Origin of the sequence: Streptomyces sp. NPDC051173, from assembly GCF_040689515.1 — a bacterium.
GTDB lineage: Bacteria > Actinomycetota > Actinomycetes > Streptomycetales > Streptomycetaceae > Streptomyces.
Window position 1 is genome coordinate 1 of sequence record NZ_JBFBBD010000023.1, and the last position, 93,933, is coordinate 93,933.

76 protein-coding genes, 3 tRNA genes and 1 pseudogene are annotated in these 93,933 nt (G+C 72.3%); 33 read left to right on the forward strand and 47 right to left on the reverse strand.

Annotated elements, in window-relative coordinates:
* Positions 1-145: 145 nt before the first annotated feature.
* A complete protein-coding gene (locus AB0435_RS15105) occupies positions 146-826 on the reverse strand; it encodes a pirin family protein (RefSeq protein ID WP_366427183.1) in 681 nt (226 codons plus the stop codon).
* A 57-nt stretch (positions 827-883) separates the two neighbouring features.
* Here AB0435_RS15105 and AB0435_RS15110 point away from each other — a divergent pair, with 57 nt between their 5' ends.
* The 5 genes from AB0435_RS15110 (at position 884) to fabF (ending at position 5,844) form a co-directional block, all read left to right on the forward strand.
* Entirely contained in the window at positions 884-2,068 is a 1,185-nt protein-coding gene (locus AB0435_RS15110; RefSeq protein WP_366003258.1) for a helix-turn-helix domain-containing protein, read from the forward strand.
* A gap of 89 nt (positions 2,069-2,157) precedes the next feature.
* Complete coding sequence (locus AB0435_RS15115; RefSeq protein WP_366003256.1) at positions 2,158-3,129, forward strand: ACP S-malonyltransferase; 972 nt, start codon at positions 2,158-2,160, stop codon at positions 3,127-3,129.
* Complete coding sequence (locus tag AB0435_RS15120) at positions 3,126-4,172, forward strand: ketoacyl-ACP synthase III (protein ID WP_366003255.1); 1,047 nt, start codon at positions 3,126-3,128, stop codon at positions 4,170-4,172. Before AB0435_RS15115 ends, AB0435_RS15120 begins: the two co-directional genes overlap by 4 nt.
* A 93-nt stretch (positions 4,173-4,265) precedes the next feature.
* The gene (locus AB0435_RS15125; RefSeq protein WP_366003254.1) at positions 4,266-4,514 is read left to right on the forward strand and encodes an acyl carrier protein; all 249 of its coding nucleotides are present in this window, start codon (positions 4,266-4,268) and stop codon (positions 4,512-4,514) included.
* A gap of 67 nt (positions 4,515-4,581) precedes the next feature.
* Positions 4,582-5,844, forward strand: a complete 1,263-nt coding sequence (fabF, locus tag AB0435_RS15130; RefSeq protein ID WP_366003253.1) for a beta-ketoacyl-ACP synthase II — start codon at positions 4,582-4,584, stop codon at positions 5,842-5,844.
* A 93-nt stretch (positions 5,845-5,937) separates the two neighbouring features.
* Here the strand turns inward: fabF and AB0435_RS15135 are convergent, their stop codons facing one another.
* Complete coding sequence (locus AB0435_RS15135) at positions 5,938-6,816, reverse strand: NAD(P)-dependent oxidoreductase (protein WP_366003252.1); 879 nt, start codon at positions 6,814-6,816, stop codon at positions 5,938-5,940.
* 65 nt (positions 6,817-6,881) lie between these two features.
* Positions 6,882-7,376, reverse strand: coding sequence for a DUF3145 domain-containing protein (locus AB0435_RS15140; RefSeq protein WP_361533020.1), 495 nt, complete (start codon positions 7,374-7,376; stop codon positions 6,882-6,884).
* A 322-nt stretch (positions 7,377-7,698) separates the two neighbouring features.
* Here AB0435_RS15140 and AB0435_RS15145 point away from each other — a divergent pair, with 322 nt between their 5' ends.
* Entirely contained in the window at positions 7,699-8,589 is an 891-nt protein-coding gene (locus AB0435_RS15145; protein ID WP_366003251.1) for an SGNH/GDSL hydrolase family protein, read from the forward strand.
* 24 nt (positions 8,590-8,613) lie between these two features.
* Here the strand turns inward: AB0435_RS15145 and AB0435_RS15150 are convergent, their stop codons facing one another.
* Positions 8,614-11,094: a glycoside hydrolase family 3 C-terminal domain-containing protein gene (locus tag AB0435_RS15150; protein ID WP_366427184.1), complete on the reverse strand. Its 2,481-nt coding sequence runs from the start codon at positions 11,092-11,094 to the stop codon at positions 8,614-8,616.
* A gap of 329 nt (positions 11,095-11,423) precedes the next feature.
* A complete protein-coding gene (locus AB0435_RS15155; protein WP_366003249.1) occupies positions 11,424-12,086 on the reverse strand; it encodes a TetR/AcrR family transcriptional regulator in 663 nt (220 codons plus the stop codon).
* A gap of 108 nt (positions 12,087-12,194) precedes the next feature.
* On the opposite strand from AB0435_RS15155, the gene AB0435_RS15160 reads away from it, so the two are divergent.
* Complete coding sequence (locus AB0435_RS15160; RefSeq protein ID WP_366427185.1) at positions 12,195-12,923, forward strand: hypothetical protein; 729 nt, start codon at positions 12,195-12,197, stop codon at positions 12,921-12,923.
* Positions 12,924-13,014: 91 nt separating this feature from the next.
* On the forward strand, positions 13,015-14,568 hold the full coding sequence (locus AB0435_RS15165; RefSeq protein ID WP_366003247.1) for a serine hydrolase domain-containing protein: 1,554 nt from the start codon (positions 13,015-13,017) through the stop codon (positions 14,566-14,568).
* A gap of 114 nt (positions 14,569-14,682) precedes the next feature.
* On the opposite strand, the gene AB0435_RS15170 is transcribed toward AB0435_RS15165, so the two are convergent.
* Positions 14,683-16,098: an MFS transporter gene (locus tag AB0435_RS15170; RefSeq protein WP_366427186.1), complete on the reverse strand. Its 1,416-nt coding sequence runs from the start codon at positions 16,096-16,098 to the stop codon at positions 14,683-14,685.
* Positions 16,099-16,208: 110 nt separating this feature from the next.
* Here AB0435_RS15170 and AB0435_RS15175 point away from each other — a divergent pair, with 110 nt between their 5' ends.
* Both AB0435_RS15175 and AB0435_RS15180 read left to right on the forward strand, forming a co-directional pair.
* On the forward strand, positions 16,209-17,255 hold the full coding sequence (locus AB0435_RS15175) for a helix-turn-helix domain-containing protein (protein WP_366427187.1): 1,047 nt from the start codon (positions 16,209-16,211) through the stop codon (positions 17,253-17,255).
* Between the two features lie 37 nt (positions 17,256-17,292).
* Positions 17,293-17,709 (forward strand): carboxymuconolactone decarboxylase family protein, encoded by a 417-nt coding sequence (locus AB0435_RS15180; RefSeq protein WP_366427188.1) that lies wholly within the window; start codon positions 17,293-17,295, stop codon positions 17,707-17,709.
* Between the two features lie 81 nt (positions 17,710-17,790).
* Here the strand turns inward: AB0435_RS15180 and AB0435_RS15185 are convergent, their stop codons facing one another.
* The 5 genes from AB0435_RS15185 to AB0435_RS15205 form a co-directional block, all read right to left on the reverse strand.
* Positions 17,791-19,755, reverse strand: a complete 1,965-nt coding sequence (locus AB0435_RS15185) for an FAD/NAD(P)-binding protein (RefSeq protein ID WP_366427189.1) — start codon at positions 19,753-19,755, stop codon at positions 17,791-17,793.
* A 96-nt stretch (positions 19,756-19,851) separates the two neighbouring features.
* Complete coding sequence (locus tag AB0435_RS15190; protein WP_366427190.1) at positions 19,852-21,252, reverse strand: methylaspartate mutase; 1,401 nt, start codon at positions 21,250-21,252, stop codon at positions 19,852-19,854.
* Entirely contained in the window at positions 21,249-21,695 is a 447-nt protein-coding gene (locus AB0435_RS15195; RefSeq protein WP_366427191.1) for a cobalamin-dependent protein, read from the reverse strand. Before AB0435_RS15195 ends, AB0435_RS15190 begins: the two co-directional genes overlap by 4 nt.
* Positions 21,696-21,763: 68 nt before the next feature.
* Positions 21,764-22,981 carry a fatty acid desaturase gene (locus tag AB0435_RS15200; RefSeq protein WP_366003240.1) on the reverse strand — a complete coding sequence of 406 codons (1,218 nt, stop codon included), beginning with the start codon at positions 22,979-22,981 and terminating at the stop codon, positions 21,764-21,766.
* Between the two features lie 186 nt (positions 22,982-23,167).
* Positions 23,168-23,461, reverse strand: coding sequence for a LuxR C-terminal-related transcriptional regulator (locus AB0435_RS15205; protein WP_366427192.1), 294 nt, complete (start codon positions 23,459-23,461; stop codon positions 23,168-23,170).
* A gap of 969 nt (positions 23,462-24,430) precedes the next feature.
* Between AB0435_RS15205 and AB0435_RS15210 the strand changes: the two genes are divergently transcribed.
* Positions 24,431-25,114, forward strand: a complete 684-nt coding sequence (locus AB0435_RS15210) for a TetR/AcrR family transcriptional regulator (RefSeq protein ID WP_366427193.1) — start codon at positions 24,431-24,433, stop codon at positions 25,112-25,114.
* A 27-nt stretch (positions 25,115-25,141) separates the two neighbouring features.
* Here the strand turns inward: AB0435_RS15210 and AB0435_RS15215 are convergent, their stop codons facing one another.
* A complete protein-coding gene (locus tag AB0435_RS15215) occupies positions 25,142-25,429 on the reverse strand; it encodes a transcriptional regulator (RefSeq protein ID WP_366003237.1) in 288 nt (95 codons plus the stop codon).
* Positions 25,430-25,616: 187 nt separating this feature from the next.
* Here AB0435_RS15215 and AB0435_RS15220 point away from each other — a divergent pair, with 187 nt between their 5' ends.
* Both AB0435_RS15220 and AB0435_RS15225 read left to right on the forward strand, forming a co-directional pair.
* The gene (locus AB0435_RS15220; RefSeq protein WP_366003235.1) at positions 25,617-27,032 is read left to right on the forward strand and encodes an MFS transporter; all 1,416 of its coding nucleotides are present in this window, start codon (positions 25,617-25,619) and stop codon (positions 27,030-27,032) included.
* 70 nt (positions 27,033-27,102) lie between these two features.
* Positions 27,103-28,074: a quinone oxidoreductase gene (locus tag AB0435_RS15225; RefSeq protein ID WP_366003234.1), complete on the forward strand. Its 972-nt coding sequence runs from the start codon at positions 27,103-27,105 to the stop codon at positions 28,072-28,074.
* Between the two features lie 598 nt (positions 28,075-28,672).
* Here the strand turns inward: AB0435_RS15225 and AB0435_RS15230 are convergent.
* On the reverse strand, positions 28,673-29,944 hold the full coding sequence (locus tag AB0435_RS15230; RefSeq protein ID WP_366003233.1) for a pyroglutamyl peptidase: 1,272 nt from the start codon (positions 29,942-29,944) through the stop codon (positions 28,673-28,675).
* 90 nt (positions 29,945-30,034) lie between these two features.
* On the opposite strand from AB0435_RS15230, the gene AB0435_RS15235 reads away from it, so the two are divergent.
* Entirely contained in the window at positions 30,035-30,802 is a 768-nt protein-coding gene (locus tag AB0435_RS15235; RefSeq protein ID WP_366003232.1) for an MgtC/SapB family protein, read from the forward strand.
* A 52-nt stretch (positions 30,803-30,854) separates the two neighbouring features.
* Here the strand turns inward: AB0435_RS15235 and AB0435_RS15240 are convergent, their stop codons facing one another.
* On the reverse strand, positions 30,855-31,874 hold the full coding sequence (locus tag AB0435_RS15240) for an NADP-dependent oxidoreductase (protein WP_366003231.1): 1,020 nt from the start codon (positions 31,872-31,874) through the stop codon (positions 30,855-30,857).
* An 88-nt stretch (positions 31,875-31,962) separates the two neighbouring features.
* Here AB0435_RS15240 and AB0435_RS15245 point away from each other — a divergent pair, with 88 nt between their 5' ends.
* On the forward strand, positions 31,963-32,394 hold the full coding sequence (locus AB0435_RS15245; protein ID WP_366003230.1) for a MarR family transcriptional regulator: 432 nt from the start codon (positions 31,963-31,965) through the stop codon (positions 32,392-32,394).
* Between the two features lie 639 nt (positions 32,395-33,033).
* Positions 33,034-34,860, forward strand: a complete 1,827-nt coding sequence (locus tag AB0435_RS15250; RefSeq protein ID WP_366003229.1) for an AfsR/SARP family transcriptional regulator — start codon at positions 33,034-33,036, stop codon at positions 34,858-34,860.
* Positions 34,861-35,135: 275 nt separating this feature from the next.
* Here the strand turns inward: AB0435_RS15250 and AB0435_RS15255 are convergent, their stop codons facing one another.
* Positions 35,136-36,575, reverse strand: a complete 1,440-nt coding sequence (locus tag AB0435_RS15255; RefSeq protein WP_366003228.1) for a cytochrome P450 — start codon at positions 36,573-36,575, stop codon at positions 35,136-35,138.
* Positions 36,572-37,489: an SDR family NAD(P)-dependent oxidoreductase gene (locus AB0435_RS15260; RefSeq protein ID WP_366003226.1), complete on the reverse strand. Its 918-nt coding sequence runs from the start codon at positions 37,487-37,489 to the stop codon at positions 36,572-36,574. Before AB0435_RS15260 ends, AB0435_RS15255 begins: the two co-directional genes overlap by 4 nt.
* A 137-nt stretch (positions 37,490-37,626) precedes the next feature.
* On the opposite strand from AB0435_RS15260, the gene AB0435_RS15265 reads away from it, so the two are divergent.
* Entirely contained in the window at positions 37,627-38,106 is a 480-nt protein-coding gene (locus AB0435_RS15265) for a nuclear transport factor 2 family protein (protein ID WP_366003225.1), read from the forward strand.
* Between the two features lie 51 nt (positions 38,107-38,157).
* On the opposite strand, the gene AB0435_RS15270 is transcribed toward AB0435_RS15265, so the two are convergent.
* The 11 genes from AB0435_RS15270 to AB0435_RS15320 all read right to left on the reverse strand — a co-directional run bounded on the left by AB0435_RS15270 (position 38,158) and on the right by AB0435_RS15320 (position 57,136).
* Positions 38,158-38,577: an ester cyclase gene (locus AB0435_RS15270; protein WP_366427194.1), complete on the reverse strand. Its 420-nt coding sequence runs from the start codon at positions 38,575-38,577 to the stop codon at positions 38,158-38,160.
* Between the two features lie 101 nt (positions 38,578-38,678).
* Positions 38,679-41,066 (reverse strand): KR domain-containing protein, encoded by a 2,388-nt coding sequence (locus AB0435_RS15275; protein WP_366003223.1) that lies wholly within the window; start codon positions 41,064-41,066, stop codon positions 38,679-38,681.
* Between the two features lie 2 nt (positions 41,067-41,068).
* Positions 41,069-46,966 carry an SDR family oxidoreductase gene (locus AB0435_RS15280; protein ID WP_366427195.1) on the reverse strand — a complete coding sequence of 1,966 codons (5,898 nt, stop codon included), beginning with the start codon at positions 46,964-46,966 and terminating at the stop codon, positions 41,069-41,071.
* Between the two features lie 56 nt (positions 46,967-47,022).
* On the reverse strand, positions 47,023-48,498 hold the full coding sequence (locus AB0435_RS15285; protein ID WP_366003221.1) for an acyltransferase domain-containing protein: 1,476 nt from the start codon (positions 48,496-48,498) through the stop codon (positions 47,023-47,025).
* Between the two features lie 262 nt (positions 48,499-48,760).
* Positions 48,761-50,125, reverse strand: a complete 1,365-nt coding sequence (locus tag AB0435_RS15290) for an NAD(P)/FAD-dependent oxidoreductase (RefSeq protein WP_366003220.1) — start codon at positions 50,123-50,125, stop codon at positions 48,761-48,763.
* A gap of 73 nt (positions 50,126-50,198) precedes the next feature.
* The gene (locus tag AB0435_RS15295) at positions 50,199-51,656 is read right to left on the reverse strand and encodes an MFS transporter (RefSeq protein ID WP_366003219.1); all 1,458 of its coding nucleotides are present in this window, start codon (positions 51,654-51,656) and stop codon (positions 50,199-50,201) included.
* Positions 51,650-52,975 carry a wax ester/triacylglycerol synthase domain-containing protein gene (locus AB0435_RS15300; protein ID WP_366003218.1) on the reverse strand — a complete coding sequence of 442 codons (1,326 nt, stop codon included), beginning with the start codon at positions 52,973-52,975 and terminating at the stop codon, positions 51,650-51,652. Before AB0435_RS15300 ends, AB0435_RS15295 begins: the two co-directional genes overlap by 7 nt.
* Before the next feature lie 216 nt (positions 52,976-53,191).
* Positions 53,192-53,539, reverse strand: a complete 348-nt coding sequence (locus tag AB0435_RS15305; RefSeq protein WP_366003217.1) for a LuxR C-terminal-related transcriptional regulator — start codon at positions 53,537-53,539, stop codon at positions 53,192-53,194.
* Positions 53,540-53,767: 228 nt separating this feature from the next.
* Positions 53,768-54,544 (reverse strand): IclR family transcriptional regulator C-terminal domain-containing protein, encoded by a 777-nt coding sequence (locus AB0435_RS15310; protein WP_366003216.1) that lies wholly within the window; start codon positions 54,542-54,544, stop codon positions 53,768-53,770.
* Between the two features lie 211 nt (positions 54,545-54,755).
* Positions 54,756-56,435 (reverse strand): hypothetical protein, encoded by a 1,680-nt coding sequence (locus AB0435_RS15315; RefSeq protein WP_366427196.1) that lies wholly within the window; start codon positions 56,433-56,435, stop codon positions 54,756-54,758.
* Positions 56,432-57,136 (reverse strand): ABC transporter ATP-binding protein, encoded by a 705-nt coding sequence (locus tag AB0435_RS15320; RefSeq protein ID WP_366003214.1) that lies wholly within the window; start codon positions 57,134-57,136, stop codon positions 56,432-56,434. Before AB0435_RS15320 ends, AB0435_RS15315 begins: the two co-directional genes overlap by 4 nt.
* A gap of 91 nt (positions 57,137-57,227) precedes the next feature.
* Here AB0435_RS15320 and AB0435_RS15325 point away from each other — a divergent pair, with 91 nt between their 5' ends.
* Together AB0435_RS15325 and AB0435_RS15330 are read left to right on the forward strand one after the other, a co-directional pair.
* Positions 57,228-57,797, forward strand: coding sequence for a hypothetical protein (locus AB0435_RS15325; RefSeq protein ID WP_366427197.1), 570 nt, complete (start codon positions 57,228-57,230; stop codon positions 57,795-57,797).
* Positions 57,798-58,106: 309 nt separating this feature from the next.
* Positions 58,107-58,661 carry a class F sortase gene (locus AB0435_RS15330; RefSeq protein ID WP_366427198.1) on the forward strand — a complete coding sequence of 185 codons (555 nt, stop codon included), beginning with the start codon at positions 58,107-58,109 and terminating at the stop codon, positions 58,659-58,661.
* 39 nt (positions 58,662-58,700) lie between these two features.
* On the opposite strand, the gene AB0435_RS15335 is transcribed toward AB0435_RS15330, so the two are convergent.
* The 3 genes from AB0435_RS15335 to trxA all read right to left on the reverse strand — a co-directional run bounded on the left by AB0435_RS15335 (position 58,701) and on the right by trxA (position 60,259).
* On the reverse strand, positions 58,701-59,126 hold the full coding sequence (locus AB0435_RS15335; RefSeq protein ID WP_366003210.1) for an OsmC family peroxiredoxin: 426 nt from the start codon (positions 59,124-59,126) through the stop codon (positions 58,701-58,703).
* Positions 59,127-59,193: 67 nt separating this feature from the next.
* On the reverse strand, positions 59,194-59,856 hold the full coding sequence (locus tag AB0435_RS15340; protein WP_366003209.1) for a histidine phosphatase family protein: 663 nt from the start codon (positions 59,854-59,856) through the stop codon (positions 59,194-59,196).
* Complete coding sequence (gene trxA, locus AB0435_RS15345; RefSeq protein ID WP_366003208.1) at positions 59,849-60,259, reverse strand: thioredoxin; 411 nt, start codon at positions 60,257-60,259, stop codon at positions 59,849-59,851. Before trxA ends, AB0435_RS15340 begins: the two co-directional genes overlap by 8 nt.
* 330 nt (positions 60,260-60,589) lie before the next feature.
* Here trxA and AB0435_RS15350 point away from each other — a divergent pair, with 330 nt between their 5' ends.
* Together AB0435_RS15350 and AB0435_RS15355 are read left to right on the forward strand one after the other, a co-directional pair.
* Positions 60,590-61,222, forward strand: a complete 633-nt coding sequence (locus tag AB0435_RS15350; RefSeq protein WP_366003207.1) for a DUF4956 domain-containing protein — start codon at positions 60,590-60,592, stop codon at positions 61,220-61,222.
* Positions 61,219-62,013 (forward strand): polyphosphate polymerase domain-containing protein, encoded by a 795-nt coding sequence (locus AB0435_RS15355; protein ID WP_366003206.1) that lies wholly within the window; start codon positions 61,219-61,221, stop codon positions 62,011-62,013. The genes AB0435_RS15350 and AB0435_RS15355 overlap by 4 nt, the downstream gene beginning before the upstream one ends.
* Before the next feature lie 88 nt (positions 62,014-62,101).
* On the opposite strand, the gene AB0435_RS15360 is transcribed toward AB0435_RS15355, so the two are convergent.
* Positions 62,102-62,461, reverse strand: coding sequence for a hypothetical protein (locus tag AB0435_RS15360; RefSeq protein WP_366003205.1), 360 nt, complete (start codon positions 62,459-62,461; stop codon positions 62,102-62,104).
* Positions 62,462-62,675: 214 nt separating this feature from the next.
* Here AB0435_RS15360 and AB0435_RS15365 point away from each other — a divergent pair, with 214 nt between their 5' ends.
* Positions 62,676-63,299, forward strand: coding sequence for a hypothetical protein (locus AB0435_RS15365; RefSeq protein ID WP_366003203.1), 624 nt, complete (start codon positions 62,676-62,678; stop codon positions 63,297-63,299).
* Between the two features lie 37 nt (positions 63,300-63,336).
* Here AB0435_RS15365 and AB0435_RS15370 read toward each other — a convergent pair whose 3' ends face one another.
* A complete protein-coding gene (locus AB0435_RS15370; RefSeq protein ID WP_366427199.1) occupies positions 63,337-63,543 on the reverse strand; it encodes a hypothetical protein in 207 nt (68 codons plus the stop codon).
* A gap of 298 nt (positions 63,544-63,841) precedes the next feature.
* Here AB0435_RS15370 and AB0435_RS15375 point away from each other — a divergent pair, with 298 nt between their 5' ends.
* Entirely contained in the window at positions 63,842-64,324 is a 483-nt protein-coding gene (locus AB0435_RS15375; RefSeq protein ID WP_366003200.1) for a hypothetical protein, read from the forward strand.
* Here AB0435_RS15375 and AB0435_RS15380 read toward each other — a convergent pair.
* From AB0435_RS15380 to AB0435_RS15400, 5 genes are all read right to left on the reverse strand, one after another.
* Positions 64,316-64,939 carry a transposase gene (locus AB0435_RS15380; RefSeq protein WP_366427200.1) on the reverse strand — a complete coding sequence of 208 codons (624 nt, stop codon included), beginning with the start codon at positions 64,937-64,939 and terminating at the stop codon, positions 64,316-64,318. The genes AB0435_RS15375 and AB0435_RS15380 overlap by 9 nt on opposite strands.
* A gap of 58 nt (positions 64,940-64,997) precedes the next feature.
* Positions 64,998-66,197 (reverse strand): IS3 family transposase, encoded by a 1,200-nt coding sequence (locus tag AB0435_RS15385; RefSeq protein ID WP_366427201.1) that lies wholly within the window; start codon positions 66,195-66,197, stop codon positions 64,998-65,000.
* A gap of 153 nt (positions 66,198-66,350) precedes the next feature.
* Positions 66,351-66,424, reverse strand: a tRNA-Ile gene (locus AB0435_RS15390).
* 180 nt (positions 66,425-66,604) lie between these two features.
* Positions 66,605-66,677: transfer RNA gene (locus tag AB0435_RS15395), tRNA-Asn, on the reverse strand.
* 5 nt (positions 66,678-66,682) lie between these two features.
* Positions 66,683-66,755, reverse strand: a tRNA-Asn gene (locus tag AB0435_RS15400).
* A 209-nt stretch (positions 66,756-66,964) separates the two neighbouring features.
* Between AB0435_RS15400 and AB0435_RS15405 the strand changes: the two genes are divergently transcribed.
* Positions 66,965-67,264 carry a YtxH domain-containing protein gene (locus AB0435_RS15405; protein ID WP_366427202.1) on the forward strand — a complete coding sequence of 100 codons (300 nt, stop codon included), beginning with the start codon at positions 66,965-66,967 and terminating at the stop codon, positions 67,262-67,264.
* Positions 67,265-67,306: 42 nt separating this feature from the next.
* Positions 67,307-68,731 carry an FGGY family carbohydrate kinase gene (locus AB0435_RS15410; protein ID WP_366003196.1) on the forward strand — a complete coding sequence of 475 codons (1,425 nt, stop codon included), beginning with the start codon at positions 67,307-67,309 and terminating at the stop codon, positions 68,729-68,731.
* Between the two features lie 63 nt (positions 68,732-68,794).
* Here the strand turns inward: AB0435_RS15410 and AB0435_RS15415 are convergent, their stop codons facing one another.
* From AB0435_RS15415 to AB0435_RS15430, 4 genes are all read right to left on the reverse strand, one after another.
* The gene (locus AB0435_RS15415) at positions 68,795-69,988 is read right to left on the reverse strand and encodes an RNA polymerase sigma factor (RefSeq protein ID WP_366003195.1); all 1,194 of its coding nucleotides are present in this window, start codon (positions 69,986-69,988) and stop codon (positions 68,795-68,797) included.
* Positions 69,989-70,361: 373 nt separating this feature from the next.
* Positions 70,362-72,260 carry a DNA primase gene (dnaG, locus tag AB0435_RS15420; protein WP_366427203.1) on the reverse strand — a complete coding sequence of 633 codons (1,899 nt, stop codon included), beginning with the start codon at positions 72,258-72,260 and terminating at the stop codon, positions 70,362-70,364.
* A 51-nt stretch (positions 72,261-72,311) separates the two neighbouring features.
* Positions 72,312-73,577 carry an FAD-dependent oxidoreductase gene (locus AB0435_RS15425; RefSeq protein WP_366003193.1) on the reverse strand — a complete coding sequence of 422 codons (1,266 nt, stop codon included), beginning with the start codon at positions 73,575-73,577 and terminating at the stop codon, positions 72,312-72,314.
* A gap of 163 nt (positions 73,578-73,740) precedes the next feature.
* The gene (locus tag AB0435_RS15430; RefSeq protein WP_366003192.1) at positions 73,741-75,066 is read right to left on the reverse strand and encodes a deoxyguanosinetriphosphate triphosphohydrolase; all 1,326 of its coding nucleotides are present in this window, start codon (positions 75,064-75,066) and stop codon (positions 73,741-73,743) included.
* A 127-nt stretch (positions 75,067-75,193) separates the two neighbouring features.
* On the opposite strand from AB0435_RS15430, the pseudogene AB0435_RS15435 reads away from it, so the two are divergent.
* Positions 75,194-75,888 (forward strand): annotated as a pseudogene (locus tag AB0435_RS15435) (ElyC/SanA/YdcF family protein).
* On the opposite strand, the gene AB0435_RS15440 reads toward AB0435_RS15435, so the two are convergent.
* Complete coding sequence (locus tag AB0435_RS15440) at positions 75,885-76,832, reverse strand: hypothetical protein (RefSeq protein ID WP_366003191.1); 948 nt, start codon at positions 76,830-76,832, stop codon at positions 75,885-75,887. The pseudogene AB0435_RS15435 and the gene AB0435_RS15440 overlap by 4 nt on opposite strands.
* A 165-nt stretch (positions 76,833-76,997) precedes the next feature.
* Complete coding sequence (locus AB0435_RS15445; protein WP_366003190.1) at positions 76,998-77,786, reverse strand: TSUP family transporter; 789 nt, start codon at positions 77,784-77,786, stop codon at positions 76,998-77,000.
* An 819-nt stretch (positions 77,787-78,605) separates the two neighbouring features.
* On the opposite strand from AB0435_RS15445, the gene AB0435_RS15450 reads away from it, so the two are divergent.
* Positions 78,606-79,511, forward strand: coding sequence for an oxidoreductase (locus tag AB0435_RS15450; RefSeq protein WP_366003189.1), 906 nt, complete (start codon positions 78,606-78,608; stop codon positions 79,509-79,511).
* A 99-nt stretch (positions 79,512-79,610) separates the two neighbouring features.
* Here AB0435_RS15450 and AB0435_RS15455 read toward each other — a convergent pair whose 3' ends face one another.
* Positions 79,611-80,219, reverse strand: a complete 609-nt coding sequence (locus AB0435_RS15455) for a hypothetical protein (protein WP_366427204.1) — start codon at positions 80,217-80,219, stop codon at positions 79,611-79,613.
* A gap of 222 nt (positions 80,220-80,441) precedes the next feature.
* Between AB0435_RS15455 and AB0435_RS15460 the strand changes: the two genes are divergently transcribed.
* From AB0435_RS15460 to AB0435_RS15475, 4 genes are all read left to right on the forward strand, one after another.
* Positions 80,442-82,307 (forward strand): APC family permease, encoded by a 1,866-nt coding sequence (locus tag AB0435_RS15460; RefSeq protein WP_366006089.1) that lies wholly within the window; start codon positions 80,442-80,444, stop codon positions 82,305-82,307.
* Between the two features lie 315 nt (positions 82,308-82,622).
* Complete coding sequence (locus AB0435_RS15465) at positions 82,623-83,870, forward strand: sugar ABC transporter substrate-binding protein (RefSeq protein WP_366427205.1); 1,248 nt, start codon at positions 82,623-82,625, stop codon at positions 83,868-83,870.
* Complete coding sequence (locus AB0435_RS15470; RefSeq protein WP_366006091.1) at positions 83,871-84,812, forward strand: sugar ABC transporter permease; 942 nt, start codon at positions 83,871-83,873, stop codon at positions 84,810-84,812.
* Positions 84,809-85,654 (forward strand): carbohydrate ABC transporter permease, encoded by an 846-nt coding sequence (locus AB0435_RS15475; protein WP_366006092.1) that lies wholly within the window; start codon positions 84,809-84,811, stop codon positions 85,652-85,654. Before AB0435_RS15470 ends, AB0435_RS15475 begins: the two co-directional genes overlap by 4 nt.
* Positions 85,655-85,689: 35 nt before the next feature.
* Here the strand turns inward: AB0435_RS15475 and AB0435_RS15480 are convergent, their stop codons facing one another.
* The 3 genes from AB0435_RS15480 to dusB all read right to left on the reverse strand — a co-directional run bounded on the left by AB0435_RS15480 (position 85,690) and on the right by dusB (position 91,751).
* Positions 85,690-86,739 carry a helix-turn-helix domain-containing protein gene (locus AB0435_RS15480; RefSeq protein WP_366006093.1) on the reverse strand — a complete coding sequence of 350 codons (1,050 nt, stop codon included), beginning with the start codon at positions 86,737-86,739 and terminating at the stop codon, positions 85,690-85,692.
* Positions 86,740-87,432: 693 nt separating this feature from the next.
* Positions 87,433-90,147, reverse strand: a complete 2,715-nt coding sequence (gene ppdK, locus AB0435_RS15485; RefSeq protein ID WP_366006094.1) for a pyruvate, phosphate dikinase — start codon at positions 90,145-90,147, stop codon at positions 87,433-87,435.
* Positions 90,148-90,608: 461 nt separating this feature from the next.
* Positions 90,609-91,751, reverse strand: a complete 1,143-nt coding sequence (gene dusB, locus AB0435_RS15490; protein WP_366427206.1) for a tRNA dihydrouridine synthase DusB — start codon at positions 91,749-91,751, stop codon at positions 90,609-90,611.
* Positions 91,752-91,837: 86 nt separating this feature from the next.
* Between dusB and AB0435_RS15495 the strand changes: the two genes are divergently transcribed.
* Positions 91,838-93,271: an MFS transporter gene (locus AB0435_RS15495; RefSeq protein WP_366427207.1), complete on the forward strand. Its 1,434-nt coding sequence runs from the start codon at positions 91,838-91,840 to the stop codon at positions 93,269-93,271.
* A gap of 7 nt (positions 93,272-93,278) precedes the next feature.
* Positions 93,279-93,710, forward strand: coding sequence for a MarR family transcriptional regulator (locus AB0435_RS15500; protein ID WP_366006097.1), 432 nt, complete (start codon positions 93,279-93,281; stop codon positions 93,708-93,710).
* Positions 93,711-93,933 lie beyond the last annotated feature (223 nt).

A 93,933-nucleotide genomic window follows, 5' to 3' on the forward strand; every position in this document is an offset into this window, starting at 1 on the left:
TGTTTCCCCGGGTCCGCCGGGGGGGGGGGGCATCGGTCCGCACCATCCAGCCCGTCCGGCGTTTGAGGACAACGCGCGAAGCGTGTTGCTGGGGGTCCGGGGTCTCCCCGGTTTCGGGAAGGGGCGGGTAGGGGAAAGACCCCCGTCAGCCGAAGTGCGGCTCCGCGTGCATCGCCCAGATGAGCAACTCCGCCGAGCCCACCGCCTCCGCCGTCACCCCCACCGCCTCGAACAGGCGCATCGCGTCGCCCTCCGACACCACGTCCCCATCCACTCGCACACTCCCCCGCACAACATGCACGTACAGCCACTGCCCGTCCGGCAGGACGGCCCGCTCGCCGGCGCCCAGCCGCCGCACGTGCAGCACCGCCTCCGTCCCCGCCAGGGGGTACGCCCCGTCGGGGACCTGGGGCAGCAGCTCGTAGGACGGTTCCTCGTCGGCCTCCGACGGGGTGAGCCACATCTGTACGAAGCGCAGGGGGGCCGGGCCCTCGTTCCGTTCGGAGTGGCGGGCGCCGGAGCCCGCGCCGAAGCGCTGGAGGTCGCCGGGACGGACGACCGTGCGGTGGCCGGTGGAGTCCTCGTGGGTGAGTTCGCCCTCGACGACCCAGGTCACGATCTCGACATCGCGGTGCGGGTGCGCGGCGAAGCCCGCGCCGGGCGCGAGGTGCTCCTCGTTGCAGGCGGCCAGGGGCCCGAACCGGACGTTGTCTGGGTCGTAGAAGCCGGAGAAGGAGAACGCGTGCCAGGTCTCGATCCCGGCCTCCGGATCGCCGCCGCGGAAGCGTTCACCTGCGCGTTGTACGGCGCGTCGCACATGCGTCATCGGGCTACCGTAGCCCGGCGACCCCGCTCCGCACCCGAATAAGGCAGGCTTGTCCCCGTGCCTGAACCCGCCGCTAACACCCCGCATTCCCACAGCGCCACCCTCCGCCGTCTGGAGAAGTCGTCCGGCACCCTGGCCGCCGCCGCCATCGCGCGGATGGATGCCCAGCTGCCGTGGTACCGGGCGATGCCCCCGGAGAACCGCTCCTGGATCGGCCTGGTCGCGCAGGCCGGCATCGCGGCCTTCACCGAGTGGTTCCGGCATCCCGAGACGCCGCAGGCCATCAGCACGGACGTCTTCGGCACGGCCCCGCGCGAGCTGACGCGGGCGATCACTTTGCGCCAGACCGTGGAGATGGTCCGCACGACCATCGAGGTCATGGAGTCGGCGATCGACGAGGTGGCCGCGCCGGGTGACGAGTCGGTGCTGCGCGAGGCCCTGCTCGTCTACGCGCGGGAGATCGCCTTCGCCACCGCTCAGGTGTACGCACAGGCCGCGGAAGCGCGCGGCGCGTGGGACGCCCGGCTGGAGTCGCTGGTCGTCAACGCGGTGCTCTCGGGCGAGGCCGACGAGGGCGCCCTGTCCCGGGCCGCCGCCCTCGGCTGGAATTCGCCCTCGCACGTGGCGGTGGTGCTGGGGACGGCGCCCGACGGGGACAGCGAGCTGACGGTCGAGGCGATCCGGCGGGCGTCGCGGCACGCGAAGCTCCAGGTGCTGACGGGGGTGCTCGGCGACCGGCTGGTGGTGATCGCGGGCGGCTCGGACAACCCGCTGCAGGCGGCGAAGGCCCTGATCGGGCCGTTCGCGGCGGGCCCTGTGGTGGCCGGCCCCGTGGTGCCGGACCTGCTGGCGGCCACCCGCTCCGCGCAGGCCGCGGCGGCGGGGCTGAAGGCGTGCGCCGCCTGGCCGGACGCCCCCCGGCCCGTACTCGCCGACGATCTCCTCCCGGAGCGCGCGATGGCCGGGGACGCTACCGCGCGTGAGCAGTTGGTGGAGGAGATCTACAGACCGCTGGAGGAAGCGGGCTCGGCCCTGCTGGAGACCCTCAGCGTCTATCTGGAGCAGGCAAGTAGCCTGGAGGGCGCGGCACGGATGCTGTTCGTCCACCCGAACACCGTGAGATACCGCCTCCGACGTGTGACGGACGTCACCGGATGGTCACCCTCCGATGTTCGTTCGGCCTTCACCCTGCGAGTCGCGCTGATCCTGGGGCGCCTGGCAGACGCGGAGTCCCAGCTCTAGGCTTTTGTTGGACATCAACAATTCCCCTGACGGTTCTTGGTCCCTGTCCCCACCGGTGGCCAGGGCCGTCCACGAGAGAGAGTGTGAGGGTGCTCGTACTCGTCGCCCCCGGCCAGGGCGCTCAGACGCCCGGCTTCCTGACCCCCTGGCTCGACCTCCCCGGTGTCGAAGACCGACTCCGTGAGTGGTCGGCCGCCATCGACCTGGACCTGGTCCACTACGGCACGAACGCCGACGCGGACGAGATCCGTGACACCGCCGTGGCCCAGCCGCTGCTGGTCGCCTCCGCGCTGGTCTCGGCCCGGCAGCTGTTCCCGACGGCCGAGGACTTCACCCGCCTGGTGGGCGCCACCGCGGGCCACAGCGTCGGTGAGCTCGCCGCCGCCGCCCTGACCGGGGTCCTCCCCGAGCGGGCCGCGCTGGAGCTCGTACGCAAGCGCGGTCTCGCGATGGCCGAGGCCGCCGCCGTGACCGAGACCGGCATGGCCGCCCTGCTGGGCGGGGACGCCGATGTCGTCCTGCCGCACCTGGAGAAGCTCGGGCTGACGCCCGCCAACGTCAACGGCGCGGGCCAGATCGTCGCCGCCGGCACCGCGGAGCAGCTCGCCGCGCTCGCCGAGGACAAGCCGGAGGGCACGCGCAAGGTCGTCGCGCTGAAGGTCGCCGGCGCCTTCCACACGCAGCACATGGCCCCGGCCGTCGCGGCCCTGGAGGCCGCGGTGACGGAGCTCGACCCCGCCGACCCGCACACGCGGTACGTGTCCAACAAGGACGGCCAGGTCGTCACCTCGGGCTCCGAGGTCGTGCGGCGCCTGGTCGGCCAGGTGGCCAACCCGGTGCGCTGGGACCTGTGCATGGAGACCTTCAAGGAGCTCGGCGTCACCGCGATCGTCGAGCTCGCGCCCGGTGGCACCCTGGTGGGCCTCGCGAAGCGGGCGCTGCCCGGCGTCCGGACCCTCGCGCTCAAGTCCCCGGACAACCTGGACGCGGCGCGCGAGCTGATCGCCGAGTACGCCGCCGACGCCGCGACCCCGGCCGAACAAGGAGCCCCGAGAGCATGACCGCGAAGATCAGGCCCAGCAAGGGCGCCCCCTACGCGCGCATCCTCGGCGTGGGCGGCTACCGCCCGACGCGGGTGGTTCCGAACGAGGAGATCCTCAAGTACATCGACTCCTCGGACGAGTGGATCCGCTCCCGTTCGGGCATCGCCACCCGGCACTGGGCGGGCCCCGAGGAGACGGTGTCCGCGATGTCGGTCGAGGCGGCCGGCAAGGCCATCGCCGCCGCGGGCATCAGCCCCGAGCAGATCGGTGGCGTGATCGTCTCCACCGTCTCGCACTTCAAGCAGACCCCGGCGATCGCCACCGACATCGCGCACAAGGTCGGCGCGGGCAGGCCCGCCGCCTTCGACATCTCCGCGGGCTGTGCCGGCTTCGGCTACGGCCTCACGCTGGCCAAGGGCCTCGTCGTCGAGGGCTCGGCCGAATACGTCCTGGTCATCGGCGTCGAGCGGCTGTCGGACCTCACGGATCTGGAGGACCGCGCGACGGCCTTCCTGTTCGGTGACGGCGCCGGTGCCGTGATCGTGGGCCCCTCCCAGGAGCCGGCGATCGGCCCCACGGTCTGGGGTTCGGAGGGCGACAAGTCGCACACGATCAAGCAGACCGTCGGCTGGGACGAGTACCGCACCACGCCCGTCCCCGGCGGCGACCGCGACGAGGCCCGCCAGGCCCTGGAGGAGATCCGTTTCCCCGCCATCACCCAGGAGGGCCAGGCGGTCTTCCGCTGGGCCGTCTTCGAGATGGCGAAGGTCGCCCAGCAGGCGCTGGACGACGCCGGGATCAGCCCGGAGGACCTGGACGTCTTCATCCCGCACCAGGCCAACATGCGGATCATCGACTCGATGGTGAAGACCCTCAAACTGCCGGAGAGCGTCACGGTCGCCCGTGACGTGGAGACCACGGGCAACACCTCCGCGGCCTCCATCCCGCTGGCCATGGAGCGGCTCCTGGCCACGGGGCAGGCGAAGAGCGGGGACACCGCGCTCGTCATCGGTTTCGGGGCGGGTCTCGTCTACGCCGCCACGGTCGTTACCCTCCCCTAGGCGAGAATCCGCGCGGCCCCGCCGTACGGCCCCTCCCGCATCAGCAGATTTCCATAACGCAGCAGTTACACCGCACATAGAAGGAGCGCCGCAATGGCTCACACCCAGGAGCAGATCCTCGAGGGTCTCGCCGAGATCGTCAACGAGATCGCCGGCATCCCCACCGAGGACGTCCAGCTGGACAAGTCCTTCACCGACGACCTGGACGTCGACTCGCTGTCCATGGTCGAGGTCGTCGTGGCCGCCGAGGAGCGCTTCGACGTCAAGATTCCGGACGAGGACGTCAAGAACCTCAAGACCGTCGGTGACGCTGCCGACTACATCCTGAAGCACCAGGCCTGATCCAAGCGTTCGTCGCCACCCCAGTGGTGGCGGTTCCAGCACCTCTACACGTGGAGACAGAATCCCTGTGAACCCGACCAATCGCACCGTGGTCGTCACCGGTATCGGCGCAACCACACCGCTGGGTGGCGACAGCGCATCGACCTGGGAGGGCCTGCTCGCCGGGCGCTCCGGGGTCAAGCCCCTGGAAGGCGAGCGCTTCGCCGACCTCCCCGTCCGGATCGCGGCCCGCGCGGCCGTCGACCCCGAGGACGTCCTGCCCCGCCCGCTCACCCGCAAGACGGACCGGTCCGCGCAGTTCGCGCTGATCGCCGCCCGTGAGGCGTGGGCCGACGCGGGCTTCACCGCCAAGGCCGGCGAGGACAGCTCGATCGCCCCCGAGCGGCTCGGCACGGTCATCGCCTCCGGCATCGGCGGCGTGACCACGCTCCTCGACCAGTACGACGTGCTCAAGGAGAAGGGCGTCCGCCGCGTCTCCCCGCACACCGTGCCCATGCTGATGCCCAACGGCCCCTCCGCCAACGTCGGCCTGGAGGTGAACGCCCAGGCGGGCGTGCACACCCCGGTCAGCGCCTGCGCGTCCGGCGCCGAGGCCATCGGCTACGCCGTGGAGATGATCCGCACCGGCCGTGCCGACGTGGTCGTCGCCGGCGGCACCGAGGCGGCCATCCACCCGCTGCCCATCGTGGCCTTCGCCAACATGATGGCGATGTCCAAGAACAACGACGAGCCGGAGAAGGCGTCCCGCCCGTACGACAAGGGCCGTGACGGCTTCGTGCTCGGCGAGGGCGCGGGCGTCGTCATCCTGGAGTCGGCCGAGCACGCCGCCGCGCGCGGTGCCCGCGTCTACTGCGAGGTGCTGGGCCAGGGCCTGTCCGCGGACAGCCACCACATCGCGCAGCCCGAGCCGACCGGCCGCGGCATCGCCGCCGCGCTCCAGAACCTGCTCGACAACAGCGACCTCAAGCCTTCGGAGATCGTGCACCTCAACGCGCACGCCACCTCCACCCCGCAGGGTGACGCCGCCGAGATCAAGGCCCTGCGCAAGGTCCTCGGCGACGACCTCGACCACGTCGCGGTGTCCGCCACCAAGTCGATGACCGGCCACCTGCTGGGCGGCGCCGGCGGCATCGAGACGGTCGCGACCGTCCTGGCCCTGCACCACCGGACGGCCCCGCCGACCATCAACATCGACGACCTCGACGAGGACATCGACGCGGACATCGTCCGTGACCGGCCGCGCCCGCTGCCGGAGGGTCCGATCGCGGCGATCAACAACTCGTTCGGCTTCGGCGGCCACAACGTGGTCCTCGCGCTCCGCTCGGTCTGATCCCGCGCCTCTGGTCCCGCGCCCACGACGCGTGAGCGGCCCGCCCCCGGTTCGTCCGGGAGCGGGCCGCTCGTGCTTTCCCCGGCGGGGAGGTCAGCGGTCGAAGCTGGCGAAGTACGAGGCCGCCATGTCCTCGTCGCCGTGGCCCTGTTCGGTGGCCCGGCGGAAGCGCTCGGCGCCCGCGGCCGCCACGTCCAGCCGCACCCCGGCCCGCTCCCCCGCGGCCACGATCAGCCGGGCGTCCTTCTCGGCCGTGGTGGTCGCGAAGCTGGGCGGGGTGAGCCCGCCCCCGAGGATCAGCGCCGCCTTGGCCCGCAGATAACCCATGTCGAGCGGGCCGCCCTCGACGGCGCCGAGGAAGCCGGCCGGGTCCACGCCGAGCCCCTCGGCCAGGGCGAGCGCCTCCGCGGTGCCGTGGGTGACGGCGAGCACCCAGCTGTTGATGACGAGCTTGAGCCGGGTGGCCGCGTCGGCCGGAGCGTCGTCGCCCGCCCAGACCGTGCGGCTGCCGATGGCGTCGAAGACGGGCGCGAGGACCGTACGGGCCTGCGCGGGCCCGGCGGCCAGGACCGTCAGCTGCCCGGCCTCGGCGGGCTGTTTGGTGCCCAGGACAGGGGCGTCGACGAAGACCAGGCCGTGTTCCGCCGCGAAGCCGGTGAGTGCCTCGAAGCCGTCGAGCCCCGCGGTGGTGGACTGGGCCCACACGGTGCCCGGTTCCAGGCCGGGTGCCGCGGCCCGCATCACCTCCAGGGCGGCGGGCCCGTCGTGGAGCATGGTCAGGACGACGCCGGCGCCGCGCACGGCGTCGGCGGGGCTGTCCGCGACGCGCACTCCGTCGGCGGCGAGCGGTTCGGCCTTCTCCCTGCTGCGGTTCCAGGCGCGTACGTCGAGACCGGCGCGGGCGAGGTTGCGGGCCATGGCCGCGCCCATGATTCCCGTGCCGAGGAGGGTGACTGAGGTCGTTTCGGGCATGCGGTGACGCTAGCCCTTGGAGCGGGCTCCACCGCAAGAGCGCGTCGCCGGCGTCCGGGCCCTGGTCAGACCACTTGGTGCAGCCATCTGACCGGCGCGCCCTCGCCGGCGTAGCGGAACGGCTCCAGTTCGTCGTCCCACGGCTTGCCCAGGAGCTTGGCAACCTCGGCGGCGAGGTTGCTCTCGTCCCGGGCGGCGCGCGCGAGCGCCGCCCGCAGCCGGTCCTCGGGGATGAGGATGTCACCGTGGATGCCGGTGACCGCGTGGAAGATGCCCAGTTCGGGCGTGGAGCTGTAGCGCTCGCCCTCGGCGGTCGCGCACGGCTCGGCGGTCACCTCGAAGCGCAGCAGGTGCCAGCCGCGCAGCGCGGAGGCGAGCTTGGAGGCGGTGCCGACCTGCCCCTGCCAGGAGAATTCCGCACGCCAGGTGCCGGGTGAGGCGGGTTGTCGGATCCAGTCGAGCGTGACGCGGACACCGAGCACGCCCGCGACGGCCCATTCGACGTGCGGGCACAGCGCGCGCGGCGCGGAGTGCACGTAGAGAACTCCACGTGTCGTCACCGGGACCTCCAGTGCGGTTCGAGGTTCGCCTTCCCCAGCGGCCTCGCACCTGTACCGGTCCCGCCAGGGACAGCAGCACACATTCTGCCCCACAGGCCACTCCCGCACCAGCTCACGAGGTTACCAACAGTAAACACCATCGGGAGCAATTCTCCTGAAAAGGGACAGGATATGACGTGTTGCCCTAGCGGCGATACCTGAGTGCGAACCCTGCCGGGCCTCGCCCGGCCTCCCCCGGGGAAAAGCTACCGTGCGGTGGCACTCCTCCGGTGACGTACCGTCGGACCCGTACCGATATCACCCGGCCGGAGGGGACGAAGCCATGCGCGACAGCGCGGGACGGAAGGTGCGCGGGGCCGTACGGGCCGCCGCGGCCGTGGTCGCGGCGGCCCTGCTCGTCACCGGCTGTGACGACGGCAAGGGCGACTCCGCCACCGCGAAGCCGAAGGCGCGGCCGAGCGCGAGCCCCGGCCCGGCGTGGAAGACGCGGCCCGAGTCGATCGCCTCCCTCGGCGACTCCATCACCCGCGGCTTCGACGCCTGTTCCCTCCTCGCCGACTGCCCCGAGGTCTCCTGGGCCACCGGCACCCAGGTCGACAGCCTCGCCCACCGCCTGCTGCCCTCCCCGCAGACCAGCAGCTGGAACTTCGCGAAGACCGGCGCCCGGATGTCCGACCTCCCCGACCAGATGCGGGCCGCCGTGGCGAACAGACCGCAGCTGGTCACCGTGCTGCTCGGCGCCAACGACGCGTGCCGCGCCGACGTCGGCGAGATGACGCCGGTGGACACCTTCCGTACGGACCTCGAACGGTCGGTCAAGGAGCTGCGCACCGCCCTGCCCACGTCCCAGCTGTACGTCGCCGCCATCCCGGACCTGAAGCGGCTGTGGTCCCAGGGGCGGGGCAACGGCTATGCGAAGACGGTGTGGAACCTGGGCATCTGCCCCTCGATGCTGCGCGACGCGGGCAACGTGGACGCGGCCTCGGCCGATCGCCGCGAGCAGGTCGACAAGCGGGTCGGGGAGTACAACGCGGTCCTCGCGGACGTCTGCCGCCGGGACGCGCTCTGCCGCTTCGACGGGTCGGTGCACGACTACGACTTCACGGGCGAGGCGCTGAGCAAGTGGGACTGGTTCCACCCGAGCAAGGACGGTCAGCGGCAGCTGGCTGACATGGCGTACCGCACGATCACTTCACCGCGGCCCCCGGCGTGACCCGCGCCTGAGGGGCGAGGCCGGTCAGCCGGCGCCGACCCTTACGGGGGCGGTCAGTCTGCGGTCGGCGATGCCGCGGCCGGCCTCGGCGGTGTACGTGCCGGGGAGGCGCCGCCAGGCGGCCGCGGTCTCGTCCCACACGTCGAAGGCGCGGGGGTCCAGGGCGATGGCCGCCTCCGCAGTCCGCCCCGGCTCCGCCTCCAGCGAGGCGAAACCGGCCAGCCGACGGGCCGGGCGCTCCACCCCGCCGCCCCGAGGAGCGGCGAGGTAGACCTGGACCACCTCCCGGCCGAACCGCGTGCCGGTGTTGCGCACGCGGACCGTGGCCACCGGGGCATCCGTACCCTCGCTCCGGATGTCCAGCGCCTCGTACGACCAGTCGGTGTAGCCCAAGCCATGGCCAAAGGCGTAAGCCGGGACCGCCCGCGCCTTCTCCCAGGCACGGTATCCGATGAACACACCTTCCTCATAAGCAAGTTCACCCTCGCGTGGGTCAACTTCCGTCACCGGGGCGTCCGCGAGGCGGGCCGGCCAGGTGGTGGGGAGCCTGCCGCCCGGTTCGTCGGCGCCCAGGAGCACGTCCGCGAGGGCCGCGCCCGCCTCCTGGCCGGGGAACCAGCCGAGCAGCACGGCGGCGACCTCCTCCCGCCAGGGCAATTCGACCGGGGCGCCGGAATTCACCACGACGACGGTACGGGGGTTGACGGCGGCGACCCTGGCGACGAGCTCGTCCTGGCGGCCGGGCAGGGCGAGGGTGGTGCGGTCGAAGCCCTCGCTCTCGACGCGCTCGGTCGTCGCGACGACCACGACCGCGGCGTCGGCCCCCGCCGCGACGGCCACGGCCTCGTCCAGCAACGCGTCCGGATCGCGCCGGGGTTCGCGGTGCAGGAGGGAGAACGCCACAGCCTCTATGGGGGCGTTCGCGGGTTTTGTCACGGTGTACGCGAGGCTGACGCCGACCGGCTTCCCCTCCTCCAGGGACACCTCGCCCCGCGTGACGGGCGCGCCCAGGAACGCCTCGAAGGGGTCGGCGTCCGGGCCCGCCGCCTCGGTGCCGTCGAAGAGGACCCGCCCGTCCACGGTGAGCCGGAAGCCGCCGGTCCCCCTGGTGCCGAAGGAGTGCGGGCCGCTCGCGCGCGGGGTGAAGGTGCCGGTGGCCTCGACGGTGTGCAGGGCCGCGTACGTCACGCCGTCCGGCAGACCGCCGGCCCACCGCACGGCGCCGTCCGCCATCTCCTCGCGCCCGAGGACCCGGCCGGCGGCGTCCCGGCAGACGGCGGCGAGGCGGAACCCCTCCCCCGCGACCGCGAGTTCGGCGTCGGGCTCGGCGCCCACGGCGTAGGCGAGGACGCCGTCCGGGAGCGCGGCCCGCAGCCCGTCGAGGGGCGACACGACGTGGGCGGGGCAGACCTGCGCCGAACCGCCGCCGAGGATCCGGGCGTCCCGGGCGGCGCCACCGAGGAGGGCGAGACGGCGGGTGCGGGCAGGGTCGATGGGGAGGGCGCGTTCCGTGGGGCTCTTGCCCACGGCCTCGTTGCGTACGAGGACGAAGGAGCCGCGCGCGATCTCCCGGGCGAGGGCCTCGCCGTCGAGGGGCGCGGGTGGCCGGGTGACGGCGGCCGGTGCCCCGTCGAGCACACCGGCGCGCGCCGCGAGCAGCAGCACCCGGCGCGCGGCGGCGTCCACGAGCGCCTCCGGCACCTCGCCCGCCCGCACGGCCGCCGCCAGCGCGGGGCCGTAGACCGTGCGCGGTCCGGGCATGGCGATGTCCAGGCCGCCGCGGATCGCCCCGACGGTGTCGCGGGCGGCGAGCCAGTCGGAGACCGTGCAGCCGTCGAAGCCCCATTCCCCGCGCAGCACTTCGTTCTGGAGGTGGTGGTGTTCGGTCATGGTGACGCCGTTGACCTGGTTGTAGGCGGCCATGACGGCCCAGGGCCGGGCGCGTTCGACGATGGCCTCGAAGGGGGCCAGGTAGAGCTCGCGCAGGGCGCGTTCGGGGACGCGGTTGTCGACGGTGAAGCGCTCGGTCTCGGCGTCGTTGGCGACGAAGTGCTTCAGCGTCGCGCCGACACCGCCGTCCTGCACGCCCCGGACGTAGCCGGTGCCGATCGCCGCCGTCAGGCAGGGGTCCTCGCTGTACGCCTCGAAGTGCCGCCCGCCGAGCGGTGACCGGTGCAGGTTGACGGTGGGCGCGAGAAGCAGGTGCACGCCCTTGCGCCGCGCCTCCTGCGCGAGCACGCGTCCCGCGCGGCGGGCGAGCCCGGGATCCCAGGTGGCGGCGAGCGCGGTGGGGCTGGGCAGCGCGAGCGAGGGATCCGCGGCGCTCCACCGCACGCCGCGCACCCCGACCGGCCCGTCCGACATGACGAGCGCGCGCAGGCCGATGCCCGGCAGCGCGGGGAGCGTCCACATCCCGTCCCCGGCGAGCAGCCGGGCCTTGTCGTCGAGCCCGAGCGCGCGGAGCGCGGCGTCCACGGCGAGCTCACGGTCACGTTCGTCGGACACGGGTCCTCCTGCGGCGCGTGGCGGGACGGTACCGGAGGATCCAGGGTCACCCAGGAAGCGGCCGGGCTCCAGCCCCGCGCTTGAACCTCACGTCGCGTGAGGATGCGATATCACCTCCACCGGGGCTTGTCTGGCGGATCTTGTGGTCGGGTGCGGGTGATTGTCGTGCGCACCACCGCTGCGCGGCGGTGTCCTCGATCTCCCCCAGCCACCTCCCCCCGTCCTCCTGACGGCCCCTTTCCTGTGCGTGCTGGCCACGGCCGGACTGATCCCGTGGGAAACGCTGGTGTCGGTACCGATCGCGGTGGCGGTGCTGGCGGGGCTGACGCTCAGGCGCTTGCGGCGGGGCTCGTCCGGCTGACGTCGGGCTGGGCGATCAGCGTCTCGATGCCCGCGCACAGCATGCGTACGCTGCGGGTGAACTTCTCCTCCTGGTCGTAGGCGGCCGCCGCGGTCACGGTCAGGGGGAAGCGCTCCTGGAGGGCGGCCGCGTCCTCCGGGGTGACGGCGGTGGCGGGGGAATCGCTCTGTTCCTGGAGGACGTAGCCGGTGGTGTGGCTGAGCAGGGTGTCGGCCGCGACGATGAGGTGTTCGCCGGGGACGCCCGCGTCGGCCAGCGTGCGCAGCAGCCGTTCCATCAGTGAGAGCGCTCCGGCGCTGAGCACCTTCGGGCTGTCGGCGAACATGATCGCGCCGCCCGTGTGCCGGCGGAGGCCCTGGCGGAGGGTGACCGCCTGGGCCTCGACCCGGGCCTTCCAGTCGGCCTGTGCGGGCAGTGCGTCGAGCGCTGCGCTGCCCGCGTCGTAGGCCTGCCGGGCCACCCGGTCCGCCATCAGCCGGAGCAGCGCGCTCTTGCTGGGCACGTGGTAGTAGAGGCTTCCGGCGTGTGCGCCGAGGCGCTCCGCCACCTGGCGCATGGACAACCCGTGGTAGCCGGACTCGGCGAACACGGCCATGCCCGCGTCGATGATCCGGTCTGCGGTCAGCTTCATGGGAGCCACCCTAGCGGCAATTTTCAAACAGTGTTTGAATCTTGCCGTGGACCCGGCTACTGTCGTGTCCAGCACAATCCACACGGAGTTCGAGGGGGGCTGGTGGCGATGGGCGCACTGCTGTTCAACGTGACCACGGCGGCACTGATGGTTCTGATGCTCAACGGAGGTCTGGCCCTCGTCGGGCAGGACACCGTGGCCCGGCGCCGGATCCCCTGGACCGCGGTCGGGCTGACCGGGATCGCGCTCGCCGGGGTCGTCACCCAGCTCTGCTGGTCGGGCGCGATGGACACCTTCGACAGCGACCCGGCCAGGTCCGGCTGGTGGCGCGTCGTCACCTCGGTCTTCATGCAGAACGGCGGCCTCCTCGGCGGGGCCTGGAACATCGCCACCCTCGCCGTCATCGCCGCCCTCGCGGAGTGGTTCTGGGGCGGCCCGCTGACGGTAGGCCTGTTCGCCGCCGGCATCCTCCTGCCGGAGCACATCGACGCGCTCTTCGGGCAGACCGGCGGCAGCACCGACCCCCGCAACTTCGCCGGGAGTTCGGGAGCGACGTACTTCCTCGCCGCGACGCTGTCCGCGGCCCTCCTGCTGCGCGGCGGCGAGCGCAAGAACACGCTGCTCGCCATCGGCGCGCCCGTGCTCGGCCTGGGCATGTGGTTCGCCCAGGAGAACGGGCACGGCATGGTGACCGCGTACGGCTTCGTCCTCGGCCTCATCGTCCGCTCCCTGTGCGGCCGCCTGATCCACCCCGACCGCGACCTCCGGCAGCCCCCGCGGACGACCATGGCCTCCCTGGCCGGGCTCGTCGGCAGGCGGCCGCGCCAGGCCGGCTGAGCACCGGCCGCGGCACCGAATCCAGCACCGGGTCCAGCACCGAATCCATCAAACCGAATTCAGCACCGAGTCACCTCTGGGGGGAGACGTCATGCCCGAGAACGTGTACCAGGAAGTGTCGAGGGTCGTGGACGAGGAGGTGAAGAACGTGTACCGGGAGGTGTCGAGGCTCGTCGACGAGGAGGTGGCGAAGCTCATGGACCGGACCAACCGTGAGGTCGACCGCGTCGTGAACCGCGCCCTGGGCGTGGCCGGCCCCGTGGGCTTCGACGCCCGCCACTGGCAGGCCCGGCTCGACGAGCTGCTCGCCACCCACCGCATCCCGGGCGCCGTCCTGGCCGTGCTCGCCGACGGGGAGATCCACGAGCTGGCGAGCGGCATCCTGCACACCGGGACCGGCGTCGAGGCGACCACGGACTCGGTGTTCCAGATCGGCTCGATCAGCAAGGGCTACACCGCCGCGCTCGCGGTGCTGCTCGCCGACACCGGAAGGCTCGACCTGGACGCGCCCGTCGCGGACGTCCTGCCCGGCTTCGCCGTCGCCGACGCGGAGGCGTCCCGTACGGTCACGCCGCGCCAGCTGCTCAACCACACCAGCGGCATCGAGGGCGACTACGTCGACGACACCGGCCGCGCCGACGACTGCCTGGCCCGCTACGTCGAGGGCGCGCGGACCGTCGGCATGACCAACCCGCCCGGCGCCACCATGTCGTACTCCGGCACCGCCTACAACATCCTCGGCCGGATCATCGAGGTCGTCACCGGCAGGACCTGGGACGAAGCGCTCAAGGAGCTGCTCCTCGCCCCGCTCGGACTCGACCGCACGATGACGCTGCCCGAGGAAGTGCTGCGCTTCCGGGCCGCGATGGGGCACATGGGCGACCCCGGCGAGGACCCCGTCCCCACCCCGCAGTGGAACATGCTGCCCCGCTCCGCCGGACCCTACGGCGGGATCAGCGCCACCGCCGCCGACGTGGTGCGGTTCGCCCGGCTGTTCATCGACGGCGGCACGGCGCCGGACGGCACGCGGGTGCTCTCCCCCGCCGCCGTGGCGGCCATGCTCCACCGCGAGGTCGAGATGCCCGACCAGTGGTTCCTCGGCGCTCACTGGGGCCTGGGCTGGGGCCTGTTCGAGTGGGACGGCGCCCGCGGCTTCGGCCACGACGGCAGTACGTTCGGGCAGCTCGCCTATCTGCGGGCCATCCCCGAGAAGGGCCTCGCCGTCGCCCTCCTGACCAACGGCGGCGGCGCCGCGCCCAAGGTCTTCGAGGCGCTCTGCCGCGAGCTGACCGCCGAGTTCGCCGGGGTCACCATGCCGGCCTTCGGCCCGCCCGCGCGGCCGCCGGTGGTGGACACGGCCCCGTTCACCGGCGCGTACAGGCGCGAGGGCTTCCTCATGACCATCACCGACCGCCCCTCCGACGACGGCGTCCTCCAGCTGACGTACGAGGGGGCGGACGGTCTGGCGGGCACGTTCGACCCTCTGGTCTGGAATCTGACACCGGTCTCGGACACACCGTCGAAGACGGTCTTCGCGGGGCGGCGCAGCGCGAAGGACGGGTGGATCCCGGTGGTCTTCTACGCGTTGGAGGACGGCAGCCGGTACGTGCACTTCGGGGTGCGGGCCACGGCGAAGTCGCGCTGAGGCGCGGCCACTTCGACTCCGAGGAGCCACTTCGAGGAGCCACTTCGGGCAGAGGACCGCCCGGTCCGCCTGTCGGGGGAAGCAGGCGGACCGGGCGGGATCCGGGGAGGGCCCTCAGGCCGTGGCGGGAGTGTTCGCGCGGTAGCGGAGGCCGGCCACCGCGGCGAGCAGAGCGGTGACGACCATGAAGGTCCAGCCGTGCCGGAAGGCGTCCATCGTCGGGTGCGCCGAGCTGCCCAGGATCGCGGTGAGCAGGGCGACGCCCAGCGCCGAGCCGATCTGCCGGGACATCATCAGCGTGCCCGAGCCCACCGAGAGCTGCTCGGCAGGGAGCACGCTCGCCGCCCCGAAGAGGGCGGGCTGGATCAGGGCGTTGCCCGCGCCGACGAGGATCGCCCCCGGCAGATAGGCCGCCGCGTAGTGCGGCGAGGGGCCGGCCGCGGCCAGCCACCACACACAGCCCGCGGCGAAGACCACGCCGCCCGCCACCGCCGAGGTCCGGGCGCCGACACGACGGATGATCTTTCCCGAGAGGGCGGAGAGGATCATCACGGTGACCGGGGTGGGCGCGATGCTCAGGCCCGCCCGCAGGACCGAGTAGTGCCACTGCCCGGTCAGGAAGAGGGCGGCCTCGAAGAGCATCGAGGCGAACGCCAGGTAGTAGACGAAGATCCCGATGGCGCCGACCCGGAACAGCCGGCTCGCGAACAGCGTGGGGCTGACGATCGGGTCGGCGGTGCGGCGGATGTGGCGCAGGCAGAGAAGCAGCAGCACCACGGCGGCCGCGAAGCAGCCCAGGGTGCCGGGCGTGGTCCAGCCCCAGTCGGGTGCCTCGACGAAGGCCATCGTCAGGGCGCCGGACGCGAGGAGGATGAGCGCCGATCCGAGCAGGTCCAGGCCCTGTGCCGCCTTGCGGGCCACGTCGGGCAGCAGGCGCGCGCCGGCCAGTACGGCCACGGCGCAGACGGGGACGTTGATGATGAAGATCCACCGCCAGTCGACCTCCACCAGCAGGCCGCCCAGCACCGGTCCGCTGCCCGCGGCGACGGCCGCGACCGCCGTCCAGATGCCGATGGCCGTGGAGCGCTCGTGCTCGGGGAAGGCCGGCAGGGCCAGCCCCAGAGAAGTGGGCACGAGGACGGCGGCGGCGATCGCCTGCACGACGCGGGCGATGACCAGCACGGTCAGGCCGGGGGCGACGGCGCAGCCGACCGAGGACAGCCCGAAAAGGACCATGCCGATAAGGAAGCTGGCCTTCCGGCTCGTCTCGTCCGCGAGCCGCCCGGCGGGCACGAGGAGCGCGGCGAGCACGATCGTGTAGCCGTTGAGCACCCAGGACATGGAGGCGAGCGAGGCCGTGGGGAACGACTTCTCCAGGGCGGGGAAGGCCACGGTGACGGCGAACAGGTCGAGGATCGCGAGGAACTGGGCGGCCGACGCGACGGTCAGCACCAGCCAGCGCCGGGGATCCGCGGGGGCCGGGGCGGGGGCGGCCGCATCCGCCTTCGCCGTCCGGGGGGTTGAGGTCATGGACGTATCCGTCGTCTCTCCGTCGGCCGGAACAGGGTCGCTTCCCACTGTCGGCGCCCACGGCCGCCCCTTCGAGTGGCAGATCTGCCATGAGCCGTTAGATTACTGCCATGACCCAGCAGCCCGGCGGCCCCGGCTCCGTGGCCGTGGCGGTGACCGACGGCATGCCGATCTTCGAACTCGCCGTGCCCTGCGGCGTGTTCGGCACCCCACGCCCCGATCTCCACACTCCTTGGTACGACTTCCGGCTCTGCAACCCCACGGAGACCGCCACGGCCCCCGCGCGGCAGTGGTTCACCACGCACACCCCGTACGGCTACCGGGAGCTCGTCGAGGCGGACACCGTCATCGTGCCCGCCAGCGCCGACGTCCGCGGCGACCCGCCCGCGCGGCTCCTGGACGCGGTCCGGGAGGCCCATGGCCGCGGCGCGCGGATCGTCTCCCTGTGCTCGGGCGCCTTCGTGCTGGCGGCGGCCGGGCTGCTGGACGGGCGGCGGGCCGCCACGCACTGGGACCACGCGCCGCTGCTGGCCGCGCGCTATCCGCGGGTCGAGGTCGACCCCACCGTCCTCTACATCGACGACGGGGACATCCTCACCAGCGCCGGCGGTACCGCGGGCATCGACCTGTGCCTGCACCTGCTGCGCAGGGACCTGGGCTCCCGGGTGGCCGGTTCCGTCGCCCGGCACCTGGTCGTCCCGGCCCACCGGCCGGGCGGGCAGGCGCAGTACATCGAGACGCCGGTGCCGCCCACGGAGACCGACAGCGGACTCGCCCCGCTGCTGCACTGGGCCACCGAGCGCCTCCACGAACCCCTCACCGCGTCCCTCCTGGCCCGGCAGGCCGGCACGAGCGTACGGACGCTGGTGCGGCGCTTCCACCAGGCCACCGGCACCACGCCGCTCCAGTGGCTCCAGGCCCAGCGCGTCGCCCGCGCCAAGGAGTTGCTGGAGACCACCGACCAGCCGATGGACAGGATCGCCGAACAGTGCGGGCTGGGCGGCGCGGGCAACCTCCGCCTCCACTTCGCCCGCAGCGTCGGCATCCCGCCCACCGAATACCGCCGTTCGTACCGCGCCTCGGACGGCGGGACCGACCGCCGCCGCACCGGTTCTTGCACCAAAGTCGGATACCCCTCGCCCCTGCTCCGCGGGTAGAAACGTGGGTGACCGCCCACAGGACAAGGGGATCCGTATGCCCGCCACCTCCGCCGAGACACCCGATCCGTACGCGACGGGCAGCCGCATCCGCAGGGAAGTGCTCGGCGACGAGCACGTGAACTCCGCGCTGAGCAACTGGCCTCCGGCGAAGCCCCTCTTCGACCTGATCACCGCGCACAACTGGGGGTCGGTCTGGGCGCGCGAGGGGCTGGACCGGCGGACGCGCACTCTCCTCAACCTCGCGCTGCTCACCACCTTGAACCGTCCCGAAGAGCTGCGTCTCTACGTCCGCGGGGCGCTGCGCAACGGGTGTTCCGTCGAGGACATGGCCGAGGTCGCCGTGCACTGCGCCGCCTACGCCGGCGGCCCGGCGGGCATCGGGCTGATGAGGGCGGTCCACGAGGCCCACGAGGCCGTGTCGGCCGAAGAGACCGTGTCGGCCGAAGGGTGAACGGCGGTGAGGGGGCGGGCCCGGGAGACATCCCGGGCCCGCCCCCTCGCTTCCGCCGTGCGCGTTCCTTCCGCCGTACGGTCAGCGCGCGGGCGCCGTCAGCTCCGCGTCCCGCCCGGCCGGGGCCGTGGCGCGGCGGCTCATGCCCTGCTTGAGGCAGGACCGGGCGATGGAGTCGCCCTGGAGCAGCGTCCGGGAGTTGACGTGCGGACGGGCGCCGATCGCGGTGACCCACTGCACCGACTCCACCGGGGGGCCGTAGGAGAAGCGGGCCGGGTGGGGTGTGCCGTGGTGGTCGATGACCTGGAAGGTCACATCGGTGACGTCCAGCCCGCCCGTCTCGTAGCCGGGTCCCGTCGCGTCGGGGATGAAGTGGGCCCGGCACCCTCCCGCGGAGAGCAGCGACGCCAGCAGCGGGTCGGTGGCCCGGCGCACGTCGGTCAGGGGCAGATGGGCCTCCACGAGCGCGGTCACCCGCAGCGGCGCGCCCGGCACCTGGGGCGAGTCGACGACGAAGGCGCCCGACTCCTCGTCCGCCCTCACCCGCATGTCCGGGCCCAGCAGCTGGACGACCCCGGCCTCGACCAGGGCACGCAGCTGCCGGACGCGCGTGGCGGGCGGCCCGCTGGCGGCGTAGTTGTTCAGCCCGCTGAACCAGCGGTCGATGTGGTCGCGGTAGGAGGCACCGCTCAGGCCCCGGTGGGAGATCACCTGCCGCACCTCGTCGCGCAGGTCGCGCATGACCGCGGCGGCCGCCTTGACGGCGCTCGTGGCCGGCCCCAGGTCCGAGTGCCGCAGGTCCTCGTCGAGGACGCCGAGTATCCACTCGCGGTAGTCGGCGGAGCCGGTGAACTCCCGTCCGCCCGCGGGGCGGTCGAGCGTCGCCCAGTTCCAGCGCAGCTCCGGATCGGGTACCAGCTCGCTCAGGAGCGCCTCCATCTCCGGGGATCCCCACGCGTGGCGCGGGTACTCGACGAGCAGCCGGGCGTGTCCGGCCGGGTCGCCCTCCCGGAGGAGCACCCGGTAGTAGTTCCAGGCGACCTCCTTCGACACGAGGGGGAACAGGTCACGCATGAAGTCGGTGCGGCCGGTGCCCGCCCCGCCCCTGAGCCGGGCGATCTCCTCGGCCGAGAGGAAGGTCGCCTGGTAGCGGGGCACGATCTCCTGGCGGACCTCCGCCCGCGCGCGGTAGGGCACGCCGCGCCCCGATCCGGCGTGGATGACCGGCTCGTCGCCGCTCGGCACGTACGTCAGCCCGCCGTCGGCGCGCGGGGCGAAGCGGCCGCCCCTGCCTTCGGTGAGCAGGGCCATGTAGTCGTAGAAGTTCAGTCCGAGTCCGCGCAGGACCACGGGGCGGCCGGGGCCGACCGGTGCCAGGTCGGCCTCCGCCGGGCTGCTCGGCGGTACGTAGTGCAGGCCGTGCCGGGAGGCGAACGCGGTGAGCCCGGCCTGCTTCTCCGTCGGCGCGACGTCGTAGTGGCCCTGCGCGAGGACCACGGCGTCGGCCTCCAGCGGGAGGTCCTGGCCGTCCAGCGACACCTGCTGCGTGCCGTCCGGGGTCTCGGTGACCGACGTCGCCCGGGTGCGGTGCACGTGGACGCGGACCCCGGCGGGCGCGTCGCGCGCGATGCGGGCGAACGCCCAGCCGAGGTACTCCCCTTGGAGCGCCCGGGAGGCGTACGACCACGGTTCCATCACCGCGCACTCGGCCTTCGTCACCCCGGTCACCCCGGTCACCTCGCCCTCGGCGACCATGCGGGCCCACTGGTACTGCGTGGGCCCGGACGTCAGCGGGCCCTCGCACGTGACGGTGGCGTCGGGGAAGACGGTCACGTCGCCGGAGACGGTGTTCATCAGCAGCCGGCGTGACTGGCCGGTCTGCCACACCCGGCCGCCGCCGGCCGGGTGGGGGTCGACGACGTGCACCTCGACCGGCGTACCGCCCACGAGTTCCGGGGCGTTGGCGCAGATCCGCTCCAGCGCCACGGTCCCCCTCGGCCCGGCACCGACGATGCAGATGCGCAGGGGTTCTGCTTCCGTTGACATACGAGCTCTCCTAGCTGAAGCAAAAGGTGAAGGCCGGTGGGGTTCGGCGGGGGAAGGTCCGGGTGCCGCCGCCGTGGCGGTCGGGGGCGGGAGCGGTCAATCGGATTCCTCGCCCTTCGCCTCCCGGAAGAGGGCGGGGAAGTAGTTGATGTCCTCGGTGAGGCCGGTCAGCAGGGAGCCGATGACGGGGCCCGCGCTGTCGGCGCCCTTGAGGAGGTCGCTGTTGCGCCGCCGGGTGCGGTCGCCGAACGGGAGGGAGCCCGTGGACAGATAGCGGATGGCTCCCTCGGCGTCGCGCTTGGGGATGATCTCCGACTTGGCGTAGCGGCTGGCGCTGAAGGGGATGTCGAGGCGCCCGGCCGCGAAGGCGTCGACGACCGCGGCCGTCGTGTCGGTGGCGGCGAGCACGGGTTCGACGATGTCGGCGACCTCGGCGAGTATCCAGGCGAGCTCGTCGGCGACGCGTTCCTCGTCGACGGTGATGAAGCCCAGGAGCGGCGAGTTGGCCCGGTCGGCCAGCCGCAGCCCTTCGACGTTCGCGCGGGTGTCGGGGATACCGAAGGCTTCCTGGTAGGTCTTGGTGATGAGCTTGGACGCGCCGCCCAGCCTGGCGACGAGCGCGCCGTAGAAGATCAGGTCCTCCGCGTTGCCGCGCTTCTTGGGGAAGACCCCCATGAACTCGTGGAGCACGGCGTGCACTTCCACCCCGGGGGGCAGGTAGGTGCGGGCGAGCGCGGGGATCGCGCGCAGGGCGGCGACGTCCTGGACGAGGTGTCCGCTCTGGGGGTACGAGACGGAGATGCAGCGCACCCCCGCGCGCGCGGCGAGGACCGCTTCGAGGACGCTGATCGCGAGGCTGATCGAGGGCGGGACGAGCACGGCGGTGAGCGTGCCGAAGAGCTCGCGGTCGATGACCAGGCCGAGGTCCGCGAGTTCGCCGCACACCTCGTCGACGGCCTGCCACGCGGCGAGGGACTCCTCCAGCGGGACGGCCTTGGAGTACGGCAGGTTGTAGGAGACTCCGCCGCCCTCGAAGGAGGTGATGCCCGAGGCGACGGCGACGTCGAAGAGGATGCGGGCGTCGGGCGAGCCGTGGCGGATCTCCAGCGGGGCCGCGACGGACTCGTTCATGTCCCTGCCGCGCTGGTAGCCGTGGCTGACCAGGGGGTAGCCGTTGAGGTCGGCGGGCGCCCGGTTGAGGGAGCGCAGGGCCTGTTCGAAGCGTTTGAGGCGGGTGTGCGAGTCGATGGTGAGGGTGAGGATGTCGGGGGCCGCCTGGTCCTCCAGTTCCCGCAGGAGGGCCTTCATCTCCTCGTGGCCGCCGACGCCGCAGCGCGGCTGGATGGCGACCCGGCCCGCGTCGCGGGCGTCCATGAGGACGCGGGCGGCGGTGGGCTTGCCGAGGGAGGTGATGTAGTCGACGGACTCCGCGAGGGGCGGCAACGCCTCCGCGCCGGGGCTCCCGGAGCGCCCCGGCAGATAGCTGACCTTGGTCATGACGCCACGAGCAGGCGCTGCCGCTCCGCGGCCCGGACCGCGCGCAACTCGTCGAGCGCGGAGAGCAGTTGCCCGGGGTCGCGCAGGATGCGGTCCACACCCAGGGCGTGCAGGCGCTCCAGGTCCTTGGGGTCCTTCTTGCTGCCGACGGAGAGGTTGCCGCCGACGATGACGGGGCAGGTGATGCGGCCCGCCTCGCGCGCGGCGGGCAGGTCGCGGAGATCCTCGTGGACGTGGCCGTTGAGGCTGCCGATGATGACGGCCTCTGCCTCGGGGTGCCGCTCGCACGCCTCGGCGAACTCCTCGACGGGCGTGCACGTCCCGAGGTTCTCGACCTCGAAGCCGAGCCCGCGCAGGGCGTGGGCGATGAGGTGGTTGGCGACGGCGTGACTGTCGCTGGCCGCGACTCCGAGGATGACGAGGCGGCGTTCGCTGTGCGACATGGGGGAGCTGCTCCTTCGGATGCGTGACGGTTCCGTGGGGGTGGGGCGCGCCGGCGGGCCGGGCGGGGTCAGTCGTCGAAGGCGGCGAAGAGCTCGCGCTTGCTGACCGAGCGCAGCCGGGTGACGTCGTACTCCTCGGCGTCGGCGGCCGCGAGGGAGTCGAAGACGTAGCTGATCGCCGGGACCAGGCCCCACACCTCGTGGTAGGCGGGCCAGCCGGGGTGGCCCGCGTCGACGTCCCGCTGCCGGGCGAAGAGGTAGTCCGCCCAGTCGCGGCTGGAGGGGGCGCGGTGGTGGTAGTCGTGGACGACGGTGTCCCCGGTGAGGACCAGATAGCGCGAGGGCGCGTGGACGAACGCCATGCGCAGGGCCCAGCGGACCCAGGCCGCGGCGCGCCGCCCCGCGGGGAGGGCCGGGTCGGGGGCGGGTTCGCCGATGAAGATGGCGTTGGTCAGGGAGGCGAAGTAGTCCCGGCCGCGGCGGACTTCGATGCCGACCGGCGGGAAGGTGTGCTTGACGCACAGGCGCAGGGTGTTGCTGACCTGGAACAGCGGGATCAGCGGGATGAACCAGACGACGAGCAGGGCGTCCCACGTCCCGGTGGCGATCGTGGCGGCGGCGAGGGCGCCGTACAGCACCACCGAGGTGACCTTCTCGCTGGTGGCGGACTTGTTCCAGAAGGAGCGGGTCCGGGAGTACGCGAAGGCGAAGTGGAAGCGCGGCGACACGAGCTTCGCCAGGACACGGCGCCACATCTGCCGCCGCGTCATGCCCGGGTGCAGGTCCAGGCTGACGAGGAACGCCTGCACCGTGGGGTCGCGCAGGGTCATGTGGTGGGCGGCGTGGTGGTCGCTGACGTGCTCACGGCTGTACCGCTCGAAGTTCTGGATGACCAGCAGGCTTGAGGTCGCCCGGCCGATGACGGCGTCGAGCTTGCGCTTGCGGTACATGTTCTTGTGCGAGCACTGGTGGTAGACCATCATGCGCAGGTTGCGCATGCCGTGCAGGGTGACGGCCCAGCCGGGCAGCAGCAGGAACAGGTACCAGGACCCCAGCGCCCACCCGGTCGCGCCGACGGCCGCTCCGACGATCATCGCGGCGACCGCGGCGGCCAGGTGGAAGGTCGGCGACCAGCCGAACGGGGCCTGTCCGGCCAGGGGTTTGCCGGTGAGGACGGTGAGCGGCGACTGGAGGAGCCCTGGCAGGCTCCGCATGGTCTCCCTCGGGTCGGGGACCGCGGCGGCGGCCGGGCCCGCCTGTCGCGGATGGGCATCGGTAACGGACACAGGTTCTCCTGGATCGATCCGGGCCTGTCGTTCCTCGGCTTCCTGGAACGGCTCCCCGGCGCCTTCCGGAGAGCGGACAGGGGCGGCGGCCGCGGGTATCGACGTCGCGGAGCATGGCTGGCACCCCGCCCCCCGTCCTCGCGGCGGGAGCCGGGGCGGAACGTCCGGCCGCCGCCCAGAAGATTTCTATCGGACGGCCTCACCCGCGGCTATTGGTCTTTCGTTGAAGAGCTGATGCGCGTACGAGACCAGGCCGGCCTGGAGCCGGGACTCGACGCGGAGCTTGCCGAGAATCTGCGCGACGTGCGCCTTGACCGTACCTTCGGTCACCCGGAGCCGCCCGGAAATGCTGCGGTTCGAATAACCGGCCCCTAACAGCAGGAACACTTGGGCTTCCCGGTCGGTCAGCAGACCGACGCGCCGACGCTGTTCGGACCACGACTCACGGTCGGCCGTTTCGGCCTCACGTATGCCCTCCACTGGAACACACCCCCCAGTTGTGCGGCGACAGAACACATGCCGACGCTAGAACAATCTTGGACTCGGGTCAGCATTTACCCCTGTCAAGGGTTCGCAAAAAGTGTGCACCATGCATGGAAATTTCCTTCGATCACCGGACAGAGCCCCGCATAACAGACCTCAACCTTCCCTTGGATCCCAGGAGTTGAAGTCTGAACTTGCCCTCGGGTCCATCTTTGCATTCGCTTCGGCAACCAATTCGCCACCGCACAGACGGACACTGCGACCGACATGGACCGCGAGCTCCCGGGCGGAAATGGCCGGCGAATCCAGAGAAGTTCCGGTCGGCAATGCGAATGAGGCGGCCGGGGAGCCGCGGGGCGCGCGACTCCACAGCACAGCGACACCTTCCCCGCCGTTTTCATTCCGGGACCCTCTTCTGCGGAATGCGCCCCGAAGGACCGCAGGGCGGATTCCCGTCAACGCATTCCGATTCAGGCGACACGTGAAGCAAGAAGGAATTCAACGCCCGCCCTTCGACGTCGACCGACGGCCGAATGCGGCGGGGCGATCGAGTCGGATCGGTGCGGATATCCGCGTCACACGAGCGCGACACCCTTCGCCCACCGAGGGGCGTTTTCCAGCCGAATTCCGCGGACCGTCCGGAGGGTCCGCCGACGCCGCCCGCGGCCGCCTTCCGGCACGTCGGCCGGAGCCGGCGCCCACGCCCGCGGGCGGCGAGCCCGGCAGACCCCCGTCCGAGCCCCGGCCGAGCCCCGGCCGAGCCCCGGCCGACCGGACATCAACGGTCCGAAGCGGCACTGTGACGCAGAGTTGGCCTCTGATATAAGTTTTTCCATCCTGGTCCGCCTCGCGGGGTACCCGCGCGTCACCGGCGCCCTATGGTGTGCCCGCGGCCCCGGCCCGCACCGACCACGCGTCCGTGGGGCCATCCAGGGCGGACTCCGCCCTCCTGAACGGAGAATGACGATGGAGAACATCTCCTGCGGACTCGTGCGTCCCCCGGGCCGGCGGGAGCGCAACAAGCAGAAGGTCCGCCAGCGGCTGTACTCCTCGGCGCTCACCCTGTTCGCGGAGCAGGGCTACGACCACACCTCCATCGACGAGATAGCCGAGCTCGCCGACGTGGCCCGCGGGACGTTCTTCAACTACTTCCACCGCAAGGAAGACCTGATCGGCGAGTGGGGCCAGCAGCGCCGCGCCCTGCTCCGGGAGCGCCTGGACGCCTCGACGCCGCCCGGATACGAGCGCACCGAGGAGCGGCTGCGGCGGTGCATGACCGCGCTCGCCGACATCAACGAGGAGGAGCGCGAGACGGCCATCGCCATGCTCATGGCCTGGGCCAAGGCCGGGCGGCCGGTCCTCGAGGAGCCGTACGCGTGCGAGGTCTTCTCCGAGGTCGTCGAGGCCGGGGTCGCGTACGGCGAGCTCGACGCCGCGCTCTCGCCACCGCAGGTGAGCAACGTCGTCCGCGACGCCTATCTGGGTGTGCTCTACCGCTGGGCACAGGCCGGGGGCACGGGGGTGTGCCTGCACGCGGAACTGGAGTCCCTCCTGCAGATCCTGCTGCACGGGGTCCTGCGGACCGGGCGGCATTCCGGGACGTACCCGCACGACGCGTACAGGACCCACGTCCCGCACGGCCTCCCGTAGAGCGGCCGCCCCCGCCCGCCGCGCGACTCACAGGTCGTCGGTGATCCCCTCGCGCAGGACCAGGTCCAGCAGACCGGGGAAGACGACGTCGAACTCCGGCTTGCGCAGCCTGTTCAGGCGGCGCGAGCCCACGTCCCGCTGCTCGACCACGCCCGCCTGACGCAGCACCGCGAAGTGGTGACTGCGCGTCGCCTTGGTGACGGGCAGCTCGAACGTGCCGCAGGCCCGTGACCAGTCGGTCTCACCGGCCAGCTCGCGCACGATGGTGCGCCGCACCGGATCGGCCAGGGCCGCGAGCGCGTCACCGAGGGTCACGTCGGCGGGATCGGCATGCGAGAGATTCCGGGCCCGGCGCGACGCCCCGTACCCCTCGTCCGGTGGCTTGACCCCACCCGGTGTACCGGCCAAGGGGGTTGACGAAGTGTTCGACTCAGGTCTTACATTCACAGTGATCGACCTCCGCCAAACACTTTAGACGTCCCAGGAAGCTCGGTGGTGTGCCATGCCCGGCCGTTCGCTGTCCCCCCAGGACATGGCCACCGGCCACTCACCACCGAAAACCGCGGCCCCTCCCGTCGGCGCGCTCGCCCTCTTCGCCGTCTGCCTGGGCTTCTTCATGGTCCTGATGGACAGCAGCGCCCTCAACGTCGCACTGCCCGCCATCAGGAACGACCTCGCCGGAAGCCTGGCCGGGCTGGAGTGGATCCTCAACGGCTACACCATCACCCTGGCCGCCTTCCTGCTCAGCGGTGGCGCGATCAGCGACCGCTGGGGCGCCCGGCGGGTGTTCGAGGTCTCCTTGCTGGGCTTCGTGGTGACCTCCGCGGCGTGCGCGGTCAGCCCGGGACTCGACTTCCTCGTCGTCGCCCGGGTGCTCCAGGGCGTCACCGCCGGCGGACTCCTGCCCGCCTCCCTCGCGGTGATCGCCCGGATGTACCCCGACCCCGCCCTGCGGGCCAAGGCCCTCACCATCTGGGGCGGGGTCAGCTCCCTCGCCCTCGTCTTCGGCCCCGTGCTCGGCGGAGTGCTGACCACGGCCTTCGGCTGGCGCTGGGTCTTCCTGATCAACGTGCCCGTCGGACTGCTCGCCTGGTGGCTGACCAGGGTTCAGGTGCCGGCCTCCGCCACCCGGGAGGCGGCCCTGGACCCGGCCGGACAGACGCTGGTCGTCGCGGTCGTCGGCTGCGGCATCGGCGCGCTCATCGAGGGCGGCGCCCTGGGCTGGGACAACGCCGTCACCTGGGTGCTGCTGGCGGTCACCCTCTGCGCCGCGGTGGCGTTCGTCGCGGTCGAGCGCCGCGTGAAGGCCCCCGTACTGCCCCTGGACCTGCTCGTCCGGCCGCGGTTCGCCTGCGGCCTGGCCATCGGCGCGATGTTCCAGTTCGGTGCCTACGGCGCGCAGTTCGCGCTCTCCCTGCGACTCCAGAACGCCTGGGGACTCGACGCCCTCGGCGCGGGCCTCGCCTTCGTGCCCTTCGCCACGCTGTGGGCCTTCGCCTCCTTCGTCCTGGCCCGCGCGGTCACCCGCACCGGCCCGCGCCCGCTGCTGATCGGCGGCGCGATCGCCGCCGCGGCCGGCGCCTGCGCGCTGCTGCCCCTCGGCGGGCACCTCAACTGGTGGGTCTTCTTCGGCGGCAGCGCCCTGCTCGGGCTCGGCGCGGGGCTGATGGGGCCGAGCCTGCCCGCCGTGGTCCTCGGCGCGCTGCCCGCCGACCGCTCGGGCCTCGCCTCCGGCGCGCTCAACGCCCTGCGCCAGGTCGGCGGAGCGGTGGCGATCGCCCTCTTCGGCGTCCTGCTCGAAAGCTCGCCCGGGCCGGCGGGGCTACGGATCTGCCTCGGCGTCGTCGCCCTCGGCTTCCTGCTCGCCGTCGTGGCCGTACCCGCGGCCCTGCCCTCCCGCACGGCCGACCGCTCCTGACCTCCCCTGGCCTCCCCTGATCTCCCCCGACCGCCCGCCCCTCGCCTCTCGCCCCACCCGGGAAGGAACCATGCGCGCAATCGTCGTCACCCAGTACGGAGGCCCCGAGGTCCTCAGCGTCGCCACACTGCCCGACCCCGCCCCCGGGCCCGGCGAGGTGGTGGCCCGCCCCTCGGCCATCGGCGTCAACTTCAAGGACATCCACGAGCGCGAGGGCCGCGCGAAGTCCGCCCCGCCCTTCACCCCCGGGTCCGAGGGCGCGGGCACGGTGACGGCCGTGGGCAAAGGCGTGACCTCCCTCGCGCCCGGCGACCGCATCGCCTGGTGCGCGGCCCCCGGCAGCTACGCCGAACAGGTCGTGGTGCCCGCGCGGGCCGCCGTCCCGCTGCCCGTGGACATCACGGACGAGTCCGCGGCCGCGCTGCTGCTCCAGGGCCTGACCGCCCACTACCTCACCACCTCCACCCACCCCGCGCGCGAAGGCGACACCGCGCTGGTGCACGCGGCCGCCGGAGGCGTCGGCCGACTGCTGACCCAAGTGCTCACCCGGCACGGCGTCCGGGTCGTCGCCACCGCCTCCACACCGGAGAAGGCCGCGGCCGCCCGGCGGCTGGGGGCGTGGCAGACCCTGGTCACCGCCGACGGCACCGACATCGCCGCCCGGGTGCGGGAGATGACCGGCGGCCGTGGTGTCGACGTCGTCTACGACGGCGTGGGCCGCGACACGTTCGAAGCGGGCCTGAAGTCCCTCCGGCCTCGGGGCACCTTCGTCCTCTTCGGCGAGTCCTCGGGCGCCGTGCCCGGCTTCGACCCCCGCCTGCTCGCCGCCCACGGCTCGCTCTTCCTCACCCGCCCCACGCTCAACGACCACGCGACGGATCCGGCTGAACTCCTCGCTCGCTCTTCGGAGTTGTTCGCGTGGTTGCGCGACGGGACGGTCGATGTCTCTGTCGGCGGGCGGTACGGGTTGGAGGAGGCGGGGCGGGCCCATGACGATCTACAGGGGCGGCGGTCTACGGGCAAGCTTTTGCTTACGCTGTGAGGGGTGTGTTTTCCGTTGGGTGCGGGTTGTTTGTGGCTGGAGTGGGGTGGCCTCAATCGCCGGCCGGGCTGGGTTTGTGGCTGGACCGGGGGTGTGACCTCCGGGCTGAGGACCTGGAACGCGGTGCGGGCACCCTGATCCGCATTGAGTGCCGTGACAACGCACCGCGTTCCAGAACCCCACCCTCCGGCCCCACCCCCTCCGCCGGAGAGCAAGTTCACGGCCGGTGGCGCCTTCCTCTTCCGCCGGGTGCGCCGTTCCTTTCTTTTCCGCCGGGCGCGCCGTCCTTTTCTTTTCCGCCGGGTGCGCGAAATTCAGCCCGTTGGGGGCACCTCCCAGCGGTAGCTGGGGGAGTTTGAGGACGCGCCCGCAGGGCGCCCCCGCCGCAGGCGGCAACGGACCGGTGGCCGGGGGTCTGGGGCACGCGCCCCAGTTTCGGGAAGGGGCGGGGCTGGGGAACAAGCGCCGCAGGCGCCAACGAACCCGCAGATGAAGGGGCTGGGGCGGAGCCCCCACGCGGCGGAGCCGCAGATCAGACGCAGCCGGGAAGGGGCGGGGCTGGCGAACAAGCCCGCCGCAGGCGCCGCCCGCCCCCCGGCTACCCCGCCGCTCGTCCCACCGCCACCGCCACCAACCCCCGCACCTGCCCCACCATCGCCACCCGGTTCCGCACGAAGACCGGATCGCTCACCCGCCCCGTCGCCGGATCCGTGTTGCCCGGCCCGAACTCCAGGACAGGCGTGTGCAGATGCCCGCCCGGCACCCGCAACCGCAGCGCGTCACGGAGGAGCGTCGCGCGGTAGGCGATCTCGTTGGAGAGGTAGTCGCCTCCGCCGCCCTCGCGGGCCGTCGAGCCGGGGGTCGGGCCGTCGGGGCGGTCGACGGGGGTCGTGCCGCCCGCCGGGATCTCGGTGACGGCGGTGTGGTCGTACACCGGATAGGGGCCGGTCCGGGCCGCCGTGAGCGCCGCGTACGGCAGGGTCGTCGACGTCCACTGCGGCTGCGGGTGAACGGTGGGTACCCCCGGCGGTACGGGCACCGTCTCCGTACGGGAGACATCGGCGTTGTCGGGGGAGCCGCCGCGCCAGGCGCCGTTGGTGCGCTCGACGTCGAAGCGGCCGGGCCTGCCCTGGCTGATGGTGGTGAAGAGGTCCACGCGCCGCGGCCCCGGCCGGAAGTACGGCAGGAGCGTCCGTTCGACCATGCCGTCCGCGAAGTCCGCCCAGCGCACGGGGAAGACGACCGCCTCGACGCGCGCGGGGCCGGCGGCGGTCCGGATCGTCGTGCCATCGAGCGCGAGGGCCGCCGCGCCGGAGGGGTTGGAGCGCCGCGCGTCGTCGTCCAGCCCGAACGGGTCGAAGCCGGTGATCAGTACGCGCTTCACGCCGCGGCCCGGCGGCAGTTCGACCGAGTCCTGGCCGCGCGAGGTCCGCTCCACCGCGGCGATGAGGTCCGTGCGCTGTTTTCCGGACAGTTGGAAGGCGGGCTTCCACTCGCGGAGCGTCCGTGTCATGCCCAGCCGCGCCCAGTACAGCGGCCGGTCGTCGTCCCGGCTCAGCGGGCCCCCGGCCGGGCCCCGGCCCTGCGCCCGGTCCACGGCCCGCCGCCACAGCCGCCGGCCGTCGCGCACCGCCACGCTCCGGGCCTGCGCGGGCGTACGGGCGGCGGCCAGGTCGCGGCCGAAACCGGGGGTCACCTCCGCGAACCCGCTGTCACGCAGGATCTCCCGCGGTACGGGACCGGCGAGCCGCCGCTCCTCGACCGTGGCGCGAGGGGCGGCGGAGGGGGCCGCCAGAGCGGGGGACGTGGCGGCCGCGCACACCAGCAGCGCGGCGAGCGGCAGCGTCCAGGATTTCCCATTGGGTCTCATGGGCCGGAACTCAACCACTGCGCGGGCATGGACGGTAGAAGGGGCGACAACTCCGGGCACTCAACGGCGATTTCAGGCCACAATTGACGGATGCGAATAGCCGAGTACGTCGCCGCACCACCCCTGTTCGATACAGGAAGCGGCCAAGGGGTCCGTCAATTCGTGGAGTTGGGCATAGCCCTGCTCCTCTCCTCGCTCGTGGGACTGGAGCGCGAGTTACAGCAGAAGAGCGCCGGGCTGCGCACCCACACGCTCGTCGGCGTGGGCAGCGCGCTGTTCATGGAGGTCTCGATCCACGGCTTCAACGCCGTGGCCGGGATCCCCGGCGTGGGCCTCGACCCGTCCCGGGTGGCCGCGCAGATCGTCTCCGGGATCGGTTTCATCGGCGGCGGGCTGATCTTCGTCCGCCGCGACGGCGTGCGCGGCCTGACCACGGCGGCCACGATCTGGCTGACCTGCGCGGTCGGCATGGCCTGCGGCGGCGGGCTGCCGCTGCTCGGCGTCGCCGCGACCGTCGTGCACTTCCTCGTCGTGCGGGGCTATCCGGTGATGACGCGGCGGATGTCGGTCGCCGCCGACGTCGGACCTGTCGAGCTGCGCCTCTCGTACCGCACGCGCAGGGGCCTGCTGGGGCATGTGCTGGAGCTGTGCACCCAGCGGGGCTTCCGGGTCACCGACGTCCACATCGAGGCCGAGGCCGAGGAGCGGGGCGACCGCGAGCGGGGCAGGATCAAGGAGGCCGACGTCGTCCTGAGCCTGGAGGGCAAGGGCTCCGCGCTGCCCCTGGTCGAGGAACTCACACACTGGGAAGGCGTCCTGGGGGTGGGCCTGCGCTCGCACCCGGACAGTACGGAGTGAGCCGTACGCGCCCGCCCCGGCGGGGCGGGCGCGACGCCGGGGCGGAAGAGGCTCAGTCCTCGAGGGTGACGATCATCTTGCCGGTGTTCTCGCCGCGCAGCATGCCGAGGAACGCGTCGACGTTGTGCTCGATGCCCTTGACGACCGTCTCGCGGTACTTGAGCTCGCCGGAGCGCACCCAGGCGCCGACCTCCTGGACGAACTGCTGCTGGAGGTGGCGGTGGTCGTTGACCAGCATGCCCTGCATGCGCAGCCGCTTGCCGATGACCAGCGCGAGGTTGCGCGGGGCGGGGGTCGGCTCGGTGGCGTTGTACTGCGCGATCATGCCGCAGACGGTGATCCGGCCGTGCGGGTTGAGGGAGCCGATGGCCGCCTCCAGGTGCTCGCCGCCGACGTTGTCGAAGTAGACGTCGATGCCGTCGGGGGCGGCGGCCTTGAGCTGCTCGGCGACCGGGCCCTTCTTGTAGTTGAAGGCGGCGTCGAAGCCGTACTCCTCGGTCAGGAGCCGGACCTTCTCGTCCGAGCCGGCGCTGCCGATGACGCGCGAGGCGCCCTTGAGCCTGGCGATCTGGCCGACCTCGCCGCCGACCGCGCCCGCGGCGCCGGAGACGAAGACGGCGTCGCCCTCCTTGAAGGAGGCGACCTCCGTCAGGCCCGCGTAGGCGGTCAGGCCCGGCATGCCGAGCACGCCGAGGTAGGTGGAGAGCGGGGCGACCTCGGGGTCGACCTTCACTGCGTGCTCCGCGTCCAGCAGCGCGTACTCGCGCCAGCCGAGGCCGTGCAGGACGTGGTCGCCGGGCGCGAAGGCGTCGGAGCGGGAGGCGACGACCTCACCGACGGCGCCGCCGTCCATGGGGCGGTCCAGCTCGAACGGCGGGACGTAGGACTTCACGTCGTTCATCCGGCCGCGCATGTACGGGTCGACGGAGAGGTGGATGTTGCGCACCAGGATCTGGCCCTCGCCGGGCTCGGTGATCTCGGTCTCGCGCAGCGCGAAGTCCTCGGGCTTCGGCCAGCCGTGCGGGCGGGCGACGAGATGCCATTCACGACCGGTGGCGGGGGATGCGGACATGGGGCACGGCCTCCTAATGTTTCAGTAACTGAAACAACCATGCTCCTCGATATTTCATGTTGTCAAGCAACGGAGTAACCTGGACGCCATGGTCCCCCGTTCTGATGCACTGACCCGTGAAGTGGTCGACCTCATCGCGACCGTCGTGGCGCGCTACCACGCGGAGTACGAGGAGGCCGCCGCCCGGCACTCCCTCACCGGAGCCCAGGCGAAGGTGCTGGCCCTGCTCGCCGGCGAGCCGCAGCCCATGCGGCGGATCGCCCAGCAGCTGCGGTGCGAGCCGTCCAACGTCACCGGGATCGTGGACCGCCTGGAGTCCCGCGGGCTGGCCGAGCGCCGCCCGGACCCGGACGACCGGCGCGTCAAGCTCGCCGCCGCCACCCCCGAGGGCACGGCCACGGCCGCACGGCTCCGCGAGTCGCTGGACTTCGCACGCGAGCCGCTGGCCGGGCTGTCGACGCAGGAGCGCACGGTGCTGCGCGACCTCCTCCAGCGGATGCTGGGTGAGGAAACCGCATAGAGATGTACCCCTGTGAGCCGTGCACGCCTGGGGCGCGGGCGCTAAACTGATGCCCGCCCGGCCGGGAGATCGGCGGGGTGTGCGTGCTCCGGTCCGGTGATTTTTGCTGGCGCACGTACGGTTACAGCCCCCGCCACGGATCGGTCCAATCCACGACGAGGGCCCCGGAAGCAGAAGATTCTGACCGGGCGTCCCTAATGTTTCTAGGGACGGTCGGTCACTTCCGTCGCATCCACCTCACGAATTCACGGATCACCGCGACAATTCGCTCGTGCAGAGGCTTCTTCCGGTGGCGGCCCGTCATCAGGCGCCCCCCTTTCGGTGCGCGGCCATGGACCGGTGACCGCTCCGGAGGAACCCGCTGTCCGGGTCCTCCGCGAACCCGACAACCTCGTCGGCTCCTCCTTGAAGGGGGGCGCCCACGCGGGGGCGCCGTCGAGAACATTAGCGCCTTCGACTCCCAACTCGCCCCATACAGAGGGAAATCACCAATCCGGGTGAGGGAGACGAAGCGGGCCGCCCGCGTACTCACACACAGCGACCGCACACCTCACCGACGGCCACTTACGGTGAACAGTCGTTTGTATAAGACACCCGTCCATTCATCGACCGTTGATCGGCCATGGATATGACCGGTCCATGGTGAATGTCCGAGTGACCCCGACGCATGCGCTTTCCTTCGACGACGGACGCGGCCGTGCCGATCTGCGCATCAGCCTCCTCGGGCCGGTCCGCGCCTGGCGCGGACCGGCGGAGATAGACCTGGGGACGCCGCAGCAGCGCACCGTCCTCGCGCTGCTGGCCACCCAGGGCGGGCCGGTGCCGAGGGACCGGCTCATCGACGGCGTGTACGGCGAACGTCCACCGGGGTGCGCGCCCGGTCTGGTGTCCACCTACGCCAGCAGGCTCCGCAAGGTCTTCGAGCCCGAGCGCACCCCGCGCTCGCACGCCCACGTCCTCACCTCGGGGAGGGGCGGCTACGAACTCCACATCGACAAGGGCGGTGTCGACGTCCACGCCTTCGCCGCCGCCGTCGAGCAGGCGCGGGAGCGGCGCGGCACGGGGGACCTCCACGGGGCGTCCGCCCTCTTCGAACGGGCCCTGTCGCTGTGGCGGGGCGAACCGCTCAGCGGGCTCGCGGGCCCCTGGGCGCAGGAGAACCGCACGGCCCTGGAGGAGCAGCGCATCGGCGTCATGGAGGAGCGCTGGGCCCTGGAGCTGGAGCTGGGCCGGCATGCCGCGCTGACCTCCGAACTCGCGGCCGCCGCCGCGCGGTTCCCGCTGCGCGAGAACCTCCACGCCCTGCTGATGCGGGCGCTGTACCGCTCGGGCCGGCAGGCCGACGCGCTCCGGGCGTTCGCCGAGGCGCGCAGCGCGCTCGTCTCGGAGCTGGGTATCGAGCCCTGCGCGGAGCTGCGGGAGCTGCACCGGCGCATCCTCGACGGCGAGCGCGACGACGACGCGCGCCCCGCCCCCTCGTACGCCCCCGAAGGCAGGACGCGCCCGGCTCAACTGCCGCCCGCCCTGCGGCACCTCACCGGCCGGGACGCGCACGCCGCCGCCATGGCCGCCGCGCTCACCGCGCCCGACCGGCGGAGCGTGCCGGTGTGCCTGGTGTCCGGGACGGCGGGGGTGGGCAAGGCGGCACTGGCCCTGGACGTGGCCCACCGGGTGGCGGAGCACTTCCCCGACGGCCAGCTCCACGCGCGCCTGGAGGGGCCGCTCGCCGAACCGGCCGCGGTGCTCGGGCAGTTCCTCCTCTCGTGCGGGGTGCGTGCCGACGACGTCCCGGACGGGCTGGAGGCGCGGGCCGCCGCGTTCCGTTCGGTGCTGGCCGGCAGGCGGGTCCTGGTGGTCCTGGAGGGGGTGGTCTCGTCGGCGCAGCTGTCGCCCCTGCTGCCGGGGGCGCCCACGGCCGGGGTGATCGCCACGGCCCGGCGGCCGCTGCCGATGCCGCTGGTCACCGACCACGTGCCCCTCGACGTGCTCTCCCCCGCCGACGCCCGGGAGCTGCTCGTCCTGGCCTCGGGCCGGGAGCGGCGGTCGGCGCCCGACGGCGACTGGGCGCGGCTCGCGGAGCTGTGCGGGCGGCTTCCGCTGGCGCTGCGCAGCGCGGCGGCCCGGCTGATGGAGCGGCCCGTGTGGACGGTGGCGCACCTGGCGGACCGGCTGGCCGACGAGCGCCGCCTCTTCACGGAGCTGAGGTGCGGCGGCACGGCGCTGGACTCGGCGTTCGCGGCGGACTGCGACCGGCTCGACGCGGAGCACGCGCGGGCGCTGCGGCTGCTCGCGGGGCCGGACGCGGCCGACATCTCGCCGGCGTCGGCGGCGGCGTGTCTGGGGGTGGGGGTGCGGGAGGCGGAGGAGCTTCTGGAAGGGCTGGTCGATGCGGGAGTGCTGGACGCGCCGGGGCTGGGGGTGTACCGCTTCCCGGGGCTGCTGCGGACGTTTGTGCGGGGCCGTTGACTTTTCCCCAGCCCCGCCCCTTCCCGAAACTGGGGCGCGTGCCCCAGCCCCCGGCCACCGGTCCGTTGCCGCCTGCGGCGGGAGCTCCCCCGGCTACCGCTGGGAGGTGCCCCCAGCGGGCGCGTCCTCAAACGCCGGACAGGCTGAATTCACTGGCTACGGTCCGCACCATCCAGCCCGTCCGGCGTTTGAGGACACCGCGCGAAGCGTGGTCGGGGGTCTGGGGGTCTCCCCCAGTCCGGGAAGGGGCGGGGCTGGGGAACAAAGCCTCCGGCTCAGCCCTCCCCGTGCCTGACCGGGCAGGTCAACGGTCCGGTGGCCGCCGCCGTCGACGGCGAAGCCCGCACGTCGCGTGAGCGCACGTGGACCAGGACGTCGCGCAGCGGGCGCAGGGAGATGACCGGGGAGCCGTACTGGAGGGAGTCGCCCGGGATGCGGCTGATCCGGAAGCGCTGGTTGATCATCGCGACGATGGTGCGCAGTTCGAGCAGGGCCATGAAGTTGCCGACGCACTGCCGCGGCCCCGCCCCGAAGGGGAAGTAGGCCATGCGCGGCCGCTCCTTGACGGCCTGGGGGGTGAAGCGCTGGGGGTCGAAGGCCATCGGGTTGTCCCAGTGGCGGGGGTTGTGGTGCGACACCAGCGGCGAGAGCAGGATCGAGGAGCCCGCCTCGATGCCGTAGCCGTCGAGCGTGTCCGGGCCGACGGCGGCGCGCGGGAAGATCCAGATGGGCGGGTGCATCCGCAGGCTCTCGTCCACCACCATCCTGGTGTACGTCAGCTCCTCGGCGCTCCGGGCGTCCGGGAGCGTGCCGCCGAGTACGCGGCCGATCTCGCCGTCGACCTCTTCCTGGATGTGGGGGTGCTCGGCGATGGCGATCAGGGTCCAGAAGAGCGAGACGGCGGTGGTCTCGTGGCCCGCGAGGTAGACGGTGAGGAGCTCGTCGCGGATCTGCCGGTCCGTCCAGGGCCTGCCGGTGGTGGGGTCCTCGGCCTGCTCCATCAGGGAGATCAGCGGGCCCTCGCCGGTGCGCGCGTAGCCCGCGCGGACGTCGGCGACGATCCGGTCGAAGACCCGGTGGATGCGGGCGATCTTCCGCTGCCGGTCGGTGGGCACCCAGGAGGGCAGCATCTCGGAGGCCGTGCCGCGCCGGAACATGACCTCGACGACGTCGTCGACGATGAGCTTCAGCACGCGGGACGACGGCTTGATGTCGTAGGCGAACAGCGAGCGGCTGAGGGTGACGAGGGTGAGCCTGAGCATCTCGGTCATCAGGTCCACGGGCTCGCCGCGGGCGGCCTTGCCCTCCCACTCGTCGAGCATCTCGGTGGTGGCGCGGGCGATGTTGGGGATGATGTCGGGGACGGCGTTCTTGAGGAACACCGGCTGGACGGCGCGGCGGTGGCCGCGCCAGAACTCGCCGTCGGTGGTGAGCAGTCCCTTGCCCATGACGACGCCGAACTGCTCGTAGAGCGGGCCGCGCACATAGTTGCCGTTGTTCTCCACCAGCACGCGGCGCACCGCTTCGGGGCTCGTGACCTGATGGACCGTCATGGGGCCGAGGCGCATGCGCACGACCTCGCCGTGGTCGCGCTGGAGGCCCAGCAGGAACTCGGCGGTGTTGCGGCGCCAGGAGCCGAGGCTGCCCAGCACGGGCACGCCCTTGGGGCCGGGGGCGGTCGCGGTGACGGTGGGCAAGGCGGTGGTGGCGGTCATCGGGCGTCCTTACGCTTCATGGCGGTCCGTACGGGCCGGGGCGGGATCGGCCGGGTGCTCTTCCTCGGCACGGGGAAGGCGCGCCGCACGAAGAGGTTGTCGAAGACGGCGTCCGGTGCCAGCCGCCGCAGCGCGAGGGTGCTGTGGGCGAGGAGGCCGACGGGGTACCGGGCGCGCGGGCGGCTGCTGCGGACGGCGCGTTCGATCGCGCGGGCCACGTCGTCGGCCTGGATGGTGAAGGTGCCGGCCAGCGTGCGGCGGCTGCCGGTGTAGATGGCGTCGAAGTATTCGGCGGTGCGGCGACGGAAGTCCGCGTAGGCCTCGCTGACGGGACGGAAGTTCGCCACGTACGTCGCGCCGAAGTCGGTGGTGCGGACCGGGCCCGGCTCGATCAGCACCACGCGGACGCCGAAGTCGGCGACCTCCAGGCGCAGGGCGTCGCTGAGCGCCTCGACCGCGTGCTTGGACGCCTGGTAGAGGCCGCCGCCGGGGACCGCGTAACGGCCGAAGATGGACGAGACGTTGACGATGGTGCCGGTGCCCGCCGCGCGCATGCCGGGGAGGACCAGCTGGCTGAGGCGGGCCAGTCCGAAGACGTTGGTCTCGAACTGCCGGCGCATGTCCTCGATGCCGACCTCCTCGACGACCCCGGAGACGGCGAAGCCCGCGCTGTTGATCAGGGCCCCGACCGCGCCGTACTCCGCTTCGACGAGGCCGACGGCGGCGCGCATGCTCTCCTCGTCGGTGACGTCGAGCGCCAGCGTCCGGATGCCCTCGGCGGTGAGCTCGGCCAGGGTCTCGGGCCTGCGGGCGGTGGCGTACACGACCATTCCGGCGCGGTGCAGCCGGCGCGCCGCGGCCCGGCCGATACCCGATGAACAGCCGGTGATCAGCACCGGAATCGGAGACGTCATCACACTCTCCCGCCTTTTCTCGCACCCCACTGCGAGGTGTGTTCCCGCAAGGGTTCTCGTGGTATCAATGAGGGCACCGCAGGGCGGCATTCAGGGTTTCCGAAAACATATTCCGAAGGACCCGGGGAAGGATCCGCATGTATCACCGAATCGTTGCCGCGAAACTACGTAAAGCCTTTGCTCAGATCGACTCCGGGGACTGGCAGTCCATGGTGGACACGCTGGCCCCGGAATTCACTTATGTCTTCTACGGGGAGCACGCGCTGTCCGGCGAGCGGCACACCCGCGAGGCCATGAGCCTGTGGTGGCAGCGGGTCTTCCGGCTCATCCCGGAGGCCCGTTTCGAGCCGCTGGAGATCGTCATCTCCGGCTGGCCCTGGCTGACCAAGGTGGCCACCCGGGTGAAGATCGGCGGCCCGCTCCCGGACGGCACCCGCTACGACAACGTCATGACCCAGTTCCTCTATCTGAAGTGGGGCCGGATCGCCGAGATCCACACCCTGGAGGACACCGTCGTCCTCCAGCGCGCCCTGGACGCCATCGCCGCCTCCGGGAACGCCGAGGCGCACGCCGCGCCCATCACGGACGCGGACGCGCGCGCCGTCCGGCAGGGCTGACGAGCGGGCCCCGCCGGCCCCGGCACCGCGCGGTGCCGGGGCCGGGCGCGGTCAGCCCAGGGCGCCGAGCTGCTTGGCCAGCTCCAGGCCGTCCAGCGAGAACCAGCTCTCCACGATGATCCCGTCGCGGAACTCGTCGATGACGATCCCGCTCACGGAGAACTCCCGGCCGATGGCCGGCACGCCCTCGTAGGGCTCGCCGGTGTGGGTGCCGCCGGCGGTGAACCGGCTGACGACCTTCTCGCCCTCCAGGATCCAGTCGTCCACCACGACCTCGAGGTCGGGGAAGGACGCGCGCTGGAGCCGCACCCACTCCTTGAGGTGCTCGACGCCCTCCTTGCCGTTGGGCGCGGTGCCGTGGCTGATGTGGTCGTCACCGGCGCCCTCGTAGATGACGTCGAGGTTTCCCTTGTTGAGGCACTCCTCGTAGTAGCGCTCCAACACGGCCTTGTTCTGCTGCAACGTCGACATATCAACCGCTCCGATTTCTCTCGACATATTCAGACGGTATTTCATGGGCATACGGCGACGACTCCGCAATGCCATGACGGTGACATCGCCCGGTAATTCTGTCAACCGTTTCCGAGCGGCCCGGGAAAACCCGAGACCGTGAGCACGGGCAGCCCCGACACCACGCTTTTCGCGCGCCACACACCCAGCGCCGGATCGCCCTCGACCACGGAATTCCCCTGCTCCTCGGAATGCAGGGTGACGCGGCCGACGACCAAGGGGTCGACGGCGACGGAAAGGCCCGCCCGCGCCTTCGCGCACAGCCGCACGACGTTCTCCAGGACGGAGACCGCCAGCGCCGTGCGCGGCACGCTGGGCGTCGCCCAGAGGTCGTTGGAGGCGCACGGCCGCACCTCCGCGGACCAGCGGCCGTCGGGGCCGTGGGTCCAGGCGGCGGCCGGGACCACCGACGAGCGCCAGCGCAGCATCGGCGGCCCCGAGCTCCACGTGGTCGTCCGTGCGACGTCCGGCCGCGGTGGCGCGGGCGAGCGCGCGTCCCCCGGCTCGTAGACGACCCGCAGGCTCGCCCGCGGCCCGTCCGGCCCGTCGTCCGGCCGCCGGAAAGACACGTCGACGACCCAGGTGCGCCCCTCGCGGGTGCCGGTGATCTCCCGCTCCCAGACGGTGGTCGGACCGTCCAGGCGCAGCAGCTCCAGTGGCACGACGATCTCTTCAAGGCAGTCGACGCGCAGCGCGGGGAAGTCCTCCGGGACGATCCACTCGGCGCCCCGGACCGCGCTCTCCAGCAGCAGGCTCACCGGCACCGCCTCGACGCCGTCCATGAGGAAGTCCATCAGGACGGGCGCCCGTTCGCGGTCGAAGGTCACGCGCGAGACCATCCGGCTGTGCGGCCGGTAGGTGACGACCTCCCCCAGGTGGTAGATCTTCGGGAAGGTGTCGGTGAAGCCGGGCAGGTCGGGCACGATGGGGTAGCCGATGGCCTGGCCCGGGTCGATCGCCGCGCCCAGCGGGCCCACGAAGGTGACCTCGCCCTCGGACCCGGCGCGCAGCTCCGCCTGCCACTTGGCGAGGCCGTCGGTGACATCGATGGCCGCCATGTAGCGCAGCGTCGCCGAGAAGTTGGCGATCAGGCCGATGCGGTCCCAGGTCGGCCAGGCGAGCGTCATCACGGGGAAGCCGGCCCGGCGACTCGCCCAGCGGCCCAGGCGCGCCAGCCCCTCGTTGGCCGCCGCGTACTCCAGCTGGCCGACCATGCCGCCCAGTCGCCCGGTGAGGGAGCCCACGTTGCAGAAGAACTTCAGCGGGTGGCCGCGGAGTTCGCCGAAGAGGTTGGCGAAGCCCTCGATCTTCGTGCGGACGGTCGCGAGGACCTCGTCGTCCGTCTTCTTGGGCAGCCGCGCCGCGGTGTCCACCCCGGCGTTGTGCACGACACCGGTCAGCGCGGCACCCTCGCGGGCGACGAGCTCGCGGACCTGGTCGCGGTCGGTGAAGTCGCACCGGGCGTAGTCCACGCGCAGCCCGCGCGCACGGGCGCCGGTGACGTTGGCCGCGAGCTCCCACAGGCGGCGGATACGGGCGATGTCCCGACGCGTCCCCGCCGGCGGGCGGCCGCGGTTGTCGGCCCACACCTGCTTCTCGTAGACCTTCAGCTCGGCCTCGTCCATGCCGGACCACGGCTCGTCGCCGGTGGGGAAGGGCTCCCGGCCGGTCACCACGACCCGCAGGCCGTGGCGTTCGGCGAGGGTACGGGCCAGCTCCCAGCCGATGCCCCGGCCGCCGCCGGAGATCAGCACGCTGTCGTCGGGGCCGAGTTCGACGACGGGCTCGCCGGCCGGGCGGGCGGAGGGCGTCAGCGTCAGGCGCTGCCCGTCGCGGTGGCCGACCTCCAGCTCGCCCGGCCTGCCCAGCTCGGCGGCGACGATGCCGGGCAGTTCGTCCGCCGCGGACAGCGCGATGTCGACGACGCGGGCGTTGCAGTTGGGGAACTCCCGGTGCAGCGTCTTCGCCAGGCCCGCCCAGATGCCGCCGAGCGGCTGCGCGAGGTCGTCCTGCGGGTGGTGGCCCATCCCGCCGCCGAGGTAGGTGACGGCGAGGTAGAACAGGCGGCTCGCCGAGGTCTCCTGGGCCCAGTCGTCGTAGTGCTCGCGCAGGGCGCCGACGGTGCGCAGCAGCGGCTCCCGCCATGCCTCCGCGGGCTCTTCGGTGCCGGGGGCGCGGCCCACGGTGAGGTCGACGATCGCGTCCACGGGGCCGCCCGGCGCCCGCCGGCGTACGAGGGCGCCGCGCTCGGTCAGGGCCCGCTCGACTGCGGTGGCTGTCCCTGCTCCCTCCCCCTCTTCGTCCGCGAGGAGCAGCACGCGCATCCCCGTGAGCAGTGCGGGATCGCCGGACGGCTGCGGCAGGTTGGTGAGCTGCCACACCATGCGGGTCATCGGCTGGACCGCCGTGTCACCTGCCGCGGGCCCGGCCGTCGTCTGTGGGGACTCCATGGTCATGTCCCTTTCCGGTCAGGTGCGTCGAGGGCGACGGCCTCGCCCGTGCGGGCGTCGACGTAGCCGATCAAGGTCGCCTGGAGGTCCTTCATCTGGAGGAGCATGCGGCCGTCGGGCCGGGTCGCGACGAAGCGGTTGTCGACGCGGTCGGCGGCCAGGTCGAAGCCGGGCGGTGTGGCGTAGAGGTCGATGCGGTCCTCGCCGGTGGACAGGACGTGGTCGTTGGCCTCTTCGTAGAGGTCGATGCGGCGGATCGCCAGCGGTGCCGCGACGGGCACGAGGTGGCCGTCGACGAGGTCGAGCACCCCGACCCGCGCCAGGCCGTCCAGCAGGACGCACGGGACGGTGAAGCGCGCCCACGCGGGGTCGTCCTCCGGGAGCGCCAGGGCGTAGCGCCCGCGCTTGCCCTGGGGGTGGATGCGGGTGTCGGCGGTGGAGACGAAGGGTCCGGTCAGCTTCACGGGCGAGCCGGGCTGGTGGTACGGGTCGGGCACCGGGGTGTCGTCGGCGGTGTCCCAGTGCTCCCACCGGGGCGCGGCCGGGAAGGCGTCGGCGAGCAGGACGCGGGCCGCGAAGTGCACCCGGTCCGCGATCAGGACGGCACCGGTCGGCGCCACCACGTCCTCGGTCACCAGCACCTGCACGACGGTGGCGTCGCCCTGTTCCCCCATGATCTCGGCCTTGATGCGCTTGGGCCGGGCCGGGAGGTCGCGGTAGACGCGCAGGAAGTGCTCGAACCGCAGGTCCTCGAAGGCGATGACGTGCTTGCCGGGCACCAGGTGCCGGGCGGCCTCCGCCGCGAGCTCGGTGACGAAGGTGCCGGGCAGCGTCGGTTCGCCGCGCACGGTGTGGTGCTCCAGATAGCCGTCGGTCTCCAGGTCGAAGCGGCACTCGAACACCGCGGACTTCGCGTCGGACTCGACCACGCGGCGCAGGAAGAAGCCGGGGTCGCGGCCCGTGAGGTAGCCGGGGTAGAAGGTCTCCACCGTGGCGCGCTCGGCCTCGCCCAGGTGCACGACGGAGGGCCGTCGCACGGGGGCGTGCAGTTCCCGCACGAAGTGGTGGACGCCTTCGGGGACCGGCATGTTGCTGTAGGAGCCGGCCCGTTCGTAGTACGCCTTCGTCAGCTCGTTGGCGCCCATGCCGACGCTGGCCCACAGGGTCCAGCCGATGGTGACCTCGGCGTGGTCCGTGGTGGCCGCCGCGTAGGTGGAGGCGCTGCCCAGGAAGTCGTTGGCCGAGGCGTAGTCCGCCTCCCCGAGCTGCCCGAAGTAGCCGAGCAGGGAACCGAAGTTGCACCACAGGCGGGGCGGTGCGGAGCGCAGCGCGTGCTTCAGGTTGAGGTAGGACTCGACCTTCAGGTCGCGGATGGAGGTGAACTCCGCGAAGTCCTTGTCCCTGATGAGCGCGGAGCGCTGGAGCCCGGCGGCGTTGACGAGCAGGTCGATGCGGCCCTGCTCGGCGAGGACGCGGCCGATCGCCTCGCCGACCTCGGCGCTGTCGCGCATGTCGCAGGTCAGATAGGTGACACGGTCCGCGCCGCTGTGGGCGGCCATCGCGTCGAGGTTCTGCCGGGCGGTGCGGGCGTTGACCATGCGGTCGAATTCCCTGTTGATGCCCGCGACCGTCCGGCCGCCGCGCTTGGCGAGCTCGGCGGAGATGAACGCCTTGCGGCCCGCCGCGAACTCCTCGTCGCTCCCGGCGTAGACCGAGGGCGGGTACGCGTCGAGGGCGTTGCTGCCGAACACATAGATCCGCGGGCGGAACTGCTCCGCGACCGCCTTGAGTACCTCGGCGGTGATGCCCCGGGCGCCGCCCGCGACGACGACCACGGAGTCGCGGCCGAGGACCGCCGGGGTGTCCGCCTCCAGGCCGTCGGGCTCGTCCTTGAGGCGGTACACCTGGCGGACGCCGTCGGCGTCGACCACGACGGGGAAGTCCCGCCGCGCCCGGCTCTCCGCCTCCACGCGCTCCACGGCCTCGCCGGCGTCGGTGACCGAGGTCAGCAGGGCGAAGCCGGTGGCGTCCGGGAGCTCCAGGCCCGCGGTCTTCAGCAGGCCCGTGAACAGGCCGGAGAAGGGGTGCGGGGTGCCGTCCGTCACCGCGCCCTGGAGGAGGACGACGAGGGAGGAGCCGGGTCCCGACAGGTCCTCGTAGGCGTGCTGCACCGCCAGATAGGCGGCGCTGTGCAGGGCGAGGAGCGCCGGGGAGCCCTCGGTGAGCGCCTGTCCGGGGGCCACGGCGCGGCTCAGGTCGCTGAACACCCGCAGCCGGGTGACCGGCTTCCCGGAGCTCGCCAGGGCCTCGCGTACGGCCTCCGGCGTGACCTCCGGCAGGTGGTGCCAGCCGGGGCGCGGGGCGTCGAGCGGGGTGGTCGACAGGACCGTGAGCCCGGTGCCGGGGCCCGCGGCGCGGGCGAGGAGGGCGGGCGCGTCGGTGACGACGGCCGTGCCGTCCGCGAGGAACGGGATCGCCTCCCGTACGGTCACGTGCGGCGCCGCCTCCAGGACGGGCACGTGGCGGCGGACCCGCAGCGGTGTCCCGGCCTCCGTGTGGTCCTGCGAGAGGAAGCCCTCGGGGAGCGTGCCGGTGGCCGTGCCGGTGCCCTCCGCCGGGGCGGAGCCGGTCGCGGCGGCCTCGGCGGGGGCGCCGGGGACGGTCAGCCGGAGCCTGGCCCCGACGCCTCCCTCGGCGTGCTCGCCCTCCTCGCAGGAGAGGACGACGGTGCCCGCGGGACCGTGCAGCGCCTTGAGGACGGCCAGTCCCCCGGCCGCGCCCAGATAGCGGGCGTTCTCGGGCGCGGAGGAGCCGCAGAGCAGGGTGTCGCGGTGCGCCTCGGTGCCGCCGAACGCCTCGTCGACGTACGCGAGGACCGGCAGGCCGGCACGCTCGGCGCGCTCCTCGGTGGTGAGGGCGAACAGGAAGCCGCCTTCGGCCAGTTCGGTCGCGCGCTCCGGCAGGAGCTCGCCGATCAGGGACCGGTATTCGGGCAGGCTGTTGCCGTTGATGCCGCCCGCCAGCGCGAAGTCCAGTTCGCCGGTGCGCAGGTAGCGGCTGGCGGAGGTGATGGACGACAGGGCGGAGGCGAAGCCGGAGTCCATCGTCATGTTGGGGCCGTGGAGGTCGAAGTAGTTCGCCACGCGGGCCGAGATGATGTTGGGCATCTGCCCGGGGAACGAGTCCTCGTTGGACTCCGGGATCATCGAACGCACCTGCTCGCGCAGCCGGTCGAGGATCCGCGGCACGGCGTCCGAGCCGGCCAGCGGCGAGTCGGCCAGCGCCCGCTCGACGTCGTCGAGGTAGCAGCGGTTGGCGTAGAGCATCGCGGCCCGAGTGGGGCCCATGTGCCCGACGAAGACACCGGTCTTGGCGGCCTGCTCACCCCAGAAGCCGGGCATCTGGTCGCGGAGCTGGTGCGCGCACTCCAGGATCATCAGCTGGCAGCGGTCGAGGGCGCGGATCGTCTTCGGGGGGAGGCGGACCTTGCTGAAGGGCGGCGGCGGGTAGTCGGCGCCGAAGCTGTCGAGCGGCCTGCGGCCGCCGGACAGCCAGTTCGCGACCTCGTCGCGCCCGTCGAGGCCGGGCAGGTGGGCCGACCAGCCGACGACGGCGACCCGGCTCTCGGTGTCCGGGGTCCTGGTGACGGGGGTCTCCGCCACCTCGGCGGGCGGCAGGGGTTCGGAGACGATCAGGTGGGCGTTGGTGCCGCCGAAGCCGAAGCCGGAGACGGCCGCGAGCCGGGGCCGCTCGGCGCTCTCCGGCCACTGCCGCGGCTCGGAGGTCACCTCCAGCTCGGTCTCGTCGAGCCGGAAGTCGGCGCGGGGGCTGCTGAAGCGGAACTGCCCGGGGATGGTGTGCTCCTCCAGGCCCTTCAGGTTCTCGATGAGCGACACCACGCCGGCCGCCCAACCGGTGTGCCCGATCAGGGACTTGTTGGAGGTGACGACGGTGGGCCGGGAGGTGCCGAAGTGCTCGCGCAGAGTGGTGAACTCGGCGAGGTCACCGGCGGGCGTGCCGGTCGCGTGCGCGTTGATCCACTGCACGTCGTCGCCCTCGACCTCGCCGTCCTCCAGCGCGCGCAGCACGGCGAGGCTCTGACCGTCGGAGTTCGGGGCGTAGATCGCCTTGCCCTTGCCGTCCGAGGACGAGCCGAAGGCACGCAGCACGCCGAGGACACGGTCGCCGTCGCGGCGCGCCTTGCTCAGCCGCTTGAGGACGACGAGGGCGGCGCCGTCGGCGAAGATGACGCCGTCGGCGCTCTCGTCCAGGGCGTGCACCTTGCCGCTCTTGGAGAGCCCCTGGAGCTTGGAGAAGAGCACCGTGCCGCGCGGCGCGAGGGCGAACGCCCCACCGCAGACGGCGATGTCCTGCTTGCCCATCAGCAGGCCCTTGGCGGCGATGTCGATGGCGTAGAGGGACGACGAGCACGCGGTGTCGACCATGTGGAGCTCGGTGGACGGCGGGAGGATGCCCTCCATGGCCAGCTCGCCGACCCGGTGCGGCAGGAAGCGCGCGGGGTCCTGCCCGCCGCGCCGGTAGCGGCGGGCGAGCGCCTCGTCGATGTCGTCGCGCAGGCCCTCCCGCTCCCCCGCCGGCACGTCGAGGCCGTCGACGATGCCGTGGGTGAGCCGGGTCAGGCTCTGCAGGACGCCGGCCTCCTCCAGGTGCTGGCTGCCGTCGGGGGTGTAGCCGACGACGAAGGAGGCGCTGTCGGTGGGGCTGTGGCTGACCCCGTCGAGCGCCTGCACCAGGCTGTGGCGCAGCCACTGCGTGGTGAGCTCCTGCTGGTCGGCGCCGCCGGGCATGCCGTCCAGGGCGCCCTCGGCGGGGGTGAAGCCGGTGATGAAGACGCAGTGGTCGGCGTAGGCCTTGTCCTCGGCCGCGAGGTCGGGCGAGTGGAAGCTCTCGTGCTGCCAGCGGTCCTGGGGGACCTTGACGAAGAGCTCGTCCCCCGTCATCCGCAGCTTCCAGAACTCCTCGGGGCTGTTGGCCCCGGCGACGGCCATGCCCATGCCGACGATGGCGATCGCGTCGTCACCGTCCTCGGGCTCGGGCTCGGGCTGGGGCTGGGCCACGACCTCTGTCTTGGCCTCGGGCTCGGCCTCCGTCTCCGCGAGTGCGGGCGGGGAGAGCAGGGCCGCGCCGAGGGTGAGGCCGCCGTCGGCCAGGATGACCTGGCCGGTGATCCACCGGGAGTCGTCGGAGGCGAGGAAGGCGACGACGGAGGCGAACTCCTCCGGGGTGCCGAGCCTGCCCAGCGGCGTGGCCCGCGCGATGACCTCCTGCATCTCCGCGGCCCGGGGGAACTTGTCCGCCACCGCGCTGCTCAGCATGGCGGCGGAGGCCGTGTTGACCCGGATGTTCAGCGGCGCCAGCTCGACCGCGAGGTAGCGGGAGGCGGCCTCGGCCGCGGCCTTCGCCGGGGCGCAGGCGAGGTAGTTGGCCATCACCATCTGGGAGCCGCCCAGCGCGGAGACCGTGACGATGGAGCCGCCGCCCGACCGGCCCATCAGCGGTGCCGCGGCCCGCGCGCAGCGCAGTCCGCCCTTGAGATTGGTGTCCAGGGCCTTGTCGAGGTGCGCGTCGGTGGTCTCCTCGGACGGCAGCAGGGCGCCGTCGGCCGCGTTGTTGATCAGGATGTCGAGGCGGCCGTGCAGCCGGTCGATCTCCGCGAACATCCGGTCGACCTGCTCCTGCCGCGCCACCGAGGCACGGACGAGGTCGACCCGGACGCCGTCCGCGGCGAGTTCGTCGCGGGTCTGCTTGGCCTGGTCGTGCGAGTGGAAGTAGTTGAGGACGATGTCGGCACCGCGCGCGGCGAGTTCCCGCGCGATCGCCTTCCCGATCCCCTTCGACCCGCCGGTGACCAGGGCCACCTTGCCGGTGAGGTCTTTCATGGAGCCATGTCCTTCATGTAGCGAGGAAACGAGCGGGGCAGTGGGCCGTGGAGCGGTCAGGCCGCGCCGGCGTGCTCGCGGGCGCCGCTCAGCTCGGCGAGCACGAAGTCGGCGATCGTGTCCATCGTGTTGTAGTTGGAGAGGCGGAAGCCGGACTCGCGCGGCGGCAGGCCGTAGCGCTCGGAGACGCGGGAGAGCAGCTCGACCTGCTTGACGGAGTCGACGCCCAGCTCGGCCTCCAGTTGCACGCCGCCCTCGAAGACCTCTTCCGGGTACTCCAGTGCCTCGGCGTAGAGGGTGCGCAGGGCGGCGAAGACCTCGTCGCGGTCCGGACCGGCGGTCGCGGCGGGCGAGGCGGGGGCGTCTGCCTTGGACGCGGCGCTCGCGGCAGGAGCGGCGGCGGGGGCGTTCTCCCGCTGGAAGGCGGTGAGTTCGTCGCGGACGTAGGCCAGGACGTCGTCTCCGTGGCGGGCCCAGTACGCCTCGAAGACGTCGGAGGGCACCGCGGGGGCCAGCAGCCCGCCGAGGGTGGGGGCTCCGGCGGCGTGCGCGAGGCCCGCCTCCCGCAGGACGTCCAGGGTGGCGTCGAGGGCGAGGCGGCCGCCGCCGTCGAGGGCGAGCGTCGCTAGCGCGCGCACGCCGGAGTCCGGGGTGAGCCGGGTGACGAGCTTGGTCAGCGCGGGGCGGCCGCCCGTCTCCACGAAGGTGGTGACCCCGGACTCCTGGAGGTGGCGCACCGCGGTCGCGAACCGGACCGGCTTGACGAAGTGCTCCGCCAGCAGGTCGGCCAGGGCGTCGTCGGGCTCGTAGTAGCGCTGGAGGATCGGCGAGTAGACCGGGCGGCGCAGCGGGTGCTGGTCCAGCTTGCGGACGTACGCGGCGAACTCCGGGACGGCCGGGGCCAGGGCGGGGGTGTGGAAGGGGAAGGGCGCGTCGATCTCGATGGCGTTGATGCCCAGCTGCCGGGCGATGGCCGTGACACGGTCCAGGACCTTGTCCGGGCCGCTCACCACGGTCTGCTCGTCGTGGTTCTCGGTGGCGACGGCCAGCAGCGGCTCGTCCACCAGGTCCAGCAGCAGGCGGACCCGGTCGGCGCCGGCGGTGAGGGCCACCATGCGGCCGTCTATGCCCTGCTGCCGCTGGATGACCGCCACGCGCTGCGCGACGATGCGCACGCCGTCCTCGACCGAGAACGCGCCCGCGGCCACGAGGGCGGTGATCTCACCGAGGCTGTGGCCCGCGAGGACGTCCGGCTCGACGCCGTGGGCGGCGAGGGTCTCGTACGCGGCGAGGCCGGCGGCGTAGATGGCCACCTGCGAGACCCACGGGTCGTCGGCGAGCAGCTCGCCGAGGTCCGCCTTCTCCTGGCCGAACAGGGTATCCGTGATCCGCCGCGCGAAGAGGTTCTGCGTCTCCGCGTCGATCTGCTCGAATACTCGCCGGATCCGGGGGTAGCTCTCCTTGGCCGAGCGGAGCGCCGCGCTGTCGAAGCCGCCCTGGCCGGGGAAGAGGAGTGCGGTGTTCTGTGCCATGCCGATGTCTCCGTTGCTTGTGTTGGTGCGGGTGGTTCGTCGTCTTTCACGGGGCTTCGCCCCGTACCCCGGGACCGCGCTGCGCGCGGTGTCCTCAGTTGCCGGACGGGCTCGATGTGCTGCACATGGCCGCAGTTCAGTCCGTTGGGGGCGCCTCCGGGCGGAGTCCGGGGGAAGTGGCCGAGGACACGCGGCGTAGCCGCGTCAGGGGGCCCGGGGGCGCGGCCCCCGGTTGCAGGGAACAAGGGAAGAGCCAAGCCACCTACCGCCGCGGCGCAGCCACGAGGTAGTCGCCCATCGGGCCGAGGTTTTCGGCTATCAGGCGGTCGGCGAACCGCACCGCAGGTGGGACGTGCCGCGGCAGGCCGCGGGCCAGCCACTGCACGAACCGCAGCTTCCAGCCGGGGCCGGGGCCCGGTTCCAGGTGGTCCAGGAGGGCGTGGATGTTGCGCGCCGAGTAGAACCGCGCGGGATCGACGACGGTGGCGAACATCCCGACCATGTCGCGCCCGTGTGTGGGGCTGCGGCTCATGGCCCGGATGAAGGCGATCTCCTCCCGCGTGTGGTTGGAGATCACCGCGTGGTCGCAGGTGTAGCGGTAGTGCCCGGTCACCATCTCGTCGCGTTGCCGCTCGTAGCGGGCGAGCGCGTCCGGCAGCGGGGTGCGCCCCGACAGGCCGGAGTCGATGGCCTCGGCGAGGAGTTCGGCGCCGCGCAGCCCGTAGGTGATGCCGGAGGCGGTGATCGGGTCGCGGGTGTACCCGGCGTCGCCGACGAGCGCCCAGCCGGGCCCGTGCGAGCGGCGCAGGAAGTTGGGGACCGCGCCCGTCAGCCACTTGTCGGCCCGCTTGGTCTCGCGCAGCAGCTGGGCCCGCTCGGGGTCGACCTCGGCGAACGCGGAGACGACCGTGCGGTCGCGCTCCTCCTCGCTGCCCGCCTTGAAGTCGCCGACGGGCAGGGCCACTCCGACGATGGTCAGGCCGTCGTGCGTCGGCCAGGTGAAGGTGTGCTTGCCCGCGTGGCGGTAGGTGCGGACCTTCCCGTCGTGCGGGATGCCCTCCCAGTAGGACCAGTGGCTCTTGTTGAGGACGGGCTTGGTGGCGTACTTCTCGGCGCCGACGAGGCGGGCGACGGTGGAGTTGGAGCCGTCGGCGCCCACCACGAGGCGGGCGTGCTCGACCGCCGTGACGCGCTCCCCGGACTCGCCGCGCACGCCGGTGACGGTGCCGTCCTCGTCCTTGAGGAGTTCGCGGAGGGAGAACCCCTCGCGGAACTCCGCACCGGCCGCGATCGCCGCTTCCAGCAGGATGCGGTCGAGTTCGGCGCGGTCCGGGGAGTACGCCTCGCCCACGCCGTCGACGGCGGGCAGGCGGGCCATCAGCTGCGCCGGGCCGCTCTTGAGGCCGTACTCGTGGATGGGCGGGCAGCCGGTGGCGGTCAGTTCGTCGAGCAGGCCCCAGTTCTTCAGTCTGAGGATGCCCGGCGGGTGGACCAGGTTGGTGGCCGCGGCCTTCCCGCCGGGGAAGGTGGCGCGGTCGAGGAGCAGGACCTTGTAGCCGGCTTTCGCGAGCAGCATCGCCGTGGAGGCGCCACCGACCCGCGCACCCACCACAATCACGTCGTACATGTACGTCCCCCAAGTCGTACTGGTTTCCGGCTGGTTGCCGAAGAACCGGTGGTGCTTTTCCGTACTGCCGGTCTCAGCGAGGGCTCTCCAGGAGGTCGCCGTCCCGGGGCTGCCCCGCGTCCTGCGCCCCGCCCGCCGCCGCGACGTGCTTGCCCCGCGAGCGGCGGGGTGCCGCGAGGATCGCGAGGCAGCCCAGTGCCGCGAAGCCCGCTCCCACCCAGGAGGCCGGGACGAGGCCGTCCACGAACCGCTGCGGCGTGCCGTATCCGCCCTGCGCGGTGAAGACCGAGGTGAGGACGGCGACTCCGAAGACACCGCCGAGCTCACGGAAGGTGTTGTTGGCCCCGGAGGCGATGCCCTGGTCGCGCGGGGCGACGATGTTCATCGCCATCTCGGCCACGGGCGCGAAGAACAGCCCGAGGCCGATCCCGCCGAGCACCAGGCCCGGCACCTCGTCGGAGTAGGCGGTGTGCGTGCCGACCACGGAGGCGAGCCAGCCGAGCGCGACGGCCTCGGCCAGCAGGCCCAGGGCGACCACGAGGCGGTTGCCGATCCGCGCGGTGAGCAGGGCGGCGATCGGGGCGACCACGACGGGCATGGCCGTCCAGGGCAGCATCCGCACGCCGGCCCCCAGCGGCGAGAAGCCCTGGATGTTCTGCATGAACTGGGTCAGCAGGAACACGAGGCCGAACATCGCGGCGAACATCATCAGGCTGGCGACGTTGACGGCGCTGAACGCGCGGTTGCGGAACAGCCGCAGCGGCAGCACCGGGTGGCGGGTGCGCGCCTCCCAGAACACGAAGGCGATGAGCAGCACCACCCCGCCGATCAGGGAGACGAGCACCTTGCCGCTGGTCCAGCCGTCGTCGGTGGTGCGCACCAGGGCGAAGACCACGCCGAACATGCCGAGGATCACCAGCACGGTGCCGCCGATGTCCAGGGAGCTCTCGGGGTGGTTGCTCTCGGCGAGCTTCCACGCGCCCAGCAGCAGCACCACGATGCCGATCGGCACATTGATCCAGAAGATCCACTGCCAGGAGATCTTCTCGACGACGGTGCCGCCGATCACCGGGCCGAGGGCGACGGCGAGGCCGCTGAGCGCGCCCCAGATCCCCAGCGCCATGCCGCGCTTGCGCTTGGGCACCGCGGCGGTCAGCAGGGTCAGCGTCAGGGGCATCACGATGGCGGCGCCGAAGCCCTGCACGGCGCGGGCGACGATCAGTTGCCCGGAGGAGTCGGACAGGGCGCAGGCGGCGGATGCCGCGGTGAAGACGACCAGGCCCACCAGGAACATCCGGCGGCGCCCGAAGCGGTCGCCCGCCGCCGCGCCGGCCATGAGGAAGACCGCGAAGGTCAGGGTGTAGGCGTTCACCGTCCATTCGAGGTCCTGGAGGCTCGTGCCGAGGGACTCCCGGATGGCGGGGAGCGCGGTGATCACGACGAGGTTGTCGAGCGCTGCCATGAAGACCGCGAGCCCGGTCACGATCAGGGTCCAGACGGGGTTTCCGCGTGGACCGGACCGACTCAGCATGAGGGACCCTTCTGGTGGGTGGACGGCGGGGAGACGCCGGTTAAGGGAGCGGCGGCCGGGGCCGTGGCCGGCGCGGACAGGGTGTCCAGCGCCTCGCGCCACAGGTCCGCGAGCCGGTCGGCCCCGGGCAGTCTGCGGTCGTAGAGGAAGCTCACCCGGACCCGGGAGCCGCAGGAGAGCAGCGTCACGGAGAGGGCGTTGCCCGGCAGGAGCACACCGAGCGGTATCGCGTCGATCACGGGGTCGCCCTTGAACGACAGGAGGTTCGGCTGGCTGTAGTTGGAGGCGTAGAGCGGGGACGAGCGGGGGCTGAGCAGGCGCCTTACGGTCCATCGGGTCAGGGCCGCGGGCAGCAGGGCGACCAGGGCCCTGCTCGCGGGCCGCAGGCCTCGCGAGCGCATCCGGTGGGTGCCCTCGACGAGCTCCGCGAACGCCGCGTCGGTGCGCAGCCCCTGGCCGGGGAGTGCGACGACCGCCGTGGTGAGGTGGTTGCCGGGGGCCGCCTCCTCGCCCGTGCGGCGGGTGCTCAGCGGCATCCGGACCGGCACGGGCGACGAGCGGAAGACGGACCGCACCCCGCCCTTCTCCCCCGCGGCGCTCCAGGTGGCGAGCGCGCCCCAGAGTGCCATGAGGAAGGCGTCGTTGAAGGTGCCCCCGAACCGCTGCCCCAGCAGGCCGAGTTCGCGCTGCGTCGCGCTCGTGCTGCACACGGCCAGGTGGCCGGGGCGGGGTTCGGGCGCCTGGGGCCAGCGCCGGACGGGAAGCAGTCCGCGCAGGAGACCGGCGCCCACGCTCAGCGTGCCGCGGAGCAGTTCGTCGGGACACGCGCCGAAGAGCGGGCCCTGCTCGTCGCGGCCCGTCCGCTCCGGTTCCCTCCCGTCGCCGAACAGGGCCCCGACGACGTGCACGGCGCCCAGCCCGTCCTCGGTGCTGTGGTGGACGCGATAGCACACCGCGTACTCCTTGGGGGCGTAGCCGTGGACCAGGTGGACGGACCACAGCGGTCCGCCGGCGGGCAGGGGCAGTCGTGCGAGGGCGGTGAGCACCTCGTCCAGCGTGGTTCCCGCGGGGAACTCCTCCTCCCTGAGGTGGTCGCGGATGTCGAAGTGGGAGCTGGGCACGTGATACGCCCGGCCCGATGTGGTGGTCGTCCGGCAGGTCAGCCGTGGCAGGCCGGGCAGCCTGGCCACCAGGTGGTCGCGGAGCTCCGCCAGTGGGGGCGGGCTGCCGCGGAACCTCAGGAACTGGCCGTGGGTCAGGCCGGGTTCCCGGCCCATGGCGAGGAAGACCTCATCGATCGGGTTGAGTGGACGCTTCAATTCCGCTCCCAGTCGAGCACTTCGGGGGACAGGGCACCGGTGCCGCGCGGATGTACGGATGTACGGACACGCACGGACACGCACGGAAGAAAACGGAGCCGCGGAAGTCTGTGACGGCAGCCGGAGTCCTGGAATGCGGATACCCCGCGGAAGGTTTTTCCGGGCCGGTATTCGAGCACTCTCCCCCGTGCTCTCCGAGCCGCCGTGCAAATGACTCTAGCGAGCGGCGATCACCCGGGGGACTGTACCTTGGTACAGGAACCGGTAAGTGTGGGCGACCAGACCTGCCTGCAATCTGGATTCCACGCACAATTTACTGAGCACGCGGGCCACATGAAACTTGACCGTGCGTTCCGTCACATCCAGCCGTTGTGCGATGCCGCGATTCGAGAACCCCTCACCGAGGAGCTCGAACACCTCCGCCTCGCGCTCCGACAGCAGGGCCACCCGCTCCGACTCCCGCTGCCAGGGCGGTGTTTCGACGTGCTCACCGGCCGTGCGGACGGCACAGGGCGCGCTGGGGGCCGCCGGGGCGTACGGACACGCGGCAACGGTGCAGGACACGGGAATTCCCCCTTTTCCACGGAACTCGGGCGCAGGGCCACCGGCTTTCATCGCACCCAGTATCAAAGGGACGCCGCACGGCCTGTCAAGGAATCCCCGGACTCTCCCGCGGGGCGAGAAACAGTCCTGTGCATTCCGTTCTCCCGCCCCGCGAGAAATGGCATTTCAGAAGCACGGTTCCACGTACCCCGTGTGGTTTTCGCAAAGAAACGTTAACCCTGCGGAAACTCAGTACGAGCTGGCGGTCTCCGCCGACCAGGCGCCGCGGTTGCCCGCCTGGCCGAAGCCATCGGCCGCCCGCTTGGTGGCGCGGGCCAGGCCCGGCCAGCACGGGAGGCAGCTCTTGGGCTTGAGCACCGCGACGGCCCCCATGATGAGCCCGTCCCAGCGGATCGGGGCCGCGCAGCCGAGCCACCCGGCCGCGCACTCCTCCACGTCGAGGGCGACGCCCTGGCCCCGTACGTGCTCCAGGGACAGCAGGAGTTCGGCGTCGTCGCGGTAGGCCCCCGGGCCCGCGCCCGCGGGGGCCGGCTCCTCCAGGACGGCCTCCTGGATGATGCCGGGGAGGTGGGCGAGCATGGCCCGGCCCGCGGCGCCCGTGCGCAGCGACTGCGAGACCTCCAGGAAGGCCCGGTGGCCGATGCCCAGTTCGGAGAGGTCGGAGTCGCCGACGGCCATGTCCAGGCACTGCTTCCTGGCCCCGCCGAAGGGCGCCAGCGCGAAGAGGAACACCAGCCCCTCGTCGGTCTCCGCGCGCAGCTCCTCCAGGAGGGCGTGCGCGACCCGGGTGTTGGGGGCGTGGGACAGCGCCTTCAGACCGAGCCGGGCGGCGCCGGAGCCGAGCCGGTAGAGGCCGCGGCCCTCGCGGGCGAACGTGCCGTCGTAGACGCCGGACTGGAGAATGCGATGGACGGTGGAATCATCCAGTCCGGTTATCTCGGCCAGCTCACCCGGGCCGTGCACCTGCCCCTCGATTTCAGTGAAGGCCCGTTGGACCCGGAACACCCTGTCAGCATGGGTACTTCCTCCTATAGCGCCGCTCCTGCCCATGAAGTCCACTACCCCCCTGGTTGTCCTCACACGGTGATCAACCACGGTCAACAGGCTAACCACTTCCGGCCGGAAATCAGGAGCTCACCCCGGCCCGATGAACGGCGCCAGGAACAAGCGGAACGGCAAACGGAATCTTTGCCCAGAGCTGCGGCGATGCCGCGGGTCAGTGCCTCACCAGGCGGTCCGCCGACCGCGCCGCGAGGTACAGCAGACCGGCGCTCAACAGCAGCGCGACCAGGGCCACATCCCCCACCGTCCCCGCGCCGGGGGCGCCCTTCAGCGCCGACCGCAGGGCGAGCGTCAGACCGCCGGCCGACACCAGCGGCCCCGCCAAGTACCAGCCGAGGAAGAGGAACATCCCGGGGTCTCCCACCGGCGTGCTCACCCCGGTGAACATCAGGCTCGTACGGGCCGGGCCGCGGCACGCCGCGAAGACCGCCGCGGCCGCGAACGGCACCGCGCACACCGGCATCAGCAGCAGCGCCCACGGCGCGCCCGCCACGGCGAACGGCACGGCGGCCAGCGCCGCGAGCAGCGCGCCGACGACGGCCGGGACGACCGTGTGCTGGAGCATCAGCACACGGAAGCGGAACGGCGACCAGGCGGCGCGGCGCACATCGTCGGTTTCCAGCCGCGCCGGCTCGGCGAGCGCGCCCACGGCGACGTAGCCGAGCAGCAGGGCCACGACCAGGCACAACGTCCGGTGCTCGCCGCCGAGTCGCGTGCCCAGGGCGGCGGTCGCGGTGGCGCAGACCGTCCACATCAGCGCCTTGGCCAGGCGGGCGGGCGCGCGCAGCAGGGCCTGGAGGTCCCGCCAGACGACCACGAGGTACTTCGAGCGCGGCGGCCGCAACCGGATCCGGAGCGTCCGGCCACCGGCCGTGGCGTCCAGCAGGGCCAGCTTGGCGGCCCTGAGCTCCACCGTCCACATCACGGACGACACCGTCTGTGCCGTCGCGGCACGGCGGCGCAGCTGCGCGGTCGGCACGCGCGCGGCGTCCCGGTGCCCCTGGAAGAGGCCGGCGGCGGTGAGGAGGACGAGCGGAACCAGCGCGTACGGCCAGGCCGGCGCGCCGCCGCCGGTCGCGGCGACCACCGGCTGTGCCGCCCACCCCCACGGCCCCGACCACAGCTCGGCCCGCTCCAGCGGGCCGAGCCGGTGCCCGTACCCCGCCAGCGCCGTCTGGGCGGCCAGCAGCATCAGCACCACGACGGCGAGGGGCGTGCAGCGGCGTACGGAACGGGCGAGCGCCGCCCGCCGCTCCACCGCCATCCCCGCCGACACGGCCAGCAGCGGCAGGCAGACGGCCGCCGGGAGGAGCGCGAGCAGCGCCGTGCCCAGCGACGCCAGGCTCAGCACACGGAGCAGCACGGCCCCGGCGAGCGCGAGCAGCAGGCCGGGGACGGCCGCGAGTCCGGCGGACAGCCAGAACCACGGCCGCAGCACCCTCGCCCGGCGTACGGGCTGCGCGAGCAGCCAGCCCACGGACGGGCCGGGCACGACGACCGGCCCGCGCCACAGGGCGTCCCGGGCGGCGGCCAGGGCGAGCGCGGCGGTCAGCAGGGTGAACAGGGCGGGCAGGGCGCGCTGCACGTCCGCGCCGAGACCGCTGTAGTCGGCGCCCAGCCGGATCTGGCGCAGGAAGTGGTAGGCGTAGCCGCTGCCGTAGCCGAGGAGCGCGAGGACGATCGTGTAGATGACGACGGCGAGGTCGCGGCCCTTCTGCCGGCGGTGCGCGCGCCGCTTCTCCCGCAGCCAGGCCAGCGTCTCGGCGGTGCGGTCGTCGTCCTCCTCGGTCCAGGTGGGCTCGTCGTCGAGCTGTGTGGTCCCCCGCACGCTCATCCCCGCAGCCCCAGCCGCTCCAGCACCTGCGCCGGCGGGCCCTCGGCGATCACCCTGCCGTCCTCCAGCGCGACCATCCGGTCCGCGACCGCCTCGGCCAGCTCCGCCTGGTGCGTGGCCAGCAGCACGGCGACGCCGTCCGCCTTCTCGCCGGCCAGCAGCTCCGCGAGCCGGACGCGCGCGTCGGGGTCCAGCCGCTGTTCGGGCTCGTCCAGGACGAGGAGGTCGCGCGGGCGCACGAGTGCGGCCGCGAGCAGCAGCGACTGGAGCTGGCCGGACGACAGGGAGCCGGGCAGCGCCCGAGCGTGGTCGGACAGCCTGCGGTCCGCGAGCACGTGGTCGATCCACGCCTGCGCGTCGTCCACGGCGTGGGCGACGGCGACGAGTTCGAGGTGCTCCCGCACCGTCAGGTCCGGGTAGGTGGCCACGGTGTCACCGACGACCGCGACCCTGGCCCGCACCTCCGGGTCGTCCTCGCTCACCGGGCGCCCGGCGAAGAAGGCGGTGCCGCGGGTGGGGGTGTCGCGGCCGCTCGCGATGCGCAACAGCGTCGACTTGCCCGAGCCGTTGTGCCCGAAGAGGGCCGTGCAGGTGCCCGGCTCCAGGTCGAGGTCGAGCGGGTGGAGCGCCTGGCGTTCCCCATAGGTGCGGCCGACCCCGCGCAGCCGCAGCAGCGGGGTGCGGTCGGCGTGCTCGGCCATCGGACCTCCGTACGTGGTGGGACTTCCGCACGCGACCTTAACCAAGCGGTCCGGCCGCGCGAGCGGCGGCGGGTGCGCCACGATGGCTCCCATGAGCGATGCGCCCGGTCCCGTCCCCGCCTTCGGCCCTTCGGAGTTCCAGCTGGTCCTGCTGCGGAGGATGGCCGACCACCAGCCCGGCCTGGTCGAGGACGCCCTGCGCGAGCTCGGCACCGACCGGTCCGCGCTGCGGGAGGCCAATCGCCGCTGGCAGGCGATGCTGCGCTCACCACGGCGACGCGGCGCGGGCGCGCGCTACCGCTCGGTGCTCGGCCCGCCGGAGACGGTGGGCGAGCGGCGCGTCGGCGACCTGATCTTCGAGGCGCTGACGTGGCCGGTGCCGCTCTGGCCCGACCTGCGCTTCGAGGTGCTCTCCGCGCCGGGCGGCGCGGTCTGGAACGAATGGCTGATCCGCGCACCGGGGGCGTCCGGGCCGCCGCTGCGCACGGCCCGGGACCTTCTTCCCTGGTCGTGCACGGTGGACGAGGTGGCCCGCGCCTTCGCTCCGGCCCGTCCGATGGAAGGCACGGCTCCTACGCGTTGGCAGCTGGCGTTCTCGACGGAGGACGGCGACCATGTCGCGGAGTTCACGTGGGGGCTGTTCCAGAGACTGATCCGCTAGCGCCGGGGCCGCCTGCGGCGTGTCCTCAATCGCCGGACGGGCTGGATGGTGCGGACCGTAGCCAGCACATTCAGCCCGTCCGGCGTTTGAGGACAACGCGGCGAAGCCGTGTTTCGGGGTCTGGGGCGCAGCCCCCCACGCGGCGGAGCCGCACATCAGACGCAGCCGGGAAGGGGCGGGGCTGGGGAACAAGCCCGCCGCAGGCGCCGAACACACCCGCCCCCACACCCCCGCCTCCTCCTTTAGGCCGACACGGAACTGACCGTTCAACCGAAGCCGCACCCCCCGCCCCCTGCCTAGCGTGGCCCCATGCCACGTATCCGCACCCTCGCCCTGGCAGCCCTGGTCCCCCTCCTCCTCGCCGGCTGCTCCATCGGCGGTGACCGCGCGAAGGAGGCCATCGGCACGCCCGCCGCCGCGGAGGAGCCGTCCCTGGTCTCCATCCCGGACATCGGCGTGCGGAGCCGGCTGCTGCGGCTCGGGCTGAACGGTGACGACACCGTGCAGGTGCCGCCGCCGGAGAAGGGCATGACGGCCGGCTGGTACACAGGCAGCGCCAAGCCCGGCACGCCCGGGGCGGCCGTGATCATCGGGCACAACGACACCCGGGACGGCAAGGCCGTCTTCCACGACCTGGACAAGGTCGGCAAGGGCGCCGCCATCGACGTCGAGCGCGGCGACGGCAAGGTGCTGCGGTTCACGGTGACCGGCACGGAGACCGTCGACAAGAACGCGTTCCCGACGCGGAAGGTCTACGGCAGCACCTCGGACCGGGTGCTGCGGCTGGTGACGTGCGCGGGCGACCTCGACGCGCAGGGGCACCCGGTGCGGAACCTGATCGTCTACGCGTCGCTCCGAACCTGACACCAGGGGCCGGAGGCGGTGCGCCTCCGGCCCCCCGGTTCAGACGAGCTCGGCGGTCAGGGTGATCGTCGTGCCGGTGAGCGCCTGGCTGACCGGGCAGTTCTTCTTGGCGTCCTCGGCGGCCGCGGCGAAGGCGGCGGCGTCCAGGCCCGGCACCTCGGCGCGGACGGTGAGGTGGATGCCGGTGATGCCCTCGCCGGGCTGGAAGGTGACGTCCGCCTTGGTCTCCAGGCGGGTGGGCGGCGTGCCGGCGCCGGTCAGGCCGTGCGACAGGGCCATCGAGTAGCAGCTGGAGTGGGCGCCCGCGATCAGCTCCTCGGGGCTCGTCCTGCCGTTGGCCTGCTCGGCGCGCGACGGCCAGGACACCGGCTGGCTGCCGATGCCGGACGAGTCGAAGGTGACGGTGCCGCTGCCTGTGAGCAGTTCGCCTTCCCAGACGGTGTGCGCGGTGCGGGTCGTAGCCACGATGTCGTTCCTCCACGGAAGCAAATGGGTCATATGAAGATCGGGGGCGGTCCCCCGATCGCACCGATCATCGGCCGGTCGGTGCTCCCGGCCCGGTTCCGACACGCTCCTCGCGCGGCCCCCGGCCGAGGTCCGCGGGCGAGGGCAGGTTCCAGGCGACGAGAGCGGGGCGCCCGTGCTCGGTGCCGATGCGGCTGACAGTAGCGGTGTCCAGCCGGAAGAGGGCACCCGCGGTGGGCGGCAGGCCGAGCCTGCGGGCGGTCAGCACGCGCAGGAAGTGCGCGTGCGCGACCAGCACCACGTCACCGCCGTCCGCGTCGGCCAGCAGCGGGGCGACGCGGGCCAGCACCCGGTCGGCGCGGGCCCCGACCTGTCCGGCCGTCTCCCCCGGGTGCCCGGGGGCGCCGGGCGGGACACCGTCGTCCCAGAGGTACCACTCGGGACGCGTGCGGTGGATCTCGTCGGTGCTGATGCCCTCGTACCCGCCGTAGTCCCATTCGTGCAGGTCGGGGTCGATCTCGGGATCGAGTCCCGCGAGCTCGGCGGTCCGCACGGCCCGCTTGGACGGGCTGGCCAGCACCGTCTGGACGCGCCGCCCGGCCAGCAGCGGACGCAGCGCCTCCGCCTGGCGCTCACCGTGCTCGGTGAGCGGGATGTCCGTCAGCCCGGTGTGCCGCCCGGAGCGGCTCCACTCGGTCTCGCCGTGCCGGACCAGCAGGAGCTCACTCACCGGCCTGCTGCTCCCCGCCCTGCTCGGCCTGCGCCTTGGCCTGTTCTTGGGCCACGGACGCCCGCACCTCGTCCATGTCCAGGGCGCGGGCCTGCCCGATGACGTCCTCCAGGGCTGCCTCGGGCAGCGCGCCGGGCTGGGCGAAGACGGCGATGTTGTCCCGGACGATCATCAGGGTCGGGATCGACTGGATCTCGAACGCGGCGGCCAGCTCGGGCTGGGCCTCGGTGTCGACCTTCGCGAAGACGAGGTCTCCGTGGCGCTCGGCGGCGCCTTCGTAGACCGGGGCGAAGCTCCGGCACGGACCGCACCACTCCGCCCAGAAGTCGATGAGCACGAATCCGTTGCCGGAGACGATCTCGTCGAAGTTGTCCTTGGTCAGCTCCACCGTGCTGCTGCTCATACGTGAACTACCTGCTTCCGGTTCTCGCGGTCGAGTACCCCAGCACCGCCAACCAGGCAGTGCCGGGCGCTATTCCTCCCGTGCCCCGTGAAGTGGCACTAAACCCGGATGAGGGGGTGGGACACATCCCACAAGAACGTCGAACGCGTCACGGCCGGTGGGGTTCCGGACAGTACCGTTCCGGGCCCGTCAAGGATGCGCATTGTTCACCCAGGATCGAGCACTTGTTCACCCAGAGTTCTCCGTGTTCCGTGTTCCCCGTTTCCCCGTTTCCCCGTCTCCGGGAGAGGCGCGGGAGACCGACCACCACTCACAGAGAGCAGGGAAGCGATGGACTCCTACCGGCACCTCGCGGCACATCTGGGGCTCGACCTCGTCGCCGTCTGCCTGCTCACCTTCGCGGTCTACTATCCGCGCCACCGGCGCCGCGATCTGGTGCCGGCCTATCTCGCCCTGAACGTCGCCCTGTTCACGGTCGTCGCCGCCCTCTCCGAGGTGGGCGGCACCGGGGGCACGGCGCTCGGCTTCGGCCTGTTCGGCGTGCTGTCGATCATCAGGCTCCGCTCCGACTCGGTGCAGCACGAGGAGGTCGCGTACTACTTCACCACGCTCGTCCTCGGGCTGATCTGCGGCCTGCCGCACCTGGCCTTCGGCCTGACCGCCGCGCTCAGCGCCCTGCTGCTGCTCGTCATCCACATCGCCGACCACCCCCGGCTGCTCGCCCGCGCCCGCCGCACGGTCGTCACCCTCGACGCCGTCCACAGCGACCCCGCCGCCCTCCGCGCCGACCTCGCCCGGCGGCTCGGCGAGCCCCTCAACTGGACGGTCATGGAAGTGGACTTCGTACGCGACCTGACGGTCGTCGACGTCCGCTACCGCGAGCCCGAGCAGCACGCGGGCGCCCGCCCGGCCGGACCCGCCGAGCCGGCCCGCGACGCGGCGCCCGCCTGGGAGTCGGTGTGAGCACCACGGCCGTACGCGCCATCACCGAGGCCGCCCACGCCACGGCGCCCGTCTCGCTCGCGGAGGTCAACGAGCGGTCCGCGCTGCTCGCGCGCTTCGACCGCAGCTATCTCGTGCCCGCTCCGGTCTTCCTGCGGATGGCCGGGCGGCTGACCGACCCCCGGCGGCCCGGCGGCCCCTTCCGGGCCCTGACCATCGACGGCGGACGCGCCTTCCGCTACCACTCCGTCTACTACGACACCCCCGGCCTGCGGTCCTTCCACGACCACCGGCAGGGCCGCCGGCTGCGCTTCAAGATCCGCGAGCGGGTGTACGAGGACACCGGGGAGCGGCAGTTCGAGATCAAGCTCAAGGGCCGCCGCGGCGACACCGTCAAACACCGCCGCCCGCTCGACGGGACCGACACCCCGCTGGACGCCCACTACCGGGGCTTCCTCGTGGAGACGCTGCGCACCGCGTACGGCATCGAGCCGCCCGCCGAGCTCGGCCCCTCCCTCAGCACGGACTACCTGCGCGCCACCCTGGTCGCCGACGGCGAGCGCATCACCTGCGACGCGGGGCTGACCTGCGGCGATCTGCGCGCGGGCCGAACGGTGCGGTGCGCGGCGGGACTTGTCCTGGTGGAGACCAAGACGACGGGCCATCTGACCGAGGCCGACCGGCTGTTGCACGCGTACGGCATACGTCCGGCCGTCTTCACCAAATACTGCAGCTCGTTCGCGTGGCTGCGCCCCACCCTGCCGGCCAACCGCTGGCGGCGCGCCGCGGCCCGCGCGTTCGGCGCGGCCTGAGGAAGCGCCGGAGAGAACGTCTGAGTGAACACCTGAGAGAACGACCGCCGGACGGACCCGGCCCGGGCCCGTCCGGCGGTCACGGGCGTCAGCCCCGACGCCGCCGGAAGATCCGCTTCGCGGCGTAGATGATGCCCACGATCAGCAGCACCAGGAAGACGATGATCAGGATCCCCACGATCAGCAGGAACTTGCCGAGCTTCGCGAAGAAGCCCTTCTTCTTTTTCTTCTTCTCGTGCTTCGAGGCCAGTTCGACGGTCGCCGGGGCGGCGGCGGTCGTGCGGGACGCGCCGTCCTGAGGTGCGGCGGACGCGTCGGCGGGCGCCGCGGCCGCGGCCGGGCGGATCGCGGCGGCGGCGGCCGGGTGCGCCGCCGTGGCCGTCAGACCCATGACGGCCATCGCGACGACCAAGGCGCCGACTATCGAGCGTGCGATCCGGTGCATCATCTTCGTTTCTGTCCTTACGGTCCGTGGACGGTCTCGACCTGCGCGTTTCCATGACCACGACATCCGCCGCGGCACAGGCCGGAGGAGATTACCCACGCCCCGGCCGAGGATCAAGGCGAGCGTGGCCCGATCCCCGCCCGCCACACACTTTAGAGGTTGCGCAACCGGGGAAGTTTCATGGAGTCCGTCACATCGAGGCAACCGGGGGACGCCCATGGACAGTCTGGACCACCTGAGGGTGGAGGACACATCTGACTTCGAACACGTCGTCCAACAGGCCCTGCACTTCCCCGAGATCAGGGAGGCCGTACGCGGCAACGCGCCGGTCAGCGCGGAGCAGCTGCGCACGATGGCGCTGCGGGCCCGCACGGAGATCGCGGCCGCGGCCGCCGACGAGTACCGCGTCTACCTCCGCACGCGCACCAGCACCACGCCCCAGGAGCCGCCCGCGCCGGACAGGCGGTCGCTGCGGGGATTCGGCGGCGGGCTGGCCGGGGCGCTGGGCGTGCTCGTGCCGTCGCTGGCCGCGGTGGCCGCCGCGGCCTTCCTGCTGATCGGCTACGGCCTGCGGCTGACCGGAACCCAGGAGCGCCTGTCGGACGGGCTGGTGGCCTCGGGCTGGACGACCGCCCTCGTCGCGGCGACGGCCGCGGCTGTCGCGGTGACGGCGCTGCTCGTCACGGCGGCGCGGCAGCGGTCCGCCCCGGAGGACGGGGCGGCCCCCGAGGCGGAGACGGACGTCACGCGCTCCCGCGAAGCCTGGCAACAGGCCCTGCTGGAGCGCGGCGTGCTGCCCTTTCTCCACTCGGCACTCCGGGAGTCCCGCCATTCGCCGTGACCACACACGGCTCCGGCCGACGCGGGAGGCCCACCGCCTACCGCAGCGCGACGCCCTTCGCGCCCTCACCCGGCAGCGCCTCCCCCGGGCAGCCGTTCAGCACCTTCCGCATCGCGTCCCCCTCCTCGGAGGTCACCCACAGCCCGTACGCCTTCTTCACCGCCACCTGCCGCGCCACGTACGCGCACTGGAACTTCTTGTTGGCGGGCAGCCAGGCGGACGCGTCCTTGTCGCCCTTGCCCATGTTCGCCGGGCCGTCGGCGGAGACCAGGTTGAGCGGGTCGTTCGCGAGGGCCCGACATCTGCCTGTTCGGCGGCATGGACAACGTGGACGGCTTCGGCCCGTGGGACAACTTCGAAGACGGCTGGACCTCGTCCGCCGCACCAGCGATCGAGGAACTGCTCCGCACCCCGGAGACGCCTGGCCCGATTGACCCCTGTCGAGTACGAGACCATCGTGGCCCCACCAGCACCTCTGGCTGCGTAAACCCCGCTGTCACCTGATCATGCAGCAGTCCCGTTCGAGGGGGCGTTGCGCCTGAATGGCCGATCTCGATGCTTACGCTGACTGCCGTGCGGATAGGTTGCTGCTGTTTACCGGCAGGCACGATCTGAGAGAGGCGCTAACGATGGGTGCTAAGAACCGCCACCGTTCGGCAGAATTTGGATCCGGGAGAGCTATCAGCCGTGTTCCAGGGGTGCGTCGGTCCGGTACGCGCCGCGCCGGCCAAGGGGCGTTTGCGAACTTTTGCCGCAAAGGTCGCATGGTCGATCCGGCGAAGCGTGTACGCAAGTGGCAGCGCCCCGCTGTCGTCGTCACGAACGTCGACGGGGCAGGGTACGTCGAGGTAGCTTCACTCGGAAATACGTTCGAGATCGCTTATGTTCCTAAGACCTTGGGCCAACCCGTAGAGGTGGGTAGCAAGGTTGTGCTGCGGGATTACAAGCACAAGCCGAAGCTGAACGCACCAAGTGCACGGTTCCGGGTCGCCAAGGTAATTACTGACTTCGGCTCGTCAAGGTGATGCTGGGTCGTTGAGAGCCAGGCCGGTGCCGGCTATGAAGCCGTCGAGGGTCTCGGGCCGGTACTGAAGGCGCTTGAGCCGGTTGCGGACGAGGGTTTCGAGGCGGTCGAGGGCCATGACGGCGAGGTTGGCCAGGCTGCGTTTGACGTGTGCCCAGACGCCTTCGACCGGGTTGAGGTCGGGCGAGTAGGCGGGCAGCAGGAACACCGTCAGCCACGTCCGCTCGGTGACGAGGTCCCGCATCCTGCGGGAGACGTGGGTGTTCAGCCGGTCCCAGACCAGCACGATCGGCGCCCTGACCAGCTGATGGACGCCGTCGACCAGCGCGATGAAGTCCCGCTCGTCCATGCTGCGGCGCTTGTCCCTGCCCCCGGGGTGGGTCCGCAGGCGGTGGCACAGCCGGGTCCGGGAACCCGGCCGCATGGCGATCAGCCCGGCCACCGACAGCCGTCCCGAGCGGCGCCCGCTCACGGTCACGACCGGGGTGATACCGCGGCGGCCCCAGGTCCGTCCCCTCGGCGGCCGTCGGGTGAAGCCTGCTTCGTCCTCGAAGCAGACGTAGCCCCCGCAGGCCGCCCGTGCCCTTTTACCTCCACCCAGGTCGCCTCCTTCCACACGCTCACGGCCTGCTCGTCGCGGAGCCTGTCAATGTGATCAAGGCAGGTAGATCGTTCTATCGCTGTGTCGGGATCGTTTGGCCGTCGGGTGTGTGCTGGTCGGGCTTGTTGATCCACGCGGCTGCGGGGAGCTTCGGGGGCTCGGGCGGCTTGCGGACGAAGCGTTCGGGGTGCTTGGTGTAGACGGCGTCCAGGACGTCGGCGCGCATCTCGCGGAGCTGGGTGGCGAGGCCGAAGTGCACGTCGAAGGGGGTGTGCATGGCTATGCCGGAGTGCCGGTGCTCCAGTTTGTACCAGTCGAAGAACCGCTCGCACCAGGCGCGGGCGTCCTCGATGCAGCCGAACCGGTCGGGGAAGTCGTGCCGGTATTTGAGGGTTTTGTACTGGCTCTCGCTGTAGGGGTTGTCGTTGGAGGTTTTCGGCCTGGAGTGCGACTTGGTGACGCCGAGGTTCGCCATCATCTGCGCGACGTTCTCGGCGACCATGGGCGATCCCCGGTCGGAGTGGATCGTCAACTGCCCGTGTTCCACCTCGTACTTGGCGATCGTGGAGGACAGGAACTGCTCGGCCAGTTCCTTGTCCTCGTGGTCGGCGATCATCCAGCCGGCGGTGTAACGGCTGTAGATGTCGATAATCGTGTAGAGGCAGTAGTAGCTGCCCTTGACCGGGCCCTTCAGCTTGGTGATGTCCCACGACCACACCCGGTTCGGTTCTTCGGCGACCAGCTCGGGCTTCTTGCGCGGCGGGTGGGTGGCCTGCCGTCGCCGCTCGCGGAGCTCGCCGTGCTTGCGCAGCAGCCGGTACATCGTCGACTCCGAGCACAGGTAGATGCCGCGGTCGAGGAGGACCGCGTAGATCTCGCCGGGCGCCATGTCGGCGAACTCCTCGGACCGCAGCACCTCCAGCACCCTGGCCTCCTCGGCCAGGCCGAGGGCACGTGGATGACGGCGACGCTCCCGGCGGGGCTGGATGGGAGCCGGGCTCTGGCGGTGGTGGCGGTAGTAGGTGGCCCGGCTCACACCGAGCGCGGAGCATGCCTTCACCCGGCCGACCACGCTCGTCAGGTCCTCCAGGGCCTGAGTCCGGGCGGCCTCGAAGACCGTGCCGGCCACCGGCTCCCGCCCCGTGTCCGTGTCCGTGTCCGAGAACACCGTGGCCGTCGTGCCGCGCGCGAAGAGGACCGCACGCCCTGCGCCCGCCGAGGAGGCCCCCCAGTCGGCTGAGCAGCCGCCCGCGGCCTCACAGAATGGCCTCACTGAGCCCGTTCTGGCAGCCGCCTAGGCCCCTCGGCCTCACGTCGGCCTCACCCGGGCTGATCAGGGAAGACGGAAGGGCCGCCACACGCGCCACGGCGGCCCTTCGTCTTGCGTTTTGGCAGGTCAGAACGTTTCTGCACCTGAGCCGCAAAGTGGGGCGGGTGGGACTCGAACCCACGGCCGACGGATTATGAGTCCGCTGCTCTAACCGGCTGAGCTACCGCCCCGTTCACGGCGCGTCGCGCACATCTGTGCGCGCCGTCTGCCGCAGCATAGCTGCTCATACGATCTGCTGCCCTGGTGGGGCCTTTTTGCGTGACCGACCTGACCATGAGGACTTCGATCACGCCGGGTTGGTTCCCGCCCGGACGCAAAAAAGGACCCCCTGAGGGGTCCTGATCCGCCGGCTCCCCCGACTGGACTCGAACCAGTAACCTGCCGATTAACAGTCGGCTGCTCTGCCAATTGAGCTACAGGGGATCGCGCTCCCCCGACTGGACTCGAACCAGTAACCTGCCGATTAACAGTCGGCTGCTCTGCCAATTGAGCTACAGGGGATTGCTGCGTGTGCCTCGAATGCTCTGCCGTCCGGTCTTCCGGGCGGCGTGCGCTCGCTGCGACACATACATTAGCGCAAGCAGGGGGGTGCTCCGCCAATCGGTACCCCGGGAGTGACCTTCGCACCCGGGGGGTAGGCGCGGAGCACAGCCCGGCGGCCCCCGTGAAACGCGTGGGGCGCGAGGGATCCGAGGGAAGGGTGGAGCGGGATGCGCTACCGGCTGACGTTCATCGTCGGGGCAGCCGTCGGGTACGTGCTCGGCGCGCGGGCCGGCCGCGAGCGGTACGAACAGCTTCGGAAGGGAGCGCGGCGGGTCGCCCAGAACCCCGCGGTCCGCAATACGGCGGAGTCCGCCGCGCAGAACGGCCGGGCCATGGCCGCCAGGGCCTTCGACAAGGTCGGCGACAAGATGGGCGACCGGATGCCGGGCGCGATCGGCGACCGGGTCCGCTCCCTGCGCGAGCGCGGCCAGGGCAACGACGACGACTGGGGCACCAGCAACACCTGACCGGATGACGGCCGGACCGCGTCCGTTTGGCATCATCACCGCATGGGCATAGTCGCCGGGCTGGACAGTTCCACCGAGAGCACACGGATCGTCGTCTGCGACGCGGACACAGGAGCCGTGCTCCGTCAGGGGTACGCACCGCACCCCTCGACGCCCGAAGGTGATCCACAGGCGTGGCTGATGTCGCTCGGCGACGCCGCCGCCGGCGGGCTGCTGGAGGGCGTGCAGGCGATCGGCGTCTCCGCGCAGCAGGGACTCATCGCGCTGGACGCGGGCGGCGTGCTCGTACGGCCCGCGATGCTCGGCAACGACAAACGGATGCAACCCGCGGCGGCCGATCTCGCGGACGCGCTCGGCGGCCGCGCCGCCTGGGCGCAGGCCGTCGGGTCGGTGCCCCAGCCCGGTCAGGTGCCGGCCAAGCTGCGCTGGCTGGCGCGCAACGAACCGGAGTCGGCGACGCGGACGGCCGCCGTGCTCCAGCCGCACGACTGGCTGGTCTGGCAGCTGCTGGGCCGGCCGCTGCGGCGCACGACGGACCGCGGCGACGCCTCCGGCACGGGCTGCTGGTCGGCGGCGACCGGCTCCTGGCGGCCGGATCTCGTGGAGCTGGCCCTGGGCCACCCCGTGACACTGCCGGACGTGCTCGCCCCCGCGGAGCCCGCCGGGCACACCCCGGAGGGGCTGCTGATCTCCGCGGGCACGGGCGAGACGATGGCCGCCGCCTTCGGCCTCGGCGTCGGCGCCGGCGACGCGGTGATCTCCCTTGGCGCCTCCGGCTCGGTCTTCGCCGTGCACCACGAGGCGCTCGTCGACCCCACCGGCATCATCACCTCCTTCGCGGACGCCACCGGCATGCACCTGCCGGTGGTGCACACCCTCAACGCGGTCCGGGTGCTGCGCGGCACCGCCGAGCTGCTGGGCACGGACCTCGCGGGCCTGTCCGAGCTGGCGCTGCGCTCCTCGCCCGGGTCGTACGGCATGGTGCTGCTCCCCTATCTGGAGGGCGAGCGCACCCCGCACCTGCCGCACACCGCGGGCACCCTGACCGGGCTGCGCCGGGAGAGCATGAAGGCGGAGCACCTGGCGCGGGCCGCGTTCGAGGGGATGCTCTGCGGGCTCACGGACGCCCTCGACGTGCTGCGCACGCGCGGGGTGCAGGTGCGGCGGGTGTTCCTGCTGGGCGCCGCGGCCGAGCTGCCCGCCGTGCAGGCGATCGCGCCGGCGCTCTTCGGCGCGCAGGTCGTCGTCCCGCAGCCGGCGGACTACGCGGCGCTGGGCGCGGCGCGGCAGGCGGCCTGGTCGCTGGGCGTCCAGCACGGCACGCTGTCGCCGCAGCAGCCACCGATGTGGCCCGCGGCGGCCAGCCAGGTCTTCGAGGCCACGGGCGAGGAGATGCCGGTGGGGCAGGCGGTGCGGCAGCAGTACGTGACCGTGCGCGAGCAGGCCCACCCCGGGGCGTTCCAGTAGGCGATCCCGTACGTCAACGGACGGCATCGGGCGGCACTGGGCGGCATCGGACGACGCGCGGCCTCAGTCCAGATAGCCGCGGAGCTGGTCCGCGAAGGCGTGGTCACGGAGCTTGTTGAGGGTCTTGGACTCGATCTGGCGGATGCGTTCGCGCGTGACGCCGAAGATCCGGCCGATCTCCTCCAGGGTGCGGGGGCGGCCGTCGGCCAGCCCGTACCGCAGCTGCACGACCTTGCGCTCGCGCTCGCCGAGCGTCGAGAGGACGGCTTCCAGGTGCTCGCGGAGCAGCAGGAACGCGGCCGACTCCACGGGTGAGGCCGCGTCGCCGTCCTCTATGAGGTCACCGAGGGCGACGTCGTCCTCCTCGCCGACGGGCGCGTGCAGCGACACGGGCTCCTGGGCGAGGCGCAGCACCTCGCTGACCCGCTCCTGGGTGAGGTCGAGCTGGGCCGCGACCTCCTCGGCGGTGGGTTCGTAGCCCCGCTCCTGGAGCATGCGGCGCTGGACGCGGACGACGCGGTTGATCAGCTCGACGACGTGGACGGGGACGCGGATCGTCCGCGCCTGGTCGGCGAGCGCCCTGGACATGGCCTGGCGGATCCACCAGGTCGCGTACGTCGAGAACTTGTAGCCCCGGGCGTAGTCGAATTTCTCAACTGCCCTGATCAGGCCCAGATTTCCCTCCTGCACCAGGTCGAGCATGGTGAGACCGCGGCCGATGTAGCGCTTGGCGACGGAGACGACGAGCCGCAGGTTCGCCTCGATCAGGCGGCGCTTGGCCATCCGGCCGAGGACCACCAGGCGGTCGAGGTCCAGGGCGAGTTGGGTGTCGAGGTCGGGGGTGCTGCCCAGCTTCTCCTCGGCGAAGAGACCGGCCTCGACGCAGCGGGCCAGGTCCACCTCCTCGGCCGCGGAGAGCAGCGGGATCCGGCCGATCTCGCGGAGGTACTGACGGAAGAGGTCGGAGGACGGGCCGCCGGTGTCGGCGCGGGCCGCCTCGGCGTGGGGTGCTTCGTCGGCGGCCTCTTCACCGCCGGACTCGGTGGCGGCTCGGGCGGCCGGTGGCGGTCCCGGCTCGGGGCCGGGGGCCGGTGACGCCTCGCCGGAGAGGCTCTCACAGCCGGGCGGCTCGGCCTGCTGCGGCACGGCGGGGGCCGTATCGGCCGGAGACAGGGTCGGCGTCTGGGGCCGGGTCGGGGTCCGGGTCTGCACGGGGGCGACCTCCAAGGTGATCGCTGCCGGTTCGGGGGGTGGCATGCGACGAAGGGGCGGCAGCGGCCGGGCCGCCGTCCGTCCCGTGGTTCAAGGGCGACTTCGCGGAGGTTTCCGGGTCCCTGCGACCGGACCAGGCACCGCCCACCAGTGTGGGGTACGACACAGGTCCGCCACGAGGGGCGTGCGGGCACTTTCTGAGTCCGCTTCGTGACCAGGGGTTACGGAGGGAGATCGCCTCTCGGGCCCGGGGCCGGATTCCGTACCCGCACCGGCACACATCAGCCACATCAAGCCCGTTGGGGGCACCCCCGGACGGAGTCTGGGGGAGCTTGAGGACGCTCCCGAAGGGAGCTCCGCCGCAGGCGCCGGCAAAGCCGCGGACAAAAACGAACCGGCACCCGGAAGCGGCCCAGCGCTACAGCGCCGCCGCTCCCCGGTCCTTCAGCGCCCGCCCGTACTGCTCCAGCACCCACAACTCGTTCTGCACGGCGGCCAGATGCTCCGGCGCGGCGTCCGCGCCCAGCCGGACCAGGCTGCCCTGGACCTCCTTGACGCGCCGCTCCACGGCCCGCAGGCGGACCTGGACCAGCTGCATCCCGGCGTAGATCTCGTCCACGCTCTTGCTCCGGATCGCCTCGACGGCGAGCTCCGTGACCAGCGAGCGGACGATGTCGTCGGGGGCCGCGTCCCGGACGCGCGTGAGGTAGTCGCCGGGGGCGTCGGTGACGCCGCCGGCCTGCTCGACGGCGCGGCGGACAGCGACGTACGGCTCGGCGGTGAACTCGTCCTCGCCGTAGGCGTCGAAGGCGGGGGCGACGAGGTCGGGGCGCTGGAGGGCGAGCTTGAGCAGCTCGCGCTCGGTGAGCTGGGCGGGGCTGCGGAGGTTGAGGGCGGGGCCGCGGAGGCCCCGGGGGGCCGACGGCTGGGGTGCCGCGGGGGCGGCCCGGTGGTTGCGTCCCTGATCGGGGCGGTTGCCGCGCTCGCGGGCCCAGCGGGCGAGCTGGCCGACGCGCATGACGACGAACTGGGTGTCGAGGATGCCGAGCAGCCCGGCGAGGCGCACCGCGTACTGGTGGCGGATCGAGCTGTCCTTGATGCCCGCGACGATCGGCGCGGCCTCCTCCAGGGCGGCGGCCTGGCCCTCGGGCGTGTCGGCCTCGTGCCGCTTGACCACGGAGCGGATGGCGAACTCGAAGAGGGGGGTGCTCTCCTCGACGAGCAGGCGCACGGCCTCGTCGCCCCGGTCGAGGCGGAGCTCGCAGGGGTCCATGCCGCCGGGGCTGACGGCGATGTTGGTGCCCGCGGCGAACTTCTGGTCGTCCTCGAAGGCGCGCAGGGCGGCGCGCTGGCCGGCTGCGTCACCGTCGAAGGTGAAGATGACCTTCGAGCGGGAGTTGTCCATCAGCAGCCTGCGGAGGATCTTGACGTGGTCGGCCGCGAAGGCGGTGCCGCAGGTGGCGATGGCGGTGGTGACCCCGGCGAGGTGGCAGGCCATGACGTCGGTGTAGCCCTCGACGACGACGGCGCGGCTGCTCTTGGCGATGTCCTTCTTGGCGAGGTCGATGCCGTAGAGGACGTGCGACTTGCGGTAGAGGGGGGTCTCGGGGGTGTTGAGGTACTTCGGGCCGTTGTCGTCGTCGCGGAGCTTGCGGGCGCCGAAGCCGATGACCTCGCCGGTGATGTCGCGGATGGGCCACATCAGGCGGCCGCGGAAGCGGTCGATGGGCCGGCCGTTGCGGCTGTCCTGGGCGAGGCCGGAGAGGATCAGCTCCTTGTCGCTGAAGCCCTTGCCGCGCAGGAAGCGGGTGAGGTGGTCCCAGCCCGCCGGGCTGTAGCCGACGCCGAAGTGCTGGGCCGCGGCCTGGTCGAAGCCGCGCCCGGCGAGGAAGGCCCGGCCGATCTCCGCCTCGGCACCGTCGAGCTGGTCGGCGTAGAACTTCGCGGCGTGCTTGTGCGCCTCGACCAGGCGGATGCGCTCGCCCTGCTGGCGGCCCGGGGTGTAGCCGCCCTCCTCGTAGCGCAGGGTGATGCCCGCCAGGCCGGCGAGCCGTTCGATGGTCTCGGCGAAGGAGAGGTGGTCGATCTTCATGACGAAGTCGACGGTGTCCCCGCCCTCCTGGCAGCCGAAGCAGTAGAAGAGCCCCTTGGCGGGGCTGACCTGGAAGGACGGGGACTTCTCGTCGTGGAACGGGCACAGGCCCTTGAGATTGCCGCCACCGGCGTTGCGGAGCTGGAGGTATTCGGACACGACGGAGTCGATCGGGACCGCGTCCCGGACCGCCTTCACGTCGTCATCGTTGATCCGTCCTGCCACACGTGAATTCTACGGCCGGGACCGCGGCGCTCCGGCCCGGACCTCCGGCTCTCACGGGACGAGCAGCGACTCCAGCGGGACGGACGGGTCGGCCAGGGCGTCCGGGTCCAGGCGGGTGCCGGAGCGGATGAGGCCCTGGATCGTCTCGGTGACATCCCACACATTGACGTTCATGCCCGCGAGCAGCCGCCCCTCGGACAGCCAGAAGGCGATGAACTCGCGCTTGCCGACGTCCCCGCGGCAGACGACCTGGTCGTACGAGCCGGGCGGGGCGTAGCCGGAGTATTCGAGGCCCACGTCGTACTGGTCGGAGAAGAAGTACGGCACCCGGTCGTGGACGACCTCCTGCCCGAGCATGGCGCGGGCGGCGGCGGGGCCGCTGTTGAGGGCGTTGGCCCAGTGCTCGACGCGCAGCCGGGTGCCCAGCCACGGGTGCTCGGCGGCGGCCACGTCACCGGCGGCGAAGATGTGCGGGTCGGAGGTGCGCAGGGAGGCGTCGACGGCGATGCCGCCGCCGTCGGCGCGGTCGACGAGGGCGAGCCCCGCGGCCTCGGCGAGGGCGGTGCGCGGGGCGGCGCCGATGGCGGCGAGGACGTCGTGCGCGGGGTGCTCCTCGCCGTCGTCGGTGCGGGCGGCGAGGACCATGCCGTCGTGCCCGGCGATCTCGGTGAGGCGGGCGCCGAAGTGGAAGCGGACGCCGTGCTCGCTGTGCAGGTCGGTGAAGAGCTGGCCGAGCTCGGGGCCGAGGACGGTGTGCAGCGGCGTGGGCTCGGGCTCGACGACCGTCACCTCGGCGCCGTAGCCCCGGGCGGCGGCGGCGACCTCCAGGCCGATCCAGCCCCCGCCGGCGATGACGAGGTGGCCGTTGTCGCGGCCGAGGGAGGCGAGGACGCCGCGCAGCCGCTCGGCGTGCGAGAGGCGGCGCAGGTGGTGGACGCCGGCGAGCCCGGTGCCGGGGATGTCCAGGCGGCGGGGCTCGGCGCCGGTGGCCAGCAGCAGCCGGTCGTAGTGGATGCGGGTGCCGTCGCCGAGGCGCACGGAGCGGTTCTCGCGGTCGAGGTGGACGGCCGGCTGGCCGAGGTGCAGCTCGATGTCGGCCTGGGCGTACCAGGCGGGCTCGTGGACGAAGACGCTGTCGCGGTCGTCCTGGCCCGTGAGATACCCCTTCGAGAGCGGCGGCCGCTCGTAGGGGTGGTCACGTTCGTCGCAGATGAGGATCACACGCCCGGTGAAGCCCTCCGAGCGGAGGGTCTCGGCGGCCTTCGCGCCGGCCAGGCCCCCTCCGACGATGACGAACGTCTGGTGTGCGTCGACCACTTGCTGCCTCCTCGCTGCCACGCAGTGCGTCTGCGCTACCGCCCCCGGTCGAAAGCCCGTGCAGAGGGTCCCGCACGGAGTGTGCCGCCGGAAGAGGGACTACCCCGGACGGGTCAGTACCCGCATGGTGCGGGGGAAGTGCTCGGATTGTGTGGACATTCGGTCACCCTTTTGCCACAGTCCCCGCCCCGGTGAGCCGGGCGAGGAGCGTACGCGCGGAGACGTCGGTGAGGGCGGCGATCTGGTCGACGACGGCGCGCAGCCGTCCGGCGTCGTCGTGGGCGGCGGCGAAGAGGGAGCGGAACTGCGGGTCGAGCCCGTCGGGCGCGCGGGCGACGAGCGCCTCGGCGAGCTCGGCGATGACCACGCGCTGGTCGGCGCGGAGCTTCTCCTGGTCGGGGCGCTGCATCACGAAGCGGTCGGCGACCGCCTTGAGGACGGCGCACTCCAGCCGGGTGGCGCGGGGGACGACGAGCTCCGCGCGGTGGCGGGTGAGCGCGCCGGGGCGGTGCCCCCAGGCGGCGCGGGTGGCGGTCTCGGCCGCGAGGCAGAACCGGCCGATGAGCTGGCTGGTGGCGTCCTTGAGGCGGGCCTGGGCGACGGCCGAGCCGTCGTAGCCGTGCGGCCACCACTCCTGTTCGAGCAGCCGGTCGAGAGCCTCGGCGAGCTCCTCGGGCGCGGCGCCCGGGGCGTAACGGCCCGCCGCGACGGCGAAGACCTCGCCGCGCTCGGGCCCGGCGAGGAGCACGTTCGGGTCGAGGTGGCCCGCGTGCAGGCCGTCCTCCACGTCGTGGACGGAATAGGCCACGTCGTCGGACCAGTCCATGATCTGGGCCTCGAAGCTCTTCCTGTGCTCCGGGGCGCCCTGCCGCAGCCAGGCGAAGACGGGCATGTCGTCCGGATACACCCCGAACTTGCGGGAGTCCGGGTCCGTGGGGTGCCCGCCGCGCGGCCAGGGGTATTTGGTCGCCGCGTCGAGGGCGGCCCGGGTGAGGTTGAGGCCGACGCTGCACAGCTCGCCGTCACGGGGGACGAAGCGCTTGGGTTCGAGGCGGGTGAGCAGGCGCAGCGACTGGGCGTTGCCCTCGAAGCCGCCGCAGGGCTCGGCGAATTCGTTGAGCGCCTGCTCGCCGTTGTGCCCGAAGGGCGGGTGGCCGAGGTCGTGGGCGAGGCAGGCGACCTCCACCAGGTCGGGGTCGCAGCCGAGGGCCGCGCCCAGCTCCCGGCCCACCTGCGCGCACTCCAGGGAGTGGGTCAGGCGCGTGCGCGGGCTGGCGTCCCACGCCTGGCCGCTGACGCCGGGGGTGACGACCTGGGTCTTCCCGGCGAGACGGCGCAGCGCGGCGGAGTGCAGGACGCGCGCCCGGTCGCGCTGGAAGGCGGTGCGCCCCGGGCGTTTGTCGGGCTCGGGTGCCCAGCGCTCCAGGTCCGACGCCTCGTATCCGGCGATGCCGGGCTGTTCCTTCGCCATCCGTGCTGTGCCGTTCATACCCCGACGGTATCCGCCGGGTGTGACAGCGGCGATGGAGCGCTGTCCGGCGGGAGGGGTTCCGGCCGCCGTGCGGATCCGGCGGGCCGCGGTGGCGTTGATCCCTGTCGACGGAAAGGTGTCCGGCATGAGGCTGAGGGGCCGGCCGCTGCTGCCGCGTACGACGGTGGGGCGGCGCCGCGCGCTGTGGGCGGTCATGGCGGGCTGCCTGCTCGCACCGGCCCCGGTCACGTGGGTGTACGCCTCGGCGACGCCCCGGGTGCGGGGCGTCGCCGACGTGCCGGAGGCCCCGGTGGCATGGTCTTCGGCGCGGGCCTGCGGGACGGCGGGCCGTCCCCGTATCCGGCGCACCGCCTCGACGCCGCGGTCGAGCTGTACCGCGCGGGCGAGGTCCGGGTGGTGCTGGTGACGGGTGACAACAGCCGCGTGGAGTACGACGAGGCGGAGGCGATGCGCGCCTGTCCGACGGCGCGGGGCGTGCCGGACAGCCGTGTCGTCAGCGACTTCGCGGGCTTCGGCACCTGGGACTCGTGCACGCGCGCGGTGCCGGTCTTCGGGGTGCGCAAGGCGGTGCTGATCAGCCAGGGCTTCCACATCCGGCGGGCGCCGGCGCTGTGCGGGGCGGCGGGCATCGACGCGTACGGCGTCGGCGCGGCGGCCGACGCGCACGACCTGACCTGGTACGCGGGCGGGGCCCGCGAGGTCCTCGCCTCGGGCGAGGCGGCCCTGGACGCCCTGGTCCGTCCGGGCCCGCGCTTCCCGGGCCCCCGCGAACCCGGCCTGTCCCGCGCCCTGCGGGAGGACGGCCGACGGGGTGGCTAACGGCTCGGGTCGCGGTTGTTTATGGCGTCGAGGTAGAGCTTGAAGATCTCGTCGTCGTTGATCGGGCTGTACGAGATCTGCGAGCTCGTGTCCCCGTCGGGGCCGCCTCCGTTGAGGCCGCCGAGCACGCCGACCAGGTCGCCCGTCTTCGTCTTCTCGTCGAAGTGCATCAGCCACGGGCTGCCCGACGTGCCGGAGTAGAAGCCGTCGCAGCTCATCTTCAGCTGCCGGTAGTTCTCCAGGCGGCTCGTCATGGCCGTGCAGCGGATCGCCTGGTCGGCGGGGTCGTCGTCGGCGTCGGGGTAGCCGATGACGGTGACGCGGCCGGTGTAACCGGGCGTGCGGACGAGCCGGTTGGCGCCGGTGACGCGTTCGAGCTGGCGGCCCAGCGTGTCCGGTTTGACGGTGGCGAAGGCGAAGTCCAGGTCGGAGCCGTCACCGCTGTCGGTGCGCCGGGGGTCGCTGAAGGTGCGGTCGACCGCCCAGACGCCGTACGGCTGCTTGTCCGCGCCCGTGCGGTAGTCCGGCACGAAGGCGGCGGCGTCGCCGAAGGAGCAGTGCCCGGCGGTGATGATGAGGTTGCCCTTGGGGCTGTGCACCACGCTGGCCGTGCAGTGGTGGTCCTTCATGTCCTCGCCGACGTAGAACAGCACGCCCACCGACGGCACCCCGTCGAAGTGCCGGGCGCTGCCGCTGATCTGCGGGGCCCCGGAGTCGGTGTCCTTGCCGGAGGCGTCGTCCGAGCCGCTCTCCGACGACGCGGACATCCGCGCGGGCCCCCAGAACCGCCGGGCCTCCTCGCTGGACCAGCTGCCGTCCCGCGCGTGGCCGCCGGCGCCCTTGGGCACCGCCGCCGCCAGCGTGACGACATAGAGCCCCGCGAGCACGGCCCGGCCCCACCGGGCCCGGCGCCACCGGGAGAAACGCACGTGCACCCCCACCACGTCAGGAAGGTCGTCGCCAGGCTAACCGCAACTGCCCGGATATGGCCCACGCCGGATGTATTTTCGTACAGCCGGATGACACACGATCGGGCATAAGGCCAGCGTACGAATGGCCTGTGCGGCCCCCTCGGAGGCAACTCCCGGCGTGCCGCGCAACACCTGACGTCACCCGCCCCACTGGTCGTAGCCCAGCTTGCAGACCAGGGACACCACGACGACGACCAGCACCACCCGAACGAACCCGCTCCCGCGCTTCAGTGCCATCCGGGCGCCCACCGCGCCACCGGCGAGGTTGAAGAGGGCCATGGGGGCGGCCAGTTGCCAGATCACGGACCCCTGGAGCGAGAACGTCACCAAGGCCCCCACGTTGGTGCAGACATTGACGATCTTGGCCGTACCGGAGGCGGTCACCAGGTCCATGTGGAGGATCGCGACCAGCGTGAGGACCAGGAAGGTACCGGTCCCGGGACCTATCAGCCCGTCGTAGAAGCCGATGCCCAGGCCCGCCACGAGGATCGCGGTCAGCATCCGACGGCGCGTCACCGAGGCTTCCCCCAGCCGCTCCGTCACGCCGAAGGTGGGGCGCAGCAGCACGAAGGCGAGCACCGCCAGGAGGATGGCCATGATCAGGGGGCGCAGCACGGCGCTGTTGATGCCGGAGGCGAAGAAGGCGCCCGCGAGCGAGCCGCCGAGGGCGGCGAGGCCGATCCGTAAGGCGGTACGCAGGTCCAGGGAGGCCCGCCGGGTGTAGGCGACGGCGGCCGCGGCCGTGCCCCAGATGGCGACGGCCTTGTTGGTGCCGAGGACGTGGGCGGGGGCGACATTGGGCAGCCCGACGAGCAGGGCGGGCAGCTGGATGAGCCCGCCGCCGCCGACCACCGCGTCGACCCAGCCGGCCGCGGCGGCGGCGAGACAGAGGAGGAGCAGCGTCGTCAGTGGCATGTCGGGGCTCACGTGCGGATGCTACGGGGCGGTCAACTCGGTTGCCGCCCCGGGTCGGTGACGACCGGCGCCCACACCCGGGGTGGGCCCCGGGCCCCCTTCCGCGGGCATCGCTTGCGGCTCCGCGGCGCCTGCGGCGGGCTCGTTCCCCAGCCCCGCCCTCCCCGAAACTGGGGCACGCGCCCCAGCCCCCGGCTGCGGGTCCGCTGCGCCTGCGGCGGGTTTCTTCCCGTACCCGCCCATCTGATGTGCGGCTCCGCCGCGCGGGGGGCATGCCCCAGCCCCCGGCTGCGGGCCGGTCGGCGCCTGCGGCGCTTTGTTCCCCTACCCCGCCCCTTCCCGAAACTGGGGCGCTGCCCCAGACCCCGACCACCGGTCCGTCGCCGCCTGCGGCGGGAGCGGCCTGCGGCCCGCGTCCTCAAACTCCCCCAGCTACCGCTGGGAGGTGCCCCCAACGGGCTGAAAAGAAAGAACGGCGCGCCCGGCTGATAGAGGAAGGCGTGCGCGGCGGAAAAGAGAGGCGCGCTCGGCTAGAAGAACCGGTGCACCCGGCTGACATGAAAGGCGTGCCCCGAAGGTCTACGCACCCGCCGGCCCTGACGTCACCCTCCGGCGGAGGGGGTGGGGCCGGAGGGTGGGGTTCTGGAACGCGGTGCGTAGTCACAGCACTCAATGCGTAGGGCGGCGCCACGCACCGCGTTCCAGGTCCTCAGCCCGGAGGCCACACCCCCGGCCCAGCCACACACCCAGCCCGGCCGGCGATTGAGGCCACCCCACCCCAGACACGAACACAGCGAGCAACCACACCCCCCGTCCCCTACCCTGGAGCACGTGAACGGCTGGAGCGCGAGCGACATCCCCGATCAGAGCGGCCGCACGGCCGTAGTCACCGGCTCCAACAGCGGTCTGGGCTACGTCACCGCCCGGGAGCTCGCCCGCCGCGGTGCGAAAGTGGTGCTGGCCTGCCGGGACGCGACGCGCGCCGAGGCGGCCGAGGAGCGGATCCGGGCCGAGGCGCCGGGAGCGGACGTGCTGTCCGCCCCGCTGGACCTCGCGGACCTGGCGTCGGTGCGGGACTTCGCCGAGCGGTTCCCGGACACCCGGCTCGACCTGCTGGTCAACAACGCCGGGGTGATGGCGCTCCCGGAGCGCAAGACGGTCGACGGCTTCGAGATGCAGTTCGGCACGAACCACCTCGGCCACTTCGCCCTGACCGGCCTGCTGCTGCCGCGGCTGCGGGCGGCCGGGCGCGGGGCGCGAGTGGTCAGCGTGTCCAGCGCCATGCACTTCCTGGGGACGGTCGACCCCCGCGACCCGAACATGGAGCAGCGCTACCGCCGTTGGACGGCCTACGCCCGGTCCAAGAGCGCCAACCTGCTCTTCGTGCACGAGCTGTCCCGGCGGCTGGCGGCGGAGGGCTCGCCGGTGGTGGCCGCGGCCGCGCACCCCGGCTACGCGGCGACGAACCTCCAGACGAAGGGGGCCCGGATGGAGGAGCGCGCCTGGCTGGAGAGGCTGTTCGAGCTGCTCAACCGCACGATGGCGCAGAGCCCGGAGGCCGGCGCGCTGCCCACGCTCTACGCGGCGACAGCGCCGGAGGTCGGGCCGGACGACTTCTTCGGGCCGGGCATCCCGAGGCGTGCCCCGCGGGCGCCATGGACACGGGACTCCCGGGCGAGCGCGGGGCTCTGGGCGACGTCGGAGCGGCTCACGGGCGTCACGTACACCTGGCACTGACCGCCCGGGGGCCCACCCCGCGGGCCCACCCCAGGGGCCCACCCCAGGGGCCCACCCCGGAGGCTTACCCGGGGGGCACTCCGGGGGCACCCGAGAGGCTCACTCCAGCCCCGCCTCCTTCAGCAGCACCCGCGCCACTTCCTCGTCCACGCGCCGCCCCACGCACGTCAGGGGGGTCGCCGGTTCGCGGAGCAGCCCGTCGGCGCGGGCGCGGCGGACGCCCGCTTCCAGGTGGTGCCACAGAAGGGGGTTGTCGACGAGGACCTCGGGGTCGAGCTCGACACGGCCGCCGCCCACGTCGCGCAGGACCAGCCGCGGGGTGATGCCGTCGGAGCGCCACACCCGGGTGAGCAGGTCGGTCCGTACGCGCCGTTCGCGCAGCAGCCCGCGCGTGGCCAGCCAGCCGTCCCCCGCGGTGACCCGCTGCGGCATGAGCACCGCGAGGAGGAGGGCGCCGAGCGCCGCCCAGCAGCAGCCGCGGAGCCCGTCGAACGCGCCGCGGGCGAGGTCGATGCCGGTGAGGGCGCCGGTGAGGGCCACGCCCGAGTACCACGCCGCCCGCGCCTCGCGCCGCCAGTTGCGGTCGTGGGCGAGGACCGCGCCGCCCGGCGGTGCCGCCGCCCGGGGCCGTTGCTGCTCGCGTCCGGAGCCGCGCTGCCGCGAGGCGTGTCCACCGCTTCGTACCCGCAAGGGCTGTCGCCGTCCCATGGTGGTGACGCTAGAACCGCCGGCCCGACAGGTCGTCAGATGTTGATGCCACGCTGACGTACGGCCGCCGAACCCTGACGGGTCGCTGACACCCCCCGGCCCCGCACGTCAAAAAGACGTGAAGATCCAGCCGGAAGGCGCCAAGAGGCCGCCAAGAGCGTGCACGGGCGCCTGAAGGCGGGCGCACGCTGGCCGTCCCACATCACGGAGGTACGACAAAAGATGTCCATGGTGGCCAATACGGACGAGCGCGCCGGGGCCGGCGAGGAACCGCCTGATACCGGGGCCGCGCGCCCGTCCGCCGAGGACCGGCACCGGCTGACCGCCACCCAGGGCCTCGCCGCCCTGTCGCTCGACGCGATGGCGTCCGTGGCGTACGGACCCGAGTCGATCGTGCTGGTGCTCGCGGCGGCGGGGGCGTACGGCCTCGGCTTCACGCTCCCGGTCACACTCGCGATCGCGGCGCTGCTGGCCGTGCTCGTGGCCTCCTACCGGCAGGTCATCGCGGCCTTCCCGGACGGCGGCGGCTCCTACGCGGTCGCCAAGCGGCACCTGGGGCGGCGCACCAGTCTGGTGACCGCCGCCTCCCTGGTGCTGGACTACGTCCTGAACGTGGCGGTCTCCGTGACCGCCGGCGTCGCGGCCCTCACCTCCGCCTTCCCCGCCCTCCTCGCCGACCGGCTGTGGATCTGCCTGGCCGTGCTGGCCCTGGTCACGGGCGTGAACCTGCGCGGCATCGTGGAGTCGGCCAAGTGGTTCATGGTGCCGACCGCCGTGTTCATCGGCTCGATCCTGACGATGATCGTGGCGGGTCTGCTGCGGGACGCCCCCGCGAGCACCGAGGCCGCCGCCGGGCACGCGTCCGCGCTCGCGGGCAACGCCACCGCGGTCGGCGCGCTGCTCCTGCTGAAGGCGTTCGCCGCGGGCTGCTCCGCGCTGACCGGCGTCGAGGCCGTGGCCAACGCCGTGCCGTCCTTCCGTGCCCCGCGTGCCAAGCGCGCCCAGCGCACGGAGGTCGCGCTCGGCGCGCTGCTGGGTGTCATGCTGATCGGCCTGTCCGTGCTCATCGGCCGCTTCCACCTCCAGCCGGTCGAGGGCGTCACCGTCCTCGCCCAGCTCGCGGACGCCTCGCTCGGCCACAACTGGGCTTTCTACGTCGTGCAGTTCGCGACCGTGGTGCTGCTGGCGCTGGCCGCGAACACCTCCTTCGGCGGGCTGCCCGTCCTGATGGGCCTGCTGGCCCGGGACAACTACCTGCCGCACGTCTTCGGCCTGAAGGCCGAACGTCAGGTCCACCGGCACGGCGTGCTGGCGCTGGCCGCCGTCTCCGCCGTACTGCTGATCTTCTCCGGCGGTGACGTCAACACCCTGGTGCCGCTCTTCGCCATCGGCGTCTTCGTCGGCTTCACCATCTGCCAGGTCGGCATGGTCCGGCACTGGCGGCAGGAACGTTCCCCCAAGTGGCGCGGCAAGGCGCTGCTCAACGGCTTCGGCGCCGTGCTCACCGGCGTCTCGGCCGTCGTCGTCACCGCGACGAAGTTCGAGGAGGGCGCCTGGCTGATCGTCCTCGCGCTGCCGCTGATGGTGGTGGCCTTCGAGGCCGTCCACCGCGCGTACGGGCGGATCGGCGACCGGCTCGGTCTCGGCCGCGTGCCGGAGCCGCCGCGCCGCTGCCACTCCCTGGTCGTCGTGCCGGTCTCCTCGATGTCCCGGCTGACCAGCAAGGCCCTCACCGCCGCCGTGTCGCTCGGCGACGAGGTGGTGGCCGTGACCGTCGCCCAGCCCGACGCCGAGGGCCGACGGGCCACGGAATCGCTGCGCCGCGACTGGGAACTGTGGAACCCTGGCGTCGACCTCGTCGAACTCCCCGCCCCCACGCGGGCGCTGGGCGGCCCGATCGTCTCCTACGTCCGCGACCTCTCCGAACGCCACCCCGACAACCGCGTCACCGTCCTGATCCCCGAGGTCGAGCCCGCGCATGTCTGGCAGCGGCTCCTGCAGAACCAGCGGGGGGCGGTGGTCGCTCACGCGGTGCGGCGCGATACGGACGCGGTCATCTGCCGGCTGCGCTTCCGGATCGGGGCCTGACCGCGCCTGCGGCGGGCTTGTTCCCCACCCCGCCCCTTCCCGAAACCGGGGAGACCCCGGACCCCAGCGCCCTGCGGGCGCGTCCTCAAACGCCGGACGGGCTGAAGAACCAGCCCGTTGGGGGCACCTCCCAGCGGTAGCTGGGGGAGTTTGAGGACACCGCGCGAAGCGCGGTTGGGGGTCTGGGGGTCTCCCCCAGTTTCGGGAAGGGGCGGGACTGGGGAACAAAGCAGCCCCGCCGCAGGCGGCCTGTCGTAATCCCCTGCCATCGCTGATCGTTGAGCCCTACGCCCATGCCGAGAGCGAGGGGACGAGATGGCAATCAGCCGCAGACGACTCCTGACAAGCGGCACCGCACTCGCACTGGCGAGCGCACTCGCCGCGTGCGGTGACAACACCGGCCGCGGCAGCGGCACCACCCTGCAACAGTGGTACCACCAGTACGGCGAGGCCGGCGCCGAGCAGGCCGTGCGGCGGTACGCGGCCGCGTACAAGGACGCCGGCGTACGCGTCCAGTGGCGGCCCGGCGCCTACGACCAGCAGATCGCGGCCGCGCTGCTGACGAACGCGGGGCCCGACGTGTTCGAAGTCGACGGGCCGACGCTGGACCAGATCCGGGGCGGCCAGGTCGTCGACCTCACCGACCTGGTCAAGGACGTCCGCGCCGACTTCCACCCGGTGGTCCTCGCGCCCAAGACCTACGACGGCCGGGTGTGGGCCGTCCCGCAGGTCGTCGACACCCAGCTGCTCTACTACCGCAAGAGCCTGCTGGAGAAGGCGGGCGTGAAGCCGCCGGGGACCCTGGACGAGCTGGTCGACGCGGCGAAGCGGCTCACGGACCCGCGCACCAAGGGCCTCTTCCTCGGCAACGACGGCGGCACGGGCGCCCTGGGCGGCACGCCCCTCTACGCCGCGGGCCTGTCCCTGATCACCGACGACGGCAGGCCCGGCTTCGACGACCCGGCCGCCGCCCGTACCCTCGGCAAGCTCCACCGGATGTACGCCGACAAGTCGTTGCTGCTGGGCGCGCCCGCGGACTGGTCCGACCCGTCCGCGCTGGTGCAGGGGCTCACCGCGATGCAGTGGTCCGGGCTATGGGCGCTGCCCGCGGTACGCAAGGCGCTCGGGGACGACTTCGGGGTGCTGCCGTTCCCCGCGGACGGCCCGTCGGGCAAGCCGGCCGTGCCGGTCGGCGCGTACGGCTCGGCGGTGAGCGCCCGGAGCGAGCGGCGGGACGCGGCCAAGGCGTACGTGAAGTGGTTGTGGGTCGACCGCACCGACTATCAGGAGGATTTCGCGCTCTCCTACGGATTTCACATACCGGCCCGTCTGTCACTCGCCGCGAAGGCGGCGCGGCTGAAAGAAGGCGCGGCGGCCGAAGTCGTGCGCTTCACGGCCGATCACGGCTATGCGCAGCCCCTGTTGTGGACGGTGGCGAGCAGGACCGCCTATCAGGACGCCCTCAGCCACATCATCAAGGACGGTGCCGACCCCGAACGCGAGTTGCGAGGAGCGGTGAGCACGACGGAGGACGAACTCCGGCGCGTACGGAAGAAGTCCTGAATGGCGGCCCCGGGCACCATCCGCCGGCGTGCCACCCCACGCGAACGGAATCAGACCATCTGGTTCTGGATTTTCGTCGGTCCGTTCGCGCTGGGTCTCGCGCTCTTCACCTATGTGCCGCTCGCGTGGAGCGTCTGGCTGAGCTTCTTCGACGCCCACAACACTGTCTCCCCGACGCACTTCGTCGGCCTCGACAACTACACGTCGGTGCTGGGTGAACCCGCTTTCCGCGCCGCCCTGACGACCTTCACGGTCTTCACCGCGTTCATCGTCCCGGCCACCTACGCCCTCTCGCTCGGCCTGGCCCTCGCGGTGGGCCGGCTGCGCTTCGCGCGCGCATTCTTCCGGTCGGTTTTCTTTCTGCCGACCGCGTGCTCGTACGTCGTCGCGGCCCTGGTCTGGAAGCTGTCGATCTTCAACGGGGTGCGGTTCGGGCTGGCCAACACCGTCCTCGGCTGGTTCGGCGCCGACCAGGTCGCCTGGCTGTCCACCACCGACCCGCCGTGGTACTGGCTGGTGCTGGTCACCGTGCGGCTCTGGCTCCAGACGGGTTTCTACATGGTGCTCTTCCTGGCCGGGCTCCAGCGCATCCCGCCGCAGCTGTACGAGGCCGCGGCCGTCGACGGCGCCCGGCCCGGCTGGCAGACCTTCCGCCACATCACCTTCCCGGCACTGCGCGCCACGTCGGTCGCGGTGGTGCTGCTGCTCGTCATCAACGCCTTCCAGGCGTTCGACGAGTTCTACAACCTCCTGTCGGACGCCCGCGGTTACCCGCCCTACGCCCGGCCGCCCCTGGTCTACCTCTACTACACGGCGCTCGGGCAGGGCCAGAACCTCGGCCTGGGCAGCGCGGGGGCCGTGGTCCTGGCGCTGATCATCGCGGTCGTGACGGTGGCACAGGCCCGCTGGTTCGGGCTGGGCAGGCGGGAGGCGGACGGATGAGGCGTACGGACGACGGCCTCGTACGGGCCGGGCGGGCGCTGCGGCTGGTGCTGCTGATCGCGCTGGCCGCGCTGTTCCTGATCCCCTTCTACCTCCTGCTGCGGAACGGGCTGGCCACCGAGGCGGACATCACCGCGCCGGGCTGGACGTTCTTCCCGCGCGAGCTGCACTGGTCCAACCTTCGGGAGCTGTTCGACGACCCGGACGTACCGATGGCGCACGCGCTGCTGAACTCCACGCTGATCGCGGTGGCCACCACGGTGGGCACCCTCCTGCTCGCCTCCCTGGCCGGCTACGGCCTGGCCCGGATCCCCTACCGCCACGCGAACGCGGTCTTCTACGCGGTGCTGGGCACCCTCATGGTCCCGGCGGCCGTCACCTTCGTGCCGTCCTTCGTGCTCGTCTCCTCGCTCGGGTGGATCTCCACGCTGCGCGGACTGATCGTGCCGACGCTGTTCAGCGCCTTCGCCTGCTTCGTCTTCCGCCAGTTCTTCCTGGGCTTCCCCCGGGAGCTGGAGGACGCGGCGCAGGTGGACGGGCTGGGCCCGTGGCGTACGTACTGGCGGGTCGTCGTGCCCAACTCACGCCCGGTGTTCGCGGCGGTGGGCACGATCGTCTTCATCGGCGCCTGGAACGCGTTCCTGTGGCCGCTGGTCATCGGCCAGGACCGCGACGCGTGGACGGTGCAGGTCGCCCTGTCGACCTTCACGACGGCGCAGACCGTCAACATCCACGAACTGTTCGTCGCGGCGGCCGTGTCGATCGTGCCACTGCTGGTGGTCTTCCTGGTGCTTCAGCGCTACATCGTGGCGGGGGTGGAGCGTTCGGGGATCGACGGCTAAAGGCGGCCACCCCCGTCCGGCTGGGGGTCCGGAGGTCATCCCCCGGGAGACTGCAGCATCGTGGCCGGTACCGAACGCTCGGGGATCGACGGCTGAGGGCGGCGGGTCGGCTGCGGGGGGCGGTGGCCGCCGCGCAGCAGGGCCGCGCCCAGCGGCGTCAGGGTGTGCATCACGGCGCTGCCGTTGCGCAGCGTCAGCACCAGGCCCGCCTCCCGCAGCACGCCGGCGTGCTGGCTGGCGGAGGCCGCGGACACCCCTACCCTGCGGGCGAGTTCACTCGTGGTGCAGCCGCCGCCGATCGAGCCGAGCACGGCCGAGCGGGTGTGCCCGACGAGCTTGCCCAGCGACCGCGGCGGCGCGTCCACGGGCGGCGAGGACTCCGCCATGTGCCGGACGGGATAGACGAGCACGGGCGTGAGGTCGGGGTTCTGATAGGTGACCGGCGTCCGGCGGCAGAAGAAGGAGGGAACCAGCAACAGGCCCCGCCCGTTGAGGTGGACGTCGCGGTCCACCGGATAGTCGGCCTCCAGCACGGGGGACCGCCAGCGCATCATCGGCGGCAGCGAGGAGAGCAGCGCGTCCGCGCCGCCGTCCAGCAGGGCCCGGCCGCGCACCGCGCGGTCCCCCTCTATCTGGGCCTGTATGTGGCTCCAGTAGGGGGCGACGGCCGCCTCGTGGTAGGCGTGCAGCGCACCCGTCAGCTTGGCGAAGGCCCGCGAGTCGCCCTCCGCCATGGATCGTATCCAAGCGGGGAGCGTGCGGACGGTGGAGAGCCGGCCCAGCTCCCGGTGCACCCGGTCGGGCGGCGTCTCGCGCAGCGCCTGCATGCCCGAGTCCAGTCCGAGTACGCCTTCGGGGGGCGTCAGGAAGTCCGGAAAATAGCCGCGGGAGGGAACCAGCGGAGCGAGAAGCCGAGTTTCACCATTCAACCGGGCCCGGGTTTCCGACCGCCAATCCCCGAAGATCGACTCGCCTTGTTTGTCCCGGAGCCGGTGCAGACTCAAAACGGTTTCCCAGAGTGCGTCCGGGTCTCCGGCCAGGCGCAACCGGGCCAGATCGAGTCCAGTGAAATGGACGCGTAGCACCAAACCCCCACATGAGACATCCGCAACCACCCCCCGCTCACTGAGTATGCACACCGATACGAGCTGTTACCACGCCCTTTTGGCCACAGTTGAAAGGACTCGCGGCGAACGTCGCGGAAGCGAAATGCTATTCACGCACTCGGGGCTGCACCCGCTCGTTCCCGTGGGGGGTGGCGAGCGAAAAAGCGGCCGCTGAGTATGCGAGTTGCCGCCCGAGCCGATGCGGGCGGCAACAACTCCCGGTGGGGGAGTAAAGAGGGGCGGCGCTCCCGCACGGGCGCCGCCCCTCCGCCATGTCGCCGTCCGGCGCGCGTCGCCGTCCGGCGCGGGCCCGGGTGTCCCGTGGTGCGGTGCGCGTTACGCGCCGGTTACCCCGGGGCTTCGCCCCGGACCCTTGCTCAGCCGCGGGTCGGTGACGCCCACGAGCTCGGGCAGCACGGTCGTCCGGCGGCTGCGGGCCGTCCCTGGCTGGTCGCGCAGTTCCCCGCGCCCCTTACGGGGCGCGGCACCCCAGCCGCAGGTGATCGTCAATCTGCGGCACAACCAGCCCGTCCGGCGATTGAGGACCGGGGTCCGGGGCGGAGCCCCGGTTTCGGGAAGGGGCGGGGCTGGGGAAAAGACCGGCCGACCACGGCCCGCAGGCGACCGATGGCCGCCGCCGAGACACCCGCCCCCGCGGCAGCGGCCCCCGCGTCAGCGGCTGTCGCTGCCCGTGCCGATCGCCGCCGCCCGGCCCGCCTCCAGGCGGGCCACCGGGATGCGGAACGGCGAGCAGGAGACGTAGTCCAGGCCCACCTCGTGGAAGAAGTGCACCGACTCCGGGTCGCCGCCGTGCTCACCGCAGACGCCCAGCTTGAGGTCGGGGCGGGTGGCCCGGCCCGCCTTGACGGCCGCGCGGACGAGCGAGCCGACGCCGTCCCTGTCGATGGTCTCGAAGGGGCTGACGCCGAAGATGCCCTTCTCCAGGTAGGCGGTGAAGAAGCTGGCCTCCACGTCGTCGCGGGAGAAGCCCCACACCGTCTGGGTGAGGTCGTTCGTGCCGAAGGAGAAGAACTGGGCGGCCTCGGCGATCTGATCGGCCGTCAGGGCGGCGCGCGGGAGCTCGATCATCGTGCCGATGGTCAGCCGGAGCTCGGTGCCGGTGGCGGCCTCGACCTCGGCGATGACCCGGTCGGCCTCCTCGCGGACGATCTCCAGCTCCTGGACCGTGCCCACCAGCGGGATCATGATCTCGGCGCGCGGGTCGCCCTTGGCGTTGCGGCGCTCGGCCGCGGCCTCGGCGATGGCCCGTACCTGCATGGCGAAGAGGCCGGGGATGACCAGGCCGAGCCGGACGCCGCGCAGGCCCAGCATCGGGTTCTGCTCGTGGAGCTTGTGCACGGCCTGGAGGAGGCGCAGGTCGTTCTCGTTGGCGTCCTCGCGGGCCTCGGCGAGCGCCACCCGCACCGACAGCTCGGTGATGTCGGGGAGGAACTCGTGCAGCGGCGGGTCGAGCAGGCGGACGGTGACCGGCAGGCCGTCCATGGCCTCGAAGAGCTCGACGAAGTCGGCCTTCTGGAGCGGCAGCAGGGCGCCGAGCGCCTCGTCGCGCTCGCCGTCGGTGTCGGCGAGGATGAGCCGTTCGACCATCTCGCGCCGCTCGCCGAGGAACATGTGCTCGGTGCGGCACAGGCCGATGCCCTGGGCGCCGAAACGGCGGGCGCGGGAGGCGTCCTCGGCGTTGTCGGCGTTGGCCCGTACGCGCAGCCGGCGCATGCGGTCGGCGTAGGCCATCATCCGGTGCACCGCCTGGACCAGCTCGTCGGCGTCGTCGGCGCCCGCGTGCATGCGTCCCTCGAAGTACTCGACGACCGGGGAGGGCACGACGGGCACCTCCCCGAGGTAGACCTTGCCGGTGGAGCCGTCGATGGAGACGACGTCGCCCTCCTCGATGACGACCCCGCCCGGGGCGGTCATCCGGCGCCGCTTGGTGTCGACCTCCAGCTCCTCGGCGCCGCAGACACAGGTCTTGCCCATGCCGCGGGCGACGACGGCGGCGTGCGAGGTCTTGCCGCCGCGCGAGGTGAGGATGCCCTCGGCGGCGATCATGCCGTTGAGGTCGTCGGGGTTGGTCTCGCGGCGGATCAGGATGACCTTCTCGCCGGACCGGGACCACTTCACGGCGGTGTAGGAGTCGAAGACGGCCTTGCCGACCGCGGCGCCCGGGGAGGCGGCGATGCCGCGGCCCAGGAGGTCCACCTTCGCCTTCTCGTCGAAGCGGGGGAACATCAGCTGCGCCAGCTGGGCGCCCGTCACGCGCTGGAGCGCCTCGGCCTCGTCGATCAGGCCCTGGTCCACCAGCTGGGTCGCGATGCGGAAGGCGGCGCCGGCGGTGCGCTTGCCGACGCGGGTCTGGAGCATCCAGAGCTTGCCGCGCTCGATGGTGAACTCGATGTCGCACAGGTCCTTGTAGTGCGTCTCGAGCGTCTGCATGATCTGCATCAGCTGGTCGTACGACGCCTTGTCGATGCGCTCCAGGTCGGCGAGCGGCACGGTGTTGCGGATGCCCGCGACGACGTCCTCGCCCTGCGCGTTCTGGAGGTAGTCGCCGTAGACGCCCTGGTGGCCGCTGGCGGGGTCGCGGGTGAAGGCGACGCCGGTGCCGGAGTCGGGGCCGAGGTTGCCGAAGACCATCGAGCAGATGTTGACGGCCGTGCCCAGGTCGCCGGGGATGCGCTCCTGGCGGCGGTAGAGCTTGGCCCGGTCGGTGTTCCACGACTCGAAGACCGCCCTTATGGCGAGGTCCATCTGCTCGCGCGGCTCCTGCGGGAAGTCGCGGCCGGTCTCCTTGGAGACGATGCCCTTGAACTGCTCCACGAGCCGCTGGAGGTCGCCCGCGTCGAGGTCGATGTCGGTGGTGACGCCCTTGGCCCGCTTGGCCTCCTCCAGCGCCTCCTCGAAGAGGTCGCCGTCGACGCCGAGCACGGTCTTGCCGAACATCTGGATGAGGCGGCGGTACGAGTCCCACGCGAACCGCTCGTCGCCGGCCTGGGTGGCGAGCCCGGTGACCGAGGCGTCGGAGAGGCCGATGTTGAGGACGGTGTCCATCATGCCGGGCATGGAGAACTTGGCGCCCGAGCGGACGGACACCAGCAGCGGGTCGTCGGCCTGGCCGAGCTTCTTGCCCATCTTCGCCTCAAGGGCCTCCAGGTGGGCGGAGACCTCGTCACGCAGTGCCGTGGGCTCGCTGCCGCTGGCGAGGTAGACCTTGCACGCCTCGGTGGTGATGGTGAAGCCGGGCGGTACGGGCAGGCCCAGGTTCGTCATCTCGGCGAGGTTGGCGCCCTTCCCGCCGAGCAGGTCCTTGAGGTCCTTGTTGCCCTCGGTGAAGTCGTAGACGAACTTCTGGCGATCTTGGGTTTCCGGCACGGGACTCGACTCCTCACTGGGGTCCCCCCGTACACAGGTGAGGGGAAGGCTGCTCAAACGATGCTGACGGCGGGGAGCGTACCCAGATCGAAGGCTTCTCGGGAGGTCCGCTCCACGGTCATGAGGCCGTAACCACCCGTCTGCCAGCAGATCGAAAGTCAAGGCCCGGGAAAGGGGCCGAAACCCGCTCGTTCAACATCTGAAGCAAGAATGACAAGGCGAATCCGCAAGGTCACGCAGCGTCGATGGACCAAGAGGTGAGTCATCAAGTAATGAACGCAAGAAGGGTGGCACCCAGTGCCACCCTTCAGGAAGGTACTGATCCTTTTCGGCCGCTCATCTGAGCGCAACCCCGATCAGTGGTGGCGAGAATCACGCCACGACCTGACTGAATCCCAGCCCTTTTCGCCGCACCCGGCGCGGGCCGGCGAACCGGTGCCCGCATCCGGGCACAGGCAGCGTCAGCCGCCGGACGTGTCCAGCTCCGCGTCGGCGCCGACGACGGCGCGGTCGTACGGGTCGTCCAGCCACCCGTCGGGCAGCACGACCCGGTTGCGCCCGGACGTACGGCCGCGCGGGCCGTCCGCGCCCAGGGGCCAGGTCTGGTCGCCGTCGACCTCGCTCAGAAGAGCGGCCAGCTCGTCCAGGGAGGAGGAGACGGCCAGCTTCTTGCGCAGGTCGGAGCCGACCGAGAAGCCCTTGGTGTACCACGCGACGTGCTTGCGGAAGTCGATGACGCCGCGCTCCTCGCTCTCCAGCCACTCCCCCAGCAGCTCCGCGTGGCGCACCATGACGCGGGCGACCTCCTTGAAGACCGGCGCCGCAGGCGCGCCGGTGCCCTCGAAGGCGGCCACCAGGTCGCCGAAGAGCCAGGGCCGGCCGAGGCAGCCGCGGCCGACCACGACGCCGTCGCAGCCGGTCTCGCGCATCATCCGCACGGCGTCGTCCGCCGACCAGATGTCGCCGTTGCCGAGGACCGGGATCTCGGTGACGGTCTCCTTCAGCCGCGCGATGGCGTCCCAGTCGGCCGTGCCGCCGTAGTGCTGGGCCGCGGTGCGGCCGTGCAGCGCGATGGCCGTGACGCCCTCCTCGACGGCGATCCGCCCGGCGTCGAGGTAGGTCATGTGGTCGTCGTCGATGCCCTTGCGCATCTTCATCGTGACGGGCAGGGAACCGGCGTTGCCGACGGCCTCCCGCAGGATCGAGCGCAGCAGATTGCGCTTGTACGGGAGCGCGGAGCCGCCGCCCTTGCGGGTGATCTTGGGGACCGGGCAGCCGAAGTTGAGGTCGACGTGGTCGGCGAGGTCCTCGTCCACGATCATGCGGACGGCCTTGCCGACGGTGTCCGGGTCCACGCCGTAGAGCTGGATGGAGCGCGGCTTCTCGGTGCCGTCGAAGTGGATCAGGCGCATGGTCTTGGCGTCCCGCTCGACCAGGGCCCGGGTGGTGATCATCTCGCTGACGAAGAGCCCCTTGCCGCCGGAGAACTCACGGCACAGCGTGCGGAAGGGCGCGTTGGTGATCCCCGCCATGGGGGCGAGCACCACCGGCGGCCACACGGTGTGCGGGCCGATCCGGAGGGGCGTGGCGGCGTCGTTCGTCATGTCGTCCATTGTCGCGTACCCATCCACCCGGTTTAGTTGTAGTCTTGAAATTATTAGACGAATACAACTGCCTGGGGTGCTGACGTATGCCTGAGTTGTCCCGCCGTCGACGGCTGCTCGTCCTGGCGATCTGCTGTACGAGCCTGCTGATCGTCAGCCTCGACAACACGATCCTCAACGTGGCGCTGCCGTCGATGCAGAAGGATCTGCACGCCTCGGTCTCCGGCCTCCAGTGGACGATCGACGCCTACACCCTCGTGCTGGCCTCGCTGCTGATGCTGGGCGGCTCGACCGCCGACCGGATCGGGCGCAGACGGATATTCCAGATCGGCCTGGCGCTCTTCACCGCCGGATCCGTGCTCTGCAGCCTCGCGCCCGGGCTCGGCTGGCTGATCGCCTTCCGGATGGTCCAGGCCGTCGGCGGCTCGATGCTCAACCCCGTCGCGATGTCGATCATCACCAACACCTTCACCGACCCGAGGGAGCGGGCCCGCGCGATCGGCGTGTGGGGCGGTGTCGTCGGCATCAGCATGGCCGCCGGGCCCATCGTCGGCGGCGCGCTCGTCGAGTCCGTCGGCTGGCGCTCGATCTTCTGGATCAACCTGCCGGTCGGGCTGCTCGCCCTGGTGATGACCGCCCGCTTCGTCCCCGAGTCCCGCGCCCCCGAGCCCCGCAGGCCCGACCCCGTCGGCCAGCTGCTGGTGATCGCGCTGCTCGGCTCCATGACCTACGGAATCATCGAGGGCCCCGCCGCCGGCTGGACCTCGCCGCTGATCCTGAGCTGCTTCGCGCTCGCCCTCGGCTCGCTCGCCGGGCTGCTGACGTACGAGAAGCGGCGCCACGAACCCCTCGTCGAGCTGGGGTTCTTCCGCAGCGTCCCGTTCAGCGGGGCCACCGCGATCGGCGTGAGCGCCTTCGCCGCCCTCGGCGGGTTCCTCTTCCTCAACACCCTCTACCTCCAGGACCAACGCGGGCTCTCGGCCCTGCACGCCGGGCTCTTCATGCTGCCGATGGCCGTCATGACCCTGGTCTGCGCCCCGCTGTCGGGGCGCCTGGTCGGCGTGCGCGGGCCCCGGCTGCCGCTGGTCCTGGGCGGTACGGCGATGACGGCCAGCGGCCTGATGTTCGCCGCCTTCGACGCGCGGTCGACGGACGCGGCGCTGTTCACCGCGTACGTCCTCTTCGGCATCGGCTTCGGCCTGGTCAACGCCCCCATCACCAACACCGCGGTCTCCGGCATGCCGCGCTCGCGCGCCGGGGTCGCCGCCGCGATCGTCTCGACCAGCCGGCAGGTCGGCCAGTCGCTCGGCGTCGCCGTGATCGGCGCGGCGGTCGCCGCCGGGCTCCAGCTCACGGGCTGGTGGATCATCGCCGGGTGCGGCCTCGCCGTCCTGCTGCTGGGTACGATCACCACCGGCCGCCGGGCCCGCCGCACCGCCGAGCGCGCCGCCACCCGCCTCGGCGCGGGCGGCACCCACCCGGCCGCCGACTCGCTCCCCACGAGATCAGGATCCCGGTGACGACACCATGACCACGCACGAGCACACCACGCGGACCGCGGAGCGCGCCTGGCAGAACCTCCGGGAGGTCGTCCTGGGCGGCAACGAACGGCGCAAGGAGGTCGTCGAGGCGCTCGGCATGAGCTTCTTCCGCGTCAAGGCGCTGCGGCGGATCGCCCAGGGCCCGATGACCCTGCGGGAACTGGCCGACCAGCTCCTGACCGACCGGCCGTACACGACGCTGGTCGTCGACGACCTGGAGAAGCGGGGCCTGGTCGAACGGACACCGAATCCGGCGGACCGGCGGTCGAAGATCGTCTCCGTGACACCGGAGGGACGCTCGGCGGCGGACCGGGCGAACCGCATCCTGGGCTCACCGCCGGCGGCACTGCTCGCACTGCCGCCGGAGGATCTCGCCGTCCTGGACCGCATCGCGTCCCGGCTTGCGGCGGGGGGCTGACCTCGGCCGTCTACGGGCCTGTTGGGCACGGATCCGCTGCGCGGCGCCCTGCGGGCGGCTCGCTGTCGTCATCTGCGGGTCCGTTGTGCCTGCGGCGCGGTTGGGGCGTGCACCCCAGGCCCCCGGCTGCGGGTCGGTTGGCGCCTGCGGCGCTTTGTTCCCCTACCCCGCCCCTTCCCGAAACTGGGGCGCTGCCCCAGACCCCGAGCTGCCGGTCCGTTGC

Excerpts from the sequence above, each read along its gene's own strand:
- AB0435_RS15105 (WP_366427183.1), bottom strand. The coding sequence starts at position 826 with ATGACGCATGTGCGACGCGCCGTACAACGCGCAGGTGAACGCTTCCGC.
- AB0435_RS15120 (WP_366003255.1), top strand. The coding sequence starts at position 3,126 with ATGACCGCGAAGATCAGGCCCAGCAAGGGCGCCCCCTACGCGCGCATC.
- AB0435_RS15125 (WP_366003254.1), top strand. The coding sequence starts at position 4,266 with ATGGCTCACACCCAGGAGCAGATCCTCGAGGGTCTCGCCGAGATCGTC.
- AB0435_RS15135 (WP_366003252.1), bottom strand. The coding sequence starts at position 6,816 with ATGCCCGAAACGACCTCAGTCACCCTCCTCGGCACGGGAATCATGGGC.
- AB0435_RS15145 (WP_366003251.1), top strand. The coding sequence starts at position 7,699 with ATGCGCGACAGCGCGGGACGGAAGGTGCGCGGGGCCGTACGGGCCGCC.
- AB0435_RS15155 (WP_366003249.1), bottom strand. The coding sequence starts at position 12,086 with ATGAAGCTGACCGCAGACCGGATCATCGACGCGGGCATGGCCGTGTTC.
- AB0435_RS15160 (WP_366427185.1), top strand. The coding sequence starts at position 12,195 with ATGGGCGCACTGCTGTTCAACGTGACCACGGCGGCACTGATGGTTCTG.
- AB0435_RS15165 (WP_366003247.1), top strand. The coding sequence starts at position 13,015 with ATGCCCGAGAACGTGTACCAGGAAGTGTCGAGGGTCGTGGACGAGGAG.
- AB0435_RS15170 (WP_366427186.1), bottom strand. The coding sequence starts at position 16,098 with ATGACCTCAACCCCCCGGACGGCGAAGGCGGATGCGGCCGCCCCCGCC.
- AB0435_RS15175 (WP_366427187.1), top strand. The coding sequence starts at position 16,209 with ATGACCCAGCAGCCCGGCGGCCCCGGCTCCGTGGCCGTGGCGGTGACC.
- AB0435_RS15180 (WP_366427188.1), top strand. The coding sequence starts at position 17,293 with ATGCCCGCCACCTCCGCCGAGACACCCGATCCGTACGCGACGGGCAGC.
- AB0435_RS15185 (WP_366427189.1), bottom strand. The coding sequence starts at position 19,755 with ATGTCAACGGAAGCAGAACCCCTGCGCATCTGCATCGTCGGTGCCGGG.
- AB0435_RS15190 (WP_366427190.1), bottom strand. The coding sequence starts at position 21,252 with ATGACCAAGGTCAGCTATCTGCCGGGGCGCTCCGGGAGCCCCGGCGCG.
- AB0435_RS15195 (WP_366427191.1), bottom strand. The coding sequence starts at position 21,695 with ATGTCGCACAGCGAACGCCGCCTCGTCATCCTCGGAGTCGCGGCCAGC.
- AB0435_RS15210 (WP_366427193.1), top strand. The coding sequence starts at position 24,431 with ATGGAGAACATCTCCTGCGGACTCGTGCGTCCCCCGGGCCGGCGGGAG.
- AB0435_RS15220 (WP_366003235.1), top strand. The coding sequence starts at position 25,617 with ATGCCCGGCCGTTCGCTGTCCCCCCAGGACATGGCCACCGGCCACTCA.
- AB0435_RS15225 (WP_366003234.1), top strand. The coding sequence starts at position 27,103 with ATGCGCGCAATCGTCGTCACCCAGTACGGAGGCCCCGAGGTCCTCAGC.
- AB0435_RS15230 (WP_366003233.1), bottom strand. The coding sequence starts at position 29,944 with ATGAGACCCAATGGGAAATCCTGGACGCTGCCGCTCGCCGCGCTGCTG.
- AB0435_RS15235 (WP_366003232.1), top strand. The coding sequence starts at position 30,035 with ATGCGAATAGCCGAGTACGTCGCCGCACCACCCCTGTTCGATACAGGA.
- AB0435_RS15240 (WP_366003231.1), bottom strand. The coding sequence starts at position 31,874 with ATGTCCGCATCCCCCGCCACCGGTCGTGAATGGCATCTCGTCGCCCGC.
- AB0435_RS15245 (WP_366003230.1), top strand. The coding sequence starts at position 31,963 with ATGGTCCCCCGTTCTGATGCACTGACCCGTGAAGTGGTCGACCTCATC.
- AB0435_RS15250 (WP_366003229.1), top strand. The coding sequence starts at position 33,034 with ATGGTGAATGTCCGAGTGACCCCGACGCATGCGCTTTCCTTCGACGAC.
- AB0435_RS15255 (WP_366003228.1), bottom strand. The coding sequence starts at position 36,575 with ATGACCGCCACCACCGCCTTGCCCACCGTCACCGCGACCGCCCCCGGC.
- AB0435_RS15260 (WP_366003226.1), bottom strand. The coding sequence starts at position 37,489 with ATGACGTCTCCGATTCCGGTGCTGATCACCGGCTGTTCATCGGGTATC.
- AB0435_RS15265 (WP_366003225.1), top strand. The coding sequence starts at position 37,627 with ATGTATCACCGAATCGTTGCCGCGAAACTACGTAAAGCCTTTGCTCAG.
- AB0435_RS15270 (WP_366427194.1), bottom strand. The coding sequence starts at position 38,577 with ATGTCGACGTTGCAGCAGAACAAGGCCGTGTTGGAGCGCTACTACGAG.
- AB0435_RS15275 (WP_366003223.1), bottom strand. The coding sequence starts at position 41,066 with ATGGAGTCCCCACAGACGACGGCCGGGCCCGCGGCAGGTGACACGGCG.
- AB0435_RS15280 (WP_366427195.1), bottom strand. The coding sequence starts at position 46,966 with ATGAAAGACCTCACCGGCAAGGTGGCCCTGGTCACCGGCGGGTCGAAG.
- AB0435_RS15285 (WP_366003221.1), bottom strand. The coding sequence starts at position 48,498 with ATGGCACAGAACACCGCACTCCTCTTCCCCGGCCAGGGCGGCTTCGAC.
- AB0435_RS15290 (WP_366003220.1), bottom strand. The coding sequence starts at position 50,125 with ATGTACGACGTGATTGTGGTGGGTGCGCGGGTCGGTGGCGCCTCCACG.
- AB0435_RS15295 (WP_366003219.1), bottom strand. The coding sequence starts at position 51,656 with ATGCTGAGTCGGTCCGGTCCACGCGGAAACCCCGTCTGGACCCTGATC.
- AB0435_RS15315 (WP_366427196.1), bottom strand. The coding sequence starts at position 56,435 with ATGAGCGTGCGGGGGACCACACAGCTCGACGACGAGCCCACCTGGACC.
- AB0435_RS15320 (WP_366003214.1), bottom strand. The coding sequence starts at position 57,136 with ATGGCCGAGCACGCCGACCGCACCCCGCTGCTGCGGCTGCGCGGGGTC.
- AB0435_RS15325 (WP_366427197.1), top strand. The coding sequence starts at position 57,228 with ATGAGCGATGCGCCCGGTCCCGTCCCCGCCTTCGGCCCTTCGGAGTTC.
- AB0435_RS15330 (WP_366427198.1), top strand. The coding sequence starts at position 58,107 with ATGCCACGTATCCGCACCCTCGCCCTGGCAGCCCTGGTCCCCCTCCTC.
- trxA (WP_366003208.1), bottom strand. The coding sequence starts at position 60,259 with ATGAGCAGCAGCACGGTGGAGCTGACCAAGGACAACTTCGACGAGATC.
- AB0435_RS15350 (WP_366003207.1), top strand. The coding sequence starts at position 60,590 with ATGGACTCCTACCGGCACCTCGCGGCACATCTGGGGCTCGACCTCGTC.
- AB0435_RS15360 (WP_366003205.1), bottom strand. The coding sequence starts at position 62,461 with ATGATGCACCGGATCGCACGCTCGATAGTCGGCGCCTTGGTCGTCGCG.
- AB0435_RS15365 (WP_366003203.1), top strand. The coding sequence starts at position 62,676 with ATGGACAGTCTGGACCACCTGAGGGTGGAGGACACATCTGACTTCGAA.
- AB0435_RS15370 (WP_366427199.1), bottom strand. The coding sequence starts at position 63,543 with ATGGGCAAGGGCGACAAGGACGCGTCCGCCTGGCTGCCCGCCAACAAG.
- AB0435_RS15375 (WP_366003200.1), top strand. The coding sequence starts at position 63,842 with ATGGCCGATCTCGATGCTTACGCTGACTGCCGTGCGGATAGGTTGCTG.
- AB0435_RS15405 (WP_366427202.1), top strand. The coding sequence starts at position 66,965 with ATGCGCTACCGGCTGACGTTCATCGTCGGGGCAGCCGTCGGGTACGTG.
- AB0435_RS15410 (WP_366003196.1), top strand. The coding sequence starts at position 67,307 with ATGGGCATAGTCGCCGGGCTGGACAGTTCCACCGAGAGCACACGGATC.
- AB0435_RS15415 (WP_366003195.1), bottom strand. The coding sequence starts at position 69,988 with ATGCCACCCCCCGAACCGGCAGCGATCACCTTGGAGGTCGCCCCCGTG.
- AB0435_RS15430 (WP_366003192.1), bottom strand. The coding sequence starts at position 75,066 with ATGAACGGCACAGCACGGATGGCGAAGGAACAGCCCGGCATCGCCGGA.
- AB0435_RS15455 (WP_366427204.1), bottom strand. The coding sequence starts at position 80,219 with ATGGGACGGCGACAGCCCTTGCGGGTACGAAGCGGTGGACACGCCTCG.
- AB0435_RS15460 (WP_366006089.1), top strand. The coding sequence starts at position 80,442 with ATGTCCATGGTGGCCAATACGGACGAGCGCGCCGGGGCCGGCGAGGAA.
- AB0435_RS15465 (WP_366427205.1), top strand. The coding sequence starts at position 82,623 with ATGGCAATCAGCCGCAGACGACTCCTGACAAGCGGCACCGCACTCGCA.
- AB0435_RS15470 (WP_366006091.1), top strand. The coding sequence starts at position 83,871 with ATGGCGGCCCCGGGCACCATCCGCCGGCGTGCCACCCCACGCGAACGG.
- AB0435_RS15475 (WP_366006092.1), top strand. The coding sequence starts at position 84,809 with ATGAGGCGTACGGACGACGGCCTCGTACGGGCCGGGCGGGCGCTGCGG.
- dusB (WP_366427206.1), bottom strand. The coding sequence starts at position 91,751 with ATGACGAACGACGCCGCCACGCCCCTCCGGATCGGCCCGCACACCGTG.
- AB0435_RS15495 (WP_366427207.1), top strand. The coding sequence starts at position 91,838 with ATGCCTGAGTTGTCCCGCCGTCGACGGCTGCTCGTCCTGGCGATCTGC.
- AB0435_RS15500 (WP_366006097.1), top strand. The coding sequence starts at position 93,279 with ATGACCACGCACGAGCACACCACGCGGACCGCGGAGCGCGCCTGGCAG.